We start from the raw sequence: 115,343 nt of genomic DNA, 5'->3' as shown, positions 1-115,343 counted from the left end.
CTACCATTTCCGATATTGATTTTGATGCATTGATGCAGCAACTGGCGGAATTGGAAAAGGAGTATCCTGAGTTTTACGACCCCAATTCGCCCACGATGCGGGTGGGAAGCGATATTAACAAGAACTTTGTTCAGGTGCAGCATCGATATCCGATGTTGTCGCTGCAAAACACTTACACCGAAGAGGAGATTGCCGATTTTTTCAATCGTGTAAAGCGCTCACTGAACGAGGATTTTGAAATTGTATGTGAGTTGAAATTCGACGGGACATCGATTTCACTCGTTTACGAAAATGGCAGGTTATCACAGGCTATTACCCGGGGCGACGGCAAGCAAGGCGATGACGTTACGGCTAATGTCCGTACCGTGCGAAACATCCCGTTGGTGCTCAAAGGTGACAATATCCCCGGGTATGTTGAAGTGCGGGGCGAAATTCTGATGCCTTGGAGTGTTTTTGAGGAACTGAACAGGGAGCGCGAGTCACAGGAAGAACCACTTTTCGCTAATCCCCGCAATGCGGCATCGGGAACACTTAAGATGCAGGACTCAAAGGTGGTTGCAGCCAGGAAACTGGAGTCGTCTGTGTATTACCTGATGGGAGAAGGATTGCCGTCAGACAGTCATTTCGAAAATATGGAACTTGCCCGCAAATGGGGGCTGAATGTATCCGCTACAATGAAAAAGTGTTGTTCGTTGGAAGAGGTTTTCGAGTTTTTGAAATACTGGGACGTGGCGCGTAAAAGCCTTTCTGTTGCTACCGATGGCGTGGTGCTGAAAGTAGATTCCCTTTCGCAGCAACGCAATCTCGGCTCAACCTCCAAGTTCCCCCGGTGGGCCATTGCTTACAAATTCAATGCCGAGAAGGCCCTTACCCGTCTGGAGTCCGTTACTTACCAGGTGGGACGCACCGGTGCAGTAACACCCGTAGCCAACCTTGAACCTGTTTTGCTTTCGGGAACAACCGTAAAACGGGCTTCCTTATACAACGAAGATGCCATTCTTGCACTTGATCTGCACATCGGCGACAGGGTTTATGTGGAAAAAGGCGGTGAAATCATACCCAAGATCACGGGGGTTGACAAAGAGGCCCGCTTCCTTATCGGGGATAAGGTACAGTTTGTTACCCGTTGCCCCGATTGCGACACTCCGTTGATACGGAACGAGGATGAGGCCGTGCACTACTGCCCCAATAGCGAAAATTGTCCGCCACAGATAAAAGGACGTATCGAGCATTTTGTTACCCGTAGGGCAATGAACATCACTATGGGCCCGGAAACCATAGGGCTGCTTTATGATAAAGGCCTGATCAGGGATGCTGCCGATTTATACGCGTTGCAATTCGAGGACCTGGTGAGCCTGGAGCGTTGGGCGGAAACCAGTGCTAATAACCTGCTGGCAAGCATTGAAAAATCGAAGACAGTCCCTTACGAAAGGGTATTGTTTGCTCTCGGAATTCGTTTTGTGGGAGAGACCGTTGCTCAGAAGCTGGCATTGGCCTTTCACGATATCGATTTGCTTGCAGCTGCAACGGTGGAAAAACTAACGTCGGTGGAGGAAATCGGCGACCGCATTGCCCGGAGTGTAAAAGACTTTTTCGAAAATCCCGGATGCGCGGATTTTGTGAACAGACTTCGTGCGCATGGCTTGCAATTTCAACTGAGTGAAGAAGCCCTGGCGGCAAGGACGGATAAGCTGGCGGGACTTACCGTGGTGATAAGCGGAACATTTGAGTTACATTCGCGCGACGAATATAAGGCAATGATTTTACAACACGGAGGAAAGAACAGCGGGTCGGTATCTAAAAATACTGATTACATCCTTGCCGGAGAAAATATGGGGCCAGCAAAATTAGAAAAAGCCGAAAAGCTGGGGATCAAGGTTATCGATGAAAAAACATTTTTGAAAATGTTGGATTGTTCATTTTTATAATATGGTTATTACTTTCATTATATTGATTGCAACAGCGTCTCTGTTTGTTTGGGGGAAAATACGTTCCGATATTGTAGCGCTTTGCTCATTGCTGGGCCTTTTACTCACAGGTATTCTTACGCCTACAGAGGCGCTGTCCGGATTTTCAAATCCCATTGTGATCATGATTGCGGCGCTATTTATCGTGGGTGGCGCCATTTTTCAAACGGGACTGGCCGCTAGAGTAAGTAAAGGGTTGTTGCGCTTTGCCGGAAACAGTGACTACAAGTTATTTTTACTTGTCATATCCGTAACCGCGCTTATCGGATCAGTGTTGAGCAATACGGGGACGGTAGCGCTGCTTATGCCCATCGTGGTGAGTATGGCCACCTCCTCCAACATGAGTGTCCGGCGTTTGTTGATGCCGATGGCTTTCGCCAGCAGCATAGGTGGTATGATGACACTTATTGGAACGCCGCCAATCCTTATCGTACATAATACGCTTGTTGAGTCTGGGCATCGTGGATTTTCGTTTTTTACCACATTACCCGTAGGAATAATTTTGTTGTTTTGCGGAATTTTATTATTATGGCCTTTGAGCAAAACACTTGATAAAAAAAGGAAGAAAGACGACGATGACAACCGTTCGACAGTGAAGTCTCCCAAGCAGCTGGTAACGGAATACCGGTTGGCAGAAAACATGTACAGGGTGGAAACGAACGGGAAATCTCCGGTGGTCGGGAAAAAACTTTCCGAACTCGATATAACGAAGCAATATGCCGTGACTATCGCCGAAATACGCCGCAGGTCGACGTCGCCGTTCAAGAAAACCGTTACCCAGGAATTGCCTGAAGCCGGGACCGTACTTGGCGATAATGACGTGTTGTACCTGATTGGCGATTTTGTTAACGTTGCCCGGTTTGCTGAAGAGAAGGACCTTAAATTCATCGATCAGTCCTCCGACGACTCCATGCCTACTTTTTCGGGAAAACTGAAGTTCGATGAGATTGGTATGGCCGAGGTGGTTGTGCTTGCCAACTCCAACATCATTGGTCACCCGGTAAGGGAGTCGGGTTTCCGGAAGAACTACAACGTAAATATTATCGGCATACAACGCAAGACGCGCTATCTGGTGCAAAATGTGAAAGACGAAAAAATACAGTCGGGCGATATGTTGTTGGTCCAGGGTGCATGGGAAGACATTGACAGGTTAAGCCGTTTGCAAGCTGAAATTGTAGTCATCGGGCAACCCTCGGCAGAGGCATCCAAGGTAACGCTTGAAGACAAAGCACCCGTTGCGGGAATTATTATGGGATTGATGGTTGTTGCGATGATCTTTAACTTTTTTCCGCCTGTGGTGGCGGTATTGATGGCTGCTGTCGCCATGATCCTTGCGGGATGTTTTCGAAGCGTACGCGATGCTTATCGTACGATTAACTGGGAAAGCGTCATCTTGTTTGCCGCCATGATGCCTTTGGCTACGGCTATGGAGAAAACCGGAGCATCAGAACTTATCTCTTCGGGTATAGTCGGTTCGCTGGGAAGTCGTGGCCCTTATTTGGTATTGGCCGGAATTTATTTGGGTACCTCCATTCTCACGATGTTTATCAGCAACACGGCAACGGCTATTTTGTTTGCGCCCATTGCACTGCAGGCTGCCGTTGCGTTGGGTGTCAGCCCTTATCCTTTCCTGGTTGCGGTAGCGGTTGCTGCCAGTATGTGTTTTGCAAGTCCTTTTTCCACACCGCCCAACGCCATGGTTGTATCGGCAGGCCGGTACAGCTTTTTGGATTACGTTAGGGTGGGATTACCGCTGCAGGTTTTCTACATGGTAATTATGGTGTTTGCCTTGCCTTTGGTGTTCCCGTTCTGAACCCCGGAAAAATAAGAGTTGCGGTATTATGTATCAGTCATCGGGTAAATCAAACTCTTCGATAATCTTCACGATTTCCTCCCATGGCAGTAGTTTCCCTTTTCCGAAATCACCGCAGGCAAGCTCGCCTTCAGCGGTTTCATAGACGTGGTATCCCCATTTTTTCAGTTTTTCGATGTTGTCCTGAACAATCGGATTTTCATACATAAAGGTGTTCATGGCAGGGAAAATAAGTACCGGGCTTCGGGCTGCCATCACGGTGGTAGTGAGCATGTCGTCTGCAATTCCCGAGGCAATCTTCCCGATAATGTTGGCTGTGGCGGGCACAATGACGAACAGGTCGGCTGCCTTGGCCAGGTCGATATGCTTGGTGTCCCATTCCCGTACCGGGTCAAACATGTCAGTGACAACCGGATTGTGCGACATAGTTCTAAAAGTGAGCGGCGTGACAAACTCCTGGGCGGATCGGGTCATGATCACTTCCACGTTGTGCCCGTCCTTTTTCAGCTGATTGACAATTTCTACGGCTTTGTAGCAGGCAATTCCGCCTGAAACTCCGATAACGATCGTTTTCATTTATTTCCTCCTTGTTTCATCATTTCCCTTACAATAGCTTCAGCTATTTGTTTCTTCCCGATCGGCCGGTCAACGACTTTCCCCGATCTTATCAACATGCCGAGATGATTGCTCTCCCCCAGTTGCGCCAGTTCGTTGGCAAAAACCATGTCACATCCGTTTTCTCCGGCAAGTTGGTTGGCAACCCGGATCAGTTCTTCTTCCGGCACATCTTTCAGCAGTTTGAATCCCACCAGAAAGGTATTCGGATTGTTTCGTTTAATTAGCGGAATCACTTTTTGGGTGCGTCTCAGACCCAGAATAATGTTGTGGTCCGACGGGATTTTTTCCGTCAGGCTATACCTGTTTTCCGGATTTTCGAGCACTTCTCTCACGGTCGCTCCAGCGTCACCGCTGTACGGCAAGCTGTTTATTTCTTTTGCCAATTCCTCCGTACTTGCGACATAGGCAAGCGTGAAATCGGATATGGCCATGGAATGGATGAAGAAATCTACCGGAACACTTTTGGTTAACGCATCCACGGCATGGTAAACACTTTCCGCATCGGTGACGGGGACAAAGTCCACGAACGGAAGTTGCTCTTTATCTAACGCCTTCCTGAAAGCCGTTTCGGTGAAGAGATAAGTTACGTGGAAATCGGAACGTTTTTCAGCGCAAAAGTAGTCCAGGATTGTTTCCAGGCAATACCAGCCAAGCAGTCCGGTGCTGATGTTGGTCAGCCTCCGCACTCCATCGATATGCTCCGATGTTCCGCCTGCCGTGATGGCTATATTCAGCATAAATTATATCCTTTCGGTTATCCGGTTGTCCTCATCCAAAATAAATACACCGGGTTTGTGCTCTTTTGCTTCTTCGGGCGACAGGGAAACATATGCCATGATGATGATTTTGTCGCCGGGTTGTACCAACCGGGCCGCCGCACCGTTCAGGCAAATGGTGCCGCTGCCTGCCTCTCCTTCGATGACGTAGGTCTCAAACCGCTGCCCGTTGTTGTTGTTCACCACGCTAACCTTTTCCCAAACCAAAATTCCGCTTTGCTCAAGCAAGGTTTTATCGATGGTGATACTGCCCGTATAATTGAGATTGGCTTCCGTAACGGTCGCCCTATGAAGTTTTGCTTTCAATAAAGTGAGTTGCATCTATTTTTCTAAAATTATGTTGTCGATTAATCTTGTTTTGCCGAATCTTACTGCAACAGCCGCAAGCGCTTTGTCGCTGACGGTCTCTATCGTTTTTAACGACGGATATGCATATATGCTTACGTAATCGATGCAGGCAAGCGGCGCTTCGTTTATCTTACCGGTAATTTGCCGTATCAGTTTTTCGACGTTGTCTTCCCCTTTTTCGAATGCCGCCTGTCCTTCCCGCAGCGCTTTGTTCAATATGACAGCTTGCGCCCTTTCGGTAGCCGATAAATAGGTGTTGCGCGAACTCATGGCCAGCCCGTCTTCTTCTCTGACAATCGGACAGACGATCAGCTCGATGTCCATGTACAAATCGGCTACCATTTTTATCAGAATAGCCGCCTGTTGTGCATCTTTTTGTCCGAAATAGGCCCTTCGCGGCTGAACGATATTGAAGAGAATGGCCACAACCGTTGTAACACCTTTGAAATGAGCCGGGCGTGAAGCTCCGCAAAGTACCCGGGTGATGTCGCCGGCGACTTCCACAAAAGTGGAACTTCCCCGGGGATAGATCTCTTCCGCGGAAGGATAGAACACCACATCGGCTCCGGCACCTGTGGCGAGTTGTTCGTCGCGTTCAATGTTCCGGGGATAGGATTCGAAATCTTCGTTGGGGGCAAACTGGGTGGGATTAACGAAGTCGCTGACGACTACCGTATCGTTTTCGGCTTTTGCCCTACGGATAAGCGAGAGATGCCCTTCGTGCAGGAATCCCATGGTCGGGACAAAGCCTATGGATTTTCCCGATGTGCGTTGCGCACCGAGATACTCCCTCAATTCTTTTACGGTTGTAATGATCATTTTACGAATTATGAACGTTAAACTGTCTATTGTCTATTGTCTTTGTTCTTTGCTCCTTGCTCTTCAATACAGCTTTTCCAGAATATCCGCATCCATATCAAACGTGTGTTCTCCGGCCGGAAAGTCGCCTTCCCGGACTTCTGCAATGTAATCTTGGACAGCTGCCGTAATTTCGGTGTTCAGCTTTGCGTATTGCTTTATAAACCGGGGAACAAAATCGCTGAACATTCCTAGCATGTCGTTGATTACCAATACCTGGCCGTCACAACTTTTTCCGGCTCCTATGCCTATGGTCGGGATGCGGAGGGATTTTGTGATCAGTTGGGCCAGCTTGTCGGGAATGCATTCCAGTGTGATGGCAAAAACGCCAGCTTCCTCCAGCAATTTGGCATCTTCCCAGATTCTCTTTGCGCTTTGTTCGTCTTTTCCCTGTACTTTAAACCCGCCGAAAGCGTTGACCGACTGCGGTGTTAACCCGATATGCCCCATTACCGGAATTTGTGCATCCACAACGGCTTTTATTGTTTCCGAGAAAAGTGTGCCGCCTTCCATCTTGACGGCTTCAGCACCACCTTCCTTGATCATTCTGCCTGCATTCCGCACAGCTTCTTCTTTTGAAACATGATAGGATAAAAAAGGCATGTCGGCGACTACCAGCGCATTTTTCACACCCCGGACAACGGCTTTTGTGTGATATATTATTTCGTCAAGAGTAACCGGGAGCGTTGATTCGTTTCCCTGGAAGACCATTCCCAGTGAATCGCCAACCAGGACGGAATCGATTCCTGCGGCATCCACTATTTTCGCCATCGAATAATCATAGGCGGTGAGCATACTTATTTTCCGGTTATTGTCTTTCGCTTCCTGAAAGGATTTTACAGTAAATTTTTGTGCCATATTTTTTATTGCTTAGAGAGCGGGGTGTTAAGTACTTCTTCCAGCGAATAATCGCCCAACAGCTGCATGGTTTTTCTTCCCATCAGCGTGTATAACGCTGTCATTTCCGGCATAAGAGCATTCAAACTTTCCAAATGCATCCGGACGGTGTTTTTGTCGCCTCGCTTAATGGGACCGGTAAGCGCATCTTTAAGATCTTTCCCTTTTAGGTTAAGGATAACGCTTTCCAATAAAGGCCGGGCTGCTTCCTGAATATTGTCTCGGGGCATGCCCGATTTCTCGAAAATCGCAAAGGAGGCATCCAACAGCGTTACCAGGTAGTTCGACAAAACGCAGGCGGCCGCGTGATAAAGGGATTTCTTGCCGGGGTCTACGGTGAACGTTTGATTTCCGCACGCCTTGAAAAAGCCGGTCAATTGTCCGTTATCTTCCCCCGGCTTCTCGATGGCAAACCATACGTTGCCTAATTTTTCCTGTGCTACAACGGGATCGCCGAATGCCAAAAGCGGATGTGCGCAAGCCGTTTGATAGCCGTTTTCTTTTAGCGGGTTCAGTATGGAAAGAGGATATGCGCCGCTGGCGTGCAAGACCAGCTTTTCGTCCTTCCGGGGGGGAGGGAGAAGGGTGATTTGCCGGACAACGGCTTCAATCTGGTCATCGGGTGTCGTGATCCATATCATCTGGTTGTCATTGATCAGCTCCCCTGCAGATGCATAAGGATGGGAATGGGTCAGCCGGGCCGCCCTTTCGGTGCTTTTACAACTTCGGCTATAATAACCTCCTATCTCAAAACCGTTGTTTTTGAAATACAATCCTAAAGCGGTTGAAACTTGGCCGGCACCTATAAAAGCAATCTTCATTACCAATTTTACGTCGCTGTTCTGCGAGGCAAAGGTACAAAATAATATGAAATGAAAATGTTTTTAAGAAGTTATCCCAATGCGCAATTGGGTTGGGTAACTACTTTGAAGAAGTCGTTCCCTTTGTCGTCCACCAAAATGAAAGCGGGGAAATCCTCCACTTCGATTTTCCAGATGGCTTCCATACCCAGTTCGGGATATTCCACGCATTCGAGGCTCTTGATGCTATTTTGTGCCAGAATGGCCGCCGGACCCCCTATGCTGCCCAGGTAGAACCCTCCGTGTTTCTGACAAGCATCGGTCACCTGCTGGCTGCGGTTCCCTTTAGCGAGCATGATCATGCTGCCGCCGTGCGATTGGAACAGGTCTACGTAGGAATCCATCCGCCCTGCCGTGGTCGGTCCCATGGATCCCGAAGCATAGCCTTTGGGCGTTTTTGCCGGCCCGGCATAGTAGATGGGATGGTCTTTGATGTATTGTGGAAGACCTTCTCCGCGGTCGATCCGCTCTTTGAGCTTGGCGTGTGCTATGTCGCGCCCGACAATAATGGTGCCGTTAAGCGACAGCCGCGTTGAAACCGGGTATTTGGACAGTTCCGCCAGGATTTCCGGCATCGGACGATTGAGGTCGATCTTCACGCCGCCGCCTTCACCGGCTTCACGCATCGACTCGGGGATAAGGCGGGTTGGGTTGTCTTCCATTTTCTCAATCCAGATACCTTCTTTGTTGATTTTTGCTTTGATGTTGCGGTCGGCCGAGCAGGACACTCCCATTCCTACGGGGCAAGAGGCTCCGTGACGGGGCAGGCGGATAACGCGCACGTCGTGTGCAAAATATTTTCCACCGAATTGAGCGCCCAGTCCCAGCTTTTCAGACGCGATCTTCAGTTTTTCTTCCATTTCAATATCGCGGAACGCCCGGCCAAATTCATTGCCTTCGGTGGGGAGATTGTCGTAATATTTTGTGGATGCCAGTTTTACAGTTTTCAAGTTGGCCTCGGCAGAGGTGCCGCCGATGACAAATGCTAAATGATAGGGCGGACAGGCTGCAGTTCCCAGCGATTTCATTTTTTCCGTCAGGAACGCTTCCAGTTTTTCAGGGGTGAGCAACGCTTTGGTTTCCTGATACAGGTATGTTTTATTGGCTGATCCGCCGCCCTTGGCAACACAAAGGAATTTGTACTCATTCCCTTGAACCGCGTACAGGTCGATTTGAGCAGGGAGGTTTGTCCCCGTATTCACTTCGTCATACATGTTGAGCGGCGCATTCTGCGAATAGCGTAGGTTTTCGTTTATAAACGTGTTGTAAACACCACGCGAGAGGGCCTCCTCATCGTTTCCTTCCGTCCATACCTGTTGCCCTTTTTTGCCCATAATAATTGCTGTTCCCGTGTCCTGGCAGAAGGGAAGAATTCCTTTGGCCGATATTTCCGAATTGCGCAGGAAAGTGAGCGCCACGTATTTGTCGTTATCGCTCGCTTCGGGGTCGGTAAGAATTTTGGCTACCTGTTCCTGATGCTCGGGACGCAGCAGAAATTCCACATCGCGAAAAGCCGTCTGTGCCATCAGTGTAAGTCCTTCCTGAGAAATTTTCAATACCTCTTTCCCTTCAAATTCCGAAACCGATACGTGATCTTTGGTCAGTAGGTAGTATTCTGTGGTGTCTTTCGACATTGGGAAAGGGTCTTGATAATGAAACGATTTTGTTGCCATATAATGATGTTTTGTAAATGTTTTTTCGAACAGGTACAAAATTACAAAGAAAAAATGACTTTTTAGCAGGCAGTAGAGTAGACAACCTTTCGATAGGTCAGTTGTTTGTGCTATTTAAATTCATTATAAATAATATATCTTAAAAGCTCGTTTTTTAGGCAAAAAATATGTTCCTTTGTATCCGGAAATGAGATTGTGCTATTTATGCGACTTTCAGAACTACAGACCGGCGATAAGGCATTCATTGTAAAAGTAAATGGATCGGGGGCATTTCGGAAACGGATTCTCGAAATGGGCTTCGTGCGCGGACAAGAGGTGAGGTCGATACTGAACGCCCCGTTGAAAGACCCTATCAAATACGGCATCATGGAGTACGAAGTTTCGTTGCGGCGCAGTGAAGCCGTATTGATTGAAATTTCGAAATTGAAAGAAGATGTGGTGTATGCGGTGGACAATGACAAAACAGATGGGCCTGAAAACGAGGTTGAAGAGACGGACTTTCGCGATCCACCACTTTCTGACGAATCCGATTTAAAGAAAGAAAATAATAACGTTATTCGTGTTGCGTTGGTTGGAAACCCCAACGCCGGAAAAACCTCCATTTTCAACCTTGCGTCGGGGGCACATGAGCATGTGGGAAATTACAGCGGCGTAACGGTCGATTCCAAAGAAGGAACGCTGAGGCACAACGGTTATAAGTTTATATTGACCGATCTTCCGGGAACATATTCATTGTCTGCTTATTCTCCCGAGGAACTGTACGTAAGAAGTTATATTTTTGAAGAAAAACCCGATGTTATTGTGAATGTGGTGTCGGCATCGGCCTTGGAGAGAAACCTGTATCTTACCACCGAGCTTATTGAGTTGGAGAAACCAATGGTAGTAGCACTCAATATGTACGACGAACTTGAGAAGAGCGGCCGCTTATTCAAGCACCAGACGCTTTCTGAAATGCTGAATGTTCCTATTGTTCCTACGGTGGGAAAGAAAGGGTTCGGTATTCCCGAATTGCTCGAAAATGTGATTAGCATTTACGAATCCGGCAACAACTCTCACAACGTAAAGGTTCCCTACGGGCGTGTATTGGAGAAATCCATCGGCTTTATGTGTCGCGATTTATTATCCAACGGCTTTTCGACGTTAGGTATGCCGAAGCGTTATGTCGGTATTAAGTTGCTGGAGGGGGATAAAGAGGTAGAAAATGCTATTCGTGAGCACGATAAAGGCAAGGAGCTTCTGGCTCGTAGAAACAAGGAACGGGAATATATCGAAAGATTGTTGAAAGAAGACCCAGAGTCGGCCTTTACCAATGCCCGGTATGGATTTATTGCAGGAGCACTCAAAGAGACACTGAGCGAAAAAACAAAATTCGAAGATAAAACTACTGTGCTCGATGCTGTCCTGACGAATAAATATTTGGGGCTCCCGCTTTTCTTTGTCTTTCTGTGGATAATGTTTGAAGCTACATTCCGGCTTGGAGCTTATCCGATGGAGTGGATTGAGTGGATTGTGGCCCAGGCAGGGAATTTGATTCGTGTAAATATGACGGAAGGACCACTCAAGGATTTGCTGGTAGACGGCGTTATCGGCGGAGTGGGGGGTGTTATTGTTTTTCTGCCGAACATTGTGATATTGTACGCGTTTATCGCGTTTATGGAAGATTCGGGATACATGGCCCGGGCAGCGTTCATCATGGATAAACTGATGCATAACATCGGCCTTCACGGAAAATCGTTTATTCCGCTTATCATGGGGTTTGGGTGTAATGTACCTGCAGTAATGTCCACCCGCACAATCGAAAGCCGCAGCAGCCGGATGATTACCATGCTGATTGTTCCTTTTATGTCGTGCAGTGCGCGATTGCCGGTTTATATTTTATTTGTAAGTGCATTTTTTCCCCGGAACGGCAGTTTTGTCATGCTCGGATTGTACAGCGTAGGGGTTCTTGTGGCTATTCTGACGGCGATTTTGCTCCGTAAACGATTTTTTACCAAGGAAGATACGCCGTTTGTGATGGAGTTGCCGCCTTACCGGATGCCTACATTTAAATCGGTAGTCATCCATATGTGGGAAAGGGCCAAGCAGTATTTGCTGAAGATGGGCGGTCCCATTTTGGTTGCCTCCATCATTATCTGGTTTCTGGGGTATTTCCCGCAAGATGTACAGCGCGAAGCGCAATTTGACAGGCAACTGGCACAACTCGACAGCCTGGTTTTACCGCAGACAGAAAAAGAGATCCGGGTGATAGAAATTGAACACGCAAAGAACACCGAACATCAGGTAAATTCATACATCGGAAAAATTGGCCATTTTATGGAGCCATTGATGCGCCCGCTTGGTTTCGACTGGAAAATTTCCGTGAGCTTGTTGTCGGGAATGGCGGCAAAAGAGATTGTAATCAGTACGATGGGGGTGCTTTATACCGGTGACAGTGAGGACCAGCAGTCGTTGCAAACCCGGCTTTTACAGGAGAAGCATCCGGACGGGACACCTGTTTTCTCACCGCTGGTCGTTATCGGATTTTTGCTGTTTATCCTGATCTATTTCCCCTGTATTGCCACCATAGTTGCTATCAAAGAAGAATCCCATTCGTGGAGGTGGGCGCTTTTCAGCGTGGTCTACTCGACAGGGCTGGCCTGGTTTATAGCTTTCCTGGTTTATCAAACCGGCCGTTTCTTTATTTAAACTTTCCGTCCAATTCTTTGTTGTTAAAATATGAGTTTACAGTTGTTCATCGTTATCATCATCGGCATTGTTGTCTCCATCGTGGTTGTTCGTGAGATTTACCGTTTCTTTTTTGTGAAGAAGGAGTCCGGGTTTTGTGGCGGGTGCAAGGGATGCGATTTTAATCCCGGGCATATCCAGAAAACAAAATAAAGGAGAATCAAACCATTTAATTCTCTTTCAACAGTCTTCCCAGTACTTCCAGGTTGGCCGGTGATGTTGATTTTTTCCCTGCAGGTGTGTATAATTCTTCAATGCGCGATGCGTATGCCGAATAGACCTTGTGTTTTACGATTTTCATCGTGGAGTTCACCATGCCGTTCTTTTCGGTAAAGGGTTCTTCAATCACGGCAAATGCGGAAGGCAGCCACCGGTAAGGGAACATCCCGTCGTTCTTTCCTCCCTTGAGGTATTCCGCAATTTCCTTTTCAATAAGTAGAGCCGCTTCCGAGGGGTCTGACGTTCGCTTTTTTAATTCAACGGGATTTACGGTGATAAGCGCTGTGGTATAGGGGCGTTGGTTGTTGTACAACACAATCTGATTGATAAACGGAGACTGGGCCATGATGGACTCTTCAATTCCTTCGGGAGAAAATTTCTCACCGTCATCGCTGATCAGCAGCGATTTTGTGCGCCCAAGCACATACAGGTATCCGTCGTTGTCGATGTATCCCATATCTCCTGTCCGGAGCCATCCATCCACAATGGTCTCGGCCGTGGCTTCGGGGTTTTTCCAATATCCTTTCATCACGTTCCCGCCCCGGATAATGATCTCACCCTTCTTCCCCGTGGGAACTACCTGCATCTTGTCGTCCACAATTTTTATATCCATATGCGGAAGCGGTTTCCCTGAAGAACCGAGTTTGTGTGCATGAGGGCAATTGGCGGAGATGATGGGAGTCGCTTCTGATAGGCCGTAGCCTTGGTACATAGGAATGCCTATTGCATAGAAGAAGCGTTGCAGTTCAATATCGAGGAGGGCGCCACCCCCAATGAAGAATTCCATATTGCTGGCAAACGATTCACGTACCTTTGAAAAGATGATTTTATCGTAAAAGGCCAGAAGCGGTTTTATCCAGAAACGTCCACCGGAGCCTTTGTTGAAGCCTTCTTTGTTATACGCATATGCTGTTTTAAGGGCTTTCCGGAATAACATACTGGTCAGTTTGCCTTTCTTTTCAATTCCGGCTTCGATGTTTTTTCGGAAGTTGGAAGCCAGTGCGGGTACGCTCATCAGCAGATGAGGGTTAATCGCTTTCAGGCTTTTGGGTACGTTCCGGAGAACCTCCATAGGGGATTTACCCATAGCTACCGATGCCAGTGAAGCTCCGCATTTCATGAACGAATAAATTCCGGCGGTGTGTCCGAAGGAATGATCCCACGGAAGGATAAGTAGTTGCCTGAAATGGGAAGGTATTCCGTTTAAATGCTCCACTGCCTGTTCCGAGTTACAGACGTAGTTGCCGTGTGACAACATAATCCCTTTCGGGTTAGCTGTTGTTCCCGAGGTGTAAGAAATGTTGGCCAGTGAATCGGGAGTAACGGCTTTTATCCGTTCTTCCAACGCTGACGGATTGTTGGCCAGCAACTTCTTTCCCTGTTCGATTATGGAGTTAAACAAAGTTTCATTTTCCTGCAAGGTTTCTTCCGGGTCAAGCAGGATGTACTGCCTGACAGTAGAAAAGGCTCCCTTCATCGGGCGGATTTTCGCTATTTGCTGATCGGAAGCCATAATCGCGCAACATTCGGAATGATTCACGCGAAAACTGATGTCTTGCTCCGTTTCCAGTTTCACGGAAAGAGGGACGCAGACAGCCCCCGCATGCAGCACCCCAAGCTCACCTATCACCCAGTTGTTTTTTCCTTCGGAAATCAGGGCGACACGGTCGCCCGCCTCGATCCCCAACGCCATTAACCCGGCAGCGAACTGCCTGGCTTTGTCCTGGACTTCCTTGTAGGAGAGTGAGGTGTAATCTGTCCCTGTTCTTGCTTCGTAAAGAAACGGACGTTCGCTGTACTTCTCAACAGCTTCGTTCAAAAAAGAGATGATTGTTTTGCTCATCGATGTTGGATTTAATTTTTTGCTGCAAATTTACTGTTTTTTATGGAATACTACTCCCTCCACTTTATCCATTTTGGGCCGTCGCTCCATCCTGACTCCACGACCGTTTCAATAAATTGCATACCCCGTACACCGTCGTACACATCCGGAAAATCCAGTATATCGGCAGAGGGGGGGCTTTTTTCATTTTTGCCTTCACCGTCAGCGCGAAGTTACGGTAGATATTGGCGAAAGCTTCGATAAAACCTTCGGGATGCCCTCCGGGTGTACGTATGTTCCACCGGGTATTTTTACCCAGGTAAGGATGGTTCCCGCCGATATGCATCACTTCCTCGGGGCTGTTCCCTTTTTTTAGGAAAAGCTGGTTGGGATGCTCCTGAACCCATTGTATTCCTCCCTTTTCCCCATAGACACGGATGTTGATGTTGTTGGCTTCACCCACGGCAACCTGACTGGCCGAAAGCAGGGCTTTTACCCCTTCTTCCATCCGCATCATGGCCACTCCGTCGTCATCAATCGGACGCCCGGGAACGAAAGTATTCAGTTCGGCGCAAAGTTCCACCACTTTTAATCCGGTTACGTATTCGCACAAATGCCAGGCATGGGTTCCTATATCACCCATACAACCTGCCTTCCCCGATAATTGTGGATCGGTACGCCATCCCGCATTGTTCCCTTCCATTAACTCGATGCGTTCCGCCAGCCAACCCTGCGGGTATTCTACGTATACACGGCGCAATTTGCCCAACTCTCCTGCGGCAATTCTCGCCTTCATCTCTTTTACCGCGGGATATCCGGAGTAAACGTGAGTCAAAGCCAGTACCAAACCGGTTTCTTCCACTTTTTTTTGAAGTGTTTTGGCTTCTTCAAGGGAGAATGTCATGGGTTTATCCAGTACCACGTGAAAGCCCCTTTCCAAGGCCATCATAGCCGGTTCGAAATGGTATTTGTTGGGGGTGACGATCACCACGAAATCCATCCTTTCGTTTTCCGGCAGGTCCGTTTCTTTCTCAAACATCTCCCGGTAGGTGCTGTAAATACGATGGTCCGGCAGGAAATAAGTGCGTCCCGATTCTTTCGATACCTCCGGGTTTGAGCTGAAACATCCGCAGGCCAATTCTACCATATTCTCCATCAAGGCTGCGCGAAGGTGAATGGCTCCGATAAAGCCGGTTATACCGCCTCCGACCATTCCCATTTTTAATCGTCTGTTCTCCATTACACTGTATTTTTGTTGATTATTTGGCAAAAAAAGCATCAAACGCATGTCCGGATACCTGAAAGTCCAGCCGCTTGGTGTACTCACACGATTCACGGGCTCCATGCTCGCGGTCCATAGCACTGTCTTCCCACTCTATCGAAAGCGGGCCCTGGTATCCTATGGCATTAAGGGCACGTATAATCTCTTCGAATTTTATTTTCCCGCGCCCTACACTGCGGAAGTTCCAAAAGCGACGGGGGTCGCCGAAAGGGACGTGTCCTCCGAATACTCCTACTTGTTTGGGAGTGTCACTCCAGTAAGCATCTTTCATGTGCACGTGAAAAATCCGGTCGGGAAACTGATAGATAAAATCCACGTAATCTACTCCCTGGTATCCCAAATGGCTCGGATCGTAGTTGAACCCGAAAGCGGGGTGATGATCCAAGGCCTCCAATGCCCTTTGGGCAGAAAAGGTGTCGAAAGCAATTTCGGTGGGATGTACCTCTAATGCGAAACGAACCCCCAGCTTTTCAAATTCGTCCAGAATTGGTGCGAACCGGGTTGCGAAATCTTGGTATCCTTTATCGATAGTGGATTGTGGAACAGGAGGGAAAGAATACAACAAATGCCATATTGGACTTCCGGTGAACCCTACGACGGTGTCAACCCCCAGCACCCGGGCTGCCCGGGCCGTCAGGATTAATTCTTCAGCGGCACGTCGGCGGACTCCTTCCGGATCGCCGTCTCCCCAGATATAATCGGGGAGGATACTTTTGTGGCGTTCGTCAATTTTATCGCACACAGCTTGCCCTACCAAGTGGGAGGAGATGGTTCGCAATTGCATGCCGTATTTTTCCAAAAGGTCTTTAATGCCCTTGTAATAGGCAGGATCGGTCTGACGGACATCCAGGTGGTCGGGTAATCCTAATTCAAGTCCGTCGTAACCGAATGCTTTTGCCTTTACGCAAACCTCTTCCAGTGATAAATCGCCCCATTGCAGGGAATAGAGTGTAACTAATCGTGCCATGTTTATTCTGTTTTTTATGATTTAAGAAAATACTATAGGATAAGTGTTTGCCGGGTTCGTAGACTGACTTGATTCCACGCAAAACTACTTCTTTTTTTCAAGAAAAACAAGGATGGTTCTCGGGGTTTCCCGGAAAAATTTAATTTTGTGCGTTACTTAACTCTTAAGAAATCTAAATCCCCAAACGAGCTTGACATAAATTTTGTACCTTTGTGCCCGGGTTATGAACATAACAAAGGTGTTACGCCAAAACAACACTAACGATCCGCACCTTTTGGGAAGGGGCGACATCAAAAAACTTCTCGCACAATACTCTTTACCCGCTATTATCGGTATGGTTATCACATCGCTTTACCATATAGTGGACAGTATTTTTATTGGGCACGGTATCGGTGCATCCGCACTTTCGGGCATGGCTGTGACTTTTCCGATTATGAATATTCTTGCCGCTTTTTCCACCCTTATTGGTGTGGGAGGTGCAACACTAACCTCTATCAGATTAGGTGAAAAAGACGAAGAGAACGCACGAAGTATACTTGGACATGTTGCCTTGGTAAATACAGTGAACGGGACATTGCTTGGGGTAGTGACGCTGTTTTTCCTGGAACCTGTTTTAAAGCTTTTTGGAGCTAGTGAAACGTTGTTGCCTTACGCAAGTGATTTCTTGTCGGTTTACATGATAGGAATTCCTGTTGGTTTTGTCTTTATCGGGCTGAATAACATTATGCGTGTGACCGGATATCCTAAAAAGGCAATGCTCTCTTCTTTCCTGACAGTTGCAGTAAATGTTTTACTTGCGCCAATTTTCATTTTTGTTCTTGGCTGGGGCATGAAAGGGACAGCGCTGGCCACAGTCCTCTCCCAGCTTGCGGGATTGGTGTGGGTGCTGATGCACTTTTTCAACAAGAACAGCCTTATTCGTTTTGAGATAAAGGGGTTTAAATTGTCCGGAAAGACGGTCGTCAACATGATGGCTATCGGTGTTTCTCCTTTTCTTATGAATCTCACCTCCAGCCTTGTTGTTTCGATTATCAATTTCGGATTGATGAAACATGGTGGTGATCTTGCTATCGGGGCATACGGAATCATCAACCGGATACTTTTCCTGTTCGGGATGATTGTTATTGGTTTAACAATGGGTATGCAGCCAATCGTAGGATACAACTACGGGGCAAAACAAATCGACAGGTCGTTCAAGGCGCTCAGGTACACGATCATCGTAAGTGTTTTAATCATGACTTTCGGTTTTTTATTTTCCCAACTATTCCCAACTTTGATCATGCGCATGTTTACCAGCGACAGGGAGCTTCTTGACATCTCTGTCCGCGGATTGAGAATTACCACTGTTTTGTTTCCTGTTATTGCCGTTCAGATGGTTATCAGTAACTTTTTCCAGTCGGTTGGAAAAGCAAAAATAGCCGTGTTCCTATCGTTGACGCGGCAGCTTATTTTTCTGATTCCCTTTTTACTTTTGCTCCCCCGGTATTTTGGTTTGGATGGAGTTTTTATGAGTATGCCTGCCGCTGATTTAATCGCGTTTTTTGTAACAATCCTGACGTTTACCTATCAGTATAAAGGAATGAGGGTTAGGAAATAAAAGGGATTAACTTCCTTACTGGTGATTTGACCTAACCTTGTGGCTTCTTATCAATTTTGCCAGAACCACGGTAACCAGTAGCATGAAAATGAACCGAACAATTAAATCTATCCGTAATAACTGCCATTCACCCTTACAGGTTGTCCATTCGGGCAATTTACCGACATTATCGATGATCTGTCCTGAAACAATTGCTGTTCCAACATAATCGCGATAAATATCCGTTGAAGCGGCAAAATTGAAAACCATAAATACAACGGAAACAATGCTTAAGATAAGTGTAATGATCAATAACTTTTTCATCTTCTTTACATAATGATAATTGGGGTATTTATTTGTACGTAAGATGACTCGGGCAAGGATTTACCTGAGCATTACCAAGGGATAGCCTCGACATAAACGTCGGGGTTTGTTTACATCATCACGGATTCTTTTCTATTTATGTGCCTACTGTTTCTAAAAAAAGTAAAAGTAGTGTATTTTTTTGTATCTGTATAAAAAAATTATTTTTGTTTTGTTCCTAATTGAATGCTCTTTGTTACCCCAATCTCATTGATGAAATATGCATCATGGGAAATAACCAGTACCGTACCCCGATACTTTTTGATGGTATGGGCCAGTATCGATAAACTTGAGACATCAAGATTATTCGTAGGCTCATCCAATATGAAAATATCCGGGACGTGGTTGGAAATCATCAGGCAGCATAAGTAAAGGCGCATACGTTCACCTCCACTCAACGCTTGACAGTTTTTATCCCAGGTCTCTTGGGGAAACAATGCGCGGTTAAGCCGCAGTTTTATTTCGTGGTCGGACAGGTTGTTTTCGTTGTGTTGTTCTGCTAATTCCAACACCGTCAGTTTTTTGTTGACCCGAGCATACTCTTGATCAAGATAGATATATGAAAAATCTGCCCGGGAGACATGGCCTTGTGTTGGTGAAAGTTCACCCAGCAAGAGTTTGATCAATGTTGTTTTTCCACTCCCGTTGTCCCCGAGAATGTGTATTCTTTCTCCGCTTCGAACTTCCGTGTCTAACGGAGAAGGCCACAGGTATTTGTTTTCCGTGTACCCAAAATTCAAATTTTCAGCCGCAATCAAAACTTTTCCATCATGCAGTTTGGCGTCCTCAAAATTAATCTTCAATTCACTGTTCCTCTGTTGTTTTCCTTTTAGGGCGGATAAGCGTTGTTGAGTGTCGTTAATGATTCCGGAGTGTTTTTCTTTCAACTTGGCGGAACTGTTTTCAGACAGGTTGCGGCGTGCATTTAAAACGATACGGGCAAGCCCTCCTTTCTGTTTGCTCCGTTCACCGTGTGACGCTCTTCTTTCCTGACGTTCGCGAATTTCTTGCGCTCTCTTTCGGGCGATCCGTAAAGCCGTCTGTTCCGCATCAATTTGCTGTTCCAAAGCGCGATTCTCAGTCTCTTTCTGTGACCAGTAAAAATCGTAATTTCCCCCGTACAGCTTAATGCCTTTAGGGGTCAACTCGAACGTTTCCTCCAAAAGATTAAGCAGCGTAATATCATGGCTGACAATGATAACCGTAGCTTTTGTCTGGGATATGTACTCATAAAGCTTCTTCCTTGCTACGTAGTCGAGGTGGTTGGTCGGCTCGTCCAACAAAACGACATCGGGGTTGTGAACGGTTAATCCCGCCAACAAGACTTTCGTTTTTTCCCCTCCACTTAACTGCAAAATGGGTAGGTCAATAGGCAGATTCAATAATCCCCAATGTGTTAAAGCTACGCGGCACCTGTCTTCGATATCCCAATCATCGTTCAGGGTGTCGTAATGACCCTGGTCAACAGAACCTCCATAGATGGCCTGCAGGGCTTTTATTTTTTCAGATACCCCCAGGGTTTCTGCCAGGGTCTGCTCCTTAAAGTCAATCTGTTGAGGAATGTAATAAGGGGATGCCGATACCCGGATATTGCCCGAAGAAGGTGTCAGTTCGCCTGCCAGCATTTTAAGGAGAGTGGATTTTCCTGTGCCGTTGTTGCCGATGAGGGACACTTTCCCGCCTGGTGAAACGGAAAAACTAACCGATTCAAATAATGTAGGTCGATTGAAATAGTGATAGGAAATATCACTTACGATAATACTCATTGTTACAATTAATAGTGGATTCCATGCAGGAACCGGATTAAACCGAAGTAGGTGGGACTCTCTGGTGTCGGTTTAATAAAACCAACAACTATTAATTGTTTATTTTCATTGGAGTATCTTTTTAATTCGAATGCAAAAGTATGAACAATAGTTGAATATGCCAAATTGCCTGTGTCGACCTTTATATGAATTTACACAATCCTTGATTTCCGGGTGTCTTTTTAACAAAAAACAATTCTTCCTGTAGCGTGTCAAGTAAGACTAAGTCTTGATACTGAGGAAAAATGTACACAAAAACTTGAATATTTTGAAGAATCCAACTATGTTTGCAGAGGAAAACATTAGATAGAAGACGTGAGTTGTTATGAGCAGAGGATTTGTCAAAGAAAGCGATCAGGAAGAGATTCCGATAGTACCCCCCCGGGCTTATTTACCGGAAGGAACAATAAATTATGTAACCCGGGAGGGACTGGATGAACTGTTGGCCGAAAGAGAGGAACTTATCAATGAGAAAGAAAATCTGAACAAAGCCGATGAAAATGAGAAACGAATAGTGCAGAACCATATTAATGCAAAATTGTATCTGTTGAACCACAGAATCGACACCGCCATAATAGTTAATTTAGACGAACAGCCTCAAGATGAAATAAGGTTCGGTGCACGGGTAACTCTCAAAATGGAAGAAACCGGGAGAATCAAAACTTTTCAAATAGTGGGTGTTGATGAAGCTGATGTTTCCAAAGGAAAAATCTCCTTTATATCGCCTTTGGCCAATGCATTGACGAATAAAAAAGAGGGAGACAAAGTTGTTTTAAAACGAGACAAGAAAGATATCGTTTATGAAATTATAAGCATAGCCTATACCTAAGAGCGAATTGTGCGTCCTAAGAGATAAGATAATATGACTCTATTCAACGTTGTCTGATCCTATTTTTTTGTAAGGTGCAAAGAAATAGAATCAGAATAATGAATAGTCAGTTCGGTTACTTTAATTTTTTATAACTCAATGCCCCTGAAGGACAAAGATTTATTTGATTCATTAATTCTTCGGATGTTGCATTACCGATTTTAATCCAGGGTCTTTCTTGTGGATGATAAACCTTAGGTAGTGTTTTAACACAAATACCGGAATGAATACATTTCTCCGATTCCCAAATGATGGTAATTTCTTCGTTTGAATATTCTTTTTTTGACATATTGATTAAGAAACTATTTTGAATTTTCATTTCTTTAAAATAGCCCGCTATTATGCGTGAGCTGAAAATCCAGATCCATCCAGAAATAGGCATAAAACAGGGCATGAAAAATATTAAAACAGTTTCTGAGTTTAAAATGAAGTAGAATTATACGCTATGCTTAATAAATGTTCCGTTATCTAATTCTTTAAAAGCTTGATCCAGTTCTTCATTGGTATTCATCACAATTGGGCCACCCCATGCTACAGGTTCTTTCAACGGCTTGGCCGCCAACAGAACAAACCTGGCACCCTGATTTCCTGAACGGACTTCTACAGAATCGTATATGTCACTGTCTTTATCGCTTGAAGTAAATAAAACAGCGCATGATTTATTCTCAAATTGAGACAGGTTGTTGTCAACGGCAAGGTTGCCGTCCAATAAATAGATGAACAGCGTTTGGTCATTCGGAGTTTCGTCGTAAGTCCATGTGCTGCTGGGAGCCAGATCAATATCTAGATATTTAACCTTTACATATTTGCCTTCGAAGACACCGCTTTTGCCCTTGTAAGTGCCGGCTAGGATTCTCACTACGGCGTTTTCTTCTTCCACAAGGGTAACTTTTTCTTGCGTGATATCACCGTATGCCGGAATGGTCATTTTATCTCTGGCAGGCAAATTTACCCAAAGCTGGCACCCAAGCATTCTTTCAGATTCTTTAGGCATTTCCTGATGTATAATGCCTGAACCTGCTGTCATCCATTGGCATTCCAGATCGTGGATCGTGCCTTTATTTCCAAGACTGTCGCCATGTTCAACCTTGCCCTTAATTAGATAAGTAATGGTCTCAATACCTCTGTGTGGATGCCAGGGAAACCCTTTAATGTAGTCTTTCGGATCTTCGGAATCAAAGCCGTCAAGCATTAAAAATGGGTCAAAATCTACAATGTTTACTGGTCCCAACACACGGCGCAGATGAACTCCGGCGCCATCGACAGCATTCTGTCCTCTAATAATTTGATTTGCTTTTCTTTTGTTCATAATAGGACATCTTTAATTTCATTTACCTTATTAAATACACTCTTTGCAAACGGACAGTTTTATACTGTCTTGCATAATGATCCATATTCATTACACTACATGATACAATTGGGTCATTAGACTCCTGTAAATGTAATAAAAATCTATTCCGTTTGCTAATAATAGGCTCCAAAAGATAAAAATAATGCAATAACTATATAACCTATTGTACATAAGTGTTATAAGGTTTCTTTATTTGGTGAAACTTAGAGGTTATGTACACACATCTCCTTTAAATAGTTACTAATATGTGTAAAGATAGTGAGATAATCCTTATCTTCCACCAAAGTGCCAATTGCATTACAGAAGAAATTTCATTAAATCTTAGTGAAGGGCTATCAGTAATGAAAATTTCTATTTAACCTTATTTTAATACGACTAACCCAGAATAATAGTAAAAAATAAAAAAGATATCAGAAAAATAACTAAACTTGCAGGCTGTATTTCTATACTATAGACATCACAATTGTTGCCTGACATGAGTTTCAGGTAGTAACCGGAGAAACATGTATATTCATTTAAATAGGGGAATTAAATATAAGAAATTATTTGGATTATAATGATATATAAAAAACAACAAAATGAGAATCATAAAATTTGTAACCATTGGACTACTAATTGCAGGAGCAACTTCCTTTTCAGGATGCAATAAAGAAGATGAGGCTAAAGATAAAGATGAGGATAACCCTCATAATTCTGATCTAATTGGCTCCTGGAATATTACTTCAGATGGAAACGTCATCCCGTGGGGTATTGCAGTCGACGGTAATGGGAATGTATATATCTCGGAACTCATGGGAAACAGAATAGGCAAATATGCTTCTACGGGAACATTAATTACAACATGGGGGACTTTTGGGATCAATAACGGACAGTTCAGTTGGCCCAAATATATAGCAGTTGATGGAGATAATAATATATACGTAGCTGATGAGAAAAATCTAAGGATACAAAAGTTTAATTCAGCAGGCTTATATGTAACAAAGTGGGAAGTAGATTTTGCAGGGACTATTGCTGTAGATAAGTTAAATAAATGGGTTTATACTGTTGATGTATCAAATGTATTACAGAAATTTGATCTGTCAGGCAATTTCATGATGCAATGGGGCGGTACAGGAACTGGAGACGGGCAACTCATGTTAAGCAATCAGAATGACCTATCCAATCAAGGTATGAATGGTCAGATGGCTGTTGATAAAGCAGGCAATATCTATGTGGTTGACAACATGAATTTCAGAATACAAAAGTTTTCGTCTAGTGGCGCTTATATAATGAAATGGGGCAGTAAAGGAAATGGTGGCGGTCAATTTCTTTTTCCCTGCGGAATTGCAATTGATAGTGCAAATGGTTTCGTTTATGTAGCTGATAATAGCACACAAAATGGGGGGGCCGGTAATATTGCACGCATTGAAAAATTTGATTTAATGGGAAAATTTATTAAACAATGGATTGTAACCGATGATTCTGATAAAAGTCAAGTTATGGCCCTTGCAGTTGATAAAGATGGAAACGTTCTTTCGATACGGGGTTCTCGAGTATTTAAATATGCTTTTAAAGGTATAGGCAGTTAGACCGCTGTTCATAAATTATTTGTCCTATACCAATAGATACGTACACTTATTGGTCTTTTGTCTTTTCTTGTTCATCCAGATTTCCCCTTTCTTCCAGGTCTTTCATTGCATCGTACAATGAAAGTTTAAGTGTTCCAATGTAGCTGTTAATTTTTTTGCATTAATAGAACTGCCGGGGACAAGATCGTTTTTACTATCCTACTTTTCACGATGAATCGTTACCTTTGCAGTGTACGGTTATTTGATATATTTACCTGTTTTAACGCCATTTAATACATAGCTATAATGTTAAAAAGGTGTACATCCATATAGATGAGAGAAATATTCCCGATTTGGCACCTTAACTTCATTTATAACTCAGGTTGGGATGATTGATGGAATTGATGGAGTGGGGAAGATATTACCTATGTAAGACACTGTAAATCAGAGACATTTAGTGAGTGCTGGTGTGAAAAAACTCCCTTCAGAGAAATCTAAAAGGAGCTTTTTGTGCGGCTGAAGGGACTCGAACCCCCACGCCTCTCGGCACCAGATCCTAAGTCTGGCGCGGCTACCAATTACGCCACAGCCGCAGGCCTGTTTTTATTTGCGAGTGCAAAGTTAATATTAATTTTTATTTTTTGTGGCTTTTGTCGAAGTTATTTCTTCCGCGTAGATTCAACTCGCAAATGCAATTTTATTTTCCAAAGATGCAAAAAATAATTGAGCCGGTGTTTTATAGTTCAATTTTTTTCTTGGTCTTCGGTTTAATTTGTATTGTATCTCCTTCACTTTTTCACTATTAACATCATTAAAGTCAGTTCCTTTCGGGATGTATTGGCGTACGAGTTTATTGGTGTATTCGTTCAATCCTCTTTCCCAGGAACTGTATGGATTGGCAAAGTAAAAATCAATATCCAAAGCGCTTGCAATGGCTTTGTGTTCTGCAAACTCCTTGCCGTTATCGGATGTTATGGTGTGAATCTTTCCTTTATAAGGCATTAACAGACGGATGACAGTCTCCTTTACTGCCTCGGCATTCTTCCCCTTTTCCAATTTTTCCATTAGCACAAACGCCTTGGTTCGCTCCACGATGGTTAAGATGGCACCCTTGCCGTCTTTGCCGATTACGGTATCGATTTCCAAATCTCCAAATCGTTTTTTCTGGTCTACGATTGCCGGTCGGTGTTCAATCCCCACCCTGTCTTTAATGTGTACCCGGGTATCCGATACCGGGCGTCTTCTGTGCTTGAGCTTGTGGCGTAAGAAAGTGTATAAATCTCCTCCTTGCGCCTTGTCTTTGCGAATGTGCTGATAAATCCTTTCCACGCTTACCATCTCAATGCCGTTGACTTTGCAATAGCCGTTAATCTGTTCGGGAGACCACTGTTCTTCCCGTAGTTTTTTGTCAATGAACCGCTGCATGGATGAACTGAAGCTACGCTTGCGCTTGAAGCGTTCCTTGCGTTCATCGGCAAGCATTTGAGCGCGAGCCGCAGAATACTTCCCACGCTTGGCTTTATTGCGGGACAACTCCCGACTTATGGTTGATTCCGATACTCCTACAATCCCTGCAATCTGTTTTTGTGTACTTCCCCTTTGAAGTAGAGCTGATATTTGGTATCTTCGCTCTACGGTCAATTGTTTAAATTTTTTCATAATACAACTATTATAAACATTTTGGCCAACTTTCCCAAGGGAACGCGTTCCCTTGGGAATCTTTTTGACCATTAATAAATGATATTTAGTTGCATTTACTAATTGAATTTACGCCGGACAATCTTCTCGATGACTTCAGGAAAATGTTTGTATTCCAGCTGGTGTACTCTTTGGGCAATATCGCCGGGAGTGTCGCCGGGAAGTACTTCGCAGGAAGCTTGGAAAATTATATCGCCTTCATCGTAGTGCTCGTTAACATAATGTATGGATATCCCCGATTCCTTTTCACCGGCCTCCATTACTGCTCGGTGAACGCGGTCGCCGTACATCCCTTTCCCTCCATACTTGGGGAGCAAAGCCGGATGAATATTGATTATCCTGTTGGGGAAAGCTTTCAGAAGCGGGGCAGACACTTTTAGCAGATAACCCGCTAACACGATGAAATCGATGTTATACTGTTGCAACGTTTCCAAAATCAACTCCGCTTCGTCAAATTCCGTTTTGGAAAAGGTATAAGACGGAACCCCCAGATTTTTAGCCCGTTCGTGCACAAAAGCTTCTTTTTTGTTGGAAAGAATCAACGCTATTTCAATTTCGTCGTTACCGGAAAAATACCGGACAATATTTTCAGCGTTTGATCCGCTACCCGAGGCAAATATGGCTATTCTCTTCATAAAACAGGTGTGTGTTTTGCACAAAAAAACGGTAAATGTGCATTATTTTTGAATTTATTGATTGAAAAATTGTGTGGTTAAAGAAAAATTGATTTACTTTGCATCCACAAAATTAAAAAGAAAATATCTTTTATTTACTAATTTAATTAATAAAAAGTTATGTCTGAAGTAGCACAAAGAGTAAAATCGATCATTGTCGATAAATTAGGTGTTGAAGAGTCTGAAGTAACAGAAACTGCCAGCTTTACCAATGATTTGGGAGCTGATTCACTTGACACTGTTGAGTTGATCATGGAATTCGAAAAAGAATTCAATATCTCCATTCCGGACGATCAAGCTGAGAAAATTTCTACGGTAGGTGATGCTATTGCTTACGTTGAGCAACACGCTAAATAAAAAATCCACAAGTAAAATTCATGGAATTAAAAAGAGTAGTAGTAACAGGTCTGGGAGCTGTAACACCGTTGGGAAATGATGTTAAAACAACATGGGAAAATACCGTAGCGGGAAAAAGCGGGGCCGGACCTATTACTCTTTTCGATGCATCTTTGTTCAAGACACAATTTGCCTGTGAGGTAAAAAATTTTGATCCCTACGAGCTTTTTGACAGGAAGGAGGCCCGGAGATTCGACCGTTATTCTCAGCTTGCCCTGAAAGCAGCGAAAGAGGCGATAGAGAACTCAGGACTTGATTTGGAAAAAGAAGACACCAACCGTATCGGAGTTATCTTCTCTGCCGGAATTGGAGGTATCAAAACTTTTGAGGAAGAGGTTGGTAATTATTATCTTACGCAAGATAAAGGCCCTCGATTCAATCCATTTTTCATTCCGAAAATGATAGCCGATATTGCCGCCGGGCATATCTCTATGATTTACGGACTGAGAGGTCCTAATTACGCAACCGTTTCGGCATGCGCATCTTCTACAAATGCCATCGCCGATGCTTTTAATCTCATCCGACTGAATAAGGCAAATGTTATTGTTACCGGTGGTGCTGAAGCGACCATCAGCGCCTCAGCAGTGGGCGGATTTAACGCAATGCATGCACTTTCTACCCGTAACGATTCGCCTGAAACGGCTTCACGCCCTTTTAGCGCCAGCCGGGACGGATTTGTCATGGGAGAAGGTTCTTCGAGCCTGATTCTCGAAGAGCTGGAACACGCTCTTGCACGTGGCGCGCATATCTACGCCGAAGTAGCTGGTGCCGGCATGTCGGCCGATGCTCACCACATCACGGCTTCCCATCCCGACGGTTTGGGAGCCAAACTGGTAATGTACAACGCCTTGGAGGATGCACAAATGCAACCCGAAGATATAGATTACATCAATGTCCACGGAACATCTACGCCGGTAGGCGATATTTCGGAAGTAAAAGCCATAAAGGAGGTTTTTGGAGAACACAGTTACAAGCTAAACATCAGTGCAACCAAGTCGATGACGGGACACTTGTTGGGTGCTGCCGGTTCACTGGAAGCAATGTTTTGTGCTCTATCCATTGAGAACCAAATCGTTCCACCAACAATCAATTTTACTGAAGGCGACGAGGATCCGGAAATCGATTATAATCTTAACTTCACATTCAACAAAGCTCAAAAACGCGAGTTAAGAGCTGTTCTATCGAATACTTTTGGCTTTGGAGGCCATAACGCAAGCGTAATCCTTAAGAAATTCAACAAGTAATGTGTTAAGAAAATTTATGCGAAAAGTAAGGGCAATTCCTCACAAAGGAAAAGAACCCTACTTTTCATTTTACAGGATGTTGGGATTTTATCCCGATAGAATTGATCTGTACCAGGAAGCATTGACACACAGATCATCATCAATTCGCTCAAATTCAGGAAAATGGGTTAATAATGAACGGCTCGAATTTCTGGGTGATGCCATTCTTGATGCCATTGTAGCCGATATTTTGTACAAAAAATTCGAGAATAAAAAAGAGGGATTCCTTACCAGTACCCGCTCGAGGATTGTTCAACGTGAAACGCTGAACAAAATTGCTATTGAAATAGGGATCGATAAAATCATCACTTCATCCACCCGCAATCTTGCTCACAACACCAATATCTACGGAGATGCCCTCGAAGCACTGATTGGAGCGATCTATCTTGATCAGGGTTACCGCGTAGCGAAAAGTTTTGTTTTTGAAACGCTCATTAAGCAACACATCAATATCGATACCGTATTGAAAAGTGAGGTAGACTTTAAGTCGCGTCTGATAGAGTGGGGACAAAAATACAAAATTGACGTAGGGTTTGAGGTGACCGACTCTTCCTACGATGAGCAAAACAATCCTATTTTTGAATCGAGGGTTATTGTCGGTGGGATGGATCTGGGTTCAGGAAAAGGGTATTCCAAAAAAGAATCGCATCAGAAGGCAGCAAAGAAAGCCATCAAGAAGCTGCGGAACGATAATGAACTTCTGGAAAAACTTTTCGAGAAAGGGAATAGTGAGTCTTCAGAAACTTCCGGGCAGGAGGAAGAGAACGTGCAGATAGAAATCTAATGTCCAGCTTATACCCAGACGCCGAATGAAATACCCATCCTTCTTCCCTGTTGTACCAAAGGAGTATCCACAGTTACCAGGCGAAGTTTGCCCGCAACTTCTTCTAAAGGTACGTCATCTATTTTATTTTTGATCTGTGCAACCATACGTCCGAACTTCCCTTCGTGAATGAGTTGTGCTGCATGGCCGCCGAGCAAAGTGCCTAAATTACGGTCTGCGGGAGACGGTGAACCTCCGCGCTGAATGTATCCGAGGACGGTTTCGCGAGTTTCAAATCCGGTTTGCCTTTCAATTTCTCTGGCGAAATACATAGCAGGCCTTTCGCTGCTTCCTTGTATTTCAATTCCCTCGGCAACAGCCACAATGGAATAGGCTTTCCCCATTTCCATTCTCTTTTTTATCTTGTCGATAATTACTTTCATGTTGTAACCAAGTTCGGGAAGTAGAATGATATCGGCTCCCCCGGCCATTCCAGCATACAGTGTAATCCAGCCGGCATGGTGCCCCATAAGTTCAATAACCATTACACGACGATGGGAACTTGCCGTGGAATGCAGGCGGTCGATAGCATCCGTAGCAATATTGACAGCGGTGTCGAACCCGAAAGTGACATCGGTTCCGTACACATCATTATCGATGGTTTTAGGAATTCCTACTACATTCAGCCCCAATTCAGAAAGCATCCAAGTGGTTTTTTGTGTGCCGTTTCCTCCAATACAAACCAGGCAGTCGAGGCCCAATTCGTGGTAGCATTTTTTTATCTCTTCCTGGTCTTTTTCGTCGGGTGATGTGATTTTTTTACGGAACACCTTTTCGCGTGCGGTCCCAAGAATGGTTCCTCCCAGATTAAGAATCCCAGAGAGCGATGCATCGGAAAGGTCAATAACGTCCTTGTAAAGCAGTCCGGAAAATCCATTCTGAATGCCGATTACCTTCATTCCGTAATTGTTAATGGCTGTTTTTCCAACGCCTCGTATGGTCGCATTAATTCCGGGACAGTCACCACCGGAAGTGAGAATTCCAATTTTCATACTGTTTCTGATTTTCTTACATTAGTTCCGATACAAAGGAAACAAAAAAGGATTAAAAAGTGAAGATTTTGGAAAGAATATTTTCAGTATGCCAACAGAAAATCGATTCACCTGAGCTTATTCAATATTGTTTCCGCTGCACGGTCCGCAGCACCGGTTCCGCCCAGTATCCGCCGCATTTCCGCGTAATTGTCCAGCATGTTTTTTCGGTAGTTCTTCACGTGGAGAAGTTGGGTAAGTTCTTTTCGGATGTTGTCAACGGTGAAAAACTTGGCGAAGAGTTCCGTCACAACTTCTCTGCCACAAATAAGGTTCACCAATGAGATATAGGGTGTGTGCAGGATGTTTTTGAAGGCCCAGTATGATAGCCGCGGCATCGACGTACGGTAACAAACTACTTGAGGAATGTTCAGCAACGCCGTCTCCAGGGTGGCCGTCCCGGAGGTAACCAACGCTGCCTGTGACTGGGCGAGAATGCGGTACGTTTGGTGGAACAAAACCCTCAGCGGAAATCCTTGGGTGAACTTATCGTAAAAATCAGGTTCAATACCGGGTGCCCCTGCAACTACCAGTTGGTAATCGTCGAATCCTTTTACTGCTTGCAGCATAGGTGGCAGGTTGCTGGATATTTCCTGTTTCCTGCTTCCTGCAAGCAGTGCGATAATCGGACGGTCGGGAAGTGTGTTGGCCGCAATGAACTCGGCAAACGTTTCATCTTTATACTCGCGCGCGTCGATCTCATCCACCGACGGATTTCCGACGTAATGGACCCGGTAATCGTGTTTTTCGTAGAAATCTACTTCAAAGGGCAGGATACAAAGCATCTCATCCACATATTTCTTGAACGATTTAACCCGATACTCTTTCCATGCCCATACTTTAGGTGAGATGTAATAGAAGACGGGAATGTTCAATCGAGCCTTTACAAACCTAGCCATCTTTAGGTTGAATCCCGGATAATCAACCAGGATAACCGCGTCCGGCTGATAGCCGGCGATCTCCTTTTGACAGAGTTGCAGGTTGTTAAGAATGGTTTTCGCATTCATAACAACCGGGACAATTCCCATAAATGCCATTTCACGGTAATGCTTAACCAGTGTTCCTCCCTGGACGGCCATAAGATCACCTCCGAAAAACCGGAAATCGGCTTCCTTGTCCAACTGTTTGATCGACTTCATCAGGTTGGATGCGTGTAGGTCGCCCGATGCTTCGCCGGCTATTAAGAAGTATTTCATATTCTTATGTCAAATCCCACTTTTTCAGCTCAGGGATAAAATCGTGTGCTGTCATGTCAATTTTTACAGGGACAATGGCAGCGTATCCGTTTGCCAATGCCCATTCATCGGTATTTACGTTGTCTTCTTCCCAGTTTTCGAAGTTCCCGGTCATCCAAAACACATCGCGGCCGTTTCCATCAGCAGACCGTTGATATTCATTCACCCACTTCCCCTGCGTCTGTGATGTTATTTTTATTCCCTTTATTTCCCCTTGTGGAACGTTTACGTTCAAACAGATACCTTTGGGAAGCCCCTTTTTGAGAACAGTCGAGGCTATCCTTTGGGCTACTTCACAGGCGTGCGTGAAGTCGGCATCGTACGCATATTCACAAAGAGATACGCCAAGGGAGGGGACTTCAAAAATACATCCTTCTATAGCAGCGCCCATCGTTCCCGAGTATATTACACTAATTCCAGCATTGGACCCGTGGTTGATGCCCGAAACCAATAAGTCGGGCTTGCGATCTAAAAACTCGTTCAGCGCCAATTTTACACAATCCACCGGAGTTCCTGTGCACATATATGCCGTAAGTCCTTCTTCCTTTTTATAAATTCTGCTTCTCAACGGTTGTGATGTGGAGATGGCAGACGACATTCCCGACTGATGCAATTCCGGGGCGAAAACAACTACCTCGCCCAATGCTCTCATCGCTTCAATAAGCGATACTATTCCTTTAGCCTGATACCCATCGTCATTGGTGACAAGGATAAGAGGTTTTCTACTGTTCATTATTTTTTTCTTTAGAAATGAAGGACAAACTTAATCAAATTCATCGACTTTTCATACATAGGAGGTGTTACAAAATCGTTAAATTGAAGTTTATGTTTCAAAAAAATTCAACTATTTATTAACTTTATTGTTTTAAACTCAAGTATAAATACAATTCAACATATGAGAAAATTAAGCTTGCTGTTTACTTTGCTGATAAGTACAGTTTTGATGTTAGCACAGGAAGTGCGTCCGGTAAAAAACGTTATTGTGATGATTCCCGACGGTACCTCGGTGGGCGTATATTCTGCTTCCCGCTGGTATAAATTTTACAACAAAATGGGTGACCGCCTGCATATCGACCCCTTTTTCACAGGAACGGTTACAACACATTCCTCCAATGCGCCTATTGGTGATTCGGCTCCTACGGGATCAGCCTATGCGACAGGTGTTTTACAGAAAACAAGCAACGTGGCCATTTACCCGGAAGCAGATCCGGAAAACGATCTTTATCCGGTGGATGCTGCCCGCACCTATCAGCCTGCTGCTACCCTGTTGGAAGCAGCTAAGTTGCTGAAAAATAAAGCTGTAGGGTTGGTGGTGACCTGTGAGTTCCCTCATGCTACGCCTGCTGATTTTTCTTCGCATTACCATACACGCAGTGCCTATAAGTTTATTGCACCGCAAATGGCTTACCAGAATATGGATGTGATGTTCGGCGGAGGAAACAGTATTTTAACCGATGATATCAGGCAACACTTTAAAAATAACGGAACCGTGCTGATTCAAGATGATAGAAACGCGTTGTTGAACTACAACGGTGACGGAAAAGTCTGGGCGCTTTTTGGAGAGCGGGCATTGCCCTATTCCATTGACAGGAACCCCGACAACGTTCCGTCGCTTGCAGAAATGACCGCAAAGGCGCTGGATCTTTTATCCAAAAAAGAAGCGGGCTTTTTTCTGATGGTTGAAGGCAGTCAGGTGGACTGGGCCGCTCATGCTAATGATGCTGTCGGGATGATTACCGAATACCTGGATTTTGATGATGCCGTGGGGGAGGTGATGAAGTTTGCTGAAAAGGACGGAAATACGGCGGTCATTATTATGTCTGACCACGGTAACAGTGGTTTTACCATTGGCTCAAGAGATTGTCCAGGGTACGACAAACTGTCGATTCAGCAGTTGTTTGAAGCGGTATCGAATTACAAACTTTCGGCAAACGGCATCGAAGCCATTCTGATAAATACCAAACCCGAAAACATAAAGGCCGAGTTCAAAAAATACACCGGCATTGATATTACCGAGGAAGAACTGCAGACACTGCTCTCTTCGAAAAACTACAAAGAAAGTGATTACACCCAGGTGGGGACAAGTAATAACATGGCACACAACATAGTAAACATAATGAATTCGCGTACCTGCTTCGGATTTACCACAGGAGGGCATACCGGCGAAGAGACACTGTTGGCATCGTATCATCCGCAAGGGGATATCCTGAGAGGGAATGTGCGCAATGTGCAAGTGAACAAGTATCTGCAAAAAGCATTGGGGTTGGATAAATCATTACAGGAACTGTCGGATGAAATCTTTGTTAAGCATACCGATGTTTTTGCCGGGCAGAAATACTCCGTGAACCGGAAAGATCCCGAGTTTCCGGTCCTAACGGTTAAAAAAGGAAGAAACACGCTGGAGATAAAGGCATTTTCGTCCGTTGGAAAACTTAACGGCAAGCCATTCGATATTGGATCGGTCGCGGTGTATATGGATAAAAACGATACCTTTTATTTGCCTAAGGAGTTAGTAACGAAGTTATAACAAATCCCCCTGAAACGAGATGGGTTGCCGGTTGGTATCTGTGACTTGCAACCGGGCTGTTCCGTTCTCCCAGATATCGAAATACAAAAATATCTCCCGGCCGGTATCTTTCGTTCGAATATCTACCCGCCAATTCCCTTTTTTCTTTCCCGGATTCACCTGATAATCGAAGTCGGTACTGGTAAATTTTATTCCTCCCTCACTTGGATTAACGGGAGCTACATATGCTCGTCCGTAATAGGGCAGGTATGCCCGTATCGTGTCGGGAGATACTTTTACGTCGTAGTAGGGAGACAGGTAAATGGATTTGAAACCGGTGGGATAAGCGTAAGTTGCCTTAAACGTAAAGTCGAAATCGTTTACGCTCCGGCTCACTTCTCCGGCTACAACTTCCTTCTCCCTTGCCGTCTGTGCTGTGCCACACATTGTCAGCCCAAAAGCGACAGACAGCACAATAAGTAAATGTAATGCTGATCGTTTCATCTGTAATTCTTTTGTTTTTTACTGTAAAACAAAAATACATAGGGTTTTGTTGTTAGCAACTTATTGATTTTTTTCATGTCTTGTTTTATGTTTATTTTTTGATGGATCTATAGTGGGGCTATTTTGAAGAAATGAAGATTCAAGGACGCGAAAAAGAGCGAAAAACAGCATGAAGGAAGTAGAGATGAATAGAAATTTAAGATTTAAGACGTTTCTTAGAATGGTGATAAATCGGTGAAAAGGTTTAGGCAGTAATAAAAAGCTAACAGCATCAAAACGAAGAAATATGATAAAATCTCCAGCCTGAATGTGGTGTTGGCGTAAAAATGCGCCACAATGATGGAAAGAAATGCGATGATAATGTAGATCCAGATGAACGTGTGAGTCAGGTACAAAATCTGTAAAAGAAAGGAAAGCAGTATTACGGAAATGCTGAAAATTAATACTTTTTTGGTAAAGCTCCGCTCTCTTGTAATCTGCTTGCTATCAGCGGTAATAATGAAAAACAAGAAAAGCAGCATTGTCCCGATAAAACCCCATTGCGGGACAGAAAAACCGGGCGTCCGCGTAAAGTTGTAGATCTCGGCGAGACCTTTAAAAGGTTCGATAAAGCCGGAGATGTTATCCCCAAAGACATAGAACACAAAAGCAATCCAAAACACCAGTATTATTCCAAAAATAGATGCTATAAAAGATCGGAAGTTTATTCTGCCCATCGCCGATAACCCAATTAACCACAAGGGCACAAACAATAACGCGTGGATTTGAAAGATTCCGGCAATGGCTATCAACGCACTAAACTGATAAGCAAACCGGTGGGAATGGTGGTACTGATACGATGCCAGTAACGGAAAAAGGGACCAGAGAACGAAGATGAGCCCCGGAAAATCGGGAGTCATTCTCAGAAAAAACGGATGGACACTAAATAGAATCAGCGGAACATAAAAGGGCATCGCTGTTCGCATGCGGATCACACCGTAGCGGACGTTCAATTCGGAAAGAAGATAAGATATAATGAAAACACAGAATGTGCTCGCTAAAAACGAGAGAAGGGGATTTTCGAGAAAAACAGGTTCGATATAGGGCCAGATAAAGCCGGTATTGTTTGCCGGAAAATCAGGTAAGCCCTTTTTCAAAAACATCAGAAAACGCAACGCGATGACGGTAATAGAAACAACTAGTGAAATGAATCTGGATTCCACAAAAAAAGATTTGAAGTTTCTAACCAGCAAAGTGTTCATTTTTATCTTAAGTCAAAGCCGATGTCTTTTCTGAAATAGCTGTTTTCGAAAGAGATTTTTTCGATATTTTTATAGGAATTTTCAAGCGCTTCATTCATTGTATGCCCATATGAGGTTACAGCTAAGACACGTCCGCCTGATGTTACGGGTTCGTCATTTTTTAACGTTGTCCCGGCATGAAAAACAATGGAATCCTTTATCTGTTCAATTCCCGATATTGTTTTCCCCTTTTCGTAACTGCCTGGATATCCCCCAGAAACCATCATCACGGTAACAGCGTACCTGTTATCGATTTCCACTGTTTTTGTATCCAGAGTTTCGGTGGCTACACTTACAAAAAGGTCCAGAATGTCTGACTTGACAAGCGGCAATACCACCTCCGTTTCAGGATCACCCATCCGCACATTGTATTCAATCACTTTCGGCTCACCATCTATATTAATCAACCCGAAGAAGATAAAACCCTTGTAGTCGATCTTTTCTGCCTTAATTCCGTTGACAGTGGGAAGAACAATCCGTTGTTCCACCTTTTCCATAAACTTGGCATCAGCGAAAGGAACAGGGGAAACCGCACCCATGCCCCCGGTGTTTAGCCCGGTATCACCCTCCCCAATACGTTTGTAGTCTTTGGCAACAGGCAGGATTTTGTACGACTTTCCGTCGGTCAGCACAAAAACCGAACATTCAATCCCCTTTAAGAACTCTTCGATAACCACTTTGTCGCTTGCAGAACCAAACATCCCGTTGAGCATTTCCCAAAGCAGGCGTTTGGCCTCGTTTAAATCGTCAATGATGAGCACCCCTTTTCCGGCTGCCAACCCATCGGCTTTGAGTACATAAGGAGGCTGCAATGATTCCAGAAAATAATTTCCCTCTTCAATGTTTTCTAGCCTGATCGTTTTGTATCGCGCCGTGGGGATATTGTGTCGGCTCATGAATTCTTTGGCAAAATCCTTGCTCCCTTCCAGCTGGGCCCCCTTTTGGGAAGGACCGATAACGGCAACGTGGCACACGTCCTCGTCATTGCGAAAATAATCGTAAATTCCCTGAACAAGCGGATCCTCCGGCCCAACCACGATCATGTCCACATCGTTTCCCAAAGAAAACGATTTTAACGCCTGAAAGTCTGTCGGAGAGATGGCAACGTTTGTTCCCAACGATGCAGTCCCCGCATTTCCGGGCGCAATAAACAAGTTGTTCAAGTACTTGCTGCTACGCATACGCCAGGCAAAAGCATGTTCACGCCCACCGGAGCCAAGAATTAATACGTTCATAGTCAACTGGAAGAGAAATTTACGCCAATAATCATCTGTTGGACGTACAAAACTACTAAAATTAAATTAAACAATAAACTTCTAAAAGCTTTTCTTGATAACGTTTTGAAAAAAAATTACCTTTGCATGAATTATGGAAAAAAACAAAATTACCCAATTGTTTGGCATAAGATATCCCATCATTCAGGCCGGAATGGTTTGGTGTAGTGGATGGCGATTGGCATCGGCAGTAAGTAATTCAGGGGGATTGGGCTTGATCGGTGCAGGTTCGATGCATCCCGAAACGTTACGCGATCACATAAAGAAATGCAAGATGGCTACCGGTAAACCTTTTGGAGTAAATATCCCGCTGATGTATCCACAAATTGAAGAGATCATGCAAATCGTGATGGATGAGAAAGTAGCCATTGTCTTCACATCGGCAGGAAATCCAAAAACGTGGACCGCAAAACTGAAAGCCGAAGGCATTATCGTCGCGCACGTGGTATCCGGTTCGAAATTTGCATTGAAATGCGTTGAAGCGGGTGTGGATGCTGTTGTTGCAGAAGGTTTTGAAGCTGGAGGGCACAACGGACGAGAAGAAACCACCACGCTAGCGCTTATTCCGCAGGTGCGAAAAGTCACCGGTTTGCCGCTTATTGCTGCCGGAGGAATAGCAACAGGCGAAGGAATGGCCGCTGTTTTTGCGCTTGGGGCCGAGGGTGTACAGGTGGGTACACGTTTTGCGCTTACTGAGGAGAGCTCAGCCAGTGATGCATTCAAGCAGAAGTGTATTTCTCTGAAAGAGGGTGACACCATACTTTCACTGAAGAAAATCAGTCCCACCCGATTGGTGAAAAATGATTTTTATCATCAGGTACAGGAATTGGAAGATAGGGGTGCATCTGCTGACGAACTTCGCTCGTTGCTGGGGCGCGGTCGTTCAAGACGCGGTATATTTGAAGGAGATCTGGTGGAGGGTGAACTGGAAATTGGACAAGTTGCATCGCTGATAGATACTGTTGTTCCTGCGGAGCAGGTGGTCGAAGGGATGATGAAAGAATATTACGAGGCAGTTGAAAAATTGAACAGGATTGTATTTTAATCTTATCCTCCCACAACTGCCGCTGACTTGCCTGCATACAGGAAGGGTTAAACCTGGAGTGATGTTCCGGCTTCGTGTGGAAGGGTTTATAAGTAAAATTATTTATGAGAAAATATTTTATTTTTCTTTTATTATCTGTTTGCACAAGCTTGCTGTTTGCCCAACAAAACAAGTTGTTCACGTTGGACGAACTTATCCCGGGAGGAAAAAACTTTTACAGTTATTATCCGCAAATAGGCGAACAATTTCAATGGCACGACGATGAGTTGATGATGCTCAGGGACGACTCCGTCTTCCGGGTCGACCCGTTGAATCCTAACCACAAAAAATTTGTTTTCCGGTTCGATGAAATCCGGAAAAAAGAAAAAGGCGGGGGAATTGTTTCCCGTGTGAGTTTTGACAGGGAAGGCAGCGATAACCTGGTATTTTCATCGGCTAAGGGCACGGGTGTGTATGACTTGAAAACCAGACAGGTAATCTTGTCTGTTGATTTTCCCGAAAACAGTGCCAACCAGGAACTTTCTCCCGACAATGTTTATCTGGCCTATACAAAAGAGAATAACTTGTATATAACGGACGGAACAGGTAAAGAGACGGCAATCACTTCGGAAGAAAACAAGGGGATTGTTTGTGGTCAGGCGGTTCACCGGGATGAGTTCGGAATTAAAGGAGGAATCTTTTGGTCACCCGGTGGAAACAAACTGGCGTTTTACCGGATGGATGAAACCATGGTTGCCTGTTATCCGGTTGTGGATATCTCTGCCCGGACCGCAACGGAGAAAAGCATTCGGTATCCGATGGCCGGAGAAAGCAGTCACGAAGTGGCGATCGGTGTTTATAACGTAAAGACCGGGCAAACCGTTTACCTGAAAACAGGTGAACCCAGGGACAAGTACCTGACAAACGTGGTTTGGAGTCCCGACGAAAAATTTATATATGTAGCCGAACTTAATCGTGAACAAAATCACTTGAAGATGAACCGGTACGACGCAGGGTCGGGTGATTTTGATAAAACACTTTTTGAAGAAACACATCCGAAGTACGTGGAGCCTGAAAATCCGGTTTTGTTTGTGAGGAACAACCCCGCTCAATTTGTCTGGCAAAGCGAACGGGACGGATTCAACCACCTGTACCTGTACGATACGTCGGGCCGATTACTGAAACAACTCACCCGGGGAGATTGGGAAGTAACGGATGTTATCGGTTTTGACGGAAAAGGACAACACCTGTTTTTTGTCTCAACCCAGCCCAGCCCTTTAGAAAGGCATGCTTACAGCGTAAATTTAAAGAGCGGAAGCATCCACCGACTCACCAATGTTCCGGGCATGCACACCATTGCCGTCAGCAATTCTGGAAGATACCTGGTCAGCCGTTATTCAGCCAGCGATAATCCCGGTAAAGTTGATATTATCGACTTGAAAAACGCCAAAACGGTTACACTAACCTCCGCTCTAAATCCTTTTGCCGGAATCAGTATGCCTCGTGTTGAACTAGGAAGCCTGAAAGCTGCCGACGGTAAAACCGATTTATTTTACCGGATGGTAAAGCCCGCTAACTTCGATGCGGCAAAGAAATACCCTGTGGCCATATATGTTTACGGTGGTCCGCATTCACAATTGGTGCAGAATCGCTGGAGATACGGTTCGGGCGGTTGGGAAACGTATATGGCACAGAAAGGATACCTTGTTTTTGTGTTGGATAACCGGGGTACATCGTTTCGAGGACGAGCCTTCGAGGATGTTACTCACCGTAGGCTTGGTGTGGAGGAGGCCAAAGACCAGATGTGCGGTGTGGAATTCTTGAAATCACTGCCTTACGTGGATGCCGGCCGGCTGGGTGTTCACGGCTGGAGCTATGGCGGATTTATGACAATTAACATGTTACTGCGCTACCCGGAGGTATTTAAGGTGGGCGTTGCCGGTGGTCCTGTGATCGATTGGAAATATTACGAAGTGATGTACGGTGAACGTTACATGGATACGCCTCAGGAGAATCCTGACGGTTACGCGAAGACAAGTTTGCTGAACAAAGCTGGTAGGCTGAAATCGAGGCTGCTTATCATTCACGGTGACGAAGATCCGGTAGTGGTGATGCAGCACAGCTTGCAGTTCTTGAAATCGTCGATTGGTGCAGGCACGCATCCCGACTTTTTCGTCTACCCCGGACACGAGCATAACATGATAGGCCGGGACCGTGTGCATCTGCACGAACACATCACACGCTATTTTGAGGATTTTTGCCGGTAGCGAAGGTAGGTCGGATTACGCACAAAAATCATAAATTGTTCGTACCTTTGTCCGTTAGAATATGCAACATAACTTATTTTCTTCCGATAAATTCTCGTTCTTCAGTTTGGGCAGCGGTAGTTGCGGTAATTGTTATTACCTGGGAAACAGCCACTACGGGATGCTTATCGATGCTGGATTGGGGCCACGTATTATCAAAAAAAGATTGGGTGATCACGGTATCGATTTTTCGTCAATTTACGCCCTTCTGGTGACACACGACCATTACGACCACATAAAATCAGCAGGGTACCTGAGCGAAAAACTTAATATACCGGTCTATGCTACAGAGAAGGTACACCGGGGCATTCGTAACTGTCCCCTTGTTAAAAACACCATCAACGGTGCAACTAAACGAATTATAGAGAAGGGAGAGTCGTTTCAGATAGAAGATTTTAGGATTACCGCTTTCGATGTCCCGCACGACAGCAGCGACAATGCCGGTTATTTTTTTGAGTTCGGTAATCACAAGCTTACACTGGCAACCGACATCGGGGCTATAACCGATGATGTAGCCTATTACGCCGGAAAAGCTAACCACCTGGTTATTGAAAGCAATTACGACGAAGAAATGCTTCTTAACGGAAGGTATCCCTATTTCCTTAAACAGCGAATCAGTAACGGAACGGGACACTTGAGCAACCGGCAGACTGCTGAGTTTTTGGCAAACAACTGTTCACCTCATCTCCGGAATATCTGGCTTTGCCACCTGAGCGGTGATAACAACAGTCCCGATCTGGCATATGAGACGGTGAAGAATGAACTTGTCGGCAAAGGTATAGAGGTGGGAGTGAATATAAATTTAGGCGTTTTCCGCCGGAATGTGTTGTCTTCGAAAATTGAATTTTAAATTCCGCTGTAAATGAAAGTATTGTACGTTTTTGGAGGAATTCCACCTTATGCCAATGCTTTGTTGAATAAGCTGGCTGATAAAGGAGTGGAAGTTGTGGTGGTTGTTCCTCCGAAAAAAAGTACAATGATTGGAAAAGGCGTAAGGGTGATTGGCCGGGAGGTGGCAAATTACAGGGTTATAACGAGTGAAGAAAGAAAATCGCTGCTGGGCAAAACCGGCTTCAGGGAACTTCCTTCCATCATATACAGAGAGAAGCCTGATATTTTTGTCGTAGGCTGGCCTTTTTTCTTGCAGTATTTCACTCAACCTGAATTAAGGAAAGCTTTAAAGGAGACCAAATCCAAATTTGTGATGCGCGAAATCCCTTTTCAGGTTCCACCCTATGGAAAACTCAGCTCCTTCTACAAAGAAAACCCTGTATACGATGAAGATATGAACCTGCTGAATAAAGGGTTGTTTTTCCACATACGGCAGAAACTCGTTGCAGAAATCAGGAAATACTGTTACTCACACGCTGATGGTGCGGTAGTCTATTCGTCTGTAGGGAAAGAGATCTTGCCTACTTATAACCTATCCGAAAAGTCGGTGTTTGTTACCTACAACTCAAACAATTCCGAGGAATTGCTCCGGATCAGACAAGAACTGTCCAAAGAACAACCTCTGTTGCCTCAAAATGATCACAGGATGATTCATATCGGAAGGTTGGTGAAATGGAAAAGGGTGGATTTATTGATGGACGCCTTTTCAAAAGTACTGTCGCATTTCCCCGGTGCGGAGCTGGTGATCGTAGGAGATGGCCCCGAAATGGAAAATCTGAAAAAACAAGCCCGTGACTTGAAGATCGGCAGCCGAGTTATTTTTACCGGAGAGATTTACGATAATTTATTGATAGGAAGATACTTCTTGGCGTCATCGGTTTATGTTTTGGCAGGAATGGGGGGGTTGTCCATCAACGATGCCATGACGTTCTCCCTTCCGGTAATATGTTCGGTATGTGACGGTACCGAGCGGGATCTGGTTTACGAAGGGAGTAACGGATTCTTTTTCCGGGAAAATGATGCCGTAGATCTGTCCGAAAAGATAATTGCGCTGTTTAATGATCCCGGCTTAAGAAAAAAAATGGGAGAACATTCCTTCGAAATCATCAAAAATAAGGTCAACCTGGATACGGTCAGCGATAGGTATGTAAATGCCTACAAAACTATTTTATCGAATTGATTTGTCTTTCTCCCGTCAAAGAAAATGGGTATATATGTGGCGTTAACCGTTTTATTAGGAATTTTACGCTTATTTTTGTAGTTGAATTAATGGATTAGTATATGAAAGCTTGTTTTATTGGATTGGGTTATATAGGTTTGCCGACAGCTGTAATCGCGGCTGATAACGGTATTGAAGTAATCGGTGTAGACATTAATCCCGAAGTAGTGAAAAGTGTGAATTCCGGGAAAGTTCATTTCTCAGAACCCGGATTGGATAAGATATGCAAAAAAGTCACTTCCAACGGAACCCTTAAAGCATATACTGAGCCGCAAACAAGTGATGTTTACGTCATTGTGGTGCCCACCCCGTTTAAAGGAAATCATGAACCCGACGTCTCGTACGTGGAGTCTGCTGTCACCACCGTTCTTCCTTACTTGAAGGAAGGAGATTTGTGTATTATTGAGTCAACATGCCCTGTGGGCACCACGGAAAAGATGGCAGAGTTGATTTATTCCGAAAAGCCTGCGTTAAAAGATAAAATCTATTTGAGTTATTGTCCTGAAAGAGTATTGCCGGGAAATACCGTTTATGAATTAATTCACAACGACCGTGTGATAGGAGGTATCGACGAAGGATCCTCGGAAAAAGCTGCCGGCTTCTACAGCCATTTTGTGAAAGGATCCCTGTACAAGACAAATGCGCGTACTGCCGAAATGTGTAAACTGACAGAGAATGCTTCTCGCGATGTGCAGATTGCTTTTGCTAACGAGCTTTCCATCATATGTGAGAAAGCCCATATCAATGTCTGGGAACTGATCGAGCTAGCCAACAAACATCCCCGTGTAAACATTCTTCAACCCGGAAGTGGGGTGGGAGGACATTGTATTGCCGTGGATCCCTATTTCATCACTTCAGAATTTCCGATTGAGTCTCAACTGATAGGAAAGGCCCGTGAAATAAACAATTACAAAGCTTTTTGGTGTTCAGAGAAAATTCTTTCCACGATGAAGGATTTCAATTTACGTGAAGGCCGGGAACCTGTTGTGGCTTTGATGGGGCTTTCTTTTAAGCCGAACATCGAAGATTTGAGGGAGTCACCTGCCAAATACATTGTCTCGAAAGTAATGCAAGGGCATAACAACGCTGATTTCTTAATCGTTGAGCCCAATATAGAGACGCATAAGGTTTTTAAGCTTACCGATTATGCGGAAGCGTATGACACGGCCGATATAGTTGCGTTTCTGGTAGCTCATAAGGAGTTTAAGAAGTTGATTTTCAGAGATGATAAGGTGATCCTTGATTTCTGTGGGGTTTTTAAAAAATGAGGGTATGCGAAAAAAAATAATGCTTGTTTTTGGAACCCGTCCCGAGGCTATAAAAATGGCTCCGTTGATTAGGGAGTTTCAGAAATATCCCGATAAATTTCATGTTCTTGTTTGTGTAACCGGGCAACACCGGCAAATGTTGGATCAGGTTCTTCGTCTGTTTGAAATAAGACCCGATTATGACTTGAATGTTATGAAAAGCAATCAGGACTTATACGACATAACATCCAGCATATTAACGGGTATGAGGGATGTGCTGAAGCAGTCGCAACCCGATTGGGTGATTGTACATGGCGACACAGCCACTTCCACGGTAACCGCGTTGGCTGCTTTTTACCAGAAAATACCGGTAGCGCATGTCGAAGCAGGGCTGAGAACACACAACATGTACAGCCCTTGGCCGGAAGAAATTAACCGTCAAATCACAAGCCGGATAGCCACATACAATTTTGCACCTACTCCCTTAAGCAAGCAGAACCTGTTGGATGAGGGAATCAAAGAAAACAGTATTTCAGTAACAGGAAATACGGTTATTGATGCGCTGTATTGGGTTACTCAAAAAATAAAAACCGATAAAAACCTTCGGAAAGAGATCGAGGAAACCCTAATCCGGAGTGGGTTGCCCGAAAAAATGGGCGGAAGCCTTACCCCGCAACTTGTATTAATTACCGGCCACAGGAGGGAAAATTTTGGTGAAGGATTTACACATATTTGCCAAGCAATAAAAACGTTATCGGAAAAGTTCCCCGAAACTCATTTCATTTACCCAATGCACCTTAATCCGAATGTGCGCGAAACCATTCGTGAGGTGTTTAGTGATGATAAGCACGAAAACCTCCATTTAATAGAACCCCTGGATTACCTGCCTTTTGTCTACCTCATGGAAAAGAGCAGGTTGATCCTGACCGACAGTGGAGGAATTCAGGAAGAAGCTCCAGGCTTAGGTAAGCCGGTTCTGGTCATGCGGGATACCACGGAGCGTCCCGAAGCACTGGAGGCCGGGACAGTCAGGCTGGTCGGAACGAACTACAGCCTGATTGTGTCAGAAACCTCCCGGCTTTTATCGGACGATAGCTATTATTATTCTATGTCAACCAGAACCAATCCATACGGTGACGGCAAGGCATGTGAACGTATCGTTGAGAAAATGTTGGAAATAGCATGAACGTACTTATAATCAGCACATCCGATATTCACGGCGGGGCAGCCATTGCAGCTTTCCGGTTGATGAATGCTCTCCGTGCCAAGGGGGTAAGGGCGAAGATGCTGGTTCGTGATAAACGTTCTGACAATGAGTATATTATGCAAGCAGGCGGCAAAATTCAAAATAACCTGCATTTTTATGGGGAGCGCGGACAAATATTTTTGCAAAACCGGTTATCGCGGGAGAACCTTTTTGATGTTTCCATCGCCAATACCGGAATTTCCGTTACCCGGCTTCCCGAATTTAAGCGAGCTGACATTATTCATCTACACTGGATCAATCAGGGGATGTTATCGATCAGCGAAATCGGAGAGATCCTTGCCAGCGGTAAAAAGGTGGTGTGGACGATGCACGATATGTGGCCCTTCACCGGAATTTGTCATCATGCTGGACTGTGTGCACGCTTTCATCATTCATGCGGAAATTGTCCATACTTGAAAGCTCCATTGGAGAACGATCTTTCTCACCGGATTTTTCGAAAAAAACAGACGGCATACGATCAGGGAAAAATAGAATTTGTGGCCTGCAGCCAGTGGCTTGGAAGGCTAGCAGAAAAAAGTCCACTTACAACAGGACGCCGGGTAGTTTCTATTCCAAACCCCATCGATACGCAAAGGTACTTTCCCAAAAATAAGGAGGAAGCAAAACAAAAACTGGGCTTACCTGCGAACAAAAGGATTATTTTGTTTGCCGCGGTTAAAGCTTCCGACAAACGAAAAGGGATGGACTACTTGATAGAAGCCGGCAAACGACTTAACAACAAAGAGGTGCTGTTCCTGATTGCCGGGACAAACGGGAACGAAATTGCACAGCAACTGCCGGCCTTGTCCGTGAATACCGGATTTGTTACCCCGGATAGAATGCCGGATCTTTATAATGCTGCCGATGTTTTTGTGACACCTTCACTGCAGGAGAACCTACCGAATACCCTTATGGAGGCTATGTCATGCGGTACACCTTGTGTTGGATTCAATACCGGGGGAATCCCCGAAATGATTGACCACCGAAAAAACGGATATGTGGCCGAATATAAGGACGCTGATGACTTAACCCAAGGTTTGCAGTGGATCCTTTTTGAAGCTGACTTCCGGCAGCTTTCGGAAAATGCCCGAAAAAAAGTATTGTCGGAATACGCAGAGGAAATAATTGTCAACCGCTATTTAACGATTTATGCAGAACAATCCCAATAATATTACCGATCAGTCGCACTGGGAGGCATACTGGTCGGACTATCAATTTGACAAGATTCCTCGCAGCGTGGTTTTCGGAAAATTTATACCGAAACTCAGCGGAGCCAAAAGTTTTATCGAAATCGGCGGTTTTCCCGGTATTTTTGCGGCGTATTTTTACAAGCAGGGTATTCCGGATGTTACCGTACTCGACTTTTACATGAATACTGCTATCGTCCGTAAGTTTGAGGCGGTCAATAATCTTCCGGAGCATACCATCCGGTGTATTGATGGCGATTTTTTCGAAATTTCGTCCGAAAAAAAATACGATGTAGTCTTCTCATCGGGATTTATCGAACACTTTCAGGACACGCGCGACGTCATTGCACGGCACGTGGACTTGCTCTCGGAAAACGGACATTTACTCCTGCTGGTCCCTAATTTTCTCGGGTTGAACGGAAGAATACAACAATGGTTGGATAGGGAAAATCTGGAAGCACATAACCTGAAATCGATGGAGATCCCACGTTTGAAAGGCATTATGCAGGAATTCGATTTAAAGGAGGTTGAAATTGAATACCTGGGGAAGCCTATGCTTTGGCTGGAGCCGAAACCCAAAAATAAGCGTATCCGAAAATGGGTGAAAATGTTGAGTTATGCCGTTAAACTTTTTCCGGTGAAGGGACGGTTCCTTTCGCCGTTTATTGTTGTTTACGCCCGCAAATGAAATCGCTTTCCGTAATAACCGTTACCTACAACGCAGGAAAAACGTTGGAACGGACGCTGAAAAGTGTTCGCGAACAAACGTATCCGTATGTGGAACATATTATTGTGGACGGAAAATCGAAAGACAATACCCTTGCGTTGATCCAGCAGTATGAGAATCCCAAACTGAAATGGAAGAGTGAGCCGGACAACGGGTTGTACGACGCAATGAATAAAGCCGTAACGATGGCTACGGGTGACTATCTTTGCTTTTTAAATGCAGGTGATATGTTTTTTCTGCCGGAGACAGTAGAGAAAATGATGAATTCTTTCGAACCCGCTTCGGCCCCTGACATCTTGTATGGTGAAACGGCTATTGTCGGTGATAACGGGGAATTTTTGTTTATGCGTCGACTAAGTGCACCCGAAACCCTTTCTTGGAAAAGTTTTAAACAAGGAATGCTGGTGTGCCATCAGGCGTTTATGGTCAAGAAATCGATTTTTGAGCCTTACGACCTGAATTATCGTTTTTCTGCCGATGTGGACTGGTGCATCCGCATGATGAGAAAATCCCGCTACATCCGTAATACACACCTGACGCTTATTAATTACCTGAACGAGGGAATAACTACGGCCAACCGGAAGGCCTCGCTCAAGGAGCGGTACCGGATCATGGTGAAGCATTACGGACAGGTGTCAACTTTCCTTCACCATGTTTGGTTTGCAGTGCGAGCCGTAATAAAACCTGGGAAATAACCTCCCCTTTCTCTTAAGTGATGGGGAGAGAAACAGAGATGATGTACAGAAGAAAACTCAACGTTGAGGAACTCAACAGAATAAGTGTTAAAGAATTTCGAGAAGCACCCAAAATTCCCTTGGTGGTGGTGTTGGACAATGTGCGCAGCCGACACAACATCGGTTCGGTTTTTCGCACATGCGATGCTTTCCGGGTGGAGGAGATTATCCTTTGTGGCATTGCTGCCCCACCGCCCGATGCCGAAATTCATAAAACGGCACTGGGTGCTGAAGATTCGGTGAAATGGAGGTATTTCGCGGAACCTATTTCGGCGATTAAAGAATTGAAAACGAACGGGTATACCGTTTTTTCCATAGAGCAGACCCGGAACAGCCTTTCGTTGGAAACCCTGACGTTGGACCGGCGGGGAAGATATGCCGTCATCCTTGGACATGAAGTACACGGTGTGCAACAGGAAGTTGTTGATGCTTCGGACAACTGCATCGAAATTCCGCAGTACGGTACCAAGCACTCACTGAATGTTTCGGTTACGGCGGGAATAGTGATTTGGGATTTTTTCAAACAACTGTCTGAATGACTGTTTACTACGATAATTGGTGCAAAAACTGCACCCGGTTCATGAACCTGATCCGTCAGTTAGATTGGTTTAATCTTATCTCATGCAGAGAGTTACGTAATGAAGAGCATACGAAAATTGCACCCGGGTTGAATCTGACTTTGGCGGAAGAGCAATTGGCATCTGTTCACAAAGGGATATGGAAGTACGGATACGATTCGCTGTATCGGACTATTCTCCGGCTTCCGCTGTTCTGGTTGCTTGTTCCGGCTTTCTGGGTATTGAAAATCACCCGGTTGGGCTCTTGTTTGTATAAACAATTGGCTGTAAACAGGCATATAGTTCCGTTGCACTGCCGGCAAAAAGACTGCGAGAGGATTTAACGTTCGTGAGCTGTCCCGCGGCGTTCAGCCTTTACCATTTTGTAAAGCTGGTCGTTTGGGCGGATTTTCTCGGGCGTTTTTATCGAGAAGTGATCGCCTTTAACTGCTTCGGAAACTTGCCTCAAATGGACTCGGATATCTTCTGCCGTCACAAAAACCGCGCCGGTGGTCGGCCCGGTGATCAATAACTCATCGCCTTCCTTAACCGGTTGGGCTTCTACCAAAAATTCCGTAACGCCGATGTTCCCAAAATGCTTAATGGCTTTGCCCACATAAACTTTTCTTTTTGTTGCCCCTGAACCGTACCGGTGCGTCCATTCACCCAACCGTTGGCCGAGGTAATACCCGTCCCAGAATCCGCGATTAAAGACGGTGGCCAGCTTTTCGTTCCATGTATCGATTTTTTCCTGCGAGAACGTATCGTTGCAGTAGGCCTGGGCCGCTTCTTTGTAGCACGAGGTTACTGTCCGGACGTATTCCGGGCCGCGGGCACGGCCTTCAATCTTAAAGACCCGGACACCCGCATCCATCATCTTGTTCATAAAATGAATGGTTTTTAAATCTTTGGGAGACATGATGTACTCGTTGTCAATTTCCAGCTCAATTTCGCTGTCCTTGTCCTTTACGATATATCCGCGGCGGCAAATCTGGTTGCATGCTCCCCGGTTTGCCGACAGATTTTTTTCGTGTAAGCTTAGATAGCATTTGCCTGAAACAGCCATACATAAAGCACCGTGCGCGAACATTTCTATGCGTATCAGTTCACCCGACGGGCCCTTTATCTGCTGTTCGACGATGTCTTTGTGAATGGAAGCTACCTGATCGAGGTTGAGTTCGCGAGCCAACACCACCACATCGGCAAACTGGGCGTAAAACCGTAACGATTCGGTGTTGGTGATATTCAGTTGGGTGGACAAGTGTACTTCCACTCCAATGCTTCGGGCATACATCAACACCGCCACGTCTGCTGCGATGATTGCTGATAAATTGGCTTCCCTGGCTGCATTCACCACTTTTCGCATCAGCTCCATGTCGTTGTCGTAAATGATAGTATTGACGGTCAGGTAACTTTTTATTTTATTTTCCCTGCAGATCTCCGCAATTTTGTGCAGGTCTTCCACGGTGAAATTGTTGGACGACTTGGCACGCATGTTCAGCCCCTCGATACCAAAATAGATAGAATCAGCACCTCCCTGAATGGCAGCTGTCAGTGATTCGTAGGAACCTGCCGGTGACATGATTTCGTAATCGTGAATTTTTTTCATCTCTGTGATTTTTTGAGATACAAAAATACGACTTTTTACGCAATAGGCATAGAACTATTTGAATAAGGAAACGTTTAACAGATAACAAAACCCTAAAATGGCTATTATGAAAAAGTTTTATTCCCTTCTTTTCTTACCTACACTTTTGGTTTTACTTACAAACTGTTCGCAAGGGAAATCGACATCATCTGACAATCCTTATCGGTTGGATTCAATAGAGATGACTGGAATCCTGAAAAAATATCCTCATCCACAAGGTTATCAAAAATATGTCATTTCCGTGCCCGGGAAGCCTGATGAATCTCAATTTATCGTTGAGATAATCCCGGGCAAGACGATGCAAATGGATGAATGCAACGATTATAGCTTACAGGGTGAGTTTGTAGAAGATTCTTTTGCCGATGAAGATGTGTTACGCTACATTTACCGGTCGGAAGGGGAAGTGGTGCAGACGTTGCTGGGATGTGCAACAGACAGCCTGCACACCGAGTTTGCTCGTGGGATGCCGGTTTTGGTCGATTATAACAGTTTAAGACCCACGGTTGTTTATCTCCCAAAAGATATTGAATTGAAGCATACCGTGTGGAAAGTTGCCGAAATGATTCAGGTTGAGCACGATCCCGAAAATAAGCTCTTTGAAAAACGTCCTTTCGACCTGACTAAAGACAAATACGACGGTTATATATTACAATTGCCAGCAGGCTCTGAAAATTCAAAAATAGAACTTGTTGTAGGTATCACGAAAAAAGTGGATTGCAATAGGCATCGTCTTATCGACGTAACTTTCGGAGATGCCGGAGACATGAATTTTTCTCCCCACATGTTTATGATTTTTGATTCGGACGGTGAAATTGCGTCTACGCGGATGGGTTGCCCAGACAGGGAACTGACCGGGAAATTTATCTACGGGGAAACAAGAAGGGTACCGTATACAACAGATCCCATGATTATTTTTATTCCTAAAGGATTTGAACTTCGCTATCGGATTTGGGAAAGTGTTGTCTAGAAAGTAGCCTTTTTTCGTGAATGTATTATTCCAGAAGTTGTTTTGTCCGGTTAAACGACGGTCACTGTCTCTGTTTTCTTTATCCGAATAGTGTGCGAATTTCAGTCTTTTATCTTTTTTATTAGCCTTAGAGCTTTGTTTTTAGCGTATTTTATTGTATCTTTGCCGTCCGAAAAATAATTTTTCGGTTTAAATCATTAATAATTAATTCATTTTAGTATGAACAATTACGAAACCGTTTTCATTTTGACTCCCGTTTTGTCTGATGTACAGATGAAGGAAGCGGTTGAAAAATTCAAGAACCTCCTCACGGACCAAGGGGCTGAAATTGTAAACGAAGAAAACTGGGGATTACGTAAGCTGGCTTACCCCATCGATAAAAAAACAACCGGCTTTTATACGTTTCTGGAATTCAAAGCTGACCCGTCAGTGGTTGCCAGATTAGAAGTAAACTTCCGTCGCGATGAGCGTGTAATTCGTTTCTTAACCATCAAGCAGGATCATTTTGCATTTGAATACGCCGAGAAAAGACGAAACAACAAAGGCGGTAAGAAGCAGGAAGCACGTACTCAGGATACCGCTAAGGTGGAAAAAAAAGTTGAATTAGAGGAAAAGGAGGATTAAAAGATGGCTAAACAATCAGAAATCAGATATTTGACTCCCGTATCGGTGGATGTTAAGAAGAAAAAGTATTGTCGTTTCAAAAAGAATGGAATCAAGTACATCGATTACAAGGATCCCGAATTTTTGAAAAAGTTCCTGAATGAGCAGGGGAAAATTCTTCCACGCAGAATAACAGGTACATCGCTTAAATTTCAACGTCGTATCGCGCAAGCAGTTAAGAGAGCACGTCACATAGCATTGCTTCCGTACGTAACCGATTTAATGAAATAAAAAGAAGGAGGAAAAGTTATGGAAGTAATTTTAAAGGAAGATGTAGTTAATTTAGGCTACAAAGACGATATAGTAAACGTAAAGAAAGGATATGCCCGCAACTATCTTATCCCACAGGGAAAAGCTATTATTGCTACCGAATCATCGAAAAAAGTGTTGGCTGAAAACCTGAAACAACGAGCTCATAAGTTGGAACAAATTAAAGCAACCGCCTTGGCTCTGGCCGAAAAAATGGAAGGAGTATCCCTTACCATCGGTGCAAAAACCAGTTCCACCGGAACGATCTTTGGGTCGGTTACCAACATTCAGATTGCCGATGCCTTAAAGGAAAAGGGTTTTGATGTGGAAAGAAAAACCATTGTTATAAAAGATTCTGTAAAAGAAGTAGGGAACTACGTGGCTGTCGCCAAGTTGCACAAAGAAGTGTCTGTGGAAATTCCATTTGAAGTAGTGGCAGAATAATATACAAGGAATAATATTTTTTAAAAGCTGATAAAATTTGTATTTATCAGCTTTTTTTTATTACATTTGCAACGATGCGGATATCTGTTGTTTACCGCCAAGAGACACGGAAAATAATGAATTTATTGGTAAAATACGTTCATGTTTCCCGCCAGCAGTTAACTCAGCTAACTGTTAGGGCGGTGGTTTTTTTATTTTTGACAGTTGTTTCGTGTACAAGAACGGGAAACACCACAATTGAGAGCACTGCATTTAAAGACAGTCTGGAGAAAAAAGTATATTCACGCAACTTTCCTGCCGACTCAGTATTACTCCTGCTGAACAGTTTTACGGCATCCAAAAACTACGCCGGTATTTATATCACTAGTTGTGAGCTTGGTAACAGGTATCGGGCACAATCCGACTTTTCCAATGCGATCGACTATCATCAGCAATCGTTAAATGCTGCCCTCCTCTTGAAGGATACAATTTATATTGCACAAGCTTACAACAATATTGGAACCAACCTGAGAAGGATCGGCGTCCTTCCCGAAGCGTCTGACTACCACTATCAGGCCCTTCAGATTACAGAGAGCTTTCAAGATGTCAACGATAAGGCGAACCAGAAAAACAGGGTTATGGCCCTGAATGGTATTGGTAACATCGCGCTTTCAATAAACGATTTTAACGAAGCCGAAAATAAATTCAGGGAAGCACTCAAGGGAGAAGTCACCATCGGAAGTAATCTCGGTCAGGCTATAAACTATGCCAATTTAGGAGCTATTTACCAAATGAGGAAGCAGTATGATTCGGCGTTCTATTATTACGATCTTTCTATGATTAAAAACCAATTGATTGGATCAAAATTGGGGATCGGGCTTTGTCATACGCATTTTGGCGAAATTTTTGAAGATCAAAATGAATATCAAAAAGCAGAAGATGAGTATCGGAAAGCTTATGCTGTAATGGACGGAATGGACGATAAGTGGCATTGGCTTGTCTCTTGCCTGGCCGTTTCCAGGATCAATCTTAAGTTGGACAATTTTGATGAAGCACTCAGGTATCTCGAGAAAGCTAAAGAGACTGCAGAGGAGATCAGATCTCCCGAACATTTGTCGGAAGTCTATGCTTTGTACGAGATGTACTATAGTCGGATCGGAAAATACAGAGATGCGCTAGAAAACAATAAGTTAAGCGTAATGTACCAGGACAGTATCCTTAGCATACAGAAGAATAATCAGGTAACGGATATACGCATCAATTATGAACGCGAAAAAAACTTGAAGTTTATTGATCAGTTGAACAGGGAAAAGGAGATGCAAGTGCGTGAGACCAGAATTATACTTACGGCATCTGCTGCAGCGTTATTGTTATTGATATCCTTGTCTGTGACATTGTGGTACGCTTTTTTACAACGTACCAAGAAAAATAAAACGTTGCGTGAAATAGATAGGGTTAAGTCGAATTTCTTCACCAATATCACCCATGAATTCCGGACGCCATTAACGATAATCCTTGGACACAGCAGGCAGCTGCAAAACAAAAAAGTCCCGCTTGAAGAAGAAAAGTATTACCTTTCTGCTATCGAGAAACAAGGTGAACAGATGCTGCGTCTGGTAAATCAGCTGCTCGATATAACTAAAATAAGTTCCGGACTGGATAAACCGGTATGGAAAAACGGTAACATTGTAACTTTTATAGGGATATTGATTGACCGGTATCGTTTATTTGCGAACGACAAGAACATATTTATCTCTTTCTATCCCCAAAGTCCACTTATTGAGATGGATTTTGTGCCTAACTATATAACCGACATTTTTCAGAATTTACTTTCCAATGCTATTAAATATACCTCAAATCACGGATTGGTTAGTGTTTTAATTACGGCCGATGAGAAGGATGTGAAATTAAAAGTGACTGATAATGGTGTGGGTATAAGCGAAGATGATTTCGAAAGAATATTCGATCTTTTTTATCAGGTGCCTAATTCGGGAGATAAGCAGAGCAGTGGGATTGGACTGGCTTTTACCAAACAGCTGGTAGAGCATATGAATGGAACCATAGAGGTGAAGAGCCAGCTTAACAAAGGCTCGGAGTTTACCGTTACACTTCCGTTAAGAACAAACGAGAAAGTGAATATCGAGAAATGGGAACCCGGCAGTGATTCACCTTATAACACGAATTTTTCTGTAGATTGGAAAGATGAATCAAAAGCATGCCAATCAGTATTTGAGGAAGAGGTGCCTCACGTGGATGGCAAACCCTCCATTTTACTGGTAGAAGACAACCCGGATGTCCTCTTTTATGTTCAATCACTTTTAAAAGACGAGTATAACGTCATTGCAGCCGTTGACGGTGTAGACGGTATGGAAAAAGCCCTCAGGCTGATACCCGATATCATCATAACTGATGCGATGATGCCTCGTAAAGATGGATTGACCTTATGTAAAGAAGTGAAATCTTCAACAATTTTAAATCATATTCCGGTTATTGTGATCACGGCAAAGACTACTTCCGAAGATATGCTGACCGGACTTAAGTGCGGTGCAGATGTGTATATCAGAAAACCTTTTCAGCCCGAGGAGCTCTTGATCAGAATTTCAAACCTGCTGGAATTTATTAAGGTCATGAAAGTAAAGTATATGAAGGCAGTATTGGAGGAAGGTTCAAAAGAACCTATGGATGCCAATATGATTTTTCTTCATAATGTTACTAATTTAATTTTCAAAAAAATATCCAATCCCAATCTGGGTCCACAACAAATAGCTGACTCATTGAATATTAGTCCTTCGCAGCTTAACCGAAAAGTGAACGCTATCTCGGGATTTTCCTCTTCCGCTTATATTCTACATGTGAAAATTGATTACTCCAAAAAGTTACTGATTAAGCGCGACAAGAACATTGGTGAAGTGGCAGAAGCATGTGGTTTCCTTGATGTGGCTTATTTCTCCCGGATATTCAAAAAAATTACCGGAGTTACCCCAACGGCTTACCGAAACCTGCCTCAATAACTTTTTACTTTTCTTACGTGGTTAACTGTCTGTTAAATAGATTATTAATATTTTTGTCACGTCGATGTAGTACAAATCACAAGAAGTTAATGTTCAAAATGTCCAAATTTTTGTTCGAATTGTCCTAATTTTTTCTCCCATCCTCCATTAATTTTATCCGCGATAAGTCAGCAAATAATACGGTTTGAATCTTTATCGCAAATAAATTCTATTGTTTTTATTATTAAAATTAATGCACGATGAAAACTTTAAAATCGGTCTTGGAACAAGACTACAGTAAAAAAACAAAAAGTGAATTGATTGAAATGCTTTCGGGGCTGGAAGATGTACTATCCCCTTCGGTATACGAACAGATTAGCGGGATTGATCCTTCTGAATTACAGGGACTTACAAAAAAAGAAATTATAGACATTATCGACAATTTTAAAACCGGATACGACCAGAAATGGGAGAGCTCTGTCGCCAGAGCTTCATCCGATGCGTTAAAATTAATCTTCGGACAAATGGCTGAAGACGATAAGATTTTTATTACCTCAGATGCTGCCAGTGCAGATTTTGCCGCAGAGCTAGGGAGTATTGATTTCGCAACAATTATTGGTGGACCGTTGGATGCTTGCGTAAAAGCGCAATCGAACGCATCGATAAGCACCGTGAGCTTCATTAACGAGGTGGGATTTGAGACAGACACATCCGGTACAAAAAAACTTAGGATGGCGGAGTTCAAGTACAAGAAAAATGTTCCTAATCCTGAATATGATCCTGCAAATCCGGGTACTACCTCTCCGACAATTCAACAAGATTCAGAAATAAATGTACCGTTTATCGCCTTACTCAATGTACCGAGTTTCCGGATTGAATCGTGCGAGGTGGACTTCAACGTTAAGCTTAACTCTACCTACACGAAAAACGTAAGCAGTGAATTTGGTATCAATGCCGGAGCTTCTGGCGGTTGGGGGCCGGTAAAATTCAAAGTGGATGTTTCCTACAAAAGATCGTCAAGTACAGGTATTAAGGTTGAAAAAGAATATTCTTTAGGCGTCAAGGTCAGGGCAACCAACGATGAAATGCCGGCCGGTCTGGAAAAAGTACTGGGTTTATTGGGTTCAACAAACTAAGATCATGATTAAACTTTCAGACTACCTGGATTATCTCTACAGCGAGATAATCCAGGCTCGTAAAAAAGCAGATGAAAAGTCGGTTCAGGTGGCCAAAGAGTACGCCAACCACGAATACTTGAAATTTTTTAAAGCTCCCAGGTTTGCTTTTCCAGCTATAAAGATGGATATACCGTTGAAGGTTAGTGATATAAGTGCTCAGTCGAAATACAATTTTAAGCTCGATGACGAGAAATTCCTGAATGATTTAAACGAACGAATTGAGGTGGTAAACAAAGAAAAACACCTAAACATTTCTCCAGTTACGAGAGAACAGATACAAAATCAGGAGTTTAAGCAACTTTTTAAATCGCTCGAGAAAAAAGATCAAAAACTGGTAAGAAATATTGGCGACGAAGTGAAAAAACTGGATGTCTCTTCACAAATCAAATCGTTGAACATCGGAGTTTTCAGACCTCAAGATACCACCGTTGAAGCGGAAGGTTTGGAAATGAAAAGAATATTGTCAGAAGCTATTACCAACAGTTACTCTTTGGTATCTACCAAGTTGAACGACATTTACATCGACCCGAACACGACGGGGGCGGAGGACAAAGACAAGTTGTTCATTAATCTTCACATTGAGATGGAAGAGGAGGGGTTACGGATTAAAACGTTTACGGATAAAAATGGCCAAACGATCGAAGAAATCATTTTTGAATAGATGAAAGAGTTTATCCATAACAAAGTCAGGGTTATAGACGATCTTTTTGTGGAGTTTAATCGGGTTCAGAAGTTATTTACCGGAAAGTCATTTGATTTTGAACATCGGTTTAACACTTTCCTGACAAAATTATCGGATTATTTTGAAAACAGAGGCGAAAGTTCCAAAGAGTCAGAAGTTCTCAGGATAAGGAACATGCTCCTAACGGTAAAAAGAGGTTTTGATCCGTCCAAAATGGAAAAGATAAGTTCCGGGAAAGGAGAATTGTTGTGGGGGTTTTCTTACAACGGAATCGAGAGTCTTGACAGGTTGTTGCAGGAGGTCTATAAAAAAGAAATCACAAAACTCGAAGAGGGTGAAGAAATTCTCTCCAACTTGATTCTTAACCTTTGTCAACAAGGAGTCTTATCGGACGAAAAGCTGAAAGACCTGGATACTATTCCCAAGATCGAGGTTTACTGGAGCTATCTGCTTTCTCAAAATGGTTCTATTTCCGTAATAAACAAAAAACTGCTCACGAATTTAATACCGGAAGATATTTACTTGCTTATCGAAAAAGTTGTTTGCAAAATCACTACTCAATGAAATAAAATTATGGTAAAAAACAGGTACATTGTTTTGCTGGACAGTCAAAACGAAAAATCGATCCGTAACGTGGAGAAAGGGTTCTCCGTAAGCGTTACCTCATCGGAGTATTTATCGAAAGATAACCGCTCGTTTAACATTATCGACAATAACAATGCCGTTCTTTACAAAAACCTGGGAGTGGTAGTGGTTGACGATGTAGATGAAGAACAGCTAACCCGGTCGATAGCCGACAGTAAAAGCCCGGTTATCTATTTTGAAAAGGAAAGGGAGTTTTTTCCTGCCGATGAATTTACCTTTATTGACGATTTGAAGACAAATGTTGATCAATTGAAGAACAAAATTCTGGAACTGGAAAACTACATCCGGAGAAAACCGATTCCAAAACCGGCTGTAACGGACTTGGAGTGGGGGTTGAAAGCTATTGGAATGGGAGAAACCCAATTTTCGGGCAAAGGAATAGATGTTTGCATACTCGATACCGGATTCGATGTTTCGCATCCCGATTTTGTAGACAGGATTGTTGAAGGGAAATCCTTCATCGAAGGTGAAGAATGGGATAAAGATCCTAACGGACACGGAACACATTGTGCCGGTATTGCTTGCGGGAATGTTAGAAACGATACCGGCAAGCGGTACGGGATTGCAAAAGACAGCAACCTGAAAATAGGAAAAGTACTTTCCAACAATGGAAAGGGGACAACCAGCAGTATTATCGATGCGATTGACTGGGCTATTACTAAAAAATTCCGAATAATCTCCTTGTCCCTGGCTTCACCGGTGAAGCTGAACGAAAAGCCTTCTGTCCTTTTTGAGACTGTGGGAATCAGGGCTCTGGATAGCAATTGCCTGATTATTGCAGCTGCAGGCAATGATAGTAAAAGGCCTGCATTGCCCGTTCCGGTTTCTGCACCGGCAAACTCTCTCTCCATCATGGCTGTTGCAGCCATTGATAATCAGATGCGGATTGCCCGGTTCTCTAACGCCGGGATCAATGCGGCTACCGGAGGCAATGTCAATGTTTGTGCGCCAGGAGTGGATGTGCTGAGTTCTTATCCGAAGAAAAGCGGAAATTCAGGAAATTATGTCTTGTTGAGTGGAACAAGTATGGCCACTCCCCATGTTTCCGGACTGGCGGCGCTTTATATGGAACAATTCCCGGATCTGAACACCCGGGAAATTTGGGAGTTACTTGAAAGCAAAGCAAAACCGATTGAAAATCTTAAATATAGGGATATCGGGAAAGGGTTGATTCAGGTTATCCAATGATAAGAATATGAAAACATACTTTGGAGTTATACAGAACGGTAGGTCTTTTAAGGAAGTTAAAACGAGATTAACCGGCTTGGGTATAAAAATAAGCAAATATTATCCAGGATTAAAGATTGTTAAGTTTGAAACTGAAAAAGAAGTTTCAGAAGCCAAATTTGATTTTTTTATTACAATAGAGGAAGAAAAAGAAGATTTCTTTATTCAATAATTTTGTGTTTTCTCAGCACATAGAGCTCCGATATTCATTGGGGCTTTTTTAATTGCTTGAAAATCAGTGACTTGTGAGGTCATTGAAATAATCTTCCTTCGCAGATTTATCTTTATCCAATCCAAACTTTATTCATATTTTTGGATCGTATTTAGTTGTTTATAAGTTAGTTATTTGAGAGATAATGTGTGTGGAATACAAATATGCGAAATGTTAATGCTCACTGAGTCCTAAATTTTGTGTAAATAATCCTAACGTTTTTTTCTACCTCGAATTATTTTTGTATGAGAATGGATGTATTGCCAATAAAAGGGCCCTCGATGTATCTCTTTAAAAAATTATAATGTTTAACATGCGCGATATTCTGTTGTTGGATACTTTTCAAGCCCTTTTATTATTCTTCATATAGCTTAACGGTGTCTTCGGATTTGGTTGGAAGATAAGTCCATAAGGATCTGTTCATTCTGACTGATCATCAGCACCTGTCTGTAATACCTATATTCATGTAGTAAAACAAAAAAGATAAAAACATGAAAACAGCTCTCAAAAACGAAACAAGACCGATGCGGGTGAATATGTTTTTTCTTCAAAAGGTTACCGATATTATCAACCAAAAAATATCTGACCCCGGCCTGTCTCCCGGTTCAATAGCAAAAGAGTTAAACATGAGCGTGTCTCAGCTTAATAGAAAAATTAATGCGGCTTCGGGATATTCAACCAACGCTTATATCATTCAGTTGAAAGTCAATCACGCCAAAAAACAGCTGGTTCACTTTGATAAAAATATTGGTGAAATTGCCAAGAACTGCGGTTTTATTGATCTGGCCTATTTTTCTCGTACGTTCAAAAGGCATACAGGAGTTACTCCATCACATTATCGCAATTTTGTTCAAAGAACCTGAATCGGTTGTATAAATATAAACTCTACTCTAAAATTTCCTATGTAAAAACGCCGCCAGGTGGAGGTTATCCTCTGGCGACGTTTTTTGATAGTTAAACGTTACTTCCCCAATATCTGCATAGTGTCTTTTGCGATGGTCAATTCTTCGTCGGTGGGGATGATGAGTACTTTCACTTTTGACGACGGTTTGCTGATCACAACTTCTTTCGCACGAACCGATCTGTTTAATTCTTCATCAAGTTCAATGCCCATATACTCCATGTTTTTACAAACGACACTCCGGGTAATTGCCTGGTTTTCACCAACGCCACCCGTAAATACCAAGATGTCCACTCCGCCTAAAACAGCGCTGTATGCACCTATGTATTTTTTTATGCGGTAGTCGTAAGTGTTTAGTGCCAGAATCGCTCTCGGATTGTTTTCTTTTATTCCGACCTCTATCTCACGCATATCCGATGAGATTCCTGAGATTCCCAGAACACCCGAAAATTTGTTCAACAGGGTGGAAATGCCTGAAGCGCTCATGTGTTCTTTTTCCATAATATAGGATATAACCCCCGGATCCAGGTCTCCTGACCGGGTTCCCATCATCAGCCCTTCAACGGGAGTCATCCCCATACTTGTATCCACTGATTTGCCGTTTTTTATAGCTGTTATGGAAACGCCGTTACCAATATGGGCAGTGATGATTCGTTGAGATTCGTAGGGGACATTCAGGAACTCGCAGGCTCTTTTTGAAACGTACCGATGGCTCGTGCCGTGAAATCCATATCGGCGAATGCCGTATTTTTCATAAAGCGAGTAGGGCAATCCGTAAACATAGGCATAATCGGGCATGGTCTGATGGAAGGCCGTATCAAAGACACTTACCTGTGGCGTATGGGGCAACAGTTCCTGAATGGCGTAAATACCTTTGAGGTTAGGGGGATTATGTAAGGGCGCCAACTCAATACACTCTTTCAGCATTTCTATGACCTCTTCGGTGATGAGCACGCTCTTGTTGAAACGTTCCCCGCCGTGTACCACGCGGTGTCCGACAGCGTCAATTTCATCGAGTGACCGGATGCATCCGTATTTCTCACTCAACATGACACCGAAAATGTATTCAATCCCTGCACGATGCTCCAGGATTTCTCCTTCGAGCTGAACTTTCTGCCCATCGGGAAGTGTGAGTTTCAAGAATGAGCCTTTCATGCCAATCTTTTCCACACCGCCTTGTGCAATAACCTCGTTGCTTCTCATATCGAAAAGCTTGTATTTTATGGAAGAACTTCCGCAATTTAATACTAATATCTTCATTTCAACAACTTATGATTTCTGACTTTTCTCAATTAAACAACGATTTATTTTCGGAAATTACGTTTCCGTTCTCATCATAGATGTAGAAGCCCTTACTTGTCCGAACGCCAAGCTGATTAGAACGGTAAAGTTTCCACAACAACGGATTGGGTTTGTAATGTGTCTCTCCAAAATCGTTAAACATGGCTTCCATTATAGTGACAATGCGTTCAATACCAATGATGTCCGCCATTCTGAAAACACCGTACCGCTGTCCGTAAATGATGGTAAACGTTTCTTCAATGCTCTGCATGCTGCTCACCCTCTCCAACAACATCTGGCACGATTCGTTGAGCATTGTCGTCAGTAAGCGTATGCTTACATTACCGTTGCTTTCATTTATCCGGTGAGGCCGGTAATTGATAAGTTGGGCGAAAATTTCCATTCTATTGTACACCTCTTCCGATGTGTACATTCCCTTTACGATCTCGAGAATCCGGGCATCGGGATGAGATACGGGAAAATAGAGGCTGACGCAGCGCTCTTTATGAACAAGGTCAGCTGCCAATTCACTGATAATGACGGTAGGGCCGTTAGTAGCGATAATGGCATCGGGTTCCAGGATCTCATCCAGTATTTTAAAAATATTCTTTCGAACGGGTGTGCTGCGGCGTCCCGATTCTGAATATCGGGTACACTCAATGACCAGGTCGCATCCGGTAAAATCATCGTAGCTCAGTGTGGGAGTGATCCGGTTCATGATAACCTTTTTCTCCGACTGCGTCAATCCCCATTTGCTGATTTTCTGATCCATTACCCGGTTCAGTTCTTCAAAAACGATGTCGATACGTTCTTGAGATTCATCCATAAAAACCACATCCATCCCTGCCGAAGCTGTCAGGCTGATTATGGTTCGCCCTTCTTTTCCGGCCCCTACAACACCTATTCTAGAGAAGAGCGCTTTCTTCTCATGGCTTATGTTGAGTCCGTACTTCTCGATAGGTTCAATGATTAATTCACTCATTATTCTATTTTTTTGAATTCTATTTTTTTGATTTTGCAGCAATGGACTGATTAGCTGCTATGGCAACCATTTTGTAAATGTCATCAACCGAACATCCGCGGGATAAATCGTTTACCGGAGCTGCCATCCCTTGTAAAATGGGGCCAACCGCTTCGGCATTGCCTAACCGCTGGACAAGTTTGTATCCGATATTCCCGGCTTCCAACGTGGGAAAAACCAATACGTTGGCCTGCCCTGCAATCGCACTTCCGGGAGCTTTGCTTGCACCAACAGATGGAACCAGCGCAGCATCGGCCTGGAGCTCACCGTCAATGAGCAGATCGGGAGCGATCTCTTTGGCAATGCGGGTAGCTTCCGCCACCTTATCAATCATTTCGTGCTGGGCACTTCCTTTGGTCGAAAAACTTAACATAGCCACGCGCGGTTCAACCCCAACAATACCGCGTGCGGTTTGTGCCGATGCTATGGCAATGGATGCCAGCTCCTGTGCAGTAGGATTGGGCATGACTGCACAATCGGCAAAAATAAGGATGCCGTCTTTCCCGTATTGCGTTGTTTTCGTAAACATGATAAATGCTCCGGATACTACGCTTACTCCCGGTGATGTTTTGATGATCTGCAAAGCCGGGCGGAGCACATCGCCAGTAGTATTTTGTGCGCCGGCAATTTCGCCGTCCGCATCACCGTTTTTAATCATCAGGCATGCTAGATAGAGCGGGTCTTCCACCAAAACGGCCGCTTTCTCGGGTGTCATTCCTTTGGCCTGCCGGAGTTTCACCAACAGGTCAATGTAGGTTTGTTTTTTGTCGTGGTTCTTAGGATCGATTACGAGGGTTTTCCCGATATTTTTCAATTCAAGCTGATTAGCCAGCAAGTTAATTTCTTGCGGATTTCCGAGAAGAATTATTTCTGCCACCCCATCCCGGACAAGCTGGTCCGCAGCCTGAAGAGTTCGAGTTTCCGTCCCTTCAGGGAGAACGATTCGTTGTTTATCGGCTTTTGCACGCTCGATAATTTCGTTAATTAAGTTCATAGATTTTGTATGACGATTGAGTTTTTGGAATAAGATATCCGGGAGGTAAATCCTGTTCGATCTACCGCCCGTTTCAATTTGAAATTAATCTTCTGCAAAAGTAATAAAAAAAGCGATATGAGGCTTGCAAATGGTTAGGAGAAAATTAGCAGATTCCTTTCATTGCGTTTTCCATTTTTGTTCGAATCTCATTCGTACATAAATTTCCAATGCTTCCCGCGTGTGTGTGGTTAAGAACAGGTTGAAAGGCAAAAGTACCTTCCTGCACCTCCTGCCCGATTTGTTTGTAGGCTTCACGAAACGGAATACCCTGCAGGACAAGTTCGTTGACTTTTTCCACCGTGAAGAGGTAGCGGTATTTTTCGTCTTTCAAAATATTCTTGTTTACTGAAATGTGTGAAAGCATAAAATGAGTCATTTCGAAGAGCGTGTGCAACGCTTCAAGTGCCGGAAAAAGAGTTTCTTTCAGCAATTGGAAGTCACGATGGTATCCGTGGGGCAGGTTGGTGGTCATCAGGGCGATTTCGTTGGGAAGACTTTGTAACCGATTGCTGTGCGCGCGGATAAGCTCCCAGACGTCGGGGTTCTTTTTGTGCGGCATAATACTCGATCCGGTAGTCAGGTTGTCAGGGTAGGAGATAAATCCATAATTCCCAGATAGATACATGCAGTTGTCGGCAGCCAGCTTATTAAGCGTTGATGCGAACGACGCTACGCTGAAAGCGAGGATCCTTTCGGTTTTTCCTCTTCCCATCTGTGCTGCAACCGCGTTGTAATTCAGGGTTTCGAAATCGAGTTCACGTGTGGTCATCTCTCTATCGAGTGGGAATGAACTACCGTATCCGGCAGCAGAACCGAGAGGATTCTGATTGGCAACCCGCCACGCGGAAACCAGTGTATGCATATCGTCCACGAGCGTTTCGGCGTATGCTCCGAACCACAGTCCGAAAGATGATGGCATTGCTATTTGTCCGTGGGTATATCCGGGCAGCAGGACCGATCGGTGTTTTTCACTCAGCAACTGCAATAAGTCGAAAAGCTGCAAGGCATCTGCTTTTATTTTCCGGATTTCGTCCTTGAAGAAAAGCTTCAGATCCACCAATACCTGATCGTTTCGCGAGCGCCCAGAATGGATCTTCTTCCCTGTTTCACCCAGCGTTTCGGTGAGCATTGCCTCTATTTGCGAATGGATATCTTCAGCATCGGTGTTGAGGTTGAAATTTCCTTTTTCCACTTCAGCGAGGATCTTTTGCAATTCCAGGCGCAATGTTTCTTCTTCGGTTTTTTTTAGTAATCCGATTTTTACCAACATCTTTATGTGCGCCATCGAACCCATGATGTCGTATTTTGCCAGCCGCAAATCGAATTCCCGGTCCTTTCCCACCGTAAAGTTTTCTACTGACTTATCGGCATCGAAGCCTTTGTTCCAGATTTTTGCCATAGTTTCTCTTTCTAAATCTATCCGCTGATTGACGGAAGAGTTTTTTATTTGATGATTTTTGTCATTTCTTCGATAAAACGGATGTATCCGGCTATTCCGCTTTCCAGTTCGCTGACCAACACGAATTCATCGGCCTGATGGGAGCGGGCCGATTCGCCCGGACCCATTTTGATGGCCGGACAGGAAATACGCATCCAGTCCGAAGTAGTGGGGGAGACATATGTTTTCACTCCTAATTGCCCGATTGCTTTTATCAACAGGTGATCGGATGGCGTAGCCGAACTTTTGTTTGTGAGGTTTCGGGCGGAGAGTTTGCTTTTTACGTTAACCCGGAGAAGTTGCAGGATTTCCGGATTGGTGTATTGGTCGGTTGGACGGATATCCACTACAAAAGTACATTTATCCGGAACAACGTTATGTTGCGTACCGGCGGAAATCTGTGTAACGGTAAGTTTCACTTCGCCCATTGTCGGTGATATCTTGTCAAACTTAATCGATCTCATCGTCTGAATATCCTCCAGGGCGATATACAGCGCATTCACGCCCTCGTCTCTCGCCGCATGTCCGCTCACACCGGAAGCTATTCCATCGATAACCAGTAACCCTCTCTCGGCAATAGCAGCCTGCATCCCAGTCGGTTCGCCTATAAGGGCAAAATCAATGTCTGGAAGTTCTTTTGCGAGACGAGTCATCCCGTTTGGCCCCGAATTTTCTTCTTCGCAGGATAAAACCAACATAAGGTTAAAAGGCAGTTCAGATTCGTAAAAATGCAAGAACGTCTGCAACAGACAAACTACGCTTGCCCCAGCATCGTTGCTGCCTAGCCCGAAAATGTGGGTGTCGGATAAAGGCGGATTAAACGGATCGAAAGTATAGGTTGCAGCAGGCCTTACGCTATCGATATGCGAATTGAGCATTAGTGTTTGCTTCGCCATGTTGTGGTGTGGCTGACGGGCAATAATGTTGTTGCCTGACCGTTCCGTCTCTACCCCTCTTTCGGAAAGATAGCTGCACAAAAAATCACTCCGCACTTTTTCTTCGCCTGAAAAAGATTTCAGAGAAACCAATTCTTTCAGCAGGTTGGCCGAACGACGGATATATTCTTTGTTCATGGGCATCTTGACTTTTATCCAATTAACCTTGTCCCTGTTTTCTTCAGTAAATTTCTCGCATGTAGGATCACAACTTCGGATACGCCTTCCTGTATGGCGTTAAATGAATTATCGAGCTTGGGGATCATCCCGTCGGCAATCACGCCTTGCCCTTTCAGCTGGATAAATGCTTCCCGGTTTATCAATGGGATCAGGCTGTTTTTGTCATTGATGTCCCGCAAAACACCTTCTTTTTCGAAACAGTAATACAACGTAGTGCGATAGTGCTTCGACAACGCTACGGCAAGCGATGAGGCCACTGTGTCGGCATTGGTGTTGAGCAGCGAACCGTTGCCGTCATGGGTGATTGCGCAAAAAACCGGGATAACGTCGTTTTCAATGAAAGTGGAGAGGAGTTTCCCGTCCATTTTCCAGGTGATGGGGTCGCCTACGAATCCGAAGTCGATGGGTTCCGGGTTCCGGCGTTCCGATGGAATACAGTTGGCATCAACTCCCGAAAGTCCGATAGCGTTGCATCCGATTTTTTGCAGGGCAGCGACGATACTTTTGTTGATCCATCCGGCATAAACCATCGTTACCAATTGCAATGTCTCGGCATCCGTAACCCGTCGGCCTTCAACCATTTTAGTCTTGATTCCCAGTCGTTCGGCCATTTTTGAAGCCATTACTCCGCCGCCGTGAACGAGTAATTTCCTTCCTTTCAACTGGTGGAAGTCATTTAGGAAACCAGTTAAAGCTTCAGGGTTATCGACAATGTTTCCGCCAATTTTTACGACAGAAAGTGAGTTGTGAAGTATCATAATGCCAGCAAGATTTCTTTCAAGACCGTTTGTGCTGAAACCACACGGTTGGCAGCTTCGGGAATGACAATCGACTGCGGACTTTCGATGACCTCATCGGTCACGATCATGTTGCGGCGTACGGGAAGGCAGTGCATAAAATAAGCGTTGTTGGTAAGGGCCATTTTGGGGGTATCAACCGTCCAGGATCTGTCCGTACTTAGGATTTTTCCGTAATTCGGGTCTCGGTACGCCGCCCAGTTTTTCGCATAAATGAAGTCGGCATCCCGGTAGGCCTTTTCCTTGTCGTATTCCACGATGGCTTTGCCTACAAACTTATCGTCCAGCTCATATCCTTCCGGATGAGTGATTACAAATTCGTAATCCGTTGCGTTCATCCATTCGGCAAACGAGTTGGGGACTGCCTGGGGCAGCGCCTTCGGATGCGGTGCCCAGGTGAGGACAACCTTCGGTCGGGCCGTTTTTTTGAATTCTTCAATGGTGATAAGGTCGGCAAAACTTTGAAGCGGGTGTCGCGTGGCAGCTTCCATACTGAAAACCGGCCTCCCGGAATATTGGATAAATTGATTGATAATCAATTCGTTGTAATCATCTGATTTGTTTTCAAATTGTGCAAACGAACGCACACCGATAATGTCGCAGTACGCACCCATCACAGGAATAGCTTCGAGGATGTGTTCCGGCTTGTCGCCATCCATTATTACTCCACGCTCTGTTTCGAGCTTCCATGCCCCCTGGTTGATATCAAGCACAATAACGTTCATACCCAGGTTTATCCCGGCTTTTTGTGTGCTTAACCTGGTGCGTAAACTCGAATTAAAAAAGATAAGCATCAGGGTTTTGTTTTTTCCGAGATGCTGGTCGGAAAACGGATTCTCCTTGGTGTACTTGGCTTTTTGCAGGGCGGACGATAGGTCGCCGATGTCCTGAACGCAGGTGAAATGTTTCATACCATAGACTTTTAACGTTAAACTTCCAAGAGCTTTTTTGTTTCTTTCAAAAAAATATCGATTTCTTCTTTCTTTACCGAAAGCGGGGGTAGTAAACGCATTACGTTATTTTTCGCTCCGCCTGTAAAGATATGACTTTTAAACAATAACTTGTCGCGTATATCGGAGTATTCGGGGGCTGGATCAATTCCCAGCATCAATCCACGGCCGCGAATTTCTTTAATTCCGTTTAATTTCGATAGTTCGTCTTGCAAATAGTTACCTGCCTGGGATGCATTTTCAACCAACGCCTCTCCTTTCATCACATCCAGGACGGCTATTGCCGCAGCACAGGCCAGGTGATTCCCTCCGAAGGTGGTTCCCAACATTCCTTTTTTTGCTTTAAATTCAGGTGAAATCAACATGCCTCCGATCGGAAAGCCGTTACCCATTCCTTTCGCCAGGGTGATGATGTCGGGTCGGATACCGGCATGCTGATGCGCAAAAAAACGTCCTGTACGGCCGTATCCCGATTGAATTTCATCGAGAATAAGAACCACACGATGTTTATGGCAGGCCTTTTCAAGCTGTTGCATAAATCCGTTCTCGGGAACGAAAATTCCGGCTACGCCCTGAATTCCTTCCGCGATAACGGCTGCGACATCGCCTTTTTCCAGTTCACGCAGTATCTTGTCGGTATCGTTCAGGGGGACGAATGTTACTTCGTGCCCGGTGTTGAAAGGCGATTGGATCGACGGGTTGTCGGTTATGGCAACAGCACCCGATGTGCGTCCGTGGAACGATCCACTGAACGCGATTATTCGCTTTTTCCCCGTGTGGAAAGAGGCCAGTTTTAATGCGTTTTCATTGGCTTCGGCCCCACTGTTGCAAAGAAAAAGCGAATAATCGGGATAACCGCTTTGCTCCCCCAGCTTTTCGGCAAGCTCTGTTTGCAGGCTGTTGATAACGGAGTTGGAATAAAACCCGATTTTTACTGCCTGGTCCTGAATGGCTTTTACGTAAACAGGATGGGAATGGCCGATGGAAATCACGGCGTGCCCCCCGTAAAAATCGAGGTATTCCACACCGTCCCTGTCCCATACGCGGCAACCCTTTGCGCGGACAGGTTCAATATTCCACAAAGAATATACGTCAAACAGATTCATTTTAATTGTGAATTATTAATTATTTGATAGCAGACTTCAGACACCAGACATACAAAAATCTTAAAGTCTGGCTTCAGTCGGCAGAGCGAATCAAAATACGCTTCCTTTTAATCTTAATCCCATGGTCTCATCCAGCCCGAACATCAGGTTCATATTCTGTACTGCTTGTCCTGATGCTCCCTTCAACAGGTTGTCAAGAACAGAAGTTATGTGAATATATCCGTTGTGAAATCCGATGTGAAGCAGGCATTTATTGGTGTTTACCACTTCTTTCAGGCTGATTGGCTCATCCGAAACGAAAACAAAAGGCGAGGTCTTGTAATACTCCTTGTAGTAATTGATCACTTCGGTTTCGGACATCAGGTTATCCCACCGGGTGTACACACTGGCGAAAATCCCCCGGGTAAAATCACCGCGCATGGGAATCCACTGTATGGGTGGCAGCACCTTGTTTCCGGCAGCTTTTAACGTTCGTTCAATTTCCGGTAAATGCTGGTGGGTAAAAGGTTTGTAAACGGAGATATTGTTGTCCCGATAACTGAAATGCGTGGTGCTCACAGGCTTTTTTCCGGCACCGGTCGATCCGGTGATGGCATGTACGTGAATGTCGTCCGTCAACTTATTCAACGCTGCCAGCGGCAGCAAAGCCAACATGATTGACGAGGAAAAACACCCCGGATTGGCCACGCTGTTTGCTTTGCGGATTTGTTCCCGATTGAGTTCGCATAACCCGAAAACAAAATTCCGCTCACCAAACACCGGATCGTTGCGAAAATCATTTCCCAAGTCAATTACCTTGCAAGCCGCAGGGATATCATTCTCGTTAAGAAAGGCACGTGAAAGTCCGTGGCCGAGGCAAAGAAAAATGACATCCGGATGTCCGGTATTGTCGGAAAACGTTATGTCGGTTTCGCCCAATAAGTCACGGTGTATACCGGCAACCGGCATTCCGGCGGAGCTCGAACTGATTACCGACTCTAACGTCACCCCGGGATGATTCAGCAGGATACGGAGCAGTTCGCCGGCAGTGTAGCCGGTCCCTCCGGCAATGGATACTTTAATCATTTTATCGATTAAGACTATTTATGAATTGTATAATATATCTTCAACGGATTCGAAATTACCTTGGTAAAACCAATGACGTCTTGTCCGGTAAACGATTTGTTCACTTCACCATACTCTCCGAAAACCGGATTCATCAAATCGTAATCCGTGCTGCAAGCCAATACCGAGAAATGGTAAGGACGAAGCTCTACATCCACTTCACCCGTAACAAACTGCTGGGTGTCATCCAAAAACGTTTCAATATTGCGCATAACGGGTTCCAGGTACTGGGCTTCATGCATCAACTGCCCGTACCAGTTCGATAGCTGATCTTTCCAATAGAGTTGTTGCTTGGTAAGCACGTGCTTTTCCAACAAGTGGTGTGCTTTTACCAGAATCAGAGGTGCCGGAGCTTCGAAGGCAACCCTTCCCTTTGTTCCGATAATGGTGTCGCCTACATGAACGTCCCTGCCAATACCGAATCGGGATGCCCATTTGTGCAGTGTGCGGATAACGTTTACGGGTGACATTTTCTCACCGTTCAGGGAAACCGGTTCTCCTTTTTCAAAACCAATCTTTATTCGCTCCACGCCGTGATCAGAGACTTGTGAGGGGTAGGCTTCTTCGGGAAGAATGCCTGATGACTTCAACGTTTCAACGCCACCAACACTTGTTCCCCACAACCCCTGGTTGATGGAATATTTCGATTTTTCCCAAGAAAAATTAAATCCGTTCGATTTCAGGTAATCAATTTCTTCCTGACGCGATAACCCTAACTCCCGGATAGGAGCGATAATCTTTACATCGGGAGCCAACACTTCAAAAACCAGGTCGAAGCGTACCTGATCATTCCCGGCACCGGTACTTCCGTGGGCAACATATTCGGCACCGATTTTTTTTACGTGTTCCAGCACCGATAGGGCCTGGAAGAAACGTTCGGAACTGACAGAAAGAGGGTAGGTGTTGTTTTTAAGAATATTGCCGAAAATCAGATACCTGATGCCTTTTTCGTAATAATCGTTTACGGCATCAATTGTTGTATGGGATAACGCTCCCAGGATCTTGGAACGCTCTTCAATGCCTTTCAGCTCTTGGTCTGAAAAACCGCCAGTGTTGACAATTACTGTATGTACCTCCAAATTGCGTTTGTTGATAAGATACGGCACACAAAATGAAGTGTCGAGACCGCCGCTGAATGCCAAAACTACTTTTTGTTTCATATATTTTAGGCTTTTTGGTTACCTGTTGTTGGCTATTGGCCCTGCATTGAACAGGAGAGGCGAACAGCAAATAACCGTGATTATTATTTTTTATACATTTTATTCGGAGCTTTCTTCTTTATGATCGGTTTCACTACTTTTTTTGCAAACGAACTGGCTGCAACTTCTTTCTGTGCCGGATCGTACAATAGCCCTGTGCAAAGGCACATTTTGTAGTTGTTGCGTTGAAGAATATCGAAATTCCGGCAACCCTGACAACCTTTCCAGAACTCTTCATCGTCGGTAAGCTCGGAAAAGGTTACCGGCTTAAAGCCCAGTTCAGTGTTCATCTTCATTACTGCCAGTCCGGTAGTAATGCTGAATATTTTAGCGTGTGGAAATAGCTTCCTGGAAAGATCAAAAATTTTTCGTTTTATTTTCCGGGCTAACCCCATGTTCCGATAATCGGGATGCACAACAAGTCCCGAGTTGGCAACAAACCGCTGGTGGCTGAACGTCTCAATATAGGCGAATCCCACTAGCTTATCCCCATCCAGCGCTATGACCGCCTTGCCGGCATTTATTTTTTCCGCGACGTACTCTGCGCTCCGTTTGGCAATACCTGTACCGCGTGCCTGAGCCGATTCGTATATTAAATCACACACTTCCTGTGCGTATTTTGCGTAAGCGGAAGTAGCTATATAAATTTCCACATCCATTTTGTGTAATAAAATTTTTTATAAATGATAAATAAAAGAAGGATTTACTTGTACGGTTGCAACGTAATAGGGTTGATTTTTACGGCTATAACCTAAAATCCGTAAAAACCGGAAGGGTTAGTGGCATCGTCGGACTAAATCCATAACGATGTATCTGGGAACGATATGTGTTAGTAATACTTTCATTGGATGTGCAAAAGTAACACTTATATTTAATAAAAACGAGAAAACGACAGGAAATTTCATCTAAAAAAATAAAATAGAAATTCTTGCCAAATTATTAAAAAAAAGCGTAAAGAGTGTTTACAAATGATGGGTTGTTTTTTGATTTCCCTATTTTTGTAAAATGATGTGAGTGATTTTTATGTCATTTGCAGTGAGTTACACATCGGAAAAATCAAGAACAAAAATGAATTACAAGAGTTATACCCGACACAATTTTACAGAGTTACCACAGATATCCAACCTATCATCCGAACAAATTGAAGCCATTCGGGTGGTAGGAAATGTTCTTCCCTTCAAGTCGAACAACTATGTAGTAGAGCAACTGATCGATTGGAACAATATACCCGACGATCCCATTTTTACGCTTACTTTCCCGAGAAAAGAGATGTTGTCGAAACAACATTACGATAAAGTGACAAATTTATTGCAATCAGGAGCAGATCCGCGGGTTGTTAAAAATGAGATAAACAAAATCAGACTGAAGTTAAATCCGAATCCGGCAGGACAGGAGAGCAACATTCCTCTGTTTGAAGGGGAGAAGCTGCACGGAATCCAGCATAAATACCGGGAAACAGTGTTGTTTTTCCCTAGCCAGGGACAAACTTGTCACGCTTATTGCACGTTTTGTTTTCGCTGGCCGCAATTTACAGGAATGAGCGAACTAAAATTTGCGATGAAGGAAGCCGCTCTGCTTCACAAATACCTGCTTAAACACCCTAAAGTTTCTGATGTGCTGTTTACCGGGGGAGATCCTTTAACGGCAAATGCAAGAATTTTATCGGCTTACATAGAACCGCTTTTATCGAAAGAGTTTAGCCATATACAAAACATACGGGTTGGTTCTAAATCACTTGCTTACTGGCCCTACCGGTTTTTGACGGATAAAGATGCCGACGACCTTCTTTTTTTATTCGAAAAAGTAAATAGAGCAGGCAAGCACCTGGCATTTCAGGCACACTTCAATCATCCCGATGAATTAATGACAGATGCTGTTAGGCGGGCGATTGAGCGGATACGGAATACCGGAACGCAGATCCGGACTCAATCACCGTTGTTACGAAACATCAATGATAATCCGGAAACCTGGTCGAAGATGTGGAAAGAGCAGGTCCGTTTGGGGCTTGTCCCGTATTATATGTTTGTTGCCCGTGATACCGGCTCGAAAGCGTTTTTTGAAGTTCCTCTGGCAAGGGCATGGAATATCTTCAGGAAGGCTTATACGAACGTAAGCGGAATTGCCCGAACGGTTAGGGGCCCAAGCATGAGTTGCGGTCCCGGCAAGGTCCAAGTCCTGGGAGTAACTGAAGTGAAAGGGGAGAAAGTATTTGTTCTCCGGTTTCTACAGTGCCGCAATCCCCACCTGGTGGATGTCCCTTTTTTTGCAAAATACAGCGCTTCAGCTACGTGGTTTGATGATCTTAAACCGGCTTTCGGTGAGAAAGAATTTTTCTTTGAGGAGGAAAAATTACCGGGAAAAGGAGACAGAGGCAGTACATTTTTGTGGGAATGATTAGGCTTTCACTGCTTCTGGTTCCACTTCAAATAAACATCCGCCACCGATGGATGCACTTCTTTCCGTAACATGTCGACCAATTCATTATCTTTCATCTCCTGTTGATGTTCTTTTAACGCTATCCAAAGTTCTTTAACTACTCTGCTGCCTCCGGCATTGTAAATTTGCTTCGCAGCATGGTGAAAATTACTTTGATACCATCCGTAGTTTTTGCTAGTCATGCCTTTCCCCGCGTCATCGTAATTGTTTTCAAAGTCGACCAGGGAGGTGTAGCGGTATTCCGATGAACCCGCACCGATAACCATCTCCGGAAAAGTTTCCAAAGCAGGCAGAAGCTCAGGTTGTTTTTCCGCGACAAAAGAGTGTAGCATAATATTGACAAACAATTCACTCAGCCATTTTCTATGCATTTTTAACCCGGCTTGGGCGTGATAGGAATGGCCCATCTCGTGTAAGGCCAAGAGGTCGAAAAAAGGTTGCATGCTGTAGCTCCCATCGGTTTGGCGATAGGCATTCTGGATGCGCTCAACCAATGCTGGAGGCAATTGTTCCAATGATGGCAAGAAACTTTTCCAGAACGGATTATCTTCCGATGCCACAGCCAACCGGTAATAATCCAAGTTGTGTGGCATTCCATAAACAGGAAATCTGGCGTATTGTTCCCAGTGTTGCGGGGCGAGTATGAAAAGTGTTGTCTTTGGCGTGAAAGCGATCTCTTTCCTGAAATAAGAAACAGCGTTTTCTATAAAGGCGGCGATTTTGTCTGCCCTTTCCTTACAGCCGGGACTGAAATAATATGTTTGAGAATAGCCTGTTAATTGCTCCAGGGGTAAGTTCTTGTTTCCCTGGTTTTTGTTTTCCTGAGCAGTTGATAAACTGCAAATTAACCACAGTATGGATGCGACATAAGTTGAAATTTTCATTTAATTACAGTTTAAAGGGGATGTTAATTTCAACAAATATAGATGCTGCACCAGCCGTGTGCATAGTAAAAAATCGACACTTTAAAAGTTCAGGTCTTTTTGCATTTTAATAGCGGTATTCCGGAGTTGTTTTTCAATTTCTGACGGATTTGCCCCGGCAAAAATTTTGAAATCTTTTATCAGGTGCATCTGATCGTAGTAGCCCGATTTGTACGCGATACTTATCCAATCCATTTCGGGAAATGCTTCGTGTAGCCTGTAAGCCTTCGAAAATTTCAGGATCCGTGCATAACTCTTGGGATTCATTCCGATTCTTTCTTTACACTTTCTTTCGAATTGTTTGATGCTCAGACAAGATAGCGACGCTGTTTTTGTGATGCTTAAATTACCGTCGTTTATGTACAGCGCACGTAAGGCTTTATCGAAAGGTTGCTGTTTATTAATACTGTGCAACCGTTCCAACAGAAAGTTTTCCACAAGCCTTTTCCCAACCTCCAAGTCAGTAATTTCAGATAGTTGTTCAGTTAAGATTTTCATTTTTGATCCGAAAAGATCCCCTGCATTAAAACCTTCGTCAAGTAGTTCATACATCGGAACTTTTAGTATCCGGAACATTGCACCGGGTAGAAAATCCACGCGAATTGCTTTTAATCGGTTGTGCACTTTGATATTTACACGTGAAACTTGTGGGCCTAACAAGACACTCAAAGGTTGTTGGGTGAATTCAACCTCTCTGTTTTTATTCATTGAAATCGGATTTCTGCAATAAAAAATCAATGATTGGTAGGGAGTGGGAGGGTAGGGCGATACCGCACTCCGGGTTCCAATGGGCAGATGAGCTTCTACCGTGGAAATATTTAATACAACTTCTTGTAAGGCCGTATGCGGTATGAATGTTTTCATTTTCCTTTTTTATTACCGTCGTTTTGTCTTAGGTAAATGATATTTACTTTCCGTATAGTTATTTAAAATGATTCTATATTATATCTTTGCAAATATACTATAAGAATAGCCGAATGATACCCAACGAGAATTTTTTTTTCCGAAAACAGTGCTTGTTGTTTTTTTGATGATAAATCAACTTTAGCATGTATTACGATGGCAACTATTTCCCGGGGCCGGGTAATTTCGGAAAGCATGCGTCGACCATAATCAGGAAGATGGATTTCTAACAAGGAGAATTATTCCCGGAGTACTCATTTTTTCAACAAAAAACAGAACGTTTTATTTAATTAACATAGAATTATGGGAATTATTGCTTATTTTGCTTTTTCAATTGGGAGATTATTAAATGGGCAAAATTATTGCATTGGCAAATCAGAAAGGTGGCGTGGGAAAAACCACTACTACTATTAATCTAGCAGCATCGTTGGCTGCTTTGGAAAAGAATGTGCTTGTTGTGGATGCCGATCCTCAGGCGAATGCTTCGTCGGGATTGGGTATTGATATTCGGACGTTGAAATACACGATTTACGAGGGGCTTATCGGCAAATGTAAGCCAGCTGACGCAGTGATGAAAACACCTTTTGAGAATATCGACATTCTTCCCTCACACATTAACCTGGTAGGAGCAGAGTTGGAGATGGTCCAGATGGAAAATCGTGAAAGGCGTTTGCGCGATCTGCTGAATCCGCTGCGGGCCACTTACGATTATATCCTTATCGATTGCTCCCCGTCGCTTGGTATTATAACTGTGAACGCTTTGACAGCTTCGGATTCCGTTATTATCCCCGTTCAATGTGAATATTTTGCCCTGGAAGGGTTGAGTAAGTTGCTGAACACCATCAAGATAATCAAATCGAAACTGAATACAAGCCTCGAGATTGAAGGTTTTGTGCTTACCATGTACGATTCCCGCCTGCGTTTACATAATCAAATATACGAAGAGGTAAAGAGCCACTTTAAGGAACTTGTCTTTAATACGGTTATTCAGCGAAACATCACGCTCAGTGAATCGCAGAGCCATGCTAAACCGGCGCTAATGTACGATGCCGGATCACGGGGAGCCATTAACCATATGCAGTTGGCACAGGAATTAATCGAGAAAAATGTTTAACTTTGTAATAAGAAGATTGATTAAAGATCGAAAATAGATTGATGCGGATTAACTGCTCTCAGCTTATCTCCGTTCAATCTCATTCAGTCTCGACGAAGTTTCAATCTCCATTCAATCTATAGATTATGGCAAAAAAAAACGCACTAGGAAGAGGCTTAGACGCACTTATTACTTTTAGTGAAGTTGAATCGCAAGGCTCTACGTCCATCAGTGAGGTAGAACTTTCGAAAATGTTTCCTAATCCCGACCAGCCCCGGCGTGTTTTCGATGAGGAGTCTCTTGAAGAGCTGGCTACATCCATTCGGAAAATAGGGCTCATTCAGCCGGTAACGTTGCGGCATGAGGGTGATGACTCTTACCAGATCATTGCCGGGGAACGCAGATACAGAGCCTCGTTGATGGCCGGCTTGACTTCTATCCCTGCGTACATAAAAGCTGCGGATGATGACGAGTTGATGGAGATGGCACTGGTTGAAAATATTCAGCGCGAAGACCTTAACTCCATCGAAATAGCACTGGCTTATCAAAACCTTATTGATTCACTTTCGCTTACCCAGGAACAATTGAGCGATCGAGTGGGGAAAAAACGGGCAACCATTACCAACTACCTGAGATTGCTGAAACTCCCTGCCGAAGTACAAATGGGAGTGAAGGACAAAAAAATAGATATGGGCCATGCACGAGCATTGGTTACTATGAACGATCCGGTGGCACAGCTCTCCCTATACAACCTTATCCTGGAAGATGGATTATCGGTCAGAAGCGTGGAGAAAATTGTCCGTGAGTATGCTGAAGGAAAACCGTTGAATGAAAAATCTGGCAAAAAGAATGGTAAGAACCGGGAGAATCGTTCGGGAAGTTCCTTTGTCGATGATTTTGATGCGTTGAAGCAACACCTTTCCAACTATTTTAAAACCGATGTTCAATTCAACTGCAACAAAAACGGCAAGGGAAAAATTACGATCCCCTTTTCCTCTGCTAAAGATTTGGAACGGATTATCGGTATGTTTGATACAATGAAGAAGTAACGTTTATGCTGAAATACCGGAACATTGTTTGTTTAATATTCATCAGTGCCGCCTTTCAGTTAACAGCGCAGCAAAACACGGTTCCACAGCACCCTGACTCCATTAAAGTTGTTTCTCTCCCAGACACCATCATAGGGGAAAAAACGTTCAAACCCGATCCAAAGAAAGCCGTGATATATTCGGCCATTTTTCCGGGATTGGGGCAGATATACAACAGAAAGTACTGGAAATTGCCCATACTTTACGGTGGGTTTGTAGGACTTTCATACGCTATATCCTGGAATAACAGCCATTATCAGGATTATTTTGATGCACAAAGGGCCTTGCTGGACGATGATCCGACCAATGATCATGTTTGGGGGAACATGTTGCCCTACGGAATGGACCCGGAAACAGCAGACAAGAATTGGTTTTCCGGAGTGTTGAAAGACAGAAAAAACTACTTCAGGTATTACCGGGATTTCAGTATAATTTTAACCGTGGCACTTTATGGGCTTGGGATTGTGGATGCCTACGTAGATGCACAATTATTTGAATTTGATGTGAGCCCCGATCTTTCGATGCGTGTGGAGCCGGTAATTTTCAAAAAGGCAGATTCAAATTACCTGGCGGATTCTTACGGATTTAGATGCAGTTTTAGTTTTTAAGATTACAACCGGAAGCTCTTTGCGGGTTTCCCTGAAAAAGAGAGAATGAAAAAGTTTTTTTTGATCCTGTTTTCGTGTGGAATAATTAGTACAACCATTGTTTTTGCACAAGAAAATTTGCACCCAAACAAAGATAATATTCAGGATAACTCCATCGTTGCACCCGAAAGCCTGAACGAACACCTGGCTACGTTACTGCATGAGTGGCAGATCGATTTTTCAAAATCGGATAACATGTGCAGGCAAGGCGCAAATGTAGTCTTTCATGATAGTGTTTACACCCAATGTCTTTATGATATGCCTACGGAGATGGAATTATCCTATAACCAGGTGGTCAGACAGTACATCGATATGTACGCCAACCGTCGACGCGATATGGTAGGATATATGCTAACTATCGGTAAATACTATTTTCCAATGTTTGAAGAAGCTCTGGATAAATACGGCTTACCTCTGGAATTAAAATATCTACCAGTAATTGAGTCGGCACTTAATCCGGTGGCTGTTTCGAGGGTGGGAGCAACGGGCTTGTGGCAGTTTATGCTGAGGACGGGACAAGGTTACGGACTTCAGATAAACAGCCTTGTTGATGAGCGCCGTGATCCGCATAAATCGACCGAGGCGGCCGCACGATACCTTAAGGATCTTTATGCAATCTACGGTGACTGGAACCTGGTTATTGCTGCTTACAACTGCGGACCGGGCAATGTAAATAAAGCCATAGCCCGAAGCGGAGGCAAGCGCGATTACTGGCAAATCTATTACAACTTGCCGCGGGAGACCCGCGGTTATGTGCCTGCATTTATTGCAGCGAACTATATCATGAATTTTTACGATAAGCACAATATCTGTCCGATAGAGTCATTTCAGGAGATGATCGCCCTCGATACTGTACACGTGGAGAATCAGGTGCACTTTAACCAGATAGCCGAGGTTCTGGATATTCCCCTAAGTGATATCCGGCGGTGGAATCCCCAATTTAAAAAGGACAGGGTACCGGGTAACTATCAACGGTATGCACTTGTTTTGCCTATCAATAAGATGTATGCGTTTCTCGAAAAGAAAGATGAAATAATGAATTTTCGGAGAGATGACTATATTACGCATCGCGAAAATACCGATGGATATCTGGCTTCGTCAGGATCATCCGTCTCAGGAAACGGAGAAAATGTTTATTATAGGGTAAGAAGAGGGGACAACCTTTCGAAGATCGCATCCAGGAACGGAGTTACTGTCTCACAACTCCGCTCATGGAATAACTTAAGGTCTACCCGGATTTCTGCAGGCAAAAATCTTATCGTCAGGAAGAAAGCTGTTGATCCTGCCGTACTGGAGACGGATGCAGCCACGATGGCACAGCAACCCACAAATCCAGAAACTGCAACAAAGACTGTGAATGCATACTATCGGGTACGCAACGGCGATAATCTGGGCAAGATCGCTCAGAGAAATAGAGTGACGGTGGCACAGCTGAAATCGTGGAACGGATTACGGTCCGATCGGCTTTCGGTAGGGAAACAGCTGATTGTAAATAAGAAAACCGTTACCGTTGAAGAACCACAACCTGTTCAACAGACTGCTGAAACGACTACCTCGGCTAAGGATGGTTCCGGTATTATTTCCAATTACCTGAAACAGCAGCTCGAGGAAAGCACAACCGATGAAACGGAAGTTGTAACCGGTGCTTCAATGGAAGCGGAATAAGCGCTATTGCACCATACTGTTTATTGTTAAATTTAATTTCTCAGCATTATGAACCTGCTTGAGCAACTAAAAACCTATACCCAGGTTGTTGCGGATACGGGTGATTTTTCATCGGTTGAAATTTATAAACCCGTTGACGCTACCACTAACCCTTCGTTAATCTATACTGCTTCACAGGATACCCGGTACAGACACCTGATTGACGATGCTATCGATTTTGCCCGGAAATCATCGTCCGACAGGCAGGTACAACTTCCTAAAGCCATGGATAAATTAGCCGTGAACTTTGGGTTGGAAATTTTAAAGATAGTTCCCGGGAGAGCTTCAACGGAAGTCGATGCGCGTCTATCTTTCGATACGGATGCAACAGTAGTCAAGGCCCGCGAAATTATCGGATTGTACGAATCTGCAGGAACTTCCCGTGAACGGGTACTGATAAAGATTGCTTCTACGTGGGAAGGAATAAAGGCGGCGGAAATCGTTGAAAAAGAAGGAATACATTGTAACCTCACCCTCCTCTTTTCCAAGGTACAAGCTGTTGCTTGTGCCGAAGCCGGTGTACGATTAATTTCACCGTTCGTGGGAAGGATTCTCGATTGGCATAAAAAAAACCTCGGTGTAGCAGACATACCGGCTGTGGAGGATCCCGGAGTGATTTCGTTGACTGGGATATTTAATTATTACAAGAAGTTTGGTTATCCAACCCAGGTAATGGGTGCGAGCTTCCGTAATATTGACGAGATCTGCGAGCTGGCTGGATGTGATCTGCTCACTATTTCCCCGACGTTGCTCAGGGAGCTCGAAGCCACAGAGGGTTTACTGACGAAAAAACTGGATGCAGATCAGGCCCGTGAAATGGCTATCGAAAAAATTACCGTTGACGAAAAAACCTTCCGGTGGATGATGAACGAAGATGCAATGGCTACCGAAAAATTGGCCGAAGGCATCCGCAACTTCACCAGAGATCTGATTAAACTGGAGAAGCAGATGGAAAAGCTGTTGTAACAAAAAAAGTAAGGGCGGAACTTAAAGTCCCGCCCTTAGCCCTTATCTCTCTTCGTTATGCGTTCAACGATACCCGTTTGAAAACGGTTACGGTAAGGTCTTTGTTGTTTTGTTTGAGATACTGATCAATGGTCAGTTTGTTATCTTTGACGTATTCCTGTTGCAGTAGTGTTGATTCTTTGTAGAACTTCTGCAAAGCGCCTTCAGCAATTCTGTCTAACAGGTTCTCCGGTTTCCCGGCTTCGCGTGCTTTTTCGCGTGCAATTTCCAGTTCCTTCTCTTTAACTTCTGCCGGAATAGTATCGGGTGTTACCGAAATTGGATTCATTGCCGCTACCTGCATTGCTACGTCTTTTGCTATGTCTTCAGCCACTTCTTCCTTGTTGAATCCAACAAGGGTCGCCAACTTGTTTCCCATGTGAATATAGGAAACCACCGATGGTGCGGAAATGTGTTCAAAATAACCCAGTTCCATTTTTTCGCCGGTAGCGCCGATCTTATCCATAATTAACTGGGAAACGGTTCCGTTGGGAAGTTGGATATTCAGCAAATCCTCCAACGTCTCGGGTTTATGATCGATAGCTGCATCCAGTATCAGTTGAGTCAATGCGATGAATTCTTCATTTTTAGCAACAAAGTCGGTTTCGCATTGCAATGCTACTACTGCAGCATAGTTTCCTTGAGCTTTTGCAAGCACACACCCTTCACTTGCTTCGCGATCTTCGCGTTTGGCGGCAACTGCCTGCCCTTTTTTGCGGATAATCTCTACTGCTTTGTCAAAGTTGCCGTTTGCTTCATTTAATGCATTTTTGCAATCCATCATTCCCGCTCCTGTCATTTTACGTAAATGCTGGATTTCTGCCATTGTAACTGCCATATTTCTATGTTTTTTTAAGTTGTTTTCTTTTTAGATTTCAAAGAAGAGACCTTAGACCGCCTCGCTGGTAGATTTCAGACGTTGGAACATTGAAGCATCCAAGTGTCTGTTATCTTGACATCTGATAGCTGGCCGTTGTTGTCCGTATTATTCTTCAACGTCTGCGTCTTTAGCGTATTTGCTTACTACAGATGCATTGATAGCATCTTTGTCTTCTTTCTTAACGCGCTCTCTCTTAGCTGCTTTTGATTTTCTTTCCCTGCGAGGTACTGCACCTTCCTCTTCTTGGTCTTCTGCTGCGTTGGCATCGGCTTTTTCAATTTTACGCTCATCCAGGCCTTCTTTTATTGCTTCACAAAGATATCCGAGGATCATGTCTACGGCTTTTGCAGCATCATCGTTTGCAGGAATTACGAAATCAATGTCGTTCGGATCAGAGTTGGTGTCAACAATACCGAATACGGGAATGCCAAGTTTGTTTGCTTCTTTCACAGCAATCTGTTCTTTCATTACGTCAACAACGAAAAGAGCGGATGGTAGACGGGTAAGATCCTGAATCGAGCCGAGCATTTTTTCGAGTTTAGCACGCTGACGGGTGATTTGCAGTTTTTCGCGTTTCGACAACGTGTCAAATGTTCCGTCCTTAATCATCTTATCAATGTTACTCATTTTCTTCACTGCCTTGCGGATAGTGGGAAAATTGGTAAGCATACCACCAGGCCAACGCTCTATAACGTAAGGCATATTGATGCTTTGTGCCTTTTCTTCAATAACCGGTTTTGCCTGTTTTTTAGTCGCTACGAAGAGTATTTTTTTGCCGGCTTTGGCAATTTGTTTTAAAGCCGCTGCGGCTTCTTCGGTTTTTGCAATTGTTTTGTAAAGGTCGATAATGTGAATACCGTTGCGCTCCATAAAAATATAGGGAGACATTGCAGGATTCCATTTCCTTTTCAAGTGGCCGAAGTGTGCTCCTGCCTCAAGTAGTTGGTCAAATTCTAATTTTGCCATTGTTTGTGTTGTTTTTTTATTCGTTTACATTCTTTTTCTTAGTCGAACCGTAAGGTAAATTACCGAAGCGATTATTCCCGGTAATGTCCTTACGATTTAGATACTAAACGTCACTAAGTGGAACCGGTTTGTGCGGTTCTTATATATCTTTCCGGCAAAAGAACCGGTGAATATATCCAAAAATTAACGTTTTGAGAATTGGAATCTCTTCCTTGCTCCGGGACGCCCTGGTTTTTTACGTTCAACAACGCGGGGATCGCGGGTCATAAAGCCTTCGGCTCTTAACGCAGGTTTATCTTCGGGGTTTAACTTCACCAATGCACGTGCAATAGCTAGTCTTGCTGCTTCCGATTGTCCTTTGTATCCACCGCCCTGCAGGTTGATCTTGATATCGTATTTTTCAGTCACGTTGAGTTTATTCAACGGTTGTTTCACGATGAACTGCAGAATGGATGAAGGAAAATAATTTTCAAGTTCGCGTTTGTTGATAACGATCTTGCCTGAACCTTCACTCATGAATACACGAGCTACAGCGGCTTTGCGTCTTCCAATTGAATTTATTACGTCCATCTTATTATTTGAGTGTATTAATATCTATTTGTTTGGGTTTTTGAGCTTGATGCGGATGTTCGTTTCCAGCATACACGTAAAGATTGTTCAGAATAGCATCGCCGAGTTTATTCTTCGGCAACATCCCTTTTACCACTTTTCGGAAAAGCCTGTCGGGGCTTTTTTTCATAAGATCGGCAGGAGTGGATACCTTTTGACCGCCGGGATAGCCCGAGTGACGGTAGTAAACCCTGTCTGTCCATTTGTTGCCCGTGAGTTCAACTTTGTCGGCATTCACGATAATCACGTTATCACCACAATCCACGTGCGGAGTAAAGCTTGGTTTGTACTTGCCTCTCAACAGTTTTGCCACCTTAGAACTTATACGTCCTAACGATTGGCCGCTCGCATCAACCAAAACCCATTCTTTCTGAGCCGTTTCTTTGTTTACGGAAATGGTTTTATAACTTAAAGTATTCACTTTTTTTTGTTTTTAAATCGTTTAATAAAATTAAGTTCTGATTTTCGCTCCCCGTTTTGTCTGGCTAAGGGACTAAATGGCAAATAAAAAGCTATAAATCAAACTTTTAAGTAATAAATTTTAATAATCGGACTGCAAAGTTACAATAATTCAGGTAATTAACAAAGCGTTTTTAGACGAAAATATGCATAATAACTCTAATTTTTTTGAGTCTGCGCATGATTAGAATACCCGTATCTCGTCGTAAAAGGGAGATCTCCCAATAAGAACATGGATTCCGACAGAAAATCCTCTTAAATCAGATTGTTGTATGGGAAAGCTATAACCAAACTGTAACCGGGTCAGGTTAAAGAATGTAATCCCCACGCTGGGTTTAATATTTTTGGTTGATACTGATATTTCGTTGATTATGAAATGTTTCCAGGTTTTATTCAGGTGTATTTCCGGCGCAGGGGAGAATTTTCCGTTTTCTCCGTATAAGTAGGTGCCTATGCCGACAGTAAAAGGACCGTGCGAGGTGTGTCTCTGTAAATTGTGGTCTACCCGGTATTCCACCCCTAAAAATCCGGTGTGTGCCTGCATGTGATCGTAACCCAGGTTTAAAGCAAAATTATGTTGTGAAAAGATTGCACCAATAAATGCAACTAAAAATAAGACAGTTAATACGGATACTTTCTTCATAGAATCATTTTTCCTACAAATATAAAACATAAAAACATTTGTGTAGTTTTAAAAATTGATTTAACTTTGCAGGCGAAAATTACAAAAACAACGGCCCCGTAGCTTAACTGAATAGAGCATCTGACTACGGATCAGAAGGTTACAGGTTTGAATCCTGTCGGGGTCACACTCAAAACGGCATAAACATTTGACTTTCATTTGTTTGTGTCGTTTTTCATTTTAAAAAGGTAAGAATATCGGTAAGAACGGTTTTTTTGAGGTGCATTTTCGGGTGTTTTTTGGCTGTTTCGTTATCAAATAAAATATTATCTTTGCAATACTTCTCAATGACTTTTTGCCATTGATTGGTTAAACACTTTAGAACGGCGGACTGATTATCTGCCGTTCGCCTTTTTTAACCCCCCAAATTATAACGGCTGTCTTTCCCCACAATACAAAAATTACTCGCGTGTGATAATGATAGGGTGTTGAGGTTTGATTTCTGATCGAACGTTTTTAAAATGATACGCCCGGATGATCCTTTTTTTAGTGTAAGAAAACCTCACCGTTCTTTTAAACTTAGGTTTCAAATGTAAGGTTTTTATAAGGTTCTGATTTCAGGTTTTTTCAGGTTTTCACCACCGTTTTACCGCCGTTTTACGCCCGATTTAAATATCTTTTTATCTCAAAATTCAGGTTTTGAAGTGTGGCTCAAACCATCGGTTTTAACAAGTTCTATCGCTCCGTATTGGGTTATAATTCAAAAGTTGGTGCAATACCTGTAAAATAATTATAACGCCTTAAATCGCCTTATTTCGGCTCATTGTTCTTTTGCCGGGTAACATCGTTATCGACACTTTAACGCATCCTGCCGGCTCTTTCCGGTTAATCGTGTTGTGGCTGATCAATCGTAACGGTAACGATAATCGGTTAATCGACATATCGGATTATTCTGTAAAATGTTGAGGAAAATTTACGGGGGACTGAACGCGTGTTTATTTGATAGTGAAAGGGGGTGCATACCTTAACCGGCAAAGGATCATTCACTTTTTGAACAATCCTCGCGCGAGTTATTTATGTTTACCTGAATGTTTGTTTATGATCCTCCGGCGGTCGGTTCAAACGGCATCCAAATATTTCTCTTTTTTGTTATCAATCATATCGCGTAAATCAAACATCAATGGAATAGATAAAACATTCCTGATTGAACGTTGTGTGTTGTTCTTTGGATTGCTAACGTTATTTCGGCATCGGTGCGCCTTTTCGTATCCTACAACCTTTGCGGAACAAAATCTTTGCCCTTTGCGGGGGTTGTTTATTATCGCTCCACAACCGGCACAATTGATAATGTTTGGCGCGGGTGTGTTTGTCAGATTTTTCATACTATCATCTAAAATGGAAAATCCTGACACTCCGCTATTTTTCTGCTTACTATTTTGGTGGAAAATCCTGACACTTTCCAGCTCTGAAAAGTTCAATAAATAATCGCATTTATCGGTTATTTCAGCAAGTAGTTTTTCTTTTAAATCCGTTCCTCCGATTTCATCAATAAACTTCAAACACTTTTTCTTTTCGCGTGTGATATTTCTTGTTTTGTCGCGCCGGATTCTATTCCAAAAAATCGGGTTCGTGTATTCTGCCAATTCCAAACGTTGTGGCGTTGTTAGTTTCTTAACTTTCTCTTTCGGGACATCGATAATCAAACAATCCTTAAACGCATCGACTAACACTCTTTTCAGCCCATTTAAGACGTTTTCGTCCAATAGGTCGGCAAGTGTTTGAACATGGATTTTGTTTTGTTTCAAATAGCGCAAACGTGTAACTTTTACCTCAACGCGTATGATATTATCATTGACATCGGACTGCTTCGATTTGTTATAAATCTTAAATACGTAATCACTAAATTGAAAGGTTCGCATGACATTGTCATAACCTCCGGTGTCATTCCTGAATAATACCACACTATCGATAACATTATAGGCATCAATCGGCAATGTTATGTTAACGCCAAATTCAACGCGCGATATTTGTGTAGTTTCGGGGTTTATAGATAATTCTTTTTGAAGTCTGTAAACCGTTTCAACCAAATCCGTATAACGGAAGTCATCGGCATTGTGCGCGCCCTTATTGTGGAATTTATGCAAACTGCCTTTCATCCAAAATCCCTCACTCTTATCGCGCGTAAATTGTAAACCGTCAATCGTGGCGCGGTCGGTTTCGATATTGGTCTGAACATTGTAACCCTGTACGCCGTCAATCATTCTGCACCTCCTCAACATACTTGTTAATGTTTCGCGGATTCCTATTTGCAAACATATAAACGGTTATCGTGTGCGCGACCGGATCGCATCCGAATAACAATAAACTCCGTTTCTCATTAACCGGGTTGTAAAGATTCCCGGCAAAGATCATTTCATCGACTGTCCGCCTTAATCCGGTGTGCAATACCTTAACGCCGTTGTGGTGGCTCTCGGCTACTTTTAACGCGCCCTGTGCTATTAGATAATGTTCGCGGGGTTCTGATAACCTAAACCATTGAAACGGCATCTTATCGCCGGTGTCGGGGTTTAAATCCCATACGTCGGGGTGCGAAGTGTTTCGTCTAAAAATTCCTTTGATTGCCGATTGGATTAAACTCTTTTTTGCCATTTTCACGCCCTCCGATACTTAATTGTTTCAATATCTTTGAGCGCATCCAATACGGCGCGTTTCTCGTATCTTACGCGTGTTCCGATACGTTTGGCGGGTATAACTCCGTTTCGCGTCCAAACGTGTAACGTGGGCAAAGTAACGCCTAATAAATCGGCTGTTTCTTTTCGAGTGATAAGTTCGGGTGTTTCGTCTTTTGCCGTTGAGGTTAATCCGGCAACTGCATTTTGTACCGTTTCCGATACGATTGTTTTGATACTGTTTTCTAACTGTTCTAAACTGATTCCGTTTAAAATAATCTCGTTTGTCATATACCTTTTTTTATTGGTTTATGCAAACTTATCGTGTTTTTACCCGGTCGCATTTCCATATTTCCGGAACGGAATAAACGGAATTTAGGAAGTTAGTTTTAAGTTAGTTTAGGTTGGTTTAAATATACTCAATAAGGTGTTTTTCTCCTTTTGTGTCATTCCTAACATTTCGTGTGTTTCTGCCGACTCTCCGGTAACTGTTTTGCGTACAACTTGCGGTGCATCATTCTCCGGATTGTATCTCTCAACAACTTCAACTCCAAAATTGCCAAAATATGTACGCATCACTTTTGATTGGTTTGATATTTGTTTGGTAATACCCTTTTCCCTCAAAAAATAATACACACGTGCAAAATTTGTTGGACTTTTTATTTCATTTGATTCGTTGAAATGTTCGCGGACCAACCATTGTTTAAATTTCGATTGAATTATATCATCGCGATACTCTACATTGAACAAATCAATATATTGTAATTGAATATTCTGAATCTTTAGGGGTTTATTATTTTGGTAAGATAATTTCAATAATTTATCCCCCCAACGATTTTTTTTATCAATATTCATTGATAAAAAAATATCATCTAATATTGAATAATAATCCTCTAACAATCTATTCCCTAACTCATTTTCAAATCTAACATTATCATTATAACCGGTAATATCCCAACACATTTCCAACAAAGAATAAACATCATCTTTTGGTTCGCTCAAATCAATTACATCGTAATCAATTGTATCATTATAGGGGTGATCATTGATAATTGTAGTAAGATTATATTTTTCAGAATTGTAATATATTAGATAAACCTCCAATCGAATAAATTGATAAAAATCTGAATATAATTGATATAAATACTTTATATCTAAATTATTAGTATTGATCCTTATATGGTTGTAATAATCAATACCTGAAAAAATAAATCTTTCGTTGGCATTGTACAACTCAAACAATAATTCCGACAAACTTAAATTTAAAATGTTCTTTATTGGTTTCATTTTACTACCGCCATTTGAGTGAAAAACTTGTGTGATTGTAATTTTGTGGCGTTATCCTTTGCGGTCATTTTAATATATTTCATAAACGCGGATTCTGTTTTGTGCCCGGTGATTTTCATTATAGCGATTGCCGGAATATCTGCCAAAAACGCATTGGTTGCAAAGGATCGGCGCGCGGTGTGGCTCGTAACGAGTTCCCATTTCTCAACGGTGCGGGTAACTAACATTCCCTTGATGGTTTTGGTAATTGAAATAGATTCTTTTAAGTTCGCCCGGCGTGCAATATCTTTTAAATACTCGTTATACTTTTGATTGCTGATACTGTCCGGCAAAACATAATTGTATTTTTCAAATACGGTTTTAACTCGCGGTGTCATTGGTATAACAACAACTTTACCGGTCTTTTGTGTCTTTATGCTGATAGTGTTATCCGAATTAATGTTATCTTTTGTCAACCTTGAAAGATCGGAAAAACGCAAACCGGTATCGCATCCAATTATGAACAAATCCCTGACTTTTTCCAAATACGGTGGTAAATATTTCAGGTTGGAAATGGAGTTTAATTCGTCTTGGGTTAAATAAACGCCCTCCGTTTCCTCACTCGGTTTTGCAAATGATTCTTTTTTATAATCCTGGCATACATTGTCAATCCTTTCGTTGGCATAATTCAGGACTGTTTTAATTATCTTTATCCGCGTTCCGATTGTGTTTTTCCCTAAACCTAAACTTGTTAGATATTTCACGAATGAATTATAAAAATCAATATCGGCGTTTTGGGGTGTGATTGTTCCTTTGAATTTCTTTTGGTAATCCTCAACGTTTTTCTTAACTACTTTGTAATTCTTTTTTGTTGAGTTCCTTAATTTCGTTGAGGTGTTAACGATATGATCAATAAATTGTATTAAATCAAAGTATTGATAATTGATTTGCTCCAAACTGCCGATTAATCTTTTCGGGTTGTAAATCCGGTCTAACTCATTTCTTATTTGTTCGTGGCGCGGAAGTCTGCCGTTAACGGTTAATTTTGAAACGATACTTTTCGCGGATTGCTCAAATTGGGCTATTTCGTTGTTTATCGATTCATATTTCTTTCGTGCCGATTCCTCAACTGCAAATTTACTTATTTCAAAAGTTTCAGGTTGCGCCCATTTTAAAGATTCCTTTACGCGATTTTTCTTGTTATCCCATAACGCCGGAATAACTTCAATGTTGGTTGTGTATTTCAACGGTAAATATTTCTTTTTACCATTTTCATCATACACAAACAATCCGTAATTGATAAACGCAAATAGTTTTGTTTCGTCTTTCGCGTTTTTGTCGGTTAAATAAAAACTTACTTTTGCCATTGTGAAAAAATGATTGATTAAACACTTCACAAATGTAAAAAATTAAAGTAAGAAATAAGGTAAGAAAAAAGAGAAAAGTAAGAATATTAGTAAGATATTAATTTTATTTAACTTTACCGTTTTTAATTCTTACTGATAAAGACAAAAGTATATTTCATTGTTTATTAATGGTATTAATTTTATCATTTTTCGATACTGAATAAAATGTAAGAAAATTGTTCTTTCTTTATAGGTATCCTGTCGGGGTCACTTATTAAGATACGTTATTAAAGCTATTGGACTGTAATGCAGGAAGATAGCTTTTTTTTATTGCTTGCGCGACATTTGCACGATACATGCTTCCTCTAATTCTATTGAAATTCTTTGCAGAAAAGGGATTGCAAAATTTGCCGCCCATCCAATCTAATTCTTCTCATCTGAATCAAATTTCCAATACTTCGATGTATTAGCTCGTTTTCTGTTCTATCCCTGTATTCTGGATTATTAATTTACATTCTCTTAGATAATTGTTATCTCTGTAAACTGTTGTGACGTTATAAACATATCCCTAGGGTTTTATTCAAATTTCTGATATTGTCCATTCATTGGAGGAAGAATAAAAAACGTCATATTTTTTACTAAAATCGATGCTTTTTTGCTTTATTAACATAATTTAGATATCAATGAATTGAATTATTAATACATTTGCAAATGTTATTATGTAGGACATATAATACTTATACTATATAATGGAAAATATAACAGGAAAACTCGAAATCAAAAAAGGGACTACCACTCTGGTTGACCTGACAGAAGAGGCAATACTCAATTATATAAAAGAGAGTCATTTAAAGCCGGGTGATGAATTCATGTTTGATGAAAGTCAACTGTCAGAGCAATTGAATGTAAGTAGAAATGTTGTTAGAGAAGCCCTCAGCAGGTTGCACTCATTTGGAATAATCAACAGCCGAAAAAGGAAGGGGATTTTTTTACAAGAACCCGATATGAAGAAAAACTTTAGTCGGATTATTGATCCAAAGCTATTGAGCAAAGAGAGATATCTGGATCTGCTTGACTTAAGATATATTTTAGAGATCGGTATAATACCCTCTTTGTTTGAAAATTTACAGGAGCAAGACATCAGGGATCTGTATGAGGTGCTTCCGTTGCATATGATTGAAAACAAGGATGTTCGGTTATCGACAGAAGATGAGATTAAATTTCACACTGTTATTTATAAAATTGTGAACAACCAGACGTTGATCGATATAATGCAGATCATTATATCGATGCGTTTCAGACTTTATGATAGTTCAGAGTTTGCAATTTTTAATCAAAAGATGAATAGTAATAATCTAAAGGCCACTCATTTTGATATCATTAAGGCAATTGAGAGTCGAGATAGTGACCGGTATGAAAATGTAATTAAAAGGCATCTATTGCCTTATCATATGTATATTAAAGAGAGAAGACAAGTTTTGTAGATTAGTTAAACCCCTGAAATCTCCCAAAAAGAGTTAAACCTGTGAATCGATTTTTATCCTTTTTGTTATTATCCTTTATACTAACTAATTCATTTGCAATTAATGGAAATCAATTGTGTGTAGAAGAGATTGCACTAAACTATCTATACGAAACAGTTAATGATACCATTTTTTGGAACAAGATTCATGCGATAGAGTTTTTGATAGATTTAGGATTTAATGAAGACGTAGACGCGATATTAAATGAATTGGAGATAAATTATGAGAATATTCCTGAAAAAAGAATTGGATATTTGAGATGCAGGGTAAAGAACGAGAAGAATACAGATAAAAAAAATAGATATATTGAGAAAATCCTTCAAATCTATATGAACCCAAGCAGCCCTGATATTATACACGCGGTTGAAAGTCTCGCCAAGTTGTCGGTATCCCTGAAAAACATTCCTCAATTGGAATTTCTGGATTCTGGAAAAAACAACATCTGTAATGCTTACCTGAATTGGTCTTATGTTTGTCCAGATTCATCACTCTCCAGTATAGATTATACAACTTTATTCAAAACACTTCAATCTGATAATTCAGATTACAGAAGAATAATGGCATACGGGTTAAAATTTTTAGGAAAAATGGAAAGGGAGCCATGGCAAAGTGTTGCTGAAAGAGCAATAAATCAACCTACTGAATATCCTTTTTCAACTTACCTGTTAAGCGGTGCACTAAGTACCTGCCCCGAAAAAGAACGAAAAAGTCATTACATCAATCTGATCAAGCAGAAATTGAGAATTCTAGCAAAAAGGAATGAATCCATTAATCAATACGAGGCTTATGTTGCCTTGGGGAATTTTGCAGATCAGGAAGATTTCAACTTCATTCAAAAGGAGTTTCTGAAATTATATTCATGTAAGAATGGTGCAGAATTAGACAAAAACAAAAAGGATGTTCTATCCGCCATGTCTTATGCATTATTAAAAACATCAGGTCATAAAAAGAATTAACAAATATGAATTTTTCAATTTTAGACTGGATTATTGTAATAGCATACCTTGTACTAATGTTATTAATTGGATATTTGTCTTCACGAAAGAACAAAACCGCTGAAGATTATATTCTTGGAGGCAAAACAATGAACCCTTTTATGATCGGTATCTCGTTGTTTGCCACTCTTTTCAGTACATTAAGCTATCTTTCATATCCGGGTGAAATGATTAAGTATGGACCGGTTTTTTTAGCGGGTATTTTGGCTTTACCTCTTGCGAACTGGATTGTTGGGAAATTCTTAATTCCTAAGTTTATGCAAATGAACGTCAAAAGCGCATATGAAATTTTAGAAATTCAACTGGGATCTAATACAAGAAAACTTGCTGTGCTTTTCTTCCTGTGCTTGCGTTTTTTATGGATGACCACTATTATTTACGCTACTGTTGACATAGCAATGGTTCCCATATTAGATATTGATCGTTCACTAGTTCCTTATATAAGCATTGCCTTGTCAATATTGACGGTTATATATACTACCATGGGTGGGATAAAGGCTGTGGTCAGAACTGATGTAGCTCAATCCTTTATCATGTTTTTCGGACTCATTCTGACAATTATTTTTGTAATAAGCCAGCTAAGTCCAGATCAATCTCTTTTTAATCCTTCAGTATATGCTCACTGGGGAGCCTTTGATTGGGGAATTCACCCTACTAAAAGAATGACGGTGGGAAATATTATTATATTGATATTAGTCATACAGGTGTGTACAGCGGGCTCTGATCAAATGGCAATACAAAGGTATTTATCCACCAAAAGTTCAAAAGATGCTTCATCCTCATACAATATATCACTTTGGGGTGGCGGACTTATTAAAATTCTGTTGGCTATAGCGGGAATCTGCGTAATGGCTTTTTTCTTTTATAATCCTGAGTTAATGGAAAATGGAGGAACCATATACGATCATGCGGATTCACTATTTCCGTTATACATAAGGGTTGGGCTTCCTCCGGGATTGACGGGATTAATTACAGCTGCCTTATTAGCTGCCGCAATGTCAAGTTTATCTTCAGGCTTAAACTCAAGTTCTACAGTAATTCTGGAAGATATCATTAAGAAAAGAACGAAAAAAAGAAGACAAGAGTCATCTGATGATAAAAGTGATTTAAAATTAATTAAAAAAATCTCATTTATACTCGGTATTTTGGTAGCTCTATCCACATTTTTTCTACCGTATATTACGGGGAACCTATTTGATATAATTCAAAAAGTGGTTAATCTGGTAGTCGCTCCTCTGTTTGTCTTGTTCTTTATGGCCTTGTTTGTGCCTTATGCTACTGACAGATCTTCTGTTTTAGCCGGAGTGTTTTCTTTAGCAATTGCAATTCTTATTGCCTTCTTTGAATTGTTTGGTATTTCATCGTTGTGGGTTACCACTTTCTCACTCGTCGGAGGTATTATTCTTGGGGTGCTTTTAAGCTTCATTGACAACTTGCTAATAATAAGAAGAAACAATGGAAGAAAAGTGTGACAATTTATTCCCTAATCCACCACATGCAAATTACAAAATATAATAATTCAATAAAATAGAAACAGCGATATAGTCTCTAATACCTCAAACAGATTGTTACTGGTTTATAAATTACTAATATCATTATATGTGCATACTTAATTTACAATTAATCCTAAAAATTTGAACGATGATTAAAAGAATGTTTTTTATTGTTTTTAGTTGTTTATTACCGTTAATTTTATTTTCGCAAAATAATACAATTAAGGGTTTAACAACTGACGAGAACGGTGAGCCATTAATTGGTGTAAATATTGTTGTGAAAGGAAAAACGATTGGAACTGTAAGTGATGTTCAAGGAAATTACATCATTAACGCACAACCAGGGGAAATATTGGTTTTTTCGTATATCGGGTATGAATCCATTGAGGTCCCAATTACGCAAAATGTTATAAATGTGATTCTAAAAGAAGATGTCACTTATTTGGACGAAGTTGTTGCAATTGGTTACGGGTCACAAAAGAGATCTAACGTTACAAATGCAATTTCAACAATTAAAGGAGAGGACTTAATCAGTCGCGGAACAGGTTCAGCTGATGAAGCGTTAATTGGAAAAGTTGCCGGAGTACGTGTTATGCAAATGGATGGTATGCCAGGCAGAGGAATGGATATTAAAGTTCGTGGAATTTCATCTATTAATTTTTCAAACAATCCGTTATATGTAATTGATGGTTTTCCCGTTGATAATCTACGAAGTGTAACTACAGGTGATATTGAATCAATTGAAGTTTTAAAAGACGCGGCATCGACTGCGATCTATGGTTCACGTGGTTCACAAGGAGTTATATTAATTACAACTAAAAGAGGTACAAAAGGAAAGCCGGTTGTTCAGTTAAATACAGATTTGATTGTACAACGCCCATGGAGTAAGATAAACGTATTGAATAGAGATGAATGGATTGAATTTGCCATAGAGGAGCGGAATAATACCTATGAATTAAATGGAGGTAACCGAAATAATGACAACTCTAAAAGGGCCGCAGCCTATCAAATTGATCCATTATGGTTGACAGATCCTGCTTCTTTGCCCGATCACGATTGGTATGACATAACTACAAGGAACGCTCTTATGCAAAAGTATCAGTTATCGGTTTCCGGAGCAACGGATGATGTCAAGTACTATATTTCATCCAACTGGTTAGATCAACCAGGAGTGGTTTTATATACCGATTTTAACAGACTCTCATTTACATCTAATGTTGAAGGCTCAGTAAAAGACTTTTTAAACATAGGAGTGAATTTAAATGCTTCCCAAGAAGAACAAAATGACCCTCAAACCTCCTCCAATGCTGCAGGTGTTAGTCGTATTCAACTAACTCCTCCTGTTATTGGACTTGAACAAAATACGGAAAATGGAGGATATTATCCATATGCCGGCTCTTTTATCATCAATCCTTTAGCTCAGTTACGGGATGAAACACGATTTCACAAAACCAGAAAAATAAGAGCCAACGTTTATGCCGATGTTAAATTTACTTCCGAATTTAAATTGCGTTCATCCTTTGGAGCCTATCTCAATAATAGTACTACCCAGCAATACATAATGGCTAATTTAACTAGAGGTAAAGGTTCTTCAGGATTTGCAGAGTCAACAGAAAATACCAACTATCTGACAGAGCACGTATTAAGTTATGAAAAATTATTTAAAGATATTGAATTTGGGGCTATTGGGGGATTTTCCTATCAAGAGAATTCATACTATTCAATTTATGCAGCCAGATCAGGTTTTGCTGACGACCAGGTAAAAACTTTGAACGCCGGTACCGATATGACTGGAGCCAGTAGCAGTATGAATAAATGGACAATGATGTCATTTTTTACTCGATTTAATGTTGCTTATAAAAATCGCTATTTAGGCTATATTTCTCTTCGTAGAGATGGGTCATCCCGTTTTGGTAAAGATAGCAAATGGGGTTATTTCCCAGCAGTTTCATTAGGATGGCGTATATCTGAAGAGGAATTCATGAAAGATTTAACGTGGCTAAGCAATTTAAAATTAAAAGGGAGTTACGGAGTTGCCGGAAATAACAATATTGGGAATTATGCTCCTTACTCTACACTCGCTTCCAACAACTATGTTTGGGGTAATGATGTAGTTCCTGGTTATTCTATTGGTGGGTATGAGAATTCACATTTAGGATGGGAGAAAACCCATACTCTGGATGTAGGTCTCGAAATGGGATTTCTAAAGAACAGAATTCAGTTTAATGTTGATTACTTCAATGCGAGAACAAAAGATCTTCTACTTAACTTGAATATACCTCAAGTTACGGGTTTCAGCAGCGCAATGAAGAATCTGGGTGAAGTAGAGAACCAAGGGTTCGAATTTGAACTCACCACAACAAACGTTTACAGGAAGAATTTTTCCTGGACAACGAATGCCAATATTTCCAATTATTTAAACAAAGTATTAAAGTTAGGTGATGATAATGCACCAATTTATGGGTATGCAGATGGATATATGGTTACTATTACTGAAGTTGGTCAGCCGATAGGAAGTTACTATATGTTTGGCACTGATGGTGTTTTCATGAATCAGGAAGATTTTGATTCCAATCCGCATTATAAAACTCAAAAAGTAGGAGATACAAAATACATTGACTATAACAAGGATGGCGTCATAGATAATGATGATAAGTTTATTCAAGGTAATGCGTATCCTGATTTTACTTACGGTATGACAAATACTTTTACATATAAGGATTTTAATTTGAGTTTCTCTGTCGATGGTCAGGTTGGAGGTAAAATTCTTCGAAGTTTTGGTCGTCAAGATGGACAATCCAGAGGTAATGTTTGGAAGTTTTGGTTAGATCGTTGGAAATCAGAAGAGGATCCAGGTAACGGTAAGGTCCCACGTGCTGTTGTATCTGCAAACATGACCACCCCATCTTCATTCTGGTTGTTTGATCAAACTTATTTTGCATTACGTAATATCTCACTTGGTTACACAGTACCACAGAGTTTTTTGAAAAACCAAAATATCATTAGTTCCTTGAATTTTAAATTAAGCGTAGATAATGTATATATGTATGATCATTACAATCATGCCCCAACTACAGCAAATCAATCCAACTCTGCTATAGTACCTAACAACGACTCTGCAACTACTTATCCTATATCTCAGAATTATACAATAGGTATTTCGTGTACTTTTTAAAATATAAAAATCATGAAGAAAATTACGATTACAATACTTCTAATAACCACTTTATCTACAACTTTTTTTATTGGTTGTGATTCACTGAATCAATATCCAATATCAGAAAAAAGTTCTGCAACATTTTTTAGCGACGAAGATCAATTTAATCAAGCTATTGCAGGTTGTTATTACATACTTCGGCAATATAAACTGCGAGATCACATTTATTTCAGGTTAACAGAATCAAGATCTGACAACACATTCCAATTGCAAGATTATGACGATGGACAGACCTCCCGATTTGAAGAAACAAGTGCTCTTCCCTTACTAAATGATATGTGGGCTGCTAGTTATAATGCAATAAATAGATGTAATACTGTTTTAGAAAATTTAGAGAAAGTGGATTTTGAAATGAATCGCGATCAAATTGAAGGCGAAGCTCGCTTAATAAGAGCAATGGTATATTTTGATCTTGTTCGCATATATGCAGGAGTTCCAATCATAGATAAAACATTAACTTTATCTGAAAGTTATACTGTAGAAAGATCAACCATGCAAGAGGTTTATAACTTTATAAAAGAAGATTTGACAAAAGCTTCTGATTTATTACCTTCTTCTACCATTTCAGGTCGTTTTAACAAATATGTGGCAATTGCTTATATGGGAAAAGTACTCGTATTTGAGAGTGGATATCCACTTAAAAACAATAAATGGAACGAAGCAAAAGACTGGTTAAAAAGGGTTATTGATTCGAATCAATTTGAGTTTTTTCCTAACTTTGAAGACATTTTTTTATACGCAAATGAGTCAGGTAAGCAGTCTGTAGCATCATTTACTTGTTTATCTGGAGTTGGAAATCAGGGAAATCCTTTTCCTTCACGAAATGCACCCAGAGACATAGCCAAATCAGGAGAGTTAGGTATAATATTTGGAGGTAATGCAGCTTGTCTTCATATATCAGAAGATTTAGTTAATAGTTTTGAATCAAATGATTTCCGTTTGCCCATATCCATACAACAAGTATGGAAACATACAAATGGAAATCTTATTGATAATGAACCTTACTGCAGAAAATATCAAGATGGACCTGTTTCAACAGCACACGATTGGGATATCGATTATATTGACTACCGATTTGACGAAGTTTTGTTGCTTTACGCTGAATGTCTAAATGAACTTGGATTTGTAGCGGATGGGGAATCTTTTAACATAGTGAACAATTTTCGTCTACGTGCTGGTTTAGCACCTAAAACCTCAGCTGAAATTCAATCTCAGGATGATTTTCGTTTGTGGATAGAAAATGAAAGACGTTGGGAGTTTATTGGAGAGAATATTCGCTGGTTTGATTTGGTAAGGACTGATAGAGCACTTGACGTTATGAATGCTTTTCTCACGCCCTATAACTATGGCGGAAATGTTACAAAAGATCGCTATTTTTATCCTATCCCTTTAAGGGCTACTAATGAGAATCCAAATCTCTTAATAGATCCCGGGTTTAAATAACAGTTTTACTAAAGTTCGATATAATTTCTTATTTCACGGAATTAGTAATTCTTTTTAATGAGATTGCTATGTCGTACCTTTACAACTTATTAATAAAGAAAAAGTAGTAAATATAATTATCTTAGGATTATAGCCAATAAAAATTAATAAATATTCAAGGAAATGAAAAAAAAGTGTTGTGTTCATAGTCATCATACGATGATTAAGATAATCATAAACAATATAGTAATGTCGATTATCCTCATTATTCTTCCTAATACGCTTACAGCGATGGAGAATTTAAGTGAAAAAGATAAAGAGTGCATTCAGTTGAAATACAGAACAAAATATGAAAAAGTACTGAAAGCATCAGAAGATTTGGACCGATGGTCTTATCTTGCTTTCCCATCCGTATTGCAAATCAACCCTTCCACGGTATTGATTTCATATAAGCGCGGTGAGGCACACGGTGGAGACCCAGGTGCTAAGCTAGAAATTATGAAGTATGATGTAATAAAGGAAAAGGAACTTGAAACAAAAATAATTGGCGATATTGATGGATTAATTTTTCAAATGGGAGAATGGGTGAAGTTCCCAAATGGTGATATTGTTAATTACGTTGACATGCAGAAAATAGTACCTACACCTAACTATAGAAACAATCACCGAATAGGGATTTATTATTCTCGATCACAGGATAATGGCGAGAGCTTTGAGGTGATGAAAAAGATGGGGCCGGTAAACGGGATTGAATACGGATATGTTTTTGAAGACATAATTGTTGGATCACAAGTTTATATGTTGGTGATGACTTTTCCTGAACTGCTGGGAAAAATAGGGAAAGAAGGGTGGAAATATGGAGAAGTTCATGTAATCAAGTCAAATAATAATGGAAAATCCTGGGAGTTCGTTCGCAACTTAAGCTTTGAGTTTGGAGAAATAGATATAAATGAAAGTTCTTTCATTAAATATGGTGATGGTTTTATTGTAACAACACGAGGATATGATGGCCAACAATGGATATTTCACACGGACAATAATTTTAAACTAGTAAAGCAAGTCAATTTAACTGAAAATTACAATTGTGTTCAAAGTATAATTGGTAGACCGAGACTTTTTCTAAAAGATGGGGCAATGTATTTGTTGGGAAGAGATTATACAAATCCATACAGTCTTAATTTATATAAGATTGATCCTAAAACCTTGCATCTGGAAACTTATGTCACTTTGGATCAGCGTCCAGGAGATGCATATTATGCCGAAGTTTTTTTTACTAAAAAGAATGGTAAAACATTTTTTAATACTATCACTTATGTGAAATCAGTTAGTAATTCGCCTGATATTGTTAGATTAGAATTTCCATGGGAAGAAATCAACGGAGTCAAGAGGTGAATGGTAACAGTATAGCAATTTTTGTCTTGTTGAAAAAGTAGAATTGCTGTTCACTTCGTTTTGACGATATAACATAAGTTTCGAAAAAATGGTTTTTTACATCAGCAGCAGGTGATCTTGGTTGATGATGACCAAATGTAGATTATAATTAATAAATAATATGCCAAATGAATCTACAAGATTCCTGTGACATGCTATTAATCAGATTTATCAAATAAAAAATGGAGAGTATTTTTATAGAAGCGGAGCATTTTGAGGATATTGGTGGTTGGGTAGTAGATCAACAGAGTATTGTGTCTATGGGTTCGTCCTATCTGATGGCTCATGGTTTAGGAATACCTGTAAGAGATGCGAAAACCATTATTACCATCAAATCTTCGGGCATGTATAAAGTTTGGGTCCGAACCAGAAACTGGGTTGCTAGTTGGAATAATAATTACTTTCCGGGAAAATTTCAGGTGCTTATAAACCAAAAGGCGTTAGCTACAACTTTTGGTACTGAGGATGCAGCTTGGCATTGGCAGGATGGAGGTGAGATACAATTGGAGGGCGGCAATATCGAAATCGCCCTTCATGATCTGACAGGGTTTAATGGTAGATGTGATGCTATTTTTATCACAGATGAACCCGCATTTGTGCCTCCAAACGACTACTCATCTTTGAGATTATTTCGCAAAAAATTCAACTTGTCTCCAATTAAAGAATATGGCAATTTCGATCTCGTTGTTGTAGGAGGAGGTATCGCAGGAATTTCAACTGCTATTTCAGCTGCAAGAAACGGTTGTAAAGTTGCGTTGATACATGACAGAGAGATACTGGGTGGCAATAATAGTTCAGAAGTGCGCGTCGGACTGTCGGGACTCATTTACCAAGAGCCCTATTCTGAATTAGGGAGGTTGGTTGATGAATTTGGACCCATAGGGCATTGGACGTTATGGGAAGCTAAGAAGGATCCGACATCAGAAAGAAGCAAAAGAATCTTTGAAATCATAGAAAAGTATCCGGAAAAAAAGATTCACAATGGTGGACCTGCATCAAACTATGAAGATGCTTTAAAGTTGCAGACTCTGAAAGCTGAAAAAAATATTTCCTTGTTTTTGCAGACTCACGTGGTTGCCGTAACAAAAGATGGTGATCGTATTACCGCTGTCAGAGGAGTAAATTGTCGATACGACGAAGAATATATCTTTAAAGGCACTTACTTTGCTGATTGTTCCGGTGATGCTAACCTGGGGTTTCTGGCAGGAGCAGATTACAGGGTTGGTAGAGAAAGTAAAGAGATGACAGATGAGTCGTCTGCTCCTGATGAAGCGGATAATTTGGTTATGGGTACTTCTTGCCAGTGGTATGCTACTGCACAAGAACAAGAGACTTCTTTTCCAGACTGCCCTTGGGCTGTACAATTTAACGAAAAAACATGTAAACATAAAATCAAAGGGGATTGGAACTGGGAAACTGGCTTCTTTAAAGACCAGGCTCTGGATGTAGAAAACATCAGGGATTACGCACTGAGGGTAATTTTCGGTAACTGGTCGTTTATTAAAAACAACAGCAAAAGGAGTGAAAGATATAAACATTATTCGTTGAACTGGATTGCCTATATCGCAGGTAAAAGGGAATCGAGAAGGTTATTAGGGGATGTGATCTTAACCGAAACAGATATCATCAACCAAATCTATTATCCTGATGCTTCGTTTACCACTACCTGGAGTATAGATTTACATTATCCTATCTACTTTGATAATTTTGACGAAGAACCATTTTTGTCAAGAGCTGTGCAACATCAGATATCGCCATATGCTGTGCCCTATCGCTGTCTTTACTCCCGGAACATTACTAACCTATTTATGGCAGGCCGAAATATCAGCGTCACTCACATAGCGTTGGGGACAGTAAGGGTGATGAGAACAATATCTATGATGGGGGAAGTGGTTGGGTTGGCAGCATCTATATGCAAAGAAAGGAATATTCAACCTCGTGAAATCTATTACAAGTATTTAAAACATTTAATAGAAAAATTATCAGAAGGAAACAAAACACACAAAAAATAATTTTATGATACAATTTACAAAAATAAGAGGTTTAATTGCACCTGTTTTTACGGCTTTTAGACAGGATGGAGAAATTAACAAGGATTTAATACCAGCTTACGCGAATAAATTAAAGCAAAAGAAGCTAAAGGGAGCTTTTATTCTCGGCTCTTCAGGGGAAGGAATGCTGCTAAGTGTAGAAGAAAGAAAATCAATTATGGATTTATGGGCTAGAGAACGTTCGGAAACGTTTAAACTTATTGTTCATGTCGGCGCAAATTCATACAAGGACTCACAGGTTTTGGCAAAATATGCAGAAGATATAGGAGTGGATGCATTGTCAGTTATGGGACCTACGTTTCTCCAACCCAAAACGGTCAAAGATCTTGTATCATATATAAAAATAATCGCAGATGTAGTTCCAGGCATTCCATTTTATTATTATCATATTCCAGTACGAACAGGCATTAATTTCAATATGATTGATCTACTAAGAGAGGCCAAAAATGAAATACCCAATCTTGTCGGGATTAAATATACCAATAGCAATTTCATGGATATGCAGCAATGCATACTCTTCGATAATATGCGATTTGATATTCTACATGGATCTGATGAAACATTACTGTTTGGATTAACTCTCGGTATTGAAGGCGGTATTGGAACAACCTACAACTTGATCCCTGAGTTGTATTATGAAATGATAGATGCATTCAATAACAATAATGTAGATTTGGCAAGACAACTTCAGGCAAAGTCTGTAAGGTTAATGAACATCATAAGCAGACATGGAGGAGGTATTGTTGCTGGAAAATATCTTATGAAGATTGCAAATATGGATTGTGGCCCATGTCGTCTTCCATTAAGAACGATAAGTAATGACGAGGCAAAGGAAATGATAGAAGAGTTAGAGACAAATGAACTATTTGATCTAATTCAAAACTCTTTTAAAGTTTGAATTTTGCCAGATTATCAATACTATAAGAGATACGTATTCTTTCGGTCTTGATTAACTACAAAAGTAAACCAACTTAACTATGCGAAAGGATTCTACTCAGTCATGTATGAATAACAAATAAAGATTATTTCTAGATGAGATATAATTTGCTTATTATATTGTTGACATTATTAATTGTGAATTTTAAAACGTATTCTCAGGATAACCATCGCTACGTTGATGAGTTGAACGCTTCAATTCACCCGACTAGAAAAATCACTTACAAGAAAGTAGATAATCACGAATTGAAGCTGCATATTCTAGAACCTGCAGAGAAAAGCAATAAGTTATTAAAACCATGCATTATAGGGATACATGGAGGAGGTTGGGCTGGAGGTAATCCTACGATGGTATATGCAATACTGCAGGAGTTCGTTAAAGAGGGATGGATTGGTATTTCCATTGAATACAGGCTTTTAAATCTCTCCAAAAACCACACAGTCTCCGATTGTGTTAAAGATGTAAAAACTGCCATTCGCTATGTGAAAGAACATGCGAGTGAGATAGGAATCGACTCAGAACAGATTACCCTAAGTGGTTTATCAGCTGGCGGTCATCTTGCTTTAGGCGCACTGTTATTTGATACTCTCAATGAAAAATCCGACAACCTGGCAATTTCTACACAACCACGGTATGTGATCCTTTATTATCCAGTAGTTGACACTTCCATAAAAGGGTACGGAAATAAGAAGATAGGGGATGAGTGGTTAAAATTATCGCCCTTGCATAACATCAAGGGAAATTTACCTCCTATTCTTATTTTTCATGGTATGAAAGATAATGTGGTGCCAATTGAGGGTGTCATAAATTTTCAAAAAAAGATAGTTTCTTTAGGGAACTCCTGTGATTTGATTATTCATGGAGAAGGTATTCATGGATATTTTTTATACTCACAATCAAAATTTAATGATGTTATTAATCAGACATTTAGTTTCCTGAATAGATTCGATTAGCAATCCAAAAGAGGCTATCTCATGGTGTAGTGCTCCACGGTAGTTTTTTGTCCAACTTATCGGGGTTCACTTCAAAATAAACCATGGGATAACCTTTTTGATACATTAATTATTTTTGTCCTATAAACCCTGTAACGCGTATTTAGAACGAGTCATTTTTAGCATTCTCTATCAATAATCCGCACTGTTTTTGGGTTCGAAATAGGCTTGCGGATGCAGGCAGGTCGGACAGTTTTTCGGCGGTTTCTTGCCTGTAAACACATAACCGCAGTGGCGGCAATACCATTCGATCTCTTCCTCGCGTACAAAAACGGTCCCGTCCTGTACCCTTTGCAGTAGCTTCAGGTATTTTTCCTCGTGGACTGCTTCCGCTTTGGCAATCATCCGGTACATGGTGGCAATTTCCTTGAATCCTTCTTCTTCGGCCACTTCGGCGAAATGAGGATAGAGATCGGTCCACTCTTCGTTCTCGCCTTCAGCGGCGGCTTTTAGGTTTTCCGCAGTTGTGCCGATCATTCCTGCCGGATAAGTTGCTGTAATTTCAAGCATTCCGCCTTCCAGGTATTTAAACATACGTTTTGCGTGCACCATCTCCTGGTCTGCGGTTTCCAGGAAAATGGCCGAAATTTGCTCATACCCTTCTGTTTTGGCCTGTTTTGCGAAGAATGTGTAGCGCATTCTTGCCTGAGATTCGCCTGCAAAAGATTTCAGCAGGTTCTGCTCTGTTTGGGTTCCCTTTACACTTTTCATAATTGGTTGTTTTATAAAATTTTAAAATATATTACTCTCACAAAGATACAAAATTAAATAACCGTTTTAGCGCTCAACTTATCTGCAGGTCAAAATTTAAATTATGTCTAAATAGTTGTCTGTTTTGTCGGATTTGGGCTTCCGGTCTCAACCGAACCCCGGCGGCCATATAGCTTATCGAAAGACAACGCGAACAAACCATAAAAAGCGAAGGCACTCATGAAACCGGCAAAAACATCAATCAGGTAATGTGCTTTGATATATACGGTTGCTCCGCAGAGAAGAGCGTATAACGGGAAAACAATGAACATTATTCTTTTATTATTTCTATATAACCACATCATCAGTATAGTGGATATGCCCACGTGCGAACTTGGAAATGCGGCAGTGGGCCGTTCTCCCATTGCCTGCAATACCCTGACACAACGGTTGAATAATCCATCCCCATAACCGGAAACGGGCAACAGTTCGCTGTTGTAATAAAAATAATTGCCAACATTCAAAAAAAATCCGTTTTCTGCATTCTCTGTTCCTATAACCGGAAAATAAAATTGCGGGCCGGTGACGGGAATAAAGATAAACAAGAAATAATAAAGGAAAAACGATCCCAAGAATATGAAAGTTAATTTGTCGAACTTCTCCCGTTGATAAAAGAAACAGTACAAAATGACGAACATCATCATGGGAAAATAGAAGAAATACCCCATGTAGAATGCTTCGCTAATCCACTCCGAGGAAAAATGCTTCGAAAAGGCCAGGGCCGGCTGAAACCCAAAGATAGATTGCTCTGCGGAAGCAAAAACGTGGTCCAGGTTCCCAAATATTTTATTGAATTCGTAGGTTTCAGGATACCAGTAAGTGATAAGTCCTACGGAGAAGAGGACACGGACGAAAGCCGTTGCCGGTGCAAAGTTAAGCATAGACGTGGCGGAATAGGCAAGAAACATTCCGCTGATAATTAGCATACGAGCCAACAAGAAGGAACCCGGATTATCCAGTCTGTTCCAGAGAACGATGACAATGACAGAGGTAATTGCGACATAACCGGCTGTGAGAATTTCTACTCCGAAGAAGTTCCTCTTTTTTCTGAAGGATGTATAGTTTTTCTCTGGCATAAGAAGTCAGGCGAATTCGCTCAGCTCCAGCCAGCGATAGGTCTTTTCGTCAATCAGGCTGACGACTTGCGATATGCGGTTTGATGCGTTGATTAGCTCTTCTGACGAGAGATTCCCCGATGAGAGTTGTTGTGCCAATTGTTCTTTTTCCGTTTCAAGGCGTTGGATTTCTGCCTCCAACCCCTCAAATTCCTGTTTTTCCCTGAACGTGAGTTTGGTCTTCTCTTGTTGGACAGGTTTTTCTGAAGTTTTTATCGGCTTTGGTGGTTTTGTTTCTTCGGCAACCCGTTTGTCTTCCAATGATTTCCAGTCGCGGTATTGTGTGTAGTTCCCCGGAAAATCCTGGATCTCGGCGTCTCCGTGAAAACAGAGCAGGTGATCCACCACCTTGTCCATAAAATAGCGGTCGTGGGAAATAACGATCAGGCAGCCTTTAAATCCGATGAGGTATTCTTCCAGTATGTTGAGTGTAATGATATCGAGATCATTTGTAGGCTCGTCAAGGATCAGGAAGTTGGGGTTTTTGATAAGCACGGTACAGAGGTGCAGTCGGCGTTTTTCACCACCGCTCAGCTTGTAGACGAAATCGTGTTGCTTGGCCGGAGCAAAGAGAAAATGCTGCAGGAACTGTGATGCCGTGAGTTTGTTCCCATTGCCCAGATCTATGACTTCGGCTATTTTCTGGACGGCGTCAATGACCTTGGTCTGTTCATCAAACTGCAGCCCTTCCTGACTGTAATACCCGAAGTTCACCGTTTCTCCGATATCGAAGTTTCCTGAATCGGGTTGTTCGATCCCCAGTAACATTTTTATGAACGTCGATTTGCCGGTGCCGTTGTTACCGATAATCCCCATTTTTTCGTACCGGGTGAAAATATAGTTGAAGTCGTCGGTAATCTTAATGTCGCCAAAACTTTTGGTAATGTGGTTGGCTTCGAATATTTTTTTGCCGATATACGAACCTTTCGCCGAGAGTTTTATGTCGTTGGCTTGGTTGCGTTGTTTGACCTGCTCTTCCAGTTCGTAAAACGCGTCAATGCGCGATTTTGCTTTGGTAGCACGGGCCTGCGGTTGCCGGCGCATCCAGTCGAGCTCTTTGCGGTAGATGTTTTGTGCGCTGTCAGCTTCGGCATTCTGTACGACGATGCGTTCACCGCGCTTTTCCAGGTAATAGGCATAATTGCCTTTGTAGGAGTAGATTTGACGATCGTCAATTTCGATGATTTGCGTACATACCCTATCGAGAAAATAGCGGTCGTGGGTAACCATCAGTAAACTGATGTTCGAGCGGGAAAGATACTCCTCCAGCCATTCCACCATATCCAGATCGAGGTGGTTGGTCGGTTCGTCCAGCATGATCAGTTCCGGCTCCGAGATAAGGGTGTTTGCCAGCGCTACCCGCTTGACTTGCCCGCCGGAAAGTTCGCCGATTTTCTGATCGAGCTGAAAGATCTTCAGCTGGCTGAGAATCTGCCGGATGCGCTGTTCGTAGTCCCAGGCTTTGAGCAAATCCATTTTTGCTAAAATTTCATCCAGCTCCAGATGATTGCCGGATTCCATGATCTCTTCGTATCGCGCAATTACTTTCACCGCTTCGTTTTCGGTTTGAAAACAAGCTTCGAGTACCGTGAGTCCGGGATCAAACTGCGGCGATTGTTCCAGGTAAGCAAACCGGATATCGTTTCGGAAAACAACTCTCCCATTATCGCTGGGTTCCTTTCCGGCGATGATGTTCAGCAATGAGGTCTTTCCCGCGCCGTTTCCTGCAATCAGACCGATTTTGTCGCCTTCGGCAACCCCGAAAGAGATGTTGCGGAAAAGCATCCGATCGCCGAAGCTTTTGGTTAGCGTATCGATTTGCAATAATGGATTTGCCATAGTTGAGTAAATTTTGTCTTTGGCGATCGTCACGTTAGTGTGGACCCTGTATTTTGTGCGATAAACGCCGGTACAAAAGTACGAAACTATTTGGGATTAAACTCAAAATTGCCATTGCCAATAAGTAAACAGGTCTGTTCGGCGGTTGCCGCTGATCTGCTCTGTTCCCGAGCCTATGGTTTCACGGTCGAAATAACGTGTATGCCCGATCTTTACGGAGAATGACAGCCGGGGGGTGAAAGCATATCTGCCTGATGCTGCAAGCCTTATGCCTTTGCCGTGGAACGACGGCATATAAAAGGTCGTCAGGAGGTTTCTTTCGTAAGAATAGAGCCTGGTGGCATAGGTGTCTGATTTAAAATATCCGGCGAAGAGGTCGCCCCGGATCTTTTTGCCGCCGCGATAGCCGGCATGTTGAGAGAGCATAAACCCTTTTTCCAGCGGGAAAAATTTCCTGCGGAACAAAGCGGCATCTAAAGTAGTCCGGAAGTCCCACCCGTTGTTTAGTGCGTGATTATATCGGAGCCTGATCTTTTGTGTGTTGTAGGGTAATACTTTTCTGGAGTTTTCGGGATAGTCGGTGTTCTGCTCTTTCTGTTTTATTTTGTACCGCAGCTCGAAGTTGGAGTTTCGATCCATGGCGTACGTACCTAAAAAATAGAAGTCGAAGCCTGCCGACGGCTTATCTACCTGGTCTTTCGGCCAGGGGAAACGGAAAAGGTCAATATACGTTGTTGCCGATACCTTTTGCAGCGGACTGAAGGTGACGCCTAAATAGAATCCGTTCTCGTTTTGAACCCGGCTCCCTTCGGAAAATGCCTGCGCATGCATTGCGTTGTAAGAAATGGGGAAATGGCGGTAAAGTGCCGACAGGGAGAAAAGCCCGGACGGTGTATATTGAATCATGTGGGTGGTTGCTGTGGCTCCGTTTCTGGCCACTGCGGTTTCCCCGGCAAACGCCAACCGGTTTAAGCGGTACGAGTAGTCAATGCTTGCATTGAAATGGGACGAGTCCCGCAAACTGTAATAGTTGTATTCGCGAACAACCGGGCAATACATACGGCTATAGGCGTGATATACACCGCTCACGCCTAACTGAAGCTGCTCGTTGCGGTAGTTGATATTCACCCCCGTTACCTGTTCACGCGAATTGTTTTTTTTCTCTATTTCCGAAGGCGTTCTGTGATACCCATCGGTCTTGAACGAGGTTATTTCTCCGTCGCGGGAAAGATTGGCATCAAATCTTTTGTTGGAGTAAAAAGGGATAACGGTTATTTTCCCTGCCTGGAAGACAGCAGCTGCACCACGAAAAAATCCGCTTTCGGCGGTGGAGAAATGTCGTTTAGGTCCCTGTGTCCGGCGGATAATGGTGTTGGTGCCCCAGGATTTGGAGATCATAAAGTCGTTGTTGAGTATTAATCCTTGTCCGAACGATAGGCGATAATCGCCCACGGCAAGGGTTTTAAGCTTTCCCAGTTCGCGAATGATCAGGTGCAGTCCGTAATGATCGTATCCCACGGGATAGTTTTTCTGCAAAAACGGCTCGCCGGGATCTTTTTCGCCCACCAACCCAAACTGAATTTTATCGCGATAAGTGAATGCGTATTTCATCGAAGTATAAAAATCCTCTCCCCGGTATTTCCGATTGGGATAACGCTGAAGAATGCTGTCGGCAAACTCTCCGTATCCTGCCCGGTTCTGAAGGGTCTTGTCGAACCGGGATTGAACTTCGTGTCGCCCCCGACTGAGCATTTCCTGCACCGTTGGTTGTTCTTCCTCCGCTTTGCCCGCGAAAAAAAACGGCAGGATCAGTTCTACAGTTTTAAAATCGAGAAAAGAGACATTCCGGAGTTCAAATACCGTGTAGACCGGCCGGTTCTTATCCAGAAATTCGGCTATGTGAGCCGCTTGTTCAAAATTGATCAGTGGAAACTGCTCCAGTTGTTCGCGGGAAACCCGGTTTAAATTCATGGGGTTGCCCTCCAGCATCGTTAGTTCCTGAAACATGTTTTCGATGGTGGTATCGTCCATTCCCTCTTCTGCAAGCTGTTCCAGATAGGAGCGCCAATCGTTTGATTGCGACTTGGCAAAAGAGCATTTTGCACAAAGAGTAACGGCAAGAATGATATGAAAAACCCAAAATTTCATTCATCACTGAGCTAAAAGCCGGGATTTTTACAAATATAACCTCCTCGGAACGATTTTCCCAATAATTGATGAACAAAAGTTCGGGTAAGGATAGTCGCCTTACTCTTTTTCTGCCGGAACGATAAAATTCTTGGGGTTTTCCACTTTTTCTTCCAGCAGGGCAAATTCCAGCACTTGCTTCACATCTTCCACATAGTGAAAGTTCAAACCTGCCACATACTCGGGTTTGATTTCAAGAATATCTTTTTCGTTCTCTTTGCAGAGGATGATGTCGGTAATTCCGGCACGCTTTGCTGCCAGAATTTTTTCCCGAATTCCACCAACCGGTAGTACTTTTCCCCGCAGCGTGATTTCTCCCGTCATGGCCAGATTGTTCCGCACTTTACGTTGCGTATAGGCTGAGGCCAGTGATGTGATCATGGTTATTCCTGCCGATGGCCCGTCTTTGGGCATGGCGCCTTCGGGAACGTGAATGTGCGTGTTCCAGTTCTCAAAAATAGCGGGGTCAATATCCAGCAGGTCGGCATTGGCGTGTATGTACTCCATCGCCAGCATAGCCGACTCCTTCATCACGTCGCCCAGGTTTCCGGTGAGCGTAAGTTTTGAGCCCTTTCCTCGACTCAGCGAACTTTCCACAAAAAGGATCTCTCCCCCTACGGCTGTCCAGGCCAACCCTGTAACCACTCCGGCATAGTCGTTGCCCTGGTAACGGTCTTTGCTGTATTCTTCCATGCCGAGGTACTCCGTGACATCAGTAGGTTTCAATACCTTGGGATACTCTTCATTTCCAGCTATCTTCCGGGCAATTTTCCGGGTTACCTTTGCAATTTTCTTGTCCAGTTCCCTTACCCCCGATTCGCGGGTGTAATCTTCGATGATCTTCAGTAAGGCCGGTTTAGAAATGCTGAAAGCCTTCTTCTTTATGCCGTGATTTTCCAGCTGTTTTGGGACGAGGTGACGATAGGCGATTTCTATTTTTTCATCGCTGATGTAGCCCCCAACGTTTATCAACTCCATCCTGTCGAGAAGAGGTTGGGGGATAGTGTTCAGGTTGTTTGCCGTAGCGATGAACATCACTTTTGAAAGGTCGTAATCGATGGAGAGGTAATTGTCGTGAAATGCAAAATTCTGTTCAGGATCAAGCACTTCGAGCAGCGCCGATGCCGGATCGCCCCGAAAGTCGTTACCCACTTTATCTATTTCATCCAGCACAAAAACCGGGTTTGAACTTCCTGCTTTTTGAATGTTCTGGATAATTCTTCCGGGAATGGCCCCGATATAGGTGCGGCGATGGCCGCGAATTTCAGCTTCATCGTGCAGACCACCCAGTGAAACGCGGATATACTTCCTGTTCAATGCTTCGGCAATCGATTTTCCGAGAGATGTCTTACCTACCCCGGGAGGGCCGTAAAGGCACAATATCGGAGATTTTAAATCGCCTTTCAGTTTCAAAACAGCCAGATGCTCGATGATGCGCTCTTTCACTTTTTCCATTCCAAAATGGTCGCGATCGAGAATTTTCTGTGCATTCTTCAGGTTGAAGCTGTCTTTGGTATACTCATTCCACGGCAACTCCACAATGGTCTGAAGGTAGCCGAACTGGACCGAATAATCGGGTGACTGCGGATGTAACCTTTCCAGTTTACTGATTTCTTTTTCGAAAATATCAGCTACTTCCTGGCTCCACTTCTTCGTTTTTCCCTTTTTACGAAACTCAGCGATCTCTATTTGCTGAGTGTTGCCGCCCAGTTCTTCCTGAATGGTTTTTATCTGTTGTTGTAAGAAATATTCTTTCTGTTGCTGGTTGAGGTCCTCGCGGGTTTTCATCTGGATATTCATCTTCAACTCCAGTACTTGTGTCTCGCGGTTAAGGATCATCAGCAGCCTGTATGCTTGTTCCTTTTCGTCACTTATACTCAACAGCTCCTGTTTTTCCCTGTTTTCAATGGGCAGGTTGGTGGCACTGTAGCTTACCAACATACCGGTGAACGACTCGTGATTGATGGTTTGCAGCAGCTCCTTGGGGGGATCGCCAAGAATGTTGAGCATATGGTTCATAGCGTCCCTTATGGAATCCAGAATGGCGCTGAACTCCTTGTCGTCTTTCTCCGCTCTTTTCGATTCCAGGATCCTGTAGTTGGCCGCAAAATAGGGCTCGGTTTGCGTGAACTCTGTCCATTCGAATCTTTTCTTTGCCTGGACAATGATGCTCAGGTTGTTTTTGTCGAGCTCAATCACGCGTATTACTTCGGCGATGACACCTATTGAATATAGATCTTCCTTCTCAGGTTCTTCGACGTTGTTGTCTTTTTGACAGACCAGACCGATATAGCGGTGTTTTTTGCCCAATGCCCGGACTAACTTGAGTGACTTGCTCCGTCCTACAGAGATGGGGAGCCCGCTTCCCGGGAAAACGATGGTGTTACGTAACGGTAATATAGGAAGGCTTTCCTTCAGGGAACTTTCATCGATCTCCTGGCTGCCGTCCAGGAAATCTCCGGCAATAAACGATATGACGTTGCTTTCGCTCTCTTCCGGTTTTAATACGGATAATTTATTTTGAAACATATTTATTTACTTATCTTCGGTACGGTTCAATTCATATTTTATTTCGGAAAAACAGAATATGTGTTATTTTTGTTGTCGCAATGCCTATATCTTACACCAAATTCCGTGCCAAATATTGATTTTTACCGTTTATGGGAAACAACTCTTTTAAATTTAAGCAATTTACTGTTTTTCACGACAGGTGTGCCATGAAAGTCGGCACCGATGGCGTCCTGTTGGGTGCGTGGGCAGATTTTATCGATTGCCAATCGATCCTGGACGTGGGAACGGGCTCAGGCTTAATTGCCTTAATGGCTGCACAACGAAACAGTCTGGCAAAAATTACAGCTATCGAGATGGATGCAGATGCGGCTTTGCAGGCCAGGGAGAACGTTGATAATTCTCGTTTTAAAGAGCGCATAGAGGTGTTGCCTGTTTCGTTCCGGGATTTTTTCCCAACAGTGACAGGGAAATTTGACTCGATTGTTTCCAACCCTCCTTTTTTTGTTAATTCGCTGCCATCGCCCGATCTGAAAAGAACCGGTGCCCGGCATATGGATTCGCTTACTCCGGCTGAACTTTTCAAAATGAGCAGGAAGCTTCTTAATGATACGGGAACCCTTTCGCTGATCTATCCGTTTTCGGAAAGGGACAATATAATGACCGTGTCTGAAAAAGAAAATTTCCATTTATCCCGTGAAACGGTTGTTCTTCCAACCCGGTCTGCTTCTCCCAAGCGAATTTTATTGGAGTTTACTACCCGAAGCGAAACGGAGACGGATAGGAACGAATTGGTTATTGAGGAGAAGCGTCATGTTTACACACCTGAATTTATCCACCTGGTACAGGATTTCTACCTCTATTTATGAAATGAAATTTTTATTTTTTATCTTTGCCGAATGACTTATAATCCCATTTTAATAAAAAAAATTCTGGTATTCCCCGTTTTTATGCTTTTGTCGCTGGGGTTTATGCAGGCAGGTGACACCCTTCGTGTGAAACAAACGCAAGTTCCTATATTGATAGACCGCATTGATAATGCCCTTTTTTATATCAGTATCGATGCGAGGGAGGCTGTAAAATTGACCGAATTGAAACTTAAGTTCTCCGAAAGCTCAAACCTGAACGAGGTGGGGTCTTTAAAACTCTATTATGGAGGAACCGAAGCCGTTCAGCGTAAAGGACAAACATTTTATCATCCTGTACAATACCTGTCGGGATTCACGCCGGGTAAAACCCGCGAGGCAAATCCTTCCTATTCGGTGAAGGTTGTTGAACAAAAATCGCCAGGGATCGAAGTGGCCTTTTCGGCAAATTACCCCCTTTTCCCGGGGATCAACTATTTCTGGATCAGCCTTCAGATGAAACCCACCACCTCCCTGTTATCGAAAATTGATGTGAATCTGGTTTCAGCAAAGCTCGACGGAAGAGATGCTCCCATATCGTTTGCCAATAATACGGAAACACACCGGATGGGAGTGGGGGTTCGCCATGCAGGAGACGATGGCGTTGCCGCCTTCCGTATTCCAGGCATGGTCACCAGCAATAGAGGAACGTTGCTGGGTGTTTACGACGTCCGGTACAACAACAGTGTGGATTTACAAGAACACGTTGATATAGGGTTGAGCCGGAGTACCGACAAGGGCCAGACCTGGGAGAAGATGCGTATTCCGGTTGCGTTCGGTGAATATGGCGGATTACCCAAAGCACAGAACGGAGTAGGAGATCCTTCTATCCTGGTGGATAAAAACACCGGAACTATCTGGATTGCTGCCTTGTGGACACATGGGATGGGAAATTACAGGGCATGGCACAACTCGCAAGCCGGCATGGATGAAAAACGGACGGGGCAGCTGGTGCTGACAAAAAGCATGGATGACGGTAAGACCTGGTCAGACCCCATCAACATCACTTCTCAGGTAAAAGACCCTTCGTGGCATTTATTGCTGCAGGGTCCCGGAAGGGGAATCACCATGCAGGACGGAACATTGGTTTTCCCCATTCAGTTTATTGACTCTATCCGGATACCCAACGCCGGCATCATGTACAGCAAGGACAGCGGACAGACCTGGAAAATTCATAATCACGCCCGTACAAACACAACGGAAGCGCAAGTGGCGGAAGTCGAGCCCGGCGTTTTGATGCTTAATATGCGCGATAATCGCGGAGGAAGCCGTGCCGTTTCCATAACGAAGGATTTAGGCAAAACTTGGACGGAGCACCCGTCAAACAGAAGCGTCTTGCAGGAACCGGTTTGCATGGCAAGCCTGATAAAAGTGGATGCCAATGAAAATGTACTGGGTAAGGATATATTGCTGTTCTCCAATCCCAACACCACCGAAGGAAGACATCACATTACCATCAAAGCCAGCCTGGACGGAGGATTATCGTTTCCCGAAGAATACCAGGTGCTGTTGGATGAAGATCCCGGTTGGGGCTACTCTTGCCTGACTGTGATTGATAAAGAAACCGTTGGAATCCTTTACGAAAGCAGCGTGGCACACATGACTTTCCAGGCAGTGAAGCTAAGGGATATTATTAAAGGTCCCAGGCAATAGATATTCAGGCTCATTTAACATCAACAACATATGAAAAAATACTTGTTTATTTTCAGCTTACTATCCACCATGGTTATGGCTCAAGAAACTCCTATCCTCCTCTTCCCCGATGGCGCTCCCGGAGAAACAACAAAAATGAAGCAAAAAGACGATCTGTCGGGCAACAAGGTAGCCGGATGTCCGGTGCTCCGCATCAGCGATGTGAGCGAGCCTACACTGACGTTTTTCCCGGCTCCTGCAGATAATAACTCGGGCGCCACCATCATTGTGAATCCGGGAGGAGGATACAATATTCTGGCGTACAACCTGGAAGGGACGGAAATCTGCAAGCGGTTCAACAGCCACGGAGTTAATTGTGTGCTGGTGAAATACCGCGTGCCCCGACGCGAAGGCCTTGAGAAGCATCAGGCGCCGTTGCAGGACCTGCAGCGAGCCATCGCCTACACACGTTCGCACGCCGGTGAGTGGAAAATCGATCCAAACCGGATAGGCGTGATGGGATTCTCAGCCGGCGCCCATTTAGCGGCCATGGCGAGCAACAGCTATGCCGAGCGTACATACCCGCAGGTAGATAATTTTGATAATGCGAGCCTCCGTCCCGATTTTTGTGTCCTGATCTATCCGGCATACCTCGACGGCGAAAATTTCTCCATCTCACCCGAATTGAAAGTTACCGAAAAGACGCCGCCCACTTTCATCGTT

Annotated in this window: 101 protein-coding genes, 2 tRNA genes and 1 pseudogene (2 of these 104 cut by a window edge); 52 read left to right on the top strand and 52 right to left on the bottom strand. The window is 42.9% G+C overall.

The window, feature by feature from the left end:
- Nucleotides 1-1,928: the 3' portion of an NAD-dependent DNA ligase LigA gene (ligA, locus tag KCV26_03255; GenBank protein WZX37422.1), read on the top strand. Its footprint begins 142 nt before the window's first position; only the last 1,928 of its 2,070 coding nucleotides appear in the window; the start codon falls outside the window, past its left edge; it ends in the stop codon at nt 1,926-1,928.
- Nucleotide 1,929: 1 nt separating this feature from the next.
- Nucleotides 1,930-3,780: an SLC13 family permease gene (locus KCV26_03250; GenBank protein WZX37421.1), complete on the top strand. Its 1,851-nt coding sequence runs from the start codon at nt 1,930-1,932 to the stop codon at nt 3,778-3,780.
- A gap of 33 nt (nt 3,781-3,813) precedes the next feature.
- Here the strand turns inward: KCV26_03250 and coaBC are convergent, their stop codons facing one another.
- From coaBC to KCV26_03215, 7 genes are all read right to left on the bottom strand, one after another.
- On the bottom strand, nt 3,814-4,356 hold the full coding sequence (gene coaBC, locus KCV26_03245; GenBank protein ID WZX37420.1) for a bifunctional phosphopantothenoylcysteine decarboxylase/phosphopantothenate--cysteine ligase CoaBC: 543 nt from the start codon (nt 4,354-4,356) through the stop codon (nt 3,814-3,816).
- Nucleotides 4,353-5,135 carry a hypothetical protein gene (locus KCV26_03240; GenBank protein ID WZX37419.1) on the bottom strand — a complete coding sequence of 261 codons (783 nt, stop codon included), beginning with the start codon at nt 5,133-5,135 and terminating at the stop codon, nt 4,353-4,355. The genes coaBC and KCV26_03240 overlap by 4 nt, the downstream gene beginning before the upstream one ends.
- 3 nt (nt 5,136-5,138) lie before the next feature.
- Complete coding sequence (locus tag KCV26_03235) at nt 5,139-5,495, bottom strand: aspartate 1-decarboxylase (protein ID WZX37418.1); 357 nt, start codon at nt 5,493-5,495, stop codon at nt 5,139-5,141.
- Nucleotides 5,496-6,341, bottom strand: a complete 846-nt coding sequence (locus KCV26_03230; protein ID WZX37417.1) for a pantoate--beta-alanine ligase — start codon at nt 6,339-6,341, stop codon at nt 5,496-5,498.
- Between the two features lie 63 nt (nt 6,342-6,404).
- On the bottom strand, nt 6,405-7,238 hold the full coding sequence (gene panB / locus KCV26_03225) for a 3-methyl-2-oxobutanoate hydroxymethyltransferase (protein WZX37416.1): 834 nt from the start codon (nt 7,236-7,238) through the stop codon (nt 6,405-6,407).
- A gap of 5 nt (nt 7,239-7,243) precedes the next feature.
- Entirely contained in the window at nt 7,244-8,098 is an 855-nt protein-coding gene (locus tag KCV26_03220) for a DUF2520 domain-containing protein (GenBank protein ID WZX37415.1), read from the bottom strand.
- 71 nt (nt 8,099-8,169) lie between these two features.
- The gene (locus KCV26_03215) at nt 8,170-9,810 is read right to left on the bottom strand and encodes a fumarate hydratase (protein WZX37414.1); all 1,641 of its coding nucleotides are present in this window, start codon (nt 9,808-9,810) and stop codon (nt 8,170-8,172) included.
- Between the two features lie 204 nt (nt 9,811-10,014).
- Between KCV26_03215 and feoB the strand changes: the two genes are divergently transcribed.
- Both feoB and KCV26_03205 read left to right on the top strand, forming a co-directional pair.
- A complete protein-coding gene (gene feoB, locus KCV26_03210) occupies nt 10,015-12,495 on the top strand; it encodes a ferrous iron transport protein B (protein WZX37413.1) in 2,481 nt (826 codons plus the stop codon).
- 30 nt (nt 12,496-12,525) lie between these two features.
- Nucleotides 12,526-12,687, top strand: coding sequence for a FeoB-associated Cys-rich membrane protein (locus KCV26_03205; GenBank protein WZX37412.1), 162 nt, complete (start codon nt 12,526-12,528; stop codon nt 12,685-12,687).
- 16 nt (nt 12,688-12,703) lie between these two features.
- Here KCV26_03205 and KCV26_03200 read toward each other — a convergent pair whose 3' ends face one another.
- The 3 genes and pseudogenes from KCV26_03200 to KCV26_03190 form a co-directional block, all read right to left on the bottom strand.
- A complete protein-coding gene (locus tag KCV26_03200; protein ID WZX37411.1) occupies nt 12,704-14,596 on the bottom strand; it encodes an AMP-binding protein in 1,893 nt (630 codons plus the stop codon).
- Between the two features lie 50 nt (nt 14,597-14,646).
- Nucleotides 14,647-15,815: pseudogene (locus tag KCV26_03195) on the bottom strand (Gfo/Idh/MocA family oxidoreductase).
- Nucleotides 15,816-15,834: 19 nt separating this feature from the next.
- Nucleotides 15,835-16,824, bottom strand: a complete 990-nt coding sequence (locus tag KCV26_03190) for a sugar phosphate isomerase/epimerase (GenBank protein WZX37410.1) — start codon at nt 16,822-16,824, stop codon at nt 15,835-15,837.
- Nucleotides 16,825-17,047: 223 nt separating this feature from the next.
- Here KCV26_03190 and KCV26_03185 point away from each other — a divergent pair, with 223 nt between their 5' ends.
- Nucleotides 17,048-18,421 carry an MATE family efflux transporter gene (locus tag KCV26_03185; protein ID WZX37409.1) on the top strand — a complete coding sequence of 458 codons (1,374 nt, stop codon included), beginning with the start codon at nt 17,048-17,050 and terminating at the stop codon, nt 18,419-18,421.
- A 15-nt stretch (nt 18,422-18,436) separates the two neighbouring features.
- On the opposite strand, the gene KCV26_03180 is transcribed toward KCV26_03185, so the two are convergent.
- Entirely contained in the window at nt 18,437-18,724 is a 288-nt protein-coding gene (locus tag KCV26_03180; protein WZX37408.1) for a hypothetical protein, read from the bottom strand.
- Between the two features lie 200 nt (nt 18,725-18,924).
- A complete protein-coding gene (locus tag KCV26_03175; protein WZX37407.1) occupies nt 18,925-20,529 on the bottom strand; it encodes an ABC-F family ATP-binding cassette domain-containing protein in 1,605 nt (534 codons plus the stop codon).
- A gap of 364 nt (nt 20,530-20,893) precedes the next feature.
- Here KCV26_03175 and KCV26_03170 point away from each other — a divergent pair, with 364 nt between their 5' ends.
- Nucleotides 20,894-21,397: a GreA/GreB family elongation factor gene (locus tag KCV26_03170; GenBank protein ID WZX37406.1), complete on the top strand. Its 504-nt coding sequence runs from the start codon at nt 20,894-20,896 to the stop codon at nt 21,395-21,397.
- A 115-nt stretch (nt 21,398-21,512) separates the two neighbouring features.
- Here the strand turns inward: KCV26_03170 and KCV26_03165 are convergent, their stop codons facing one another.
- Both KCV26_03165 and KCV26_03160 read right to left on the bottom strand, forming a co-directional pair.
- On the bottom strand, nt 21,513-21,725 hold the full coding sequence (locus KCV26_03165; GenBank protein WZX38306.1) for a (4Fe-4S)-binding protein: 213 nt from the start codon (nt 21,723-21,725) through the stop codon (nt 21,513-21,515).
- A gap of 147 nt (nt 21,726-21,872) precedes the next feature.
- Nucleotides 21,873-22,745 carry a pirin family protein gene (locus KCV26_03160; protein ID WZX37405.1) on the bottom strand — a complete coding sequence of 291 codons (873 nt, stop codon included), beginning with the start codon at nt 22,743-22,745 and terminating at the stop codon, nt 21,873-21,875.
- 620 nt (nt 22,746-23,365) lie between these two features.
- On the opposite strand from KCV26_03160, the gene KCV26_03155 reads away from it, so the two are divergent.
- Nucleotides 23,366-24,355 carry a 6-bladed beta-propeller gene (locus KCV26_03155; protein WZX37404.1) on the top strand — a complete coding sequence of 330 codons (990 nt, stop codon included), beginning with the start codon at nt 23,366-23,368 and terminating at the stop codon, nt 24,353-24,355.
- A gap of 490 nt (nt 24,356-24,845) precedes the next feature.
- Here KCV26_03155 and KCV26_03150 read toward each other — a convergent pair.
- The 3 genes from KCV26_03150 to purN form a co-directional block, all read right to left on the bottom strand.
- A tRNA-Leu gene (locus tag KCV26_03150) sits at nt 24,846-24,927 on the bottom strand.
- Nucleotides 24,928-25,012: 85 nt separating this feature from the next.
- On the bottom strand, nt 25,013-25,993 hold the full coding sequence (locus KCV26_03145) for an IS30 family transposase (GenBank protein ID WZX37403.1): 981 nt from the start codon (nt 25,991-25,993) through the stop codon (nt 25,013-25,015).
- A gap of 98 nt (nt 25,994-26,091) precedes the next feature.
- Nucleotides 26,092-26,667 carry a phosphoribosylglycinamide formyltransferase gene (gene purN / locus KCV26_03140; protein WZX37402.1) on the bottom strand — a complete coding sequence of 192 codons (576 nt, stop codon included), beginning with the start codon at nt 26,665-26,667 and terminating at the stop codon, nt 26,092-26,094.
- A gap of 159 nt (nt 26,668-26,826) precedes the next feature.
- Between purN and KCV26_03135 the strand changes: the two genes are divergently transcribed.
- From KCV26_03135 to rnc, 3 genes are read left to right on the top strand one after another with little or no spacing between them, the layout of a single operon-like run.
- The gene (locus KCV26_03135) at nt 26,827-27,063 is read left to right on the top strand and encodes an acyl carrier protein (protein ID WZX37401.1); all 237 of its coding nucleotides are present in this window, start codon (nt 26,827-26,829) and stop codon (nt 27,061-27,063) included.
- Nucleotides 27,064-27,083: 20 nt separating this feature from the next.
- Nucleotides 27,084-28,346: a beta-ketoacyl-ACP synthase II gene (fabF, locus tag KCV26_03130; protein ID WZX37400.1), complete on the top strand. Its 1,263-nt coding sequence runs from the start codon at nt 27,084-27,086 to the stop codon at nt 28,344-28,346.
- Between the two features lie 16 nt (nt 28,347-28,362).
- The gene (gene rnc / locus KCV26_03125) at nt 28,363-29,169 is read left to right on the top strand and encodes a ribonuclease III (GenBank protein ID WZX37399.1); all 807 of its coding nucleotides are present in this window, start codon (nt 28,363-28,365) and stop codon (nt 29,167-29,169) included.
- Nucleotides 29,170-29,177: 8 nt separating this feature from the next.
- Here rnc and KCV26_03120 read toward each other — a convergent pair whose 3' ends face one another.
- The 3 genes from KCV26_03120 to surE all read right to left on the bottom strand — a co-directional run bounded on the left by KCV26_03120 (nt 29,178) and on the right by surE (nt 32,207).
- Nucleotides 29,178-30,200 carry a 6-phosphofructokinase gene (locus KCV26_03120; protein ID WZX37398.1) on the bottom strand — a complete coding sequence of 341 codons (1,023 nt, stop codon included), beginning with the start codon at nt 30,198-30,200 and terminating at the stop codon, nt 29,178-29,180.
- A gap of 107 nt (nt 30,201-30,307) precedes the next feature.
- Nucleotides 30,308-31,435: a lipid-A-disaccharide synthase gene (gene lpxB, locus KCV26_03115; GenBank protein ID WZX37397.1), complete on the bottom strand. Its 1,128-nt coding sequence runs from the start codon at nt 31,433-31,435 to the stop codon at nt 30,308-30,310.
- Between the two features lie 4 nt (nt 31,436-31,439).
- Entirely contained in the window at nt 31,440-32,207 is a 768-nt protein-coding gene (gene surE, locus KCV26_03110) for a 5'/3'-nucleotidase SurE (GenBank protein WZX37396.1), read from the bottom strand.
- A gap of 162 nt (nt 32,208-32,369) precedes the next feature.
- Here surE and KCV26_03105 point away from each other — a divergent pair, with 162 nt between their 5' ends.
- Nucleotides 32,370-34,001 carry an alkaline phosphatase gene (locus tag KCV26_03105; GenBank protein ID WZX37395.1) on the top strand — a complete coding sequence of 544 codons (1,632 nt, stop codon included), beginning with the start codon at nt 32,370-32,372 and terminating at the stop codon, nt 33,999-34,001.
- Here KCV26_03105 and KCV26_03100 read toward each other — a convergent pair.
- The 3 genes from KCV26_03100 to purD all read right to left on the bottom strand — a co-directional run bounded on the left by KCV26_03100 (nt 33,996) and on the right by purD (nt 36,999).
- Entirely contained in the window at nt 33,996-34,484 is a 489-nt protein-coding gene (locus tag KCV26_03100; protein WZX37394.1) for a DUF4251 domain-containing protein, read from the bottom strand. The two genes, KCV26_03105 and KCV26_03100, sit on opposite strands and share 6 nt — an antisense overlap.
- 215 nt (nt 34,485-34,699) lie before the next feature.
- Nucleotides 34,700-35,686, bottom strand: a complete 987-nt coding sequence (locus KCV26_03095) for a hypothetical protein (protein WZX37393.1) — start codon at nt 35,684-35,686, stop codon at nt 34,700-34,702.
- 41 nt (nt 35,687-35,727) lie between these two features.
- Nucleotides 35,728-36,999: a phosphoribosylamine--glycine ligase gene (purD, locus tag KCV26_03090; GenBank protein WZX37392.1), complete on the bottom strand. Its 1,272-nt coding sequence runs from the start codon at nt 36,997-36,999 to the stop codon at nt 35,728-35,730.
- A 133-nt stretch (nt 37,000-37,132) separates the two neighbouring features.
- Between purD and KCV26_03085 the strand changes: the two genes are divergently transcribed.
- The 11 genes from KCV26_03085 to KCV26_03035 all read left to right on the top strand — a co-directional run bounded on the left by KCV26_03085 (nt 37,133) and on the right by KCV26_03035 (nt 48,520).
- Nucleotides 37,133-38,083, top strand: coding sequence for a nitronate monooxygenase (locus tag KCV26_03085; GenBank protein ID WZX37391.1), 951 nt, complete (start codon nt 37,133-37,135; stop codon nt 38,081-38,083).
- Between the two features lie 104 nt (nt 38,084-38,187).
- Entirely contained in the window at nt 38,188-40,329 is a 2,142-nt protein-coding gene (locus KCV26_03080) for a S9 family peptidase (protein ID WZX37390.1), read from the top strand.
- Between the two features lie 61 nt (nt 40,330-40,390).
- Nucleotides 40,391-41,218 (top strand): MBL fold metallo-hydrolase, encoded by an 828-nt coding sequence (locus KCV26_03075; protein WZX37389.1) that lies wholly within the window; start codon nt 40,391-40,393, stop codon nt 41,216-41,218.
- 12 nt (nt 41,219-41,230) lie between these two features.
- Nucleotides 41,231-42,439 carry a glycosyltransferase family 4 protein gene (locus tag KCV26_03070; protein ID WZX37388.1) on the top strand — a complete coding sequence of 403 codons (1,209 nt, stop codon included), beginning with the start codon at nt 41,231-41,233 and terminating at the stop codon, nt 42,437-42,439.
- A 101-nt stretch (nt 42,440-42,540) separates the two neighbouring features.
- On the top strand, nt 42,541-43,746 hold the full coding sequence (gene wecC / locus KCV26_03065) for a UDP-N-acetyl-D-mannosamine dehydrogenase (GenBank protein ID WZX37387.1): 1,206 nt from the start codon (nt 42,541-42,543) through the stop codon (nt 43,744-43,746).
- Between the two features lie 19 nt (nt 43,747-43,765).
- Complete coding sequence (gene wecB, locus KCV26_03060; GenBank protein ID WZX38305.1) at nt 43,766-44,911, top strand: UDP-N-acetylglucosamine 2-epimerase (non-hydrolyzing); 1,146 nt, start codon at nt 43,766-43,768, stop codon at nt 44,909-44,911.
- A complete protein-coding gene (locus KCV26_03055) occupies nt 44,908-46,140 on the top strand; it encodes a glycosyltransferase family 4 protein (GenBank protein ID WZX37386.1) in 1,233 nt (410 codons plus the stop codon). The genes wecB and KCV26_03055 overlap by 4 nt, the downstream gene beginning before the upstream one ends.
- Nucleotides 46,121-46,846, top strand: coding sequence for a methyltransferase domain-containing protein (locus KCV26_03050; GenBank protein ID WZX37385.1), 726 nt, complete (start codon nt 46,121-46,123; stop codon nt 46,844-46,846). The genes KCV26_03055 and KCV26_03050 overlap by 20 nt, the downstream gene beginning before the upstream one ends.
- The gene (locus KCV26_03045; GenBank protein ID WZX37384.1) at nt 46,843-47,580 is read left to right on the top strand and encodes a glycosyltransferase; all 738 of its coding nucleotides are present in this window, start codon (nt 46,843-46,845) and stop codon (nt 47,578-47,580) included. Before KCV26_03050 ends, KCV26_03045 begins: the two co-directional genes overlap by 4 nt.
- A gap of 41 nt (nt 47,581-47,621) precedes the next feature.
- A complete protein-coding gene (locus tag KCV26_03040) occupies nt 47,622-48,158 on the top strand; it encodes an RNA methyltransferase (protein WZX38304.1) in 537 nt (178 codons plus the stop codon).
- Nucleotides 48,155-48,520: a DUF393 domain-containing protein gene (locus KCV26_03035; GenBank protein WZX37383.1), complete on the top strand. Its 366-nt coding sequence runs from the start codon at nt 48,155-48,157 to the stop codon at nt 48,518-48,520. The genes KCV26_03040 and KCV26_03035 overlap by 4 nt, the downstream gene beginning before the upstream one ends.
- Here KCV26_03035 and KCV26_03030 read toward each other — a convergent pair.
- Entirely contained in the window at nt 48,517-49,785 is a 1,269-nt protein-coding gene (locus tag KCV26_03030; protein WZX37382.1) for a U32 family peptidase, read from the bottom strand. The genes KCV26_03035 and KCV26_03030 overlap by 4 nt on opposite strands.
- Before the next feature lie 106 nt (nt 49,786-49,891).
- Between KCV26_03030 and KCV26_03025 the strand changes: the two genes are divergently transcribed.
- The 11 genes from KCV26_03025 (at nt 49,892) to KCV26_02975 (ending at nt 59,922) form a co-directional block, all read left to right on the top strand.
- Nucleotides 49,892-50,791: a hypothetical protein gene (locus KCV26_03025; GenBank protein ID WZX37381.1), complete on the top strand. Its 900-nt coding sequence runs from the start codon at nt 49,892-49,894 to the stop codon at nt 50,789-50,791.
- A gap of 219 nt (nt 50,792-51,010) precedes the next feature.
- A complete protein-coding gene (locus KCV26_03020; protein WZX37380.1) occupies nt 51,011-51,415 on the top strand; it encodes a 30S ribosomal protein S6 in 405 nt (134 codons plus the stop codon).
- A gap of 3 nt (nt 51,416-51,418) precedes the next feature.
- Nucleotides 51,419-51,685: a 30S ribosomal protein S18 gene (locus KCV26_03015; protein ID WZX37379.1), complete on the top strand. Its 267-nt coding sequence runs from the start codon at nt 51,419-51,421 to the stop codon at nt 51,683-51,685.
- An 18-nt stretch (nt 51,686-51,703) separates the two neighbouring features.
- Entirely contained in the window at nt 51,704-52,147 is a 444-nt protein-coding gene (gene rplI, locus KCV26_03010; protein WZX37378.1) for a 50S ribosomal protein L9, read from the top strand.
- Between the two features lie 116 nt (nt 52,148-52,263).
- On the top strand, nt 52,264-55,137 hold the full coding sequence (locus tag KCV26_03005) for a tetratricopeptide repeat protein (protein ID WZX37377.1): 2,874 nt from the start codon (nt 52,264-52,266) through the stop codon (nt 55,135-55,137).
- Between the two features lie 239 nt (nt 55,138-55,376).
- Nucleotides 55,377-56,252: a DUF2589 domain-containing protein gene (locus tag KCV26_03000; protein ID WZX37376.1), complete on the top strand. Its 876-nt coding sequence runs from the start codon at nt 55,377-55,379 to the stop codon at nt 56,250-56,252.
- A 4-nt stretch (nt 56,253-56,256) separates the two neighbouring features.
- A complete protein-coding gene (locus tag KCV26_02995) occupies nt 56,257-56,955 on the top strand; it encodes a hypothetical protein (protein WZX37375.1) in 699 nt (232 codons plus the stop codon).
- Nucleotides 56,956-57,540 (top strand): hypothetical protein, encoded by a 585-nt coding sequence (locus KCV26_02990; protein ID WZX37374.1) that lies wholly within the window; start codon nt 56,956-56,958, stop codon nt 57,538-57,540. It begins immediately after the preceding gene.
- A gap of 9 nt (nt 57,541-57,549) precedes the next feature.
- Nucleotides 57,550-58,809, top strand: a complete 1,260-nt coding sequence (locus KCV26_02985) for a S8 family serine peptidase (GenBank protein WZX37373.1) — start codon at nt 57,550-57,552, stop codon at nt 58,807-58,809.
- A 7-nt stretch (nt 58,810-58,816) separates the two neighbouring features.
- Nucleotides 58,817-59,020, top strand: a complete 204-nt coding sequence (locus KCV26_02980; protein WZX37372.1) for a hypothetical protein — start codon at nt 58,817-58,819, stop codon at nt 59,018-59,020.
- 530 nt (nt 59,021-59,550) lie between these two features.
- A complete protein-coding gene (locus KCV26_02975; GenBank protein WZX37371.1) occupies nt 59,551-59,922 on the top strand; it encodes a helix-turn-helix transcriptional regulator in 372 nt (123 codons plus the stop codon).
- A 98-nt stretch (nt 59,923-60,020) separates the two neighbouring features.
- Here the strand turns inward: KCV26_02975 and KCV26_02970 are convergent, their stop codons facing one another.
- The 11 genes from KCV26_02970 to KCV26_02920 form a co-directional block, all read right to left on the bottom strand.
- Entirely contained in the window at nt 60,021-61,220 is a 1,200-nt protein-coding gene (locus KCV26_02970) for an acetate kinase (protein ID WZX37370.1), read from the bottom strand.
- Nucleotides 61,221-61,248: 28 nt separating this feature from the next.
- Nucleotides 61,249-62,223 carry a 3-hydroxyacyl-CoA dehydrogenase family protein gene (locus KCV26_02965; protein WZX37369.1) on the bottom strand — a complete coding sequence of 325 codons (975 nt, stop codon included), beginning with the start codon at nt 62,221-62,223 and terminating at the stop codon, nt 61,249-61,251.
- Between the two features lie 19 nt (nt 62,224-62,242).
- On the bottom strand, nt 62,243-63,256 hold the full coding sequence (pta, locus tag KCV26_02960; protein WZX37368.1) for a phosphate acetyltransferase: 1,014 nt from the start codon (nt 63,254-63,256) through the stop codon (nt 62,243-62,245).
- A 145-nt stretch (nt 63,257-63,401) separates the two neighbouring features.
- Nucleotides 63,402-64,697: an argininosuccinate lyase gene (argH, locus tag KCV26_02955; protein ID WZX37367.1), complete on the bottom strand. Its 1,296-nt coding sequence runs from the start codon at nt 64,695-64,697 to the stop codon at nt 63,402-63,404.
- A gap of 44 nt (nt 64,698-64,741) precedes the next feature.
- On the bottom strand, nt 64,742-65,809 hold the full coding sequence (locus KCV26_02950) for a M20/M25/M40 family metallo-hydrolase (protein ID WZX37366.1): 1,068 nt from the start codon (nt 65,807-65,809) through the stop codon (nt 64,742-64,744).
- Nucleotides 65,810-65,823: 14 nt separating this feature from the next.
- The gene (gene argB, locus KCV26_02945; protein ID WZX37365.1) at nt 65,824-66,609 is read right to left on the bottom strand and encodes an acetylglutamate kinase; all 786 of its coding nucleotides are present in this window, start codon (nt 66,607-66,609) and stop codon (nt 65,824-65,826) included.
- Entirely contained in the window at nt 66,606-67,559 is a 954-nt protein-coding gene (locus KCV26_02940; protein WZX37364.1) for an N-acetylornithine carbamoyltransferase, read from the bottom strand. The genes argB and KCV26_02940 overlap by 4 nt, the downstream gene beginning before the upstream one ends.
- 17 nt (nt 67,560-67,576) lie before the next feature.
- Nucleotides 67,577-68,704, bottom strand: coding sequence for an aspartate aminotransferase family protein (locus KCV26_02935; GenBank protein WZX37363.1), 1,128 nt, complete (start codon nt 68,702-68,704; stop codon nt 67,577-67,579).
- 90 nt (nt 68,705-68,794) lie between these two features.
- Nucleotides 68,795-69,769 (bottom strand): N-acetyl-gamma-glutamyl-phosphate reductase, encoded by a 975-nt coding sequence (locus KCV26_02930; GenBank protein WZX37362.1) that lies wholly within the window; start codon nt 69,767-69,769, stop codon nt 68,795-68,797.
- A gap of 14 nt (nt 69,770-69,783) precedes the next feature.
- Nucleotides 69,784-70,968 (bottom strand): argininosuccinate synthase, encoded by a 1,185-nt coding sequence (gene argG / locus KCV26_02925; protein WZX37361.1) that lies wholly within the window; start codon nt 70,966-70,968, stop codon nt 69,784-69,786.
- A gap of 83 nt (nt 70,969-71,051) precedes the next feature.
- Nucleotides 71,052-71,666 (bottom strand): GNAT family N-acetyltransferase, encoded by a 615-nt coding sequence (locus tag KCV26_02920; GenBank protein ID WZX37360.1) that lies wholly within the window; start codon nt 71,664-71,666, stop codon nt 71,052-71,054.
- A gap of 364 nt (nt 71,667-72,030) precedes the next feature.
- On the opposite strand from KCV26_02920, the gene KCV26_02915 reads away from it, so the two are divergent.
- Nucleotides 72,031-73,401 (top strand): lysine 2,3-aminomutase, encoded by a 1,371-nt coding sequence (locus tag KCV26_02915; protein ID WZX38303.1) that lies wholly within the window; start codon nt 72,031-72,033, stop codon nt 73,399-73,401.
- An 8-nt stretch (nt 73,402-73,409) separates the two neighbouring features.
- Here the strand turns inward: KCV26_02915 and KCV26_02910 are convergent, their stop codons facing one another.
- Together KCV26_02910 and KCV26_02905 are read right to left on the bottom strand one after the other, a co-directional pair.
- On the bottom strand, nt 73,410-74,327 hold the full coding sequence (locus KCV26_02910; protein ID WZX37359.1) for a hypothetical protein: 918 nt from the start codon (nt 74,325-74,327) through the stop codon (nt 73,410-73,412).
- 81 nt (nt 74,328-74,408) lie between these two features.
- On the bottom strand, nt 74,409-75,230 hold the full coding sequence (locus KCV26_02905) for an AraC family transcriptional regulator (protein WZX37358.1): 822 nt from the start codon (nt 75,228-75,230) through the stop codon (nt 74,409-74,411).
- Between the two features lie 388 nt (nt 75,231-75,618).
- Here KCV26_02905 and KCV26_02900 point away from each other — a divergent pair, with 388 nt between their 5' ends.
- The 5 genes from KCV26_02900 to tal all read left to right on the top strand — a co-directional run bounded on the left by KCV26_02900 (nt 75,619) and on the right by tal (nt 80,767).
- Nucleotides 75,619-76,383, top strand: coding sequence for a ParA family protein (locus tag KCV26_02900; protein ID WZX37357.1), 765 nt, complete (start codon nt 75,619-75,621; stop codon nt 76,381-76,383).
- A 125-nt stretch (nt 76,384-76,508) separates the two neighbouring features.
- Complete coding sequence (locus tag KCV26_02895) at nt 76,509-77,411, top strand: ParB/RepB/Spo0J family partition protein (protein WZX37356.1); 903 nt, start codon at nt 76,509-76,511, stop codon at nt 77,409-77,411.
- 5 nt (nt 77,412-77,416) lie between these two features.
- Nucleotides 77,417-78,058: a hypothetical protein gene (locus KCV26_02890; protein ID WZX37355.1), complete on the top strand. Its 642-nt coding sequence runs from the start codon at nt 77,417-77,419 to the stop codon at nt 78,056-78,058.
- 45 nt (nt 78,059-78,103) lie between these two features.
- The gene (locus KCV26_02885; GenBank protein ID WZX37354.1) at nt 78,104-79,762 is read left to right on the top strand and encodes a transglycosylase SLT domain-containing protein; all 1,659 of its coding nucleotides are present in this window, start codon (nt 78,104-78,106) and stop codon (nt 79,760-79,762) included.
- A gap of 48 nt (nt 79,763-79,810) precedes the next feature.
- The gene (gene tal, locus KCV26_02880) at nt 79,811-80,767 is read left to right on the top strand and encodes a transaldolase (GenBank protein WZX37353.1); all 957 of its coding nucleotides are present in this window, start codon (nt 79,811-79,813) and stop codon (nt 80,765-80,767) included.
- A 55-nt stretch (nt 80,768-80,822) separates the two neighbouring features.
- Here tal and KCV26_02875 read toward each other — a convergent pair whose 3' ends face one another.
- From KCV26_02875 to KCV26_02855, 5 genes are all read right to left on the bottom strand, one after another.
- Nucleotides 80,823-81,644: an elongation factor Ts gene (locus KCV26_02875; protein ID WZX37352.1), complete on the bottom strand. Its 822-nt coding sequence runs from the start codon at nt 81,642-81,644 to the stop codon at nt 80,823-80,825.
- 147 nt (nt 81,645-81,791) lie between these two features.
- Complete coding sequence (rpsB, locus tag KCV26_02870; protein ID WZX37351.1) at nt 81,792-82,652, bottom strand: 30S ribosomal protein S2; 861 nt, start codon at nt 82,650-82,652, stop codon at nt 81,792-81,794.
- A 183-nt stretch (nt 82,653-82,835) separates the two neighbouring features.
- The gene (gene rpsI, locus KCV26_02865; protein ID WZX37350.1) at nt 82,836-83,222 is read right to left on the bottom strand and encodes a 30S ribosomal protein S9; all 387 of its coding nucleotides are present in this window, start codon (nt 83,220-83,222) and stop codon (nt 82,836-82,838) included.
- Between the two features lie 4 nt (nt 83,223-83,226).
- Nucleotides 83,227-83,682 (bottom strand): 50S ribosomal protein L13, encoded by a 456-nt coding sequence (gene rplM / locus KCV26_02860; GenBank protein ID WZX37349.1) that lies wholly within the window; start codon nt 83,680-83,682, stop codon nt 83,227-83,229.
- A 222-nt stretch (nt 83,683-83,904) separates the two neighbouring features.
- On the bottom strand, nt 83,905-84,363 hold the full coding sequence (locus KCV26_02855; protein ID WZX37348.1) for a hypothetical protein: 459 nt from the start codon (nt 84,361-84,363) through the stop codon (nt 83,905-83,907).
- 92 nt (nt 84,364-84,455) lie between these two features.
- Between KCV26_02855 and KCV26_02850 the strand changes: the two genes are divergently transcribed.
- Nucleotides 84,456-84,529 (top strand) — tRNA-Arg (locus KCV26_02850).
- A gap of 931 nt (nt 84,530-85,460) precedes the next feature.
- Here the strand turns inward: KCV26_02850 and KCV26_02845 are convergent.
- The 5 genes from KCV26_02845 to KCV26_02825 all read right to left on the bottom strand — a co-directional run bounded on the left by KCV26_02845 (nt 85,461) and on the right by KCV26_02825 (nt 89,644).
- The gene (locus KCV26_02845; protein ID WZX37347.1) at nt 85,461-86,621 is read right to left on the bottom strand and encodes a hypothetical protein; all 1,161 of its coding nucleotides are present in this window, start codon (nt 86,619-86,621) and stop codon (nt 85,461-85,463) included.
- Entirely contained in the window at nt 86,596-86,991 is a 396-nt protein-coding gene (locus KCV26_02840; protein ID WZX37346.1) for a hypothetical protein, read from the bottom strand. The genes KCV26_02845 and KCV26_02840 overlap by 26 nt, the downstream gene beginning before the upstream one ends.
- 2 nt (nt 86,992-86,993) lie before the next feature.
- Entirely contained in the window at nt 86,994-87,302 is a 309-nt protein-coding gene (locus KCV26_02835) for a helix-turn-helix domain-containing protein (protein ID WZX37345.1), read from the bottom strand.
- Nucleotides 87,303-87,410: 108 nt separating this feature from the next.
- Complete coding sequence (locus KCV26_02830; GenBank protein WZX37344.1) at nt 87,411-88,298, bottom strand: hypothetical protein; 888 nt, start codon at nt 88,296-88,298, stop codon at nt 87,411-87,413.
- A complete protein-coding gene (locus KCV26_02825; GenBank protein ID WZX37343.1) occupies nt 88,295-89,644 on the bottom strand; it encodes a tyrosine-type recombinase/integrase in 1,350 nt (449 codons plus the stop codon). Before KCV26_02825 ends, KCV26_02830 begins: the two co-directional genes overlap by 4 nt.
- 728 nt (nt 89,645-90,372) lie before the next feature.
- Between KCV26_02825 and KCV26_02820 the strand changes: the two genes are divergently transcribed.
- The 9 genes from KCV26_02820 (at nt 90,373) to KCV26_02780 (ending at nt 103,645) form a co-directional block, all read left to right on the top strand.
- Nucleotides 90,373-91,107, top strand: a complete 735-nt coding sequence (locus KCV26_02820; GenBank protein WZX37342.1) for a FadR family transcriptional regulator — start codon at nt 90,373-90,375, stop codon at nt 91,105-91,107.
- A gap of 41 nt (nt 91,108-91,148) precedes the next feature.
- Nucleotides 91,149-92,102: a hypothetical protein gene (locus tag KCV26_02815; protein ID WZX37341.1), complete on the top strand. Its 954-nt coding sequence runs from the start codon at nt 91,149-91,151 to the stop codon at nt 92,100-92,102.
- Between the two features lie 5 nt (nt 92,103-92,107).
- Entirely contained in the window at nt 92,108-93,613 is a 1,506-nt protein-coding gene (locus tag KCV26_02810) for a hypothetical protein (GenBank protein ID WZX37340.1), read from the top strand.
- 169 nt (nt 93,614-93,782) lie between these two features.
- On the top strand, nt 93,783-96,809 hold the full coding sequence (locus tag KCV26_02805) for a TonB-dependent receptor (protein WZX37339.1): 3,027 nt from the start codon (nt 93,783-93,785) through the stop codon (nt 96,807-96,809).
- Nucleotides 96,810-96,821: 12 nt separating this feature from the next.
- Nucleotides 96,822-98,294, top strand: a complete 1,473-nt coding sequence (locus tag KCV26_02800; protein ID WZX37338.1) for a RagB/SusD family nutrient uptake outer membrane protein — start codon at nt 96,822-96,824, stop codon at nt 98,292-98,294.
- Nucleotides 98,295-98,522: 228 nt separating this feature from the next.
- Nucleotides 98,523-99,665, top strand: a complete 1,143-nt coding sequence (locus tag KCV26_02795) for an exo-alpha-sialidase (GenBank protein ID WZX37337.1) — start codon at nt 98,523-98,525, stop codon at nt 99,663-99,665.
- Nucleotides 99,666-99,886: 221 nt separating this feature from the next.
- Nucleotides 99,887-101,716 carry an FAD-dependent oxidoreductase gene (locus KCV26_02790; protein WZX37336.1) on the top strand — a complete coding sequence of 610 codons (1,830 nt, stop codon included), beginning with the start codon at nt 99,887-99,889 and terminating at the stop codon, nt 101,714-101,716.
- A 4-nt stretch (nt 101,717-101,720) separates the two neighbouring features.
- The gene (locus KCV26_02785) at nt 101,721-102,653 is read left to right on the top strand and encodes a dihydrodipicolinate synthase family protein (protein WZX37335.1); all 933 of its coding nucleotides are present in this window, start codon (nt 101,721-101,723) and stop codon (nt 102,651-102,653) included.
- Nucleotides 102,654-102,787: 134 nt separating this feature from the next.
- On the top strand, nt 102,788-103,645 hold the full coding sequence (locus tag KCV26_02780) for an alpha/beta hydrolase (GenBank protein WZX37334.1): 858 nt from the start codon (nt 102,788-102,790) through the stop codon (nt 103,643-103,645).
- Nucleotides 103,646-103,816: 171 nt separating this feature from the next.
- Here KCV26_02780 and KCV26_02775 read toward each other — a convergent pair whose 3' ends face one another.
- The 5 genes from KCV26_02775 to lon form a co-directional block, all read right to left on the bottom strand.
- Complete coding sequence (locus KCV26_02775) at nt 103,817-104,395, bottom strand: rubrerythrin family protein (GenBank protein ID WZX37333.1); 579 nt, start codon at nt 104,393-104,395, stop codon at nt 103,817-103,819.
- 107 nt (nt 104,396-104,502) lie between these two features.
- Nucleotides 104,503-105,510, bottom strand: coding sequence for a phosphatase PAP2 family protein (locus KCV26_02770; protein WZX37332.1), 1,008 nt, complete (start codon nt 105,508-105,510; stop codon nt 104,503-104,505).
- Between the two features lie 6 nt (nt 105,511-105,516).
- Complete coding sequence (locus tag KCV26_02765) at nt 105,517-107,388, bottom strand: ABC-F family ATP-binding cassette domain-containing protein (protein ID WZX37331.1); 1,872 nt, start codon at nt 107,386-107,388, stop codon at nt 105,517-105,519.
- Nucleotides 107,389-107,490: 102 nt separating this feature from the next.
- Nucleotides 107,491-109,536, bottom strand: coding sequence for a helix-hairpin-helix domain-containing protein (locus KCV26_02760; GenBank protein ID WZX37330.1), 2,046 nt, complete (start codon nt 109,534-109,536; stop codon nt 107,491-107,493).
- A 99-nt stretch (nt 109,537-109,635) separates the two neighbouring features.
- Nucleotides 109,636-112,104 carry an endopeptidase La gene (gene lon / locus KCV26_02755; GenBank protein WZX37329.1) on the bottom strand — a complete coding sequence of 823 codons (2,469 nt, stop codon included), beginning with the start codon at nt 112,102-112,104 and terminating at the stop codon, nt 109,636-109,638.
- Between the two features lie 131 nt (nt 112,105-112,235).
- Between lon and KCV26_02750 the strand changes: the two genes are divergently transcribed.
- The 3 genes in view from KCV26_02750 to KCV26_02740 are tightly spaced (at most 30 nt apart) and all read left to right on the top strand, a layout consistent with a single transcriptional unit that may run on beyond the window.
- Nucleotides 112,236-112,952 carry a methyltransferase gene (locus tag KCV26_02750; protein WZX37328.1) on the top strand — a complete coding sequence of 239 codons (717 nt, stop codon included), beginning with the start codon at nt 112,236-112,238 and terminating at the stop codon, nt 112,950-112,952.
- Between the two features lie 30 nt (nt 112,953-112,982).
- Entirely contained in the window at nt 112,983-114,641 is a 1,659-nt protein-coding gene (locus KCV26_02745; protein ID WZX37327.1) for an exo-alpha-sialidase, read from the top strand.
- A 30-nt stretch (nt 114,642-114,671) separates the two neighbouring features.
- Nucleotides 114,672-115,343, top strand: partial view of an alpha/beta hydrolase gene (locus tag KCV26_02740; GenBank protein ID WZX37326.1) — the 5' portion only. Its footprint extends 198 nt past the window's final position; the window shows 672 of its 870 coding nt (coding positions 1-672); its start codon is at nt 114,672-114,674; the stop codon falls past the right edge of the window.

Origin of the sequence: Petrimonas sulfuriphila, assembly GCA_038561985.1 — a bacterium.
Classification (GTDB): Bacteria; Bacteroidota; Bacteroidia; order Bacteroidales; family Dysgonomonadaceae; genus Petrimonas; species Petrimonas sulfuriphila.
Note: the sequence above shows the minus strand (reverse complement) of the source record. Positions and strands in the feature narration are given on the sequence as shown.

Coding starts and splice junctions, on each gene's coding strand:
- KCV26_02975 (WZX37371.1), top strand. CDS start 59,551: ATGAAAACAGCTCTCAAAAACGAAACAAGACCGATGCGGGTGAATATG.
- KCV26_02750 (WZX37328.1), top strand. CDS start 112,236: ATGGGAAACAACTCTTTTAAATTTAAGCAATTTACTGTTTTTCACGAC.
- KCV26_02835 (WZX37345.1), bottom strand. CDS start 87,302: ATGACAAACGAGATTATTTTAAACGGAATCAGTTTAGAACAGTTAGAA.
- KCV26_02840 (WZX37346.1), bottom strand. CDS start 86,991: ATGGCAAAAAAGAGTTTAATCCAATCGGCAATCAAAGGAATTTTTAGA.
- KCV26_02820 (WZX37342.1), top strand. CDS start 90,373: ATGGAAAATATAACAGGAAAACTCGAAATCAAAAAAGGGACTACCACT.
- KCV26_03230 (WZX37417.1), bottom strand. CDS start 6,341: ATGATCATTACAACCGTAAAAGAATTGAGGGAGTATCTCGGTGCGCAA.
- KCV26_03165 (WZX38306.1), bottom strand. CDS start 21,725: ATGTCAAAAAAAGAATATTCAAACGAAGAAATTACCATCATTTGGGAA.
- KCV26_03100 (WZX37394.1), bottom strand. CDS start 34,484: ATGAAACGATCAGCATTACATTTACTTATTGTGCTGTCTGTCGCTTTT.
- KCV26_02845 (WZX37347.1), bottom strand. CDS start 86,621: ATGTTGAGGAGGTGCAGAATGATTGACGGCGTACAGGGTTACAATGTT.
- KCV26_02900 (WZX37357.1), top strand. CDS start 75,619: ATGGGCAAAATTATTGCATTGGCAAATCAGAAAGGTGGCGTGGGAAAA.
- KCV26_03180 (WZX37408.1), bottom strand. CDS start 18,724: ATGAAAAAGTTATTGATCATTACACTTATCTTAAGCATTGTTTCCGTT.
- KCV26_03185 (WZX37409.1), top strand. CDS start 17,048: ATGAACATAACAAAGGTGTTACGCCAAAACAACACTAACGATCCGCAC.
- KCV26_02980 (WZX37372.1), top strand. CDS start 58,817: ATGAAAACATACTTTGGAGTTATACAGAACGGTAGGTCTTTTAAGGAA.
- feoB (WZX37413.1), top strand. CDS start 10,015: ATGCGACTTTCAGAACTACAGACCGGCGATAAGGCATTCATTGTAAAA.
- KCV26_03135 (WZX37401.1), top strand. CDS start 26,827: ATGTCTGAAGTAGCACAAAGAGTAAAATCGATCATTGTCGATAAATTA.
- tal (WZX37353.1), top strand. CDS start 79,811: ATGAACCTGCTTGAGCAACTAAAAACCTATACCCAGGTTGTTGCGGAT.
- KCV26_03015 (WZX37379.1), top strand. CDS start 51,419: ATGGCTAAACAATCAGAAATCAGATATTTGACTCCCGTATCGGTGGAT.
- KCV26_03120 (WZX37398.1), bottom strand. CDS start 30,200: ATGAAAATTGGAATTCTCACTTCCGGTGGTGACTGTCCCGGAATTAAT.
- lpxB (WZX37397.1), bottom strand. CDS start 31,435: ATGAAATACTTCTTAATAGCCGGCGAAGCATCGGGCGACCTACACGCA.
- KCV26_02810 (WZX37340.1), top strand. CDS start 92,108: ATGAATTTTTCAATTTTAGACTGGATTATTGTAATAGCATACCTTGTA.
- lon (WZX37329.1), bottom strand. CDS start 112,104: ATGTTTCAAAATAAATTATCCGTATTAAAACCGGAAGAGAGCGAAAGC.
- KCV26_02825 (WZX37343.1), bottom strand. CDS start 89,644: ATGGCAAAAGTAAGTTTTTATTTAACCGACAAAAACGCGAAAGACGAA.
- KCV26_02895 (WZX37356.1), top strand. CDS start 76,509: ATGGCAAAAAAAAACGCACTAGGAAGAGGCTTAGACGCACTTATTACT.
- KCV26_02885 (WZX37354.1), top strand. CDS start 78,104: ATGAAAAAGTTTTTTTTGATCCTGTTTTCGTGTGGAATAATTAGTACA.
- coaBC (WZX37420.1), bottom strand. CDS start 4,356: ATGAAAACGATCGTTATCGGAGTTTCAGGCGGAATTGCCTGCTACAAA.
- KCV26_03005 (WZX37377.1), top strand. CDS start 52,264: ATGAATTTATTGGTAAAATACGTTCATGTTTCCCGCCAGCAGTTAACT.
- KCV26_02930 (WZX37362.1), bottom strand. CDS start 69,769: ATGATTAAAGTATCCATTGCCGGAGGGACCGGCTACACTGCCGGCGAA.
- rnc (WZX37399.1), top strand. CDS start 28,363: ATGCGAAAAGTAAGGGCAATTCCTCACAAAGGAAAAGAACCCTACTTT.
- KCV26_02940 (WZX37364.1), bottom strand. CDS start 67,559: ATGAAACATTTCACCTGCGTTCAGGACATCGGCGACCTATCGTCCGCC.
- KCV26_03235 (WZX37418.1), bottom strand. CDS start 5,495: ATGCAACTCACTTTATTGAAAGCAAAACTTCATAGGGCGACCGTTACG.
- KCV26_02985 (WZX37373.1), top strand. CDS start 57,550: ATGGTAAAAAACAGGTACATTGTTTTGCTGGACAGTCAAAACGAAAAA.
- KCV26_03020 (WZX37380.1), top strand. CDS start 51,011: ATGAACAATTACGAAACCGTTTTCATTTTGACTCCCGTTTTGTCTGAT.
- KCV26_02970 (WZX37370.1), bottom strand. CDS start 61,220: ATGAAGATATTAGTATTAAATTGCGGAAGTTCTTCCATAAAATACAAG.
- KCV26_02745 (WZX37327.1), top strand. CDS start 112,983: ATGACTTATAATCCCATTTTAATAAAAAAAATTCTGGTATTCCCCGTT.
- purN (WZX37402.1), bottom strand. CDS start 26,667: ATGAAGAGAATAGCCATATTTGCCTCGGGTAGCGGATCAAACGCTGAA.
- KCV26_03190 (WZX37410.1), bottom strand. CDS start 16,824: ATGGCACGATTAGTTACACTCTATTCCCTGCAATGGGGCGATTTATCA.
- KCV26_03240 (WZX37419.1), bottom strand. CDS start 5,135: ATGCTGAATATAGCCATCACGGCAGGCGGAACATCGGAGCATATCGAT.
- KCV26_02775 (WZX37333.1), bottom strand. CDS start 104,395: ATGAAAAGTGTAAAGGGAACCCAAACAGAGCAGAACCTGCTGAAATCT.
- KCV26_03000 (WZX37376.1), top strand. CDS start 55,377: ATGAAAACTTTAAAATCGGTCTTGGAACAAGACTACAGTAAAAAAACA.
- KCV26_02890 (WZX37355.1), top strand. CDS start 77,417: ATGCTGAAATACCGGAACATTGTTTGTTTAATATTCATCAGTGCCGCC.
- rplI (WZX37378.1), top strand. CDS start 51,704: ATGGAAGTAATTTTAAAGGAAGATGTAGTTAATTTAGGCTACAAAGAC.
- KCV26_03035 (WZX37383.1), top strand. CDS start 48,155: ATGACTGTTTACTACGATAATTGGTGCAAAAACTGCACCCGGTTCATG.
- argG (WZX37361.1), bottom strand. CDS start 70,968: ATGAAACAAAAAGTAGTTTTGGCATTCAGCGGCGGTCTCGACACTTCA.
- KCV26_03220 (WZX37415.1), bottom strand. CDS start 8,098: ATGAAGATTGCTTTTATAGGTGCCGGCCAAGTTTCAACCGCTTTAGGA.
- KCV26_03175 (WZX37407.1), bottom strand. CDS start 20,529: ATGAGTATTATCGTAAGTGATATTTCCTATCACTATTTCAATCGACCT.
- KCV26_03080 (WZX37390.1), top strand. CDS start 38,188: ATGAGAAAATATTTTATTTTTCTTTTATTATCTGTTTGCACAAGCTTG.
- fabF (WZX37400.1), top strand. CDS start 27,084: ATGGAATTAAAAAGAGTAGTAGTAACAGGTCTGGGAGCTGTAACACCG.
- KCV26_03050 (WZX37385.1), top strand. CDS start 46,121: ATGCAGAACAATCCCAATAATATTACCGATCAGTCGCACTGGGAGGCA.
- panB (WZX37416.1), bottom strand. CDS start 7,238: ATGGCACAAAAATTTACTGTAAAATCCTTTCAGGAAGCGAAAGACAAT.
- KCV26_02780 (WZX37334.1), top strand. CDS start 102,788: ATGAGATATAATTTGCTTATTATATTGTTGACATTATTAATTGTGAAT.
- KCV26_03160 (WZX37405.1), bottom strand. CDS start 22,745: ATGAACAAAAGAAAAGCAAATCAAATTATTAGAGGACAGAATGCTGTC.
- KCV26_03105 (WZX37395.1), top strand. CDS start 32,370: ATGAGAAAATTAAGCTTGCTGTTTACTTTGCTGATAAGTACAGTTTTG.
- KCV26_02795 (WZX37337.1), top strand. CDS start 98,523: ATGTCGATTATCCTCATTATTCTTCCTAATACGCTTACAGCGATGGAG.
- KCV26_02790 (WZX37336.1), top strand. CDS start 99,887: ATGGAGAGTATTTTTATAGAAGCGGAGCATTTTGAGGATATTGGTGGT.
- argH (WZX37367.1), bottom strand. CDS start 64,697: ATGGCAAAAATCTGGAACAAAGGCTTCGATGCCGATAAGTCAGTAGAA.
- KCV26_02995 (WZX37375.1), top strand. CDS start 56,257: ATGATTAAACTTTCAGACTACCTGGATTATCTCTACAGCGAGATAATC.
- rpsB (WZX37351.1), bottom strand. CDS start 82,652: ATGGCAAAATTAGAATTTGACCAACTACTTGAGGCAGGAGCACACTTC.
- KCV26_02920 (WZX37360.1), bottom strand. CDS start 71,666: ATGGATGTGGAAATTTATATAGCTACTTCCGCTTACGCAAAATACGCA.
- KCV26_03200 (WZX37411.1), bottom strand. CDS start 14,596: ATGAGCAAAACAATCATCTCTTTTTTGAACGAAGCTGTTGAGAAGTAC.
- KCV26_02910 (WZX37359.1), bottom strand. CDS start 74,327: ATGAAAATTTCAACTTATGTCGCATCCATACTGTGGTTAATTTGCAGT.
- KCV26_03155 (WZX37404.1), top strand. CDS start 23,366: ATGAGAATCATAAAATTTGTAACCATTGGACTACTAATTGCAGGAGCA.
- KCV26_03025 (WZX37381.1), top strand. CDS start 49,892: ATGAAAAAGTTTTATTCCCTTCTTTTCTTACCTACACTTTTGGTTTTA.
- KCV26_03085 (WZX37391.1), top strand. CDS start 37,133: ATGGAAAAAAACAAAATTACCCAATTGTTTGGCATAAGATATCCCATC.
- KCV26_03145 (WZX37403.1), bottom strand. CDS start 25,993: ATGAAAAAATTTAAACAATTGACCGTAGAGCGAAGATACCAAATATCA.
- surE (WZX37396.1), bottom strand. CDS start 32,207: ATGAACAGTAGAAAACCTCTTATCCTTGTCACCAATGACGATGGGTAT.
- KCV26_02855 (WZX37348.1), bottom strand. CDS start 84,363: ATGAAGAAAGTATCCGTATTAACTGTCTTATTTTTAGTTGCATTTATT.
- KCV26_02760 (WZX37330.1), bottom strand. CDS start 109,536: ATGAAATTTTGGGTTTTTCATATCATTCTTGCCGTTACTCTTTGTGCA.
- KCV26_03030 (WZX37382.1), bottom strand. CDS start 49,785: ATGAAAAAAATTCACGATTACGAAATCATGTCACCGGCAGGTTCCTAC.
- KCV26_02800 (WZX37338.1), top strand. CDS start 96,822: ATGAAGAAAATTACGATTACAATACTTCTAATAACCACTTTATCTACA.
- KCV26_02905 (WZX37358.1), bottom strand. CDS start 75,230: ATGAAAACATTCATACCGCATACGGCCTTACAAGAAGTTGTATTAAAT.
- purD (WZX37392.1), bottom strand. CDS start 36,999: ATGAACGTATTAATTCTTGGCTCCGGTGGGCGTGAACATGCTTTTGCC.
- KCV26_03075 (WZX37389.1), top strand. CDS start 40,391: ATGCAACATAACTTATTTTCTTCCGATAAATTCTCGTTCTTCAGTTTG.
- KCV26_03040 (WZX38304.1), top strand. CDS start 47,622: ATGTACAGAAGAAAACTCAACGTTGAGGAACTCAACAGAATAAGTGTT.
- KCV26_02805 (WZX37339.1), top strand. CDS start 93,783: ATGATTAAAAGAATGTTTTTTATTGTTTTTAGTTGTTTATTACCGTTA.
- KCV26_03215 (WZX37414.1), bottom strand. CDS start 9,810: ATGGCAACAAAATCGTTTCATTATCAAGACCCTTTCCCAATGTCGAAA.
- wecB (WZX38305.1), top strand. CDS start 43,766: ATGCTTGTTTTTGGAACCCGTCCCGAGGCTATAAAAATGGCTCCGTTG.
- KCV26_03205 (WZX37412.1), top strand. CDS start 12,526: ATGAGTTTACAGTTGTTCATCGTTATCATCATCGGCATTGTTGTCTCC.
- KCV26_03070 (WZX37388.1), top strand. CDS start 41,231: ATGAAAGTATTGTACGTTTTTGGAGGAATTCCACCTTATGCCAATGCT.
- pta (WZX37368.1), bottom strand. CDS start 63,256: ATGAACTTAATTAACGAAATTATCGAGCGTGCAAAAGCCGATAAACAA.
- KCV26_02935 (WZX37363.1), bottom strand. CDS start 68,704: ATGAATCTGTTTGACGTATATTCTTTGTGGAATATTGAACCTGTCCGC.
- KCV26_02770 (WZX37332.1), bottom strand. CDS start 105,510: ATGCCAGAGAAAAACTATACATCCTTCAGAAAAAAGAGGAACTTCTTC.
- KCV26_02990 (WZX37374.1), top strand. CDS start 56,956: ATGAAAGAGTTTATCCATAACAAAGTCAGGGTTATAGACGATCTTTTT.
- KCV26_02785 (WZX37335.1), top strand. CDS start 101,721: ATGATACAATTTACAAAAATAAGAGGTTTAATTGCACCTGTTTTTACG.
- KCV26_03170 (WZX37406.1), top strand. CDS start 20,894: ATGAGCAGAGGATTTGTCAAAGAAAGCGATCAGGAAGAGATTCCGATA.
- KCV26_02875 (WZX37352.1), bottom strand. CDS start 81,644: ATGGCAGTTACAATGGCAGAAATCCAGCATTTACGTAAAATGACAGGA.
- KCV26_02915 (WZX38303.1), top strand. CDS start 72,031: ATGTCATTTGCAGTGAGTTACACATCGGAAAAATCAAGAACAAAAATG.
- KCV26_02765 (WZX37331.1), bottom strand. CDS start 107,388: ATGGCAAATCCATTATTGCAAATCGATACGCTAACCAAAAGCTTCGGC.
- KCV26_02830 (WZX37344.1), bottom strand. CDS start 88,298: ATGAAACCAATAAAGAACATTTTAAATTTAAGTTTGTCGGAATTATTG.
- wecC (WZX37387.1), top strand. CDS start 42,541: ATGAAAGCTTGTTTTATTGGATTGGGTTATATAGGTTTGCCGACAGCT.
- KCV26_03045 (WZX37384.1), top strand. CDS start 46,843: ATGAAATCGCTTTCCGTAATAACCGTTACCTACAACGCAGGAAAAACG.
- argB (WZX37365.1), bottom strand. CDS start 66,609: ATGATACTTCACAACTCACTTTCTGTCGTAAAAATTGGCGGAAACATT.
- rpsI (WZX37350.1), bottom strand. CDS start 83,222: ATGGACGTAATAAATTCAATTGGAAGACGCAAAGCCGCTGTAGCTCGT.
- KCV26_02965 (WZX37369.1), bottom strand. CDS start 62,223: ATGAGTGAATTAATCATTGAACCTATCGAGAAGTACGGACTCAACATA.
- KCV26_02950 (WZX37366.1), bottom strand. CDS start 65,809: ATGAACAAAGAATATATCCGTCGTTCGGCCAACCTGCTGAAAGAATTG.
- KCV26_03055 (WZX37386.1), top strand. CDS start 44,908: ATGAACGTACTTATAATCAGCACATCCGATATTCACGGCGGGGCAGCC.
- KCV26_03250 (WZX37421.1), top strand. CDS start 1,930: ATGGTTATTACTTTCATTATATTGATTGCAACAGCGTCTCTGTTTGTT.